The sequence below is a fragment of the Streptomyces sp. NPDC001868 genome (genome assembly GCF_040297125.1).
Taxonomy (GTDB): Bacteria; Actinomycetota; Actinomycetes; order Streptomycetales; family Streptomycetaceae; genus Streptomyces.
The window spans coordinates 1-99,452 of the sequence record NZ_JBEOYO010000002.1 but is presented as its reverse complement, the minus strand read 5'-3'; the positions used below and the strand labels follow the sequence as shown (position 1 = coordinate 99,452).

General features: G+C 71.5%; 63 protein-coding genes, 1 tRNA gene, 1 rRNA gene and 1 pseudogene. 24 read left to right on the top strand and 42 right to left on the bottom strand.

The window, feature by feature from the left end:
* Positions 1-67: 67 nt before the first annotated feature.
* The 4 genes from ABT147_RS02940 to ABT147_RS02925 form a co-directional block, all read right to left on the bottom strand.
* Positions 68-2,086, bottom strand: coding sequence for an ATP-dependent DNA helicase (locus ABT147_RS02940; protein WP_351402105.1), 2,019 nt, complete (start codon positions 2,084-2,086; stop codon positions 68-70).
* A 241-nt stretch (positions 2,087-2,327) separates the two neighbouring features.
* Positions 2,328-3,086: a GNAT family N-acetyltransferase gene (locus ABT147_RS02935; RefSeq protein WP_351402103.1), complete on the bottom strand. Its 759-nt coding sequence runs from the start codon at positions 3,084-3,086 to the stop codon at positions 2,328-2,330.
* Positions 3,087-3,186: 100 nt separating this feature from the next.
* Entirely contained in the window at positions 3,187-5,469 is a 2,283-nt protein-coding gene (locus tag ABT147_RS02930) for an IucA/IucC family protein (RefSeq protein ID WP_502983019.1), read from the bottom strand.
* 524 nt (positions 5,470-5,993) lie between these two features.
* Positions 5,994-7,361, bottom strand: a complete 1,368-nt coding sequence (locus tag ABT147_RS02925) for a diaminobutyrate--2-oxoglutarate transaminase family protein (RefSeq protein ID WP_351402704.1) — start codon at positions 7,359-7,361, stop codon at positions 5,994-5,996.
* A gap of 502 nt (positions 7,362-7,863) precedes the next feature.
* Here ABT147_RS02925 and ABT147_RS02920 point away from each other — a divergent pair.
* Entirely contained in the window at positions 7,864-9,096 is a 1,233-nt protein-coding gene (locus ABT147_RS02920) for a trypsin-like serine peptidase (protein WP_351402101.1), read from the top strand.
* Positions 9,097-9,223: 127 nt separating this feature from the next.
* A pseudogene (locus ABT147_RS02915) lies at positions 9,224-10,333 on the top strand (trypsin-like serine peptidase).
* Between the two features lie 48 nt (positions 10,334-10,381).
* On the opposite strand, the gene ABT147_RS02910 reads toward ABT147_RS02915, so the two are convergent.
* From ABT147_RS02910 to ABT147_RS02900, 3 genes are all read right to left on the bottom strand, one after another.
* Positions 10,382-11,653, bottom strand: coding sequence for a DegT/DnrJ/EryC1/StrS family aminotransferase (locus ABT147_RS02910; RefSeq protein ID WP_351402099.1), 1,272 nt, complete (start codon positions 11,651-11,653; stop codon positions 10,382-10,384).
* On the bottom strand, positions 11,646-12,938 hold the full coding sequence (locus ABT147_RS02905) for a Gfo/Idh/MocA family protein (protein WP_351402096.1): 1,293 nt from the start codon (positions 12,936-12,938) through the stop codon (positions 11,646-11,648). The genes ABT147_RS02910 and ABT147_RS02905 overlap by 8 nt, the downstream gene beginning before the upstream one ends.
* A gap of 378 nt (positions 12,939-13,316) precedes the next feature.
* The gene (locus ABT147_RS02900; RefSeq protein WP_351402094.1) at positions 13,317-14,321 is read right to left on the bottom strand and encodes a LysR family transcriptional regulator; all 1,005 of its coding nucleotides are present in this window, start codon (positions 14,319-14,321) and stop codon (positions 13,317-13,319) included.
* A 162-nt stretch (positions 14,322-14,483) separates the two neighbouring features.
* Between ABT147_RS02900 and ABT147_RS02895 the strand changes: the two genes are divergently transcribed.
* Genes ABT147_RS02895 through ABT147_RS02885 form a run of 3 tightly spaced genes read left to right on the top strand, consistent with a single transcriptional unit; the run spans position 14,484 to position 17,926 of the window.
* Complete coding sequence (locus ABT147_RS02895; protein WP_351402092.1) at positions 14,484-15,848, top strand: (5-formylfuran-3-yl)methyl phosphate synthase; 1,365 nt, start codon at positions 14,484-14,486, stop codon at positions 15,846-15,848.
* 42 nt (positions 15,849-15,890) lie between these two features.
* On the top strand, positions 15,891-16,805 hold the full coding sequence (locus ABT147_RS02890) for a carboxymuconolactone decarboxylase family protein (RefSeq protein ID WP_351402090.1): 915 nt from the start codon (positions 15,891-15,893) through the stop codon (positions 16,803-16,805).
* Positions 16,806-16,816: 11 nt separating this feature from the next.
* Positions 16,817-17,926 carry a hypothetical protein gene (locus ABT147_RS02885; protein ID WP_351402088.1) on the top strand — a complete coding sequence of 370 codons (1,110 nt, stop codon included), beginning with the start codon at positions 16,817-16,819 and terminating at the stop codon, positions 17,924-17,926.
* A gap of 128 nt (positions 17,927-18,054) precedes the next feature.
* On the opposite strand, the gene hflX is transcribed toward ABT147_RS02885, so the two are convergent.
* From hflX to miaA, 6 genes are all read right to left on the bottom strand, one after another.
* The gene (hflX, locus tag ABT147_RS02880; protein WP_351402086.1) at positions 18,055-19,554 is read right to left on the bottom strand and encodes a GTPase HflX; all 1,500 of its coding nucleotides are present in this window, start codon (positions 19,552-19,554) and stop codon (positions 18,055-18,057) included.
* 178 nt (positions 19,555-19,732) lie between these two features.
* A complete protein-coding gene (locus ABT147_RS02875; protein ID WP_351402084.1) occupies positions 19,733-21,214 on the bottom strand; it encodes a M1 family metallopeptidase in 1,482 nt (493 codons plus the stop codon).
* 107 nt (positions 21,215-21,321) lie between these two features.
* Positions 21,322-23,475, bottom strand: coding sequence for a RelA/SpoT family protein (locus ABT147_RS02870; RefSeq protein WP_351402082.1), 2,154 nt, complete (start codon positions 23,473-23,475; stop codon positions 21,322-21,324).
* Positions 23,476-23,773: 298 nt separating this feature from the next.
* Positions 23,774-24,643 (bottom strand): diaminopimelate epimerase, encoded by an 870-nt coding sequence (dapF, locus tag ABT147_RS02865; protein WP_351402079.1) that lies wholly within the window; start codon positions 24,641-24,643, stop codon positions 23,774-23,776.
* Between the two features lie 143 nt (positions 24,644-24,786).
* Positions 24,787-25,317 (bottom strand): hypothetical protein, encoded by a 531-nt coding sequence (locus ABT147_RS02860; protein ID WP_502983018.1) that lies wholly within the window; start codon positions 25,315-25,317, stop codon positions 24,787-24,789.
* 102 nt (positions 25,318-25,419) lie between these two features.
* The gene (gene miaA / locus ABT147_RS02855; protein WP_351402077.1) at positions 25,420-26,358 is read right to left on the bottom strand and encodes a tRNA (adenosine(37)-N6)-dimethylallyltransferase MiaA; all 939 of its coding nucleotides are present in this window, start codon (positions 26,356-26,358) and stop codon (positions 25,420-25,422) included.
* A gap of 181 nt (positions 26,359-26,539) precedes the next feature.
* Between miaA and ABT147_RS02850 the strand changes: the two genes are divergently transcribed.
* Both ABT147_RS02850 and ABT147_RS02845 read left to right on the top strand, forming a co-directional pair.
* Positions 26,540-26,827: a hypothetical protein gene (locus ABT147_RS02850; RefSeq protein WP_351402075.1), complete on the top strand. Its 288-nt coding sequence runs from the start codon at positions 26,540-26,542 to the stop codon at positions 26,825-26,827.
* A gap of 23 nt (positions 26,828-26,850) precedes the next feature.
* A complete protein-coding gene (locus tag ABT147_RS02845) occupies positions 26,851-27,150 on the top strand; it encodes an antitoxin (RefSeq protein WP_351402073.1) in 300 nt (99 codons plus the stop codon).
* Between the two features lie 111 nt (positions 27,151-27,261).
* On the opposite strand, the gene ABT147_RS02840 is transcribed toward ABT147_RS02845, so the two are convergent.
* From ABT147_RS02840 to ABT147_RS02810, 7 genes are all read right to left on the bottom strand, one after another.
* Entirely contained in the window at positions 27,262-27,969 is a 708-nt protein-coding gene (locus tag ABT147_RS02840) for a class III extradiol dioxygenase subunit B-like domain-containing protein (RefSeq protein ID WP_351402071.1), read from the bottom strand.
* Positions 27,970-28,095: 126 nt separating this feature from the next.
* On the bottom strand, positions 28,096-29,622 hold the full coding sequence (gene miaB / locus ABT147_RS02835; RefSeq protein WP_351402069.1) for a tRNA (N6-isopentenyl adenosine(37)-C2)-methylthiotransferase MiaB: 1,527 nt from the start codon (positions 29,620-29,622) through the stop codon (positions 28,096-28,098).
* A gap of 64 nt (positions 29,623-29,686) precedes the next feature.
* Positions 29,687-34,336 carry an FtsK/SpoIIIE domain-containing protein gene (locus ABT147_RS02830; RefSeq protein ID WP_351402066.1) on the bottom strand — a complete coding sequence of 1,550 codons (4,650 nt, stop codon included), beginning with the start codon at positions 34,334-34,336 and terminating at the stop codon, positions 29,687-29,689.
* Positions 34,337-34,466: 130 nt separating this feature from the next.
* Positions 34,467-35,912, bottom strand: a complete 1,446-nt coding sequence (locus ABT147_RS02825; protein ID WP_351402064.1) for a hypothetical protein — start codon at positions 35,910-35,912, stop codon at positions 34,467-34,469.
* Positions 35,909-36,484, bottom strand: coding sequence for a sigma-70 family RNA polymerase sigma factor (locus tag ABT147_RS02820; RefSeq protein ID WP_351402063.1), 576 nt, complete (start codon positions 36,482-36,484; stop codon positions 35,909-35,911). Before ABT147_RS02820 ends, ABT147_RS02825 begins: the two co-directional genes overlap by 4 nt.
* A gap of 318 nt (positions 36,485-36,802) precedes the next feature.
* Complete coding sequence (locus tag ABT147_RS02815; RefSeq protein WP_351402061.1) at positions 36,803-37,102, bottom strand: hypothetical protein; 300 nt, start codon at positions 37,100-37,102, stop codon at positions 36,803-36,805.
* 104 nt (positions 37,103-37,206) lie between these two features.
* The gene (locus ABT147_RS02810) at positions 37,207-39,459 is read right to left on the bottom strand and encodes a coiled-coil domain-containing protein (protein ID WP_351402059.1); all 2,253 of its coding nucleotides are present in this window, start codon (positions 39,457-39,459) and stop codon (positions 37,207-37,209) included.
* 263 nt (positions 39,460-39,722) lie between these two features.
* Between ABT147_RS02810 and ABT147_RS02805 the strand changes: the two genes are divergently transcribed.
* From ABT147_RS02805 to ABT147_RS02795, 3 genes are all read left to right on the top strand, one after another.
* The gene (locus tag ABT147_RS02805; RefSeq protein ID WP_351402057.1) at positions 39,723-50,198 is read left to right on the top strand and encodes a scabin-related ADP-ribosyltransferase; all 10,476 of its coding nucleotides are present in this window, start codon (positions 39,723-39,725) and stop codon (positions 50,196-50,198) included.
* Positions 50,195-52,879, top strand: coding sequence for a right-handed parallel beta-helix repeat-containing protein (locus ABT147_RS02800; protein ID WP_351402055.1), 2,685 nt, complete (start codon positions 50,195-50,197; stop codon positions 52,877-52,879). Before ABT147_RS02805 ends, ABT147_RS02800 begins: the two co-directional genes overlap by 4 nt.
* Before the next feature lie 83 nt (positions 52,880-52,962).
* A complete protein-coding gene (locus tag ABT147_RS02795) occupies positions 52,963-53,859 on the top strand; it encodes a hypothetical protein (protein WP_351402052.1) in 897 nt (298 codons plus the stop codon).
* Between the two features lie 12 nt (positions 53,860-53,871).
* Here ABT147_RS02795 and ABT147_RS02790 read toward each other — a convergent pair whose 3' ends face one another.
* Positions 53,872-54,276 (bottom strand): pyrophosphohydrolase domain-containing protein, encoded by a 405-nt coding sequence (locus ABT147_RS02790; RefSeq protein WP_351402050.1) that lies wholly within the window; start codon positions 54,274-54,276, stop codon positions 53,872-53,874.
* Positions 54,277-54,470: 194 nt separating this feature from the next.
* On the opposite strand from ABT147_RS02790, the gene ABT147_RS02785 reads away from it, so the two are divergent.
* The gene (locus ABT147_RS02785) at positions 54,471-55,610 is read left to right on the top strand and encodes a peptidoglycan recognition protein family protein (protein WP_351402048.1); all 1,140 of its coding nucleotides are present in this window, start codon (positions 54,471-54,473) and stop codon (positions 55,608-55,610) included.
* A gap of 232 nt (positions 55,611-55,842) precedes the next feature.
* Positions 55,843-56,841, top strand: a complete 999-nt coding sequence (locus ABT147_RS02780; RefSeq protein WP_351402046.1) for a TAXI family TRAP transporter solute-binding subunit — start codon at positions 55,843-55,845, stop codon at positions 56,839-56,841.
* 56 nt (positions 56,842-56,897) lie between these two features.
* Here the strand turns inward: ABT147_RS02780 and ABT147_RS02775 are convergent, their stop codons facing one another.
* Together ABT147_RS02775 and ABT147_RS02770 are read right to left on the bottom strand one after the other, a co-directional pair.
* Complete coding sequence (locus ABT147_RS02775; RefSeq protein WP_351402043.1) at positions 56,898-58,310, bottom strand: HAMP domain-containing sensor histidine kinase; 1,413 nt, start codon at positions 58,308-58,310, stop codon at positions 56,898-56,900.
* 10 nt (positions 58,311-58,320) lie between these two features.
* A complete protein-coding gene (locus ABT147_RS02770) occupies positions 58,321-59,007 on the bottom strand; it encodes a response regulator transcription factor (protein ID WP_351402041.1) in 687 nt (228 codons plus the stop codon).
* A gap of 320 nt (positions 59,008-59,327) precedes the next feature.
* Here ABT147_RS02770 and ABT147_RS02765 point away from each other — a divergent pair, with 320 nt between their 5' ends.
* The 7 genes from ABT147_RS02765 (at position 59,328) to ABT147_RS02735 (ending at position 65,479) form a co-directional block, all read left to right on the top strand.
* Positions 59,328-60,104 carry an amino acid ABC transporter ATP-binding protein gene (locus ABT147_RS02765; protein ID WP_351402039.1) on the top strand — a complete coding sequence of 259 codons (777 nt, stop codon included), beginning with the start codon at positions 59,328-59,330 and terminating at the stop codon, positions 60,102-60,104.
* 82 nt (positions 60,105-60,186) lie between these two features.
* On the top strand, positions 60,187-61,035 hold the full coding sequence (locus tag ABT147_RS02760) for a glutamate ABC transporter substrate-binding protein (protein ID WP_351402037.1): 849 nt from the start codon (positions 60,187-60,189) through the stop codon (positions 61,033-61,035).
* A gap of 120 nt (positions 61,036-61,155) precedes the next feature.
* Positions 61,156-61,833 (top strand): amino acid ABC transporter permease, encoded by a 678-nt coding sequence (locus ABT147_RS02755; protein ID WP_351402035.1) that lies wholly within the window; start codon positions 61,156-61,158, stop codon positions 61,831-61,833.
* Positions 61,830-62,786 (top strand): amino acid ABC transporter permease, encoded by a 957-nt coding sequence (locus tag ABT147_RS02750; RefSeq protein ID WP_351402034.1) that lies wholly within the window; start codon positions 61,830-61,832, stop codon positions 62,784-62,786. The genes ABT147_RS02755 and ABT147_RS02750 overlap by 4 nt, the downstream gene beginning before the upstream one ends.
* A 198-nt stretch (positions 62,787-62,984) precedes the next feature.
* Positions 62,985-64,679, top strand: a complete 1,695-nt coding sequence (locus ABT147_RS02745) for an FAD-dependent monooxygenase (RefSeq protein ID WP_351402031.1) — start codon at positions 62,985-62,987, stop codon at positions 64,677-64,679.
* 32 nt (positions 64,680-64,711) lie between these two features.
* Positions 64,712-64,858 carry a putative leader peptide gene (locus tag ABT147_RS02740; RefSeq protein ID WP_351402029.1) on the top strand — a complete coding sequence of 49 codons (147 nt, stop codon included), beginning with the start codon at positions 64,712-64,714 and terminating at the stop codon, positions 64,856-64,858.
* Positions 64,859-64,939: 81 nt separating this feature from the next.
* Entirely contained in the window at positions 64,940-65,479 is a 540-nt protein-coding gene (locus ABT147_RS02735) for a cupin domain-containing protein (RefSeq protein WP_351402027.1), read from the top strand.
* A 319-nt stretch (positions 65,480-65,798) separates the two neighbouring features.
* Here ABT147_RS02735 and recX read toward each other — a convergent pair whose 3' ends face one another.
* From recX to ABT147_RS02715, 4 genes are all read right to left on the bottom strand, one after another.
* Positions 65,799-66,815 carry a recombination regulator RecX gene (gene recX, locus ABT147_RS02730; RefSeq protein ID WP_351402025.1) on the bottom strand — a complete coding sequence of 339 codons (1,017 nt, stop codon included), beginning with the start codon at positions 66,813-66,815 and terminating at the stop codon, positions 65,799-65,801.
* 3 nt (positions 66,816-66,818) lie between these two features.
* Complete coding sequence (recA, locus tag ABT147_RS02725; protein ID WP_351402023.1) at positions 66,819-67,946, bottom strand: recombinase RecA; 1,128 nt, start codon at positions 67,944-67,946, stop codon at positions 66,819-66,821.
* A gap of 305 nt (positions 67,947-68,251) precedes the next feature.
* On the bottom strand, positions 68,252-69,589 hold the full coding sequence (locus ABT147_RS02720) for an AI-2E family transporter (RefSeq protein WP_351402021.1): 1,338 nt from the start codon (positions 69,587-69,589) through the stop codon (positions 68,252-68,254).
* Between the two features lie 105 nt (positions 69,590-69,694).
* Positions 69,695-69,889: a DUF3046 domain-containing protein gene (locus ABT147_RS02715; RefSeq protein WP_351402019.1), complete on the bottom strand. Its 195-nt coding sequence runs from the start codon at positions 69,887-69,889 to the stop codon at positions 69,695-69,697.
* A 79-nt stretch (positions 69,890-69,968) separates the two neighbouring features.
* Between ABT147_RS02715 and ABT147_RS02710 the strand changes: the two genes are divergently transcribed.
* Positions 69,969-70,913 carry a hypothetical protein gene (locus tag ABT147_RS02710; RefSeq protein ID WP_351402017.1) on the top strand — a complete coding sequence of 315 codons (945 nt, stop codon included), beginning with the start codon at positions 69,969-69,971 and terminating at the stop codon, positions 70,911-70,913.
* 90 nt (positions 70,914-71,003) lie between these two features.
* On the opposite strand, the gene ABT147_RS02705 is transcribed toward ABT147_RS02710, so the two are convergent.
* Genes ABT147_RS02705 through ABT147_RS02695 form a run of 3 tightly spaced genes read right to left on the bottom strand, consistent with a single transcriptional unit; the run spans position 71,004 to position 73,029 of the window.
* A complete protein-coding gene (locus tag ABT147_RS02705; protein ID WP_351402015.1) occupies positions 71,004-71,312 on the bottom strand; it encodes an AzlD domain-containing protein in 309 nt (102 codons plus the stop codon).
* The gene (locus ABT147_RS02700) at positions 71,309-72,058 is read right to left on the bottom strand and encodes an AzlC family ABC transporter permease (protein WP_351402012.1); all 750 of its coding nucleotides are present in this window, start codon (positions 72,056-72,058) and stop codon (positions 71,309-71,311) included. Before ABT147_RS02700 ends, ABT147_RS02705 begins: the two co-directional genes overlap by 4 nt.
* A gap of 29 nt (positions 72,059-72,087) precedes the next feature.
* Positions 72,088-73,029: an AraC family transcriptional regulator gene (locus tag ABT147_RS02695; protein WP_351402010.1), complete on the bottom strand. Its 942-nt coding sequence runs from the start codon at positions 73,027-73,029 to the stop codon at positions 72,088-72,090.
* A gap of 132 nt (positions 73,030-73,161) precedes the next feature.
* On the opposite strand from ABT147_RS02695, the gene ABT147_RS02690 reads away from it, so the two are divergent.
* The 3 genes from ABT147_RS02690 to ABT147_RS02680 all read left to right on the top strand — a co-directional run bounded on the left by ABT147_RS02690 (position 73,162) and on the right by ABT147_RS02680 (position 79,907).
* Entirely contained in the window at positions 73,162-78,009 is a 4,848-nt protein-coding gene (locus tag ABT147_RS02690) for an ATP-dependent helicase (RefSeq protein ID WP_351402008.1), read from the top strand.
* A gap of 246 nt (positions 78,010-78,255) precedes the next feature.
* Positions 78,256-79,110 (top strand): Fpg/Nei family DNA glycosylase, encoded by an 855-nt coding sequence (locus ABT147_RS02685; RefSeq protein WP_351402006.1) that lies wholly within the window; start codon positions 78,256-78,258, stop codon positions 79,108-79,110.
* A gap of 32 nt (positions 79,111-79,142) precedes the next feature.
* On the top strand, positions 79,143-79,907 hold the full coding sequence (locus ABT147_RS02680; protein ID WP_351402004.1) for an SDR family NAD(P)-dependent oxidoreductase: 765 nt from the start codon (positions 79,143-79,145) through the stop codon (positions 79,905-79,907).
* A gap of 473 nt (positions 79,908-80,380) precedes the next feature.
* On the opposite strand, the gene ABT147_RS02670 is transcribed toward ABT147_RS02680, so the two are convergent.
* The 9 genes from ABT147_RS02670 to ABT147_RS02630 form a co-directional block, all read right to left on the bottom strand.
* Positions 80,381-80,851: a Dps family protein gene (locus ABT147_RS02670; protein ID WP_351402702.1), complete on the bottom strand. Its 471-nt coding sequence runs from the start codon at positions 80,849-80,851 to the stop codon at positions 80,381-80,383.
* Between the two features lie 358 nt (positions 80,852-81,209).
* On the bottom strand, positions 81,210-81,587 hold the full coding sequence (locus tag ABT147_RS02665; protein ID WP_005481441.1) for a helix-turn-helix domain-containing protein: 378 nt from the start codon (positions 81,585-81,587) through the stop codon (positions 81,210-81,212).
* A 109-nt stretch (positions 81,588-81,696) separates the two neighbouring features.
* Positions 81,697-82,242 (bottom strand): CinA family protein, encoded by a 546-nt coding sequence (locus ABT147_RS02660; protein ID WP_351401999.1) that lies wholly within the window; start codon positions 82,240-82,242, stop codon positions 81,697-81,699.
* Entirely contained in the window at positions 82,239-82,985 is a 747-nt protein-coding gene (pgsA, locus tag ABT147_RS02655; RefSeq protein ID WP_351401997.1) for a CDP-diacylglycerol--glycerol-3-phosphate 3-phosphatidyltransferase, read from the bottom strand. The genes ABT147_RS02660 and pgsA overlap by 4 nt, the downstream gene beginning before the upstream one ends.
* On the bottom strand, positions 82,982-84,463 hold the full coding sequence (gene rimO / locus ABT147_RS02650) for a 30S ribosomal protein S12 methylthiotransferase RimO (RefSeq protein ID WP_351401995.1): 1,482 nt from the start codon (positions 84,461-84,463) through the stop codon (positions 82,982-82,984). The genes pgsA and rimO overlap by 4 nt, the downstream gene beginning before the upstream one ends.
* A gap of 130 nt (positions 84,464-84,593) precedes the next feature.
* Positions 84,594-85,457: a helix-turn-helix domain-containing protein gene (locus ABT147_RS02645; RefSeq protein WP_351401993.1), complete on the bottom strand. Its 864-nt coding sequence runs from the start codon at positions 85,455-85,457 to the stop codon at positions 84,594-84,596.
* A 323-nt stretch (positions 85,458-85,780) separates the two neighbouring features.
* Positions 85,781-88,525 (bottom strand): FtsK/SpoIIIE family DNA translocase, encoded by a 2,745-nt coding sequence (locus tag ABT147_RS02640; RefSeq protein WP_351401990.1) that lies wholly within the window; start codon positions 88,523-88,525, stop codon positions 85,781-85,783.
* A gap of 185 nt (positions 88,526-88,710) precedes the next feature.
* Complete coding sequence (locus ABT147_RS02635; RefSeq protein ID WP_319368769.1) at positions 88,711-89,394, bottom strand: response regulator; 684 nt, start codon at positions 89,392-89,394, stop codon at positions 88,711-88,713.
* Positions 89,395-89,691: 297 nt separating this feature from the next.
* Complete coding sequence (locus ABT147_RS02630) at positions 89,692-95,181, bottom strand: HAMP domain-containing protein (protein ID WP_351401988.1); 5,490 nt, start codon at positions 95,179-95,181, stop codon at positions 89,692-89,694.
* 406 nt (positions 95,182-95,587) lie between these two features.
* Between ABT147_RS02630 and ABT147_RS02625 the strand changes: the two genes are divergently transcribed.
* Positions 95,588-98,332 carry a SpoIIE family protein phosphatase gene (locus tag ABT147_RS02625; protein ID WP_351401986.1) on the top strand — a complete coding sequence of 915 codons (2,745 nt, stop codon included), beginning with the start codon at positions 95,588-95,590 and terminating at the stop codon, positions 98,330-98,332.
* Between the two features lie 47 nt (positions 98,333-98,379).
* Here the strand turns inward: ABT147_RS02625 and ABT147_RS02620 are convergent.
* The 3 genes from ABT147_RS02620 to rrf all read right to left on the bottom strand — a co-directional run.
* Positions 98,380-98,452 (bottom strand) — tRNA-Thr (locus ABT147_RS02620).
* A 130-nt stretch (positions 98,453-98,582) separates the two neighbouring features.
* On the bottom strand, positions 98,583-99,245 hold the full coding sequence (locus ABT147_RS02615) for a DegT/DnrJ/EryC1/StrS family aminotransferase (protein ID WP_351402701.1): 663 nt from the start codon (positions 99,243-99,245) through the stop codon (positions 98,583-98,585).
* A gap of 112 nt (positions 99,246-99,357) precedes the next feature.
* Positions 99,358-99,452, bottom strand: a 5S ribosomal RNA gene (gene rrf / locus ABT147_RS02610); the annotation flags it as partial.

Genomic DNA, 99,452 nt, shown 5'->3' with positions numbered 1-99,452 from the left:
GAGGTTCTGCCGCGCACCGCCCGGGGCCCGGCCCCCCCACCAACCGGCAACGGCCACCGGCCGTTCGTCATGCCTCTGCCTTCTCCGCTTCCTCTTCCTTGTCCTCGGCCTTCTCCGCTTCTCGGTCCTTCGCCGCGCTGTCGATCGCGGCGAGCGACTTACGGACCTGGTTACGGTCCGTCGTGTACCAGAAGTCGGGCAGTGACGCCTTCAGATAGCTGCCGTACCGCGCGGTCGCCAGCCGCTGGTCCAGTACGGCGACCACGCCACGGTCCCCCTGCGCGCGTACTAGGCGGCCGGCGCCCTGGGCCATCAGCAGGGCCGCGTGGGTGGCGGCGACGGCCATGAAGCCGTTGCCGCCCGCCTCCTCGACGGCCTTCTGGCGGGCGCTCATCAACGGGTCGTCGGGGCGCGGGAACGGAATCTTGTCCATGACGACCAGCTGACAGCTGGTGCCGGGCACGTCCACGCCCTGCCAGAGCGAGAGCGTGCCGAAGAGGCAGGTCTTCGGGTCGGCCGCGAAGCCCTTGATCAGCTCGCCGAGCGTCTCCTCGCCCTGGAGCAGGATGGGGTACTCGGGGATCCGGATGCGCAGCTCCTCCGCCGCCAGCTGCGCGGCCCGCATGGACGAGAACAGGCCGAGCGTCCGGCCGCCGGCCGCCTGGATCAGCTCTGTCAGCTCGTCCAGCATGTCCGTCCGGTCGCCGTCCCGCGCGGGACGCGACAGATGCTTGGCGACGTAGAGGATGCCCTGTCTCGGGTAGTCGAACGGCGATCCGACGTCCACTCCCTTCCACTGTGGAAGGTCGTCCCCCTGGGTGCCCTCCGGAGCCAGACCCAGGGACGCGCCCACGCCGTTGAAGTCGCCGCCCAGCTTGAGCGTGGCCGAGGTCAGGGTGACGGAACGGTCCGCGAAGAGCTTCTCCCGGAGGAGACCCGACACGGACATGGGGGCGACGCGCAGGGACGCGCCGAAGCGGTCGTGACGTTCGTACCAGACGACGTCCCACTCGGAACCGTTGCTGATCCGCTCCGCCACGTCGTGCACGCTCTCCACGGCCGCCAGCGCCTGCTTGCGGACGGCGTCCTCGTCCTGGACGGACTTGTCGCGTGTGCTGCCGATCGCCGAGATCACCGTACGGGCGGCATCGCGCAGCGCCATGAGGACGTACGCCAGGTCCTCGGGGACCTCCTCCAGGCGGCCCGGCAGAGCCAGCTCCATGACGCGCTCGAACCCCTCGGCGGCGGTCTGGAGCTGGTCGGCGACCTTCTCGTTCACGAGCTTCGCCGCCCGCTTCACGGCGCGGTTGACCTGGCCGGGGGTGAGCTCGCCGGTCGCCACGCCGGTCACCCGTGAGACGAGTTCATGTGCCTCGTCGACGATCAGGACCTCGTGCTGCGGGAGCACCGGCGCGCCCTCGATGGCGTCGATCGCGAGCAGCGCGTGGTTGGTGACGACCACCTCGGAGAGCTTCGCCCGCTCCCGGGCCATCTCCGCGAAACACTCGGCGCCGTACGCGCACTTGGTGGCGCCCAGGCACTCCCTGGACGACACGGAGATCTGCGCCCAGGCGCGGTCGGACACACCCGGGGTGAGGTCGTCCCGGTCGCCGGTCTCGGTCTCCTGCGACCAGTCCCGCAGCCGCAGCAGGTCCTGGCCCAGCTTGCTGGAGGGCGCGGCCGCCTCGAACTGGTCGAAGAGTCCCTCCTCCTCGTCCTGTGGCACGCCCTCGTTCAGGCGGTGCAGACACAGGTAGTTCGACCGGCCCTTGAGCATCGCGAACTCGGGGCGGCGGCGCAGCAGCGGATGCAGCGCGTCGACCGTTCTCGGCAGGTCGCGCTCCACGAGCTGGCGCTGCAGCGCCAGGGTCGCTGTCGCCACGACGACGCGCTCTCCCTGGGCGAGCGCGGGAACCAGGTAACCGAGCGACTTTCCGGTGCCGGTACCCGCCTGGACCAGCAGATGGGAGCCGTCGTCGATCGCCTCCGCGACGGCTTCGGCCATGGTCACCTGGCCGGGGCGCTCCATACCGCCGACAGCGGCGACGGCGGCGTGCAGGAGTTCGTGGAGTGAGGGCTTCGTCATAGCGCGACCACCCTACGGGGCACCACTGACAAACGGGTGGTCGAGGCGGACGCATGGGGCGGGAGGGGCGTGCGGGGCCTGCGGGGCGGGATCAAGACGGTGTTCTCTTCGACGGGAGGGACGGATTCTCGGGAGCCGGAAATCGGGTCGGCTCGATCGGGAACCGGATCGGCGCGGGCGGTGTACCAAATACGACGGCGCCGCAGCAGATCCACACGGATTCACACAGAGCTAGAGGTATCTACATCAGATCGCGCAGAAGCCGGTCTCTGATCATGAGGGCGGCCCGCTTGTCGGGCAGGTCGACCTCGGCGGAGAACCGGAAGCCTGCGCTCAGGAAAGCGGAGACGGAGGGAAAGTTGCGAAGGTCGGGTTCCGCGACGACGCGGGCGCAGGAAGGTCTTCTGTCGAGGACGAGATCGGCGACGGCACGGAGCAGGGTGGAGCCGAGACCCCGCCCCCGGTCTGCCACGGGTCCGATGAGGAGGTGGATGCCGGTGTCGTGCGGGCGGGCGGGGTAGTGGCGGGCGATGGGGTCGAGGTCCGCCCGGTAGATCTCCCAATAGCTCATCGGGGTGCCGTCCAGCAGACCGAGGCAGGGCATGCTGCGGCCGTCTCCGCCGAGCTGGGCCCGAAGGTGGCGCGCGGTCACGTCCTCGCCTCCGGCGAGCTTCCAGTAGGAGGCCACGGCCGAGTCGTTCATCCAGCGGGAGATCAGCGGGAGCTCCCGTTCGACGCGGACGGGGACGAGGTGCAGGGTGCCTGCCGGGGTGACGACCGGCCCCCAGTCGGCGAGGTGGTCGAGCAGCTCGCCATGGGCCGGGGGCGTCTCCTGTCCTGCCTCGTTCCTGCTACCGCACGAGTCGCGGTCCTCGGACAGGAGGGCGAGGAAGTCGTCGGGCAGGCGCAGTTCGAGCGTGTCCTCATTGCTCGTCGGGTCCGAGGCAGTGCCGGTACCGGTGTCGGTGCTCGCGTCGGTGCTCGCGTCGGTGGGAGCCACGGCGACGCTCCTCTCAGGAGATCGGGTGGGTCATGTTCCTCGGGGGTGAAGGGAGCCTGAGTACGGGGACGGGTGGGGTGAGCAGGGGCGAAGGTGCTGGTCAGCGATGAAGGGGGTTGGTGATGGTGACGTAGACGGACTGGGTGTCGACCGGGCCGACGAGTTCGTCGAGGCCGTGGAGGCGGGTCAGGAGGTTGGCCTTGCAGCGCAGGACGGGTGAGTCGAGGAGCCGGGCCGCAAGGTTCGTGTTCAGCCGGGCAGGGCCGGTGGCCACATCCGTGAGGAAGCGGCGGAATGCGGCGAGCAGGAGTCGCTCGTCGCCGAGGTGCTGGGAGCCGAACGCGCCGATGAGACCGAGCACGTTGTTGATGCCGAGGTAGTAGGCGAACCGCTCGTCCGCGACCTCGTCGGAGACGAACGTGTCGCTGTGCCCGCCGATGCCGGGCAGCCGGGCTTCGAGGTCCGCGCGGCGGGACGCGCGGAAGTAGTAGCCCTGGTTGTCGCGGTACCGGCCGCCGATGGGCCAGCCGTCGGGGTCCAGCAGGACGAGCGTGTTCTGCTGGTGCGCTTCGAGAGCGATGCCGGCCTCGCTGTCCAGCCACAGCACGGGCCGCACGACCTGTTCCAGATAGCGCAGAAACCACTCGACGGCGACGGTGCCTCGGGTACGGCCGGTGCGCCCGGCGAGGCGGGTGACGACATCGGCGAGCCGCGATCGCATGGTGAGGCGCTCATCGGGAGCGGCGCCACCCAGCTGGAGCTGGAGGGGGCCGCCGGGGTGCTCCGGCTCCTGGCCGTCGGTGTGGCGCCGCAGCTCACGGAGGGGGTCTGCGCAGTGGTGCGCTCGTCGCTCGCCACTGTCGTACGGCCTCGGTGACACAAGTCCCGCGACACAGCACGCGTCGTCCGCCGGGCCGAATGGGTTGTGCCGGATCACCACGTCCAAGCCGGGCAGGGGATCGCCGTCCGGTGCGGTGACCGCCAGCCAGGCCGGGTCGCGGACGATGTCGAACCCGGGGTGGGCAGCCTGCCACTGCTCGACCAGGCCCGTGCGCAACAGACGGTGGACCTCGACACCGCGGTGGAGTTCCTTGCGGAGGTTCTCACGACGGGAGTTGGTGATGCGTAGCCCCAGCGAGAGCTTCAGCATCGCGGGGGTGCCGGTGCGGTGGACGGTGCGGACGGAGGAGGTGGGGTGCCATGGGCCGCCGTGCGGACCCAGGTCCCGGAGCAGACCGGCGTCGAGCAGAGCGGCGACGGCCGGGCGGCGGCGGACCTCGCGGAGCTGCCAGGGGTGCAGCGGCAGGGCGGCGTAGCCCTCCGGCAGCGGCAGCCCAGGTCCGGCCAGCCGTGCGGTCAGCTGTTCGGCGGGGATGACACGACCGCGCTCGGTCCATGCCGAGTCGGTCGACAGGACGGAGGGTGCGATCGCCAGCCAGTGCAAGGGAAAGGAGCCGCGCAACTCCGGTGAGTAGAGCCGCGCTTCGGCTGTGGAGAGTCCCTCCCTGCTTTTCGGAGTGGGGTGCAGGGGATGGCCCAGGACGAGGGCCTGCTCGGCGGCGAGGAAACGGTCCGGGGTGTCGGCGGGTTCGGCTCGGCGCTCGGCGATGAACATGGCGACGCGGCGGGCGGAGTCGGTGACTCTGCCGACCAGGTCGAGATGGGCGAGCGGGGCACCTTGGCTGACCGGCGCGCGTTGGTCGCGTCGGTCAAGGCAGCCGGCTTGGTCGGGCTGGTCGAGCCGGTCGGGTTCGTCTGGTTGGCCAGGCTGGTCGCAGAGGCCGGCTCGGCGGGGCTGGTCCGGGTCGTCGAGTGGGGCCATCGGATCGAGGTGATCCGTTGGGCGGGTGGTGGGGGACGCGAGGGGGTGCGCCGGTGTGGGGTGGGGCTCGTGGGTGGCTGTCTCGTGCGGGGCTCGCGCGGCCGCCTCCCTGGCCAGCAGGGTCGCCACCGTGGCCGCGTCGACCGGGGGCGCGGCTGCGGGGGTGTCGGTGAGCTGCGGCGGGCCGAAGCGGTGCCAGCCGGTGGGGGACCAGTAGTGCACCGGGGCGAGAAGTGCCGTGCCTGTCGTGGGGAGGGGGATGTGGAGGGTGCCGTCGTGGGGGGAGGTGAGGTTGTGTTCGCGTACCCAGCAGCGCAACAGGTTCTCGACCGCTGCCGCCTGGGCCGCGGTGTGCGGGTCGGGGTGGTGCAGGGCGTCGGTGGCGGTGCCGGGCGGGGGCTCAGTGGTCCGGGTTCCGGCGGCTCGGCCAGAGACCGACTGATCACGCTCATGAGGTGGCTCGGCCGGATGGTGAGCGAGCGGGGCTTGGCGAGGGACTGGCTTGGCGGGGTACGGAATCCGCTCGGGCTGGCCGGCCTCCGGCTCAGCCTGACAGGACACACGCTCAGCCGGACCGGGCCCCGGGTCAGGCTGGCCCGCCCCCGACTCGGCCTGGCACGGCACACGCTCAGCCAGATCGGGCGCCCGTTCGGGCTGGTTGGGCCCCTGCTCGTCCGGACGGGCACTCCGGCCAGCCTCGCTGGGCTCCGGCTCGGGCTGGCGGGGCGATGGGGCCACCGGGGCAGGAGGCGGCTCGGCCATCAGCGCGCTCGCGGCTCGGGGAGTGCTGGGTTCCGTGGCGTTGTCGTGCTCGTAGTCGTGGTCATGCTCGTGGGTGCGGGCCTCGGGGGCGGGTGGCGGCTTCAAGGCGGTTCCTGGGGTTGCTCGTGCGGGAGGGCAGTCGCGGGTGGGTGCGGTCGAGCGGGGGCGGGGCTGGTGCGTAAGGGGTGCGGGGCGGTGGCGTGGTGGGGACCTGTGCGAAGGGGGTGCGGGCGGTGGCCGGGTGGGTCGGTGCCCGGGGTGCGCGGCTGGTTCGTGGGTGGGGTGGGGGCCGTGGTGGGTGGCCGTCCGGGGTGGCTCGGTGCTCAGCCCCCGGGCATGCGTCCGGGGCCTTCGGCTCCCTCGGGCGTCGGGCTCACCGGCTCTCGGGTTTCGGCGGTGGCCGCCACCGAGGCGATCGCGTCGGTGAGGCGGTCGAGTACGGCGTCGGTCTGTTCGTCGGTGATCGTGAGGGGTGGGAGGAGGCGGACGACGCCGGCGTGGCGGCCGCCGAGTTCGACGATCAGGCCACGTCGGAGGCACTCGCGCTGAACCTCGGTGGCGAGGGAAGGAGCGGGTGGGAGCGGGCCCGTGGCGTCGGAGGGAGAGGGTGGGCCCGGGGTGACCATGTCGATGCCGATCATCAGCCCCCGTCCCCGTACGTCGCCGACGCAGGTGAACCGATCGGTGAGGCCGCGGAGTTGGGCGAGCATCCGGGCGCCCAGGGTCGCGGCGCGTTCGGCGAGGCCGTTCTCGCGGACGTGGGCGAGGGTGGCGGTGCCGGCGGCCATGGCGAGCTGGTTGCCGCGGAAGGTGCCCGCGTGGGCGCCGGGCCGCCAGACGTCGAGGTCGTCGCGGTAGACCACGACGGCCAGGGGGAGGCTGCCGCCGATGGCCTTGGACAGGACCATCACATCGGGGACGACGCCACTGTGCTCGACGGCCCAGAAGCGGCCGGTGCGGCCCACGCCCGTCTGGACCTCGTCGGCGATCAGCGGGATCGAGCGGGAGGTGGTGATGTCGCGCATGCGGCGCAGCCAGCCGTCCGGGGCGGGGATGACGCCGCCCTCGCCCTGGACGGGTTCGAGGATCATGCCGGCGGGCAGCGGTACGCCGGATTTGGCGTCGTCGAGGACGGACTCGGTCCAGCGGGCGGCGAGTTCGGCGCCGCGTTCACCGCCGATACCGAAGGGACAGCGGTAGTCCTGCGGATACGGCAGACGTGCCACCCGTACGTCGTAGGCGCCTCCGGACGCTTCCAGGGCCCCGGCGGTCATGCCGTGGTAGGCGCCGGTGAAGGCGAGCATTCCGGTGCGTCCGGTCGCCGCCCGGACCAGTTTGAAGGCGGCCTCGACCGCGTCGGTGCCGGCGGGTCCGCAGAACTGGACGCGCGCGCGGTCCGCGAGCCCTGGCGGAAGGGTGCGGAACAGTTCGGTGGTGAAGGCGTCCTTGACAGGGGTGGCCAGGTCGAGGACGTGCAGCGGAGCGCCGGAGTCGAGCACCTTGCGGATCGCTTCGAGGACGACCGGGTGGTTGTGGCCGAGGGCGAGGGTGCCCGCGCCGGACAGACAGTCGAGGTAACGGCGGCCGTCGGCGCCCTCGATGGTCAGCCCGCGTGCGCGGACGGGCACGATGGGCAGGGCGCGCGCGTAGGTGCGCGCCGCCGACTCGCGGGCCGCCTGCCGCCGCAGGATCCCCTCGTGCGCCGAGCGCGCCCCGTCGTGCTCCCGTCGTGTGCGCGCCCATCCGTCCTCGTGTCCCGAACGCGCTCGCTCGGGCTCACGGCCCACCGGCGCCACCGTAGACTCGGTCACCGCCACGACTGCACTTCCTCCCGCTGCTCAGAGGCGAGTTGGCAGGGGTCGCCGAACACCGGCGGGTCCCCCGCACATACCAACGACGCGGCTCGCACGGGGAAGCGGGTGAGGCGAAGATCCTTGCCGTGACGGAACCGTTGCCGTTCCCTCGGATGTCCCCCACAACGACCGCATAGTGTGTGGTGCCGTTCCGAAGGACACGGCGCGGCGGATCCGTACCAAGCCGCGCGTACGACGCCTACGTACGAAGAAGCAGAGGTACGGAGCCGCGCGAATGCCGTGTCGGCTACGTACAAGGGGGCGGTGGGCGCGCGGAGGAACCGTGCGCGAACCGCTCGGCAGCACAGATTTCTCTTACGCCCCAGGGGGAGTTCAGACCATGCGACCCATACGACCGCCCTTCGCCACTCGTCGTGGGAGGAGCACGCGCCGTAGAACCTCCCCCGTTCTGGCCGTGGTCGGTCTCGCGACGGTTCTGTCGTTGACCGCCACCGCGTGCGGCTCGGGTGAGACCACGGCGGGCGCCGACGCGTCGGCGTCCGCGCAGGACAGCGCCGGCTCGGGCGACGGCAAGATCCAGATCCCGGACGACCTCAAGGACAAGCTCAAGGAACACGGGATCGACCTCGACAAGTGGCGGGGCGGGGCCTGGAAGAACTGGGACAAGGACGACTGGCTGCGCGAGGCCGAGGACTACGTCAACCCGATCATCAAGGACCTGTGGGACCCGGACCGGATGCGGGACGCCGAGGAGCCCGAGAAGGAGGTCGACGAGAGCGACCTCACCGGTGACCAGGGCGTGACCGACCCGACGCCGGAGTCCGTCGACGCCGAGGCGGTGCCGGCGAAGTACCACGCCAACGCGGCCGAGGCGGGCAAGGTGTTCTTCGACTCGCCCGAGGGCACGATGGTCTGCTCGGCGACCGTGGTCCAGGACCCGGCCAACCCGGGCAAGTCCAACATGGTGTGGACGGCCGGGCACTGTGTGCACGCCGGCAAGTCGGGCGGCTGGTACCGCAACATCGCCTTCGTGCCCTCGTACAACGACAGCGGTCTGTCGGCGTCGGAGCTGCAGACGGCCACCAAGCAGGAGGTCGCTCCGTACGGCGTCTGGTGGGGTGACTGGGCGCAGACCTCGGACCAGTGGATCGAGCAGGGCGGTCAGACGGGCGGGGACGGAGCGCCGTACGACTTCGCGGTGATCCATGTGACGCCGGAGGAGGGCAGTGGGGGCAAGTCGCTGGAGGAGATGGTCGGTTCGGCCCTGCCGGTGGACTTCGACGCGCCCGCCGTACCGCAGGTGAAGAGCATCACGGCGACCGGCTACCCGGCCGGAGCTCCGTACGACGGCGAGACGATGTACCAGTGCACGGACAAGCCGGGGCGGCTCTCGCTCGTCGAGTCCGACCCGACGATGTACCGCATCGGCTGCACCATGACCGGTGGTTCGTCCGGTGGTGGCTGGGTGGCGACCGGTTCGGACGGTGCGCCGGCTCTGGTGTCCAACACCTCCATCGGACCGGTGAGTGCGGGCTGGCTGGCCGGGCCGCGGCTGGGCAAGGAGGCCGAGGGTGTGTACCAGGCGGTGAGTGACAAGTTCGGGTCGCAGTGACGCCGCGCACTGGGTGACGGCTGGGGAGGGCGCGTGGAATCGGTAGGTCGCGCGCCCTCCGCCGATCCCCCGGCGCGCCCGCATAGTGGGCGTGACACACGGATGGTTCCGACGGGGGTCGAGAACCATGCGTTTCTCAGATCGGCGGCACCGCCTGCTCGCCGCCACCGGATTCGCCGCCACCGGGCTCGTCGCGGCGCTCACGCCGGCCGCGACCGCCTGTGACTCGGGCGACGGAAGCGCGGGCGACAAGCCGCCCGGCACCGCCGCGTCCCGCACCGCGGACAGGGCCAGCGACAGGGACGGCGACGGCATTCCCGACGTCCACGCCGACAACATGGCGGAGCACGGCATCGATGTCGGCGACTGGAGGGACGGGAGCTGGAAGGACTGGGACCGGGACAAGTGGATCGGTGGGGCGAGGGACTTCGTCAATCTGGTGATCGAGAACCTGTGGGACGCGGAGCGGATGCGCGGGGCCGAGGATCCGGGGAAGACCGTCTCGTTGCGGGACGCCTCCGCCGACCGGGGCGTCAGTGCCCCTGGTCGGGCACGGTCGTCTCCGATGTGAACCATCCCGGGGAGTCCAACCTCGTGTGGACCGCCGGGCATTGTGCGCACGCCGGCGCGGGAGGCGGCTGGATCCGCAACATCGTCCTCGTCCCGGCCTACAACGACCTCGGCAGGTCCGCGGAGGAGTTGGCCGGGGGCGCGTCGGCCGAGGAGAGCGAACCGTTCGGCCAGTGGTGGGCGGACCGGGCCGCGACCTCGGACGAGTGGATCGCGGGCGGCTCGGACGAGGGTGGGGCCGGTGCCCCGTACGACTACGCGGTGCTGCGTGTGCGGCCCGAGTCGGGCGACAGGTCCCTGGAGGAGACCGTCGGGACGGCCCTGGATGTGGACTTCTCCGCGCCGTCCGCCTCCGAGACCCAGGCGGTGGGTGCCTGGGGTTACCCAGCCGCGCCGCCGTACAACGGGCTGGCCATGTTCCGGTGCGTGGACAAGCCGGGGCGGCTCTCCCTCGATCCGTTGCTACCGACGATGTACCGCATCGGGTGCACCATGACCGGCGGTTCGTCCGGCGGTGCTTGGTTCCGCATGGTCGGCACCGAGCCCCGGCTCGTGTCGAACACGTCGATCGGCCCGGCCGACGACACCCTGGCTCGCGGGGCCGCGGTTGGGCGACGGGGCCAGGGCGTTGTACGGCGAGATGAGTAGCTCGTACGGCGGTCGGTGAGCGTGGCGGAGAGCGTCGGAGGTCGGTGAGCGCGGCGGAGGGTGGCTGTCACACTGCCGCTCTCGGCCGGCCGGCGGCCCAGTCGCGCAGTTGACCGGCGTGGCAGGCGAGTCGGTCGAGTGCCTGGGGCAGGTGTTCCTCGGCGCCGGGGCGGAGCATCGCGGTGTGCGGAAGGATCACGGAGGAGTCGTACAGGCGGGCGCAGTGCGGGAGTCGGGCCCGGCGGGGGTCGATGGCCTCCCAGTACTCCTGGGAGAGGTGGTGCCGGGGCTTGCTGTGCGGCAGATAGGCGGGCGAGGTGTCGAGGGGGCGGTAGCAGGGCTCGACGGGGACGCGGAGTTCGGCGGCGAGGGCGGCGCGGACGGTCGCCACGGGGATGTCGCCCAGGAGAGGCGAGTCGGGGATGTACGACAGGGCCAGGGCGTGTCCGGGTGGGCGCTCGACCTGGGGAAGCAGCAGGGCGGGGCGCAGGAAGCCGGAGGCGAGCGCCGCCTCGCGCCAGCGGCGGGTGACCGTCTCCCGGCGTCGGCGTTGTTCCGCGAACCGGTCGCACTGGGCGAGCAGGATCGCCGCCTGCCATTCCGTCATCCGGTGGTTGCCGCCCTGGAGGGGCCGCCAGCCGGGCGGTGAGCCCGCCGGTGGGCGTCCGCCGTCGCGGAGGCCGGCCAGACGGCCCGCGAGCAGGGGGTCGGCGGTGGCCACGCAGCCGCCCTCGCCGGCGGTGAGCGTGTTGCTCATCCCGAAGCCGAAGCAGGACAGGGTGCCGACCGAGCCGGCGCCGTACCCCTCCCAGCGGGCGCCTGGCGCGTGGGCGCAGTCCTCGATCAGTGCGAGACCGTATCGGGCGGCGAGGGCGGCCAGGGCCATGAGGTCGGGCATCGTCCCGTAGAGGTGGACGGCGACGACCGCTCGGGTCCGTTCCGTCATGGCGGCCTCCACGGCGGCCGGGTCCAGGCACCAGGTGTCGGGGTCCACGTCGACGAGGACGGGTACGGCGTTCGCGTCCAGGACCGCGCCGGCCGTCCCCGGCCGGGTGAGGCCCGGGACGATGACCTCGTCGCCGGGGCCCAGGCCCAGGGCCTCGCAGGCGAGTTGGAGGGCGATGGTGCCGTTGCTGACGGTCAGGACGCGGCCGATGCCCTGCAGGGCGGCGAAGCGTGACTCGAAGCGGGTGCAGCGGGTGCCGCCGTGCAGCGACCACTGGCCGTCGTCGAGGACTTCGCGCAGCATGCGGGCTTCCTGCGGCCCGCGCTGCGGCCAGCGGGGCGGGTCGGCGGCCACCGGCTCACCGCCGAAGAGCGCGAGAGAGGTCTCAGGCACGGCTCGCCTCCTGTGCGAAGTCGTCGTCAGAGGTGGGGGTCGTCGTGCGGGCGCCTGGGTGTCCGCGGACATCCGCCTTTCCATGGACGGCCCCCGCCTCCCGGGCGTCCGACTGCCCGGGAACGGTGGTGCCGTGGGCCGAGCGCTGGAGCCGGTCCACGATGTCCTGGACGTGGATGGCTTCGGCGGCGGTCACGGGCACCGGGCCTCGGCCGAGACAGGCGTCGACGAACGCGGCGATCTGTCTCCGGTGGGCGAGTCGCAGGTCCCCGGGCTTGCCGGGCAGGGGCAGCCGTGTGTGGCGTGGGGCGGGCGGGTTGGAGTGGGACAGCGTCAGAGGGAAGACCTCCAGCGCTCCCCGGTCGCCCAGCAGCCGCACCCGCACGGTCTCCTCGTCCGCCGGGTGGGCGGAGTACGAGGTGGAGAGGCTGAGCGCCATCCCGTCATGGCAGCGGACGAGGGCGGTGTGCCCGTCCCCGACTCGGCCGGTCCCCTCCCCTCGGCCGAGGTCCCGTTCATGGGCGGGCCGGAGCTCGTGAGCGGGCCAGAGCTCGTGAGTAGGCCAGAGCTCGTGGTTGGGCCGGAGCTCGTGAGCGGGCGAGAGCTCGTGGGTGGGCCAGAGCGTCTCGACGGCCTCGGGGAAGCCCGTGATCCACATGGCCAGGTCGAGCAGGTGAATGCCGATGTCGGGGAGGGGGTCGCAGGCCCCGTACGGGGCGGGCGGGGCGTCGGCGGCGAGGGGGCGGTCCAAGAATCCGCCGCCGACCTCTTCCCAGCCCCAGCCCCGGTGCCGGCCCCGACCCGGCGCCTCGCCGCCGTGTGACCCGATCAGTTGGATCTCGTGGACCTCGCCGATCTCACCCGCGTCGACGAGGGCGCGGGACATCTGGGCCTCGGTGAGGTGGCGGTAGGGGGAGGCGAAGGTCAGGACGCGGTGGTGGGCCGTGGCGGTCTCGGTCAGCCGGGCCAGGTCCGCGGAGTCGGTGGCGGCGGGCTGGTCGCAGAGCACGTGGCAGCCGGCCCGGAGGGCGGTCGTCGCCAGCGGGGCGTTCAGGTGGGGCGGGGCGCAGAGGGTGACGAGGTCCACATCCGTGGTGGCGAGCATCTCCTCAAGGGACGTGAAGACCTCACGTACGCCCGACCGGCGGGCCAGGGCCCGGGCTCGGTCGTGGTCGGGGTGGACCACCGCGACCAGGTGCACGCGGGGGTCGGCGGTGTGGGCGGCGGCGTGGTCGGTGGAGGCGATACGGCCGCAGCCGACAATGGCCGCGCGGAGATTCACCACGGTGAATACCCTTCAGCGATGCGGCGGCCGGAGACCATGGCCCGATGACCATGGCGGCCCGGCCGGGTGGCTGGTCCTTTCTTCCGAATGCTCGCAACGCCGAACTGACGGCGTCCAATAGATTCGTTCATGCCGGGATGGAATGTTTGCCGACGAGTCGAGTAGAGCCGAGTCGGCTGGGGCTGAAGACCGGGGAACAGAGACCAGGGACCGGGGACCGGGAAGCGGGAAGCGGGAAGCGGGAAGCGGGAAGCGGGAACCAGCGACTAAGGAGAAACCATTCGGCGCCATTCGCACCGAGGGATTCGAAACCGTGAATTCGAGAACCAATTCGACGGACTGACGCATTCCGGGTTCACTACCGGAGTTCCGGCACACTCACGGATCGACCCCCGTATCCCCCGCCCCGCCCGCACCCTCCGCCCCCGACTCCGACTCCGACCCCAATCCCGACCCCGACCCCGACCCCGCGTCCGTCGCCCCGGCCTCCGCCCCCGCGACCGTCTCCGCGCAGGCCGTGACGAAATCCGCGACCACCTCACGGTTGTCGGTCGCGCGCCAGGCCACGGCGACGTCCGTGGGTGTGATCTTGTCGATCGGCAGGCAGACCACACCGGGGCGGGGATAGAAGCGCGCGGTCGAGGCGCCCGTGAGGCAGACGCCGAAGTTGTTGGCGATGGCCTCCATCCACTCGTCCGTGCTGTTCACCTCCGCGCCGATGACCACGGGATGGCCGTCCCGGTGGTCGAGCGCCAGCCAGTAGTCGCGCCAGACCCCGGACTCCACGGGCACGGCGACGAACGGCTCGTCCAGCAGTTGTTCGAAGCGCACCACGTCCTGCTTGGCCAGCGGATGCCCGGCCGCCATGAGGACCCAGCGATCCTCGGTCAGCAGTACACGCGTACGGATGCTCGACGGCCCGTGCGGCAGCGGCAGCCTCACCAGGGCCACGTCCACGTCGCCGCCCGCCAGTCCGGCGGTGGGGTCGATCCACGGCGCCTGGGTCATCACGACGCGCCAGTCCGGCCGGATCATGCCGAAGGTCGCGAGGATCCGGGGGGTCAGCTCGCTGGCCGCGTTGGCGATGAACCCGACCCGCAGCGTCCGCTCCTCCGTCGCCGCCGCCTCCTGGGCCGCGCCGAGGACGCCCTGCCAGTCGGCCAGGATCCGGCGCACTCCGGGCAGCAGCGCCCGGCCTGCGGCGGTCAGGGTCACGGAACGGCTGGAGCGCTTCAGCAACGGCAGCCGCAGGCCTCGCTCCAGTTGTTCGATCTGTTTGGAAAGCGCCGGCTGCGTCATGTGCAGGCGCTGCGCCGCGCGGGTGAAGTGAAGCTCTTCCGCGACCGCGACGAATGATCGCAGCAAGCGCAGATCCACATCCATGCCCAGAGGTTATCAACGAATTTATTGGACATCGCGCGCCCCGTACTGCGACATTCGAATGGCCATCGCGGACGGCTGATGAACGGCCGCCGCACGGGACGGCCGATGGGCCGCACATGGCAAATCAGTACGAGTCCGCGCGATGCGATACCGGGGTTTCCCATGACCGATGACCGGACGATGAACCGCAAACTGCTCGTCAGTGTCTTCAATCCGCAAGAGGCCCGCGAAGCCGTGCTCGGCGGCGGCAGAATCATCGACAGCGAGGATCCCCGCAGCGCCCTCGGCAATATCAAGCCGCAGCAGATCATGGCGGTCAGCGACGCGGTTCTCGGCTTCCGGCGCGATCTGGAGGTCCAGCTGTCCACCAACATCGGCGAGGACCAGCTGCTCTACGACCGTTCCGGCACCGGGGCGGCGATCCAGAAGTCCGCGTACGAGATCGCCGGCAAGGCCTCGCAGGCCGCGCTGGGGGTGGCGGTGTCCATGGGGACCCGGGTGCACCCCTGCGGCATCGTGAAGGTGGGCCTCGACGGCATGGAGACCGGCCTGCTCACCGATGTGCTGCGCGAGTGCGTGCAGACCCTGCGGCGCACCGAGGGCTTCTCGCACACCCAGGTGATGTCGGTGCTGTTCGCCCAGGACCTCGATCTCTGGGAGGAGCGCCGCTCCGTGCGCGCGATCCGCCAGGCACTGGTGGGCCTGCGCGAGTTCCACCCCTGCGAGTCCGACGCGGAGCACGGCTTCGACCTCACCGAGTACGCGGCCGGGACGCTGCGGGACGAGGACGGGAGGCTCCTGTTCACCGACCCCGGCCAGGTGGACCTGGAGTCGCTGATCGACCACGGCGTCCTGCCCGAGGGCACCCCGCACACCACGGTCGCCCTCAACGAGCTGTTCCCGCACGCCCGTTACGGCATCACCACGGACCCCTCCGCGCGCCGCACCGACCGCGAGGCGATCGCCCGCATGGTCGACGCGACCGTCCGGGCGGGCGCGGGCGCGATGATGCTCGACACCAGCGTCCTGCTGAAGGTCGCCCGGGTCGGACTGGTCGCCACCGAACGCAGCCCGGACATGACCGACTTCAACTCCCTGGACGTGGACGAGACGACCGGTCTGAAGCGCCGGGGCATCCTCAGCCTCGACGACATCCGGTTCTTCGTCGACTACTGCCACCACCGCGGCATCGAGGCCAACCTCGCCGGTTCCGTCACCAGTTACCAGGCGCAGCAGCTCTGGCGGCTCGTCCCGGAGGTCGACCAGATCTCCACCCGGGGCGCCGCGTCTGCCGTGGCCCAGAACCCGCACCGGCCCGAGGGCGAGGGAGAGGACTCCCGGCGCGACCGGGTGATCGTCCGGAGCCTGGTCCGCGGACTGGTCCCACCGGAGCAGGGTGGCTACCTGTGGCTCCCGCAGGAGATGAAGCCGCGGTCCGGCGAGGCCGTGCGCGAGGTGCTGCACCGCTTCCCGGGGCTGACCGGGCACTGGGCGGACAGGTACGGCCGCCTGACGCCGTTCGGCTGACGGCCGACACCGAACAACCGAGAAGAGGAGCGTGATGTCCCCATGTCCGATCTGATCCCGCCCGCCGCCCCCGGGTCCCGTGTGCCCGTGCTGCCCGCCGGGCGGACCGAGGCCAGGGTCCGTACCGAGTTCGACAGATCGATCCGGGACTGGGGCATCCCCAGCAACCTGTTCCGGACGATGGCGTGGCTGCCCGGCCTCGCGCTGACCGAGGTCGAGTACGCCAACTCGTTCATCTTCGACGCCCCTCGGTACACGCCCGCGCCCCGGCCCCCCGGCGACCCGGACGGGGAGAGCGTCCTGTTCCCGCAGGGCGGCTTCATGGACCGGGTGACCAAGGAGCTGGTCATCAACCTGGTGAGCCTGCTCAACCGCAGCCGGTACTCCCTCACCCACCACAGCTACATCGGCTACGGCGTACTGCGCGACCAGTTGCCCCACGTGGACCCGGCGCGGCGGGCGGCGCACGCCGAGGAGATGCTGCTGCGGCTGGTGGACTCGGCGGGGCACCCGGACTGGGAGGACCGGACCTTCACCTGGGAGGGCGTCACCGAACCCCTCTACACCGAGCCGCAACAGCACTGCCTGCGGCTGGCGGAGACGATCCAGCGGGACCCGCACTCGGTCACCGACCGGCAGTTCGCCGACCTGCGGGATGTCCTGCGGGGCGTGGCGGCGGAGAACATCGCGAAGGGGCCGCTCGCGGAGGTGCCGGGCACCGGGACGGAGGCCTATCTGGCCGCCTGGGTGAACGCGATGACCGTCGAACTGACCTGGTGCATCGTGCACTTCGACGGCCTGCTCAACTCCTGGTTCACCGTGTTGCGCGTGATGGACGAGACAGGGGCCGAGGACGAGGTGGGCGTGGACTTCGTCGCCGCCTACAACGCGACGGTCCCGGACCGGATCAAGGTACGCAACAACAACCTGCTCGGCCCGACCGGCTGGGGAAGTTGAGGACGGACACCATGCCCGAGAACCCGACCCTGACCACCACCACCGAGGGACTTGCCGCCTCCGCGACTCCCTCCTCGGCGACGCCCGCCTCCACGATGCCGACCGCCGCAAGGACATCGGCCCCGTTCACCGGCGCGGTCGCGCCCACCGAGACCGGCGTTCCGGTCCCCGGCGGGCCGCCCATCCGCTTCGAGTGGCACACGGGCGACTGGTTCGACGTCTTCGAGAAGCATGTCGCCCTCATCCAGTCGGACATCGCCCGCGCCCAGGCCGAGGACCGGATCGTCGTCTATCTGAGCTGCCCGATCACCTCGCGGGGCGGCGGCCACTTCCGGACCAACACCGAGATCGCGAACTTCGTGACCCGCCGGCTGGCGTCCGAGTGGGGCGAGCGGTTCTTCGTCGTCAATCCGGCCGCGTATCAGCTGGAGTCGAAGGAGGGCACCGGCCTGGTCGCACGGCACATCGTCGAACTGGCCCGGGAGACCGGCCGGACGCTGAGTCTGGAGCAGCTCATGAAGACTGCCCGGCCGACCGGCGGGGACTACATGCGGATGTGGACCCGGGTCCTGGCCGAGGACCACTACCTCACGGACCCGCCCGGCCCGACCGGCCCGCCCGGTGTGCCCAACCCGCCCTCGCGTCAGAAGCTCCAGCTCGGCGGACTCTTCGACGCGTTCTACTTCCTCGGCCCCGACGACGTGCACGGCTTCTTCCGCGCCGACTCGGGCGGCGGCGGTGCGCTGGTGGCCGCGGTGGAGGCGTACTTCGCGCGCAAGTACGCCGTCGACCCCGACTTCTGGACCGACTACGGCACCGTCCCCGGCCCGGACGGCGCCCGCCGCCCGCTGGATCTCACCGACCGGGACGACGCGGCGGTGTGGGAGGCCCGGCGCAAGGAGTTCGTCCGCTTCTACACCGTGCGCGCGGGCGGCTCGTACAGCCTCGGCTGCCACGACGAGTGGAACATCCTCGTCCGGCTGAACAGGGCGCGCGCCGGGCACCCCGCCTACGGCCCCGGCGAACTGATCGCCGCCTACTACGGCGGACGCGCCCGCTCGATGGCCGAGAGCGAACTGGAGACCTCCCCCGGCTACGAGATCAAGGAGAAGACCGCGTAGCGCGGGGGACGGACGGGGGGTGTGCGGGGGCACCAAGCGGCCGGTGCTCCCGCACATACCGAAGGCCCGCCCCTCGGCGGAGGGGGCGGGCCTTCGGGTACATCTGGGCCGCCTGCGCGACTGGACGGTCAGGCCGTCGTCGCCGCCGGAACGTACGGCGCCAGATCCGCCGCCAGTTCCTCGTGCACCCGGGCCTTGAGCAGGGTGCCCTCCGGGGTGTGCTCCTCGGAGATCACCTCGCCGTCGGTGTGGGCGCGGGCGACGAGCTTGCCGTGGGTGTACGGCACGAGCGCCTCGATCTCGACCGAGGGGCGGGGCAGTTCGTTGTCGATCAGCGCGAGCAACTCGTCGATGCCCTGGCCGGTACGGGCCGAGACCGCGATGGAGCGCTTCTCGATCCGCAGCAGCCGCTGGAGCGTCAGCGGGTCGGCCGCGTCCGCCTTGTTGATCACCACGATCTCGGGCACATCGGTCGCGCCCACGTCACGGATGACCTCGCGCACGGCGGCGAGCTGCTCCTCCGGCGCCGGGTGCGAGCCGTCGACCACGTGCACGATCAGGTCGGAGTCGCCGACCTCCTCCATCGTGGAGCGGAACGCCTCGACGAGGTGGTGCGGCAGATGGCGTACGAAGCCGACGGTGTCCGCCAGCGTGTACAGCCGCCCGCTCGGGGTCTCGGCCCGGCGCACGGTCGGGTCGAGGGTCGCGAACAGGGCGTTCTCCACCAGGACGCCCGCGCCGGTGAGGCGGTTGAGCAGGGAGGACTTGCCGGCGTTGGTGTAACCGGCGATGGCGACCGAGGGCACCTTGTTCCTGCGGCGCTCCTGGCGCTTGATCTCGCGGCCGGTCTTCATCTCCGCGATCTCCCGGCGCATCTTCGCCATCTTCTCGCGGATCCGCCGCCGGTCCGTCTCGATCTTGGTCTCACCGGGACCACGGGTGGCGAGGCCGCCGCCCTTGCCGCCGCCCATCTGACGGGACAGCGACTGACCCCAGCCTCGCAGCCTCGGCAGCATGTACTGCATCTGCGCGAGCGCGACCTGGGCCTTGCCCTCCCGGGACTTGGCGTGCTGGGCGAAGATGTCGAGGATCAGGGCCGTACGGTCGATGACCTTGACCTTGACGACGTCTTCGAGGTGGATGAGCTGCCCCGGGCTCAGCTCACCGTCGCAGATGACGGTGTCCGCGCCCGATTCGAGGACGATGTCCCGCAGCTCGTTGGCCTTGCCCGAGCCGATGTAGGTGGCCGCGTCCGGCTTGTCGCGGCGCTGGATCACGCCGTCCAGCACGAGCGCGCCCGCGGTCTCCGCGAGGGCGGCAAGCTCCGCGAGGGAGTTCTCCGAATCCCGCGCGGTTCCCGTGGTCCAGACACCGACGAGTACGACGCGCTCCAGGCGGAGCTGGCGGTACTCGACCTCGGTGACGTCTTCGAGTTCGGTGGAGAGGCCCGCGACACGGCGCAGGGCCGCGCGGTCGGAGCGGTCGAACTGGTCGCCGTCCCGCTCTCCGTCGATCTCGAAGCTCCAGGCGACGTCCTCTTCCATCAGGGCATCGGCCCGCAGGTTCTCGGGGTTGTTCTGCGCGAAGGCGCTCTGTGCGGCCTGGGAAGGGGAAGAAGAGGAGGTCATTGGGTCCTTACGTCGATAGGAATCCGAAGGTGACGGATCACGACCCGTCACTGGCGACAACGCCCGGGGCGCCCGGGAGATTCCCGCCGCCGACTCGAAGATGGTCGCACGGTACGCCCCGTCTCGTCACCCGGGTTTTTCCCCGTCCGCACCGGGGCCACACCCGGGTGGATCCCGGCTACCGCTTGGCCGGGGCCTCCACCGGTGCGGACTTCCAGTCGGGGTGCCCCGGCATCGGCGGCGTCCGCACCTCGTACAGCCAGGCGTGGAAGAAGCCGTCGAGGTCGCGTCCGGCGATCCGGGAGGCGAGTGCCCGGAAGTCGGCGGTCGAGGCGACGCCGTCCCGGTGGACGGCGACCCAGGCCCGCTGGAGCCGGGCGAAGGCGGGGGCGCCGATCTCCTCGCGCAGGGCGTAGAGGAAGAGCGCGGCCCCGTCGTAGACGTTCGCGCGGAAGATGCCGATCTTCTGGCCGTTGCGGGGCTTCTTCGGTGCCGCCGGCGGTCCCCCGGCGGCGCGCCAGCGGTCGGAGGAGGCGTAGGCGGTCTTCATGCGCGCCTCGACGGTCCGGCCGGCGGTCTCCTCGGCGTACAGGGCCTCGTACCAGGTGGCGTGTCCCTCGTTCAGCCACAGGTCGGACCAGGTGCGGGGGCTGACGCTGTTGCCGAACCACTGGTGGGCCAGCTCGTGCACCATGATCGACTCGACGTACCACCTGGGGTACTCGGGCCGGACGAAGAGTTCCCGCTCGAAGAGGGAGAGGGTCTGGGTCTCCAGCTCGAAGCCGGTCTGCGCCTCGGCGATCAGCACGCCGTACGTCTCGAAGGGGTACCGGCCGACCTTGTCCTCCATCCACTCGATCTGGGCGGGGGTCTTCGCGAGCCAGGGTTCGAGCTTCTCGCGGTCCTTCGCGGGGACGACGTCGCGCACCGGCAGGCGGTGCGGTCCGGTCCGGTGGAGGACGGCGGAGCGGCCGATGGAGACCTGGGCCAGTTCGGTGGCCATGGGGTGCCGGGTGCGGTAGGTCCAGGTGGTGGTGCCGGCGGCGCGGTCCGTGCCGGTGGCGAGGCCGTTGGAGACGGCCGTGTAGCCGTCGGGCACGGTGACGCGGACGGTGAACATGGCCTTGTCGGAGGGGTGGTCGTTGCAGGGGAACACCACGTGCGCCGCGTCGGCCTGGTTGGCCATCGCGAGCCCGTCGGCGGTCCGCACCCAGCCGCCCTCCTCGTCCCCCGTGTACACGGGGTCGCTGGTGTGCCGCACGGTGATGCGCGTCCGGCCGCCCTCGGGGAGCGGCGCCCGGGGCGTGATCACCAGGTCCTCGCCCGCGCTGGTGAAGGCGGCGGGCGCCCCGTCGACCTCCACGGAGGCGACCGTCCCGTGCGTGAAGTCGAGGTTGAGCCGTTCCAGCGGGGCGGTCGTCCGGGCCTCGATGGTGGTGACGGCCGTGAGCGGCGCGCGGTTGCTGCCGGGATAGGTGAAGGCGAGGTCGTACGACTCCACGTCGTATCCCGGGTTGCCGAGGTGCGGGAAGAGCCGGTCGCCGACGCCGAGCGGTTCGGCGGGTGAGGGGGCGCTCGCGGCGATCAGGCAGACGGAGACGGCGGAGGCGAGGAGCGCGGCCTGGACGCGGCGGCTCCCGGTGCGTGGGGTGAGCGGCATGGACCACCGCTACCAGCGCGCCCGTGCCGTGCGCCGCCGACGCGCAGTGGTCCCACCCGAACGAGCGGCCCGCCGTCCGCCGGGACGCTCCGCCCGCCCCGCGCGGCTCAGTGCGTGGCCGCCGCCTGGTGCTGGGCCCGGCCGACGTCGTACACACCCGGGACGTTCCGCATGGCCCGCATCAGGCCCGGGAGGTGGGCGGCGTCGGGGAGTTGCAGCGTGTAGGTGTGGCGGACGCGCTGCTGGGTCGGGGGTTCGACGGTGGCGGTGACGATGTCGACGCCTTCGAGGGCGATGGCCTCGGTGAGGTCGGCGAGCAGATGGGGCCGCTGGAAGGACTCGGCGACCAGGGTGACGCGGAACTCGGTGGTGTCCCCCCAGCGCACGTCGATCTCCGCGCGACCCAGGCCCTTCATGCGGGTCACGGCGGCGCATTCGACGCGGTGCACGGTCACCACTCCCCCGCGGACGGCGAAGCCGGTGACCTCGTCGGGCGGGACGGGCGTACAGCAGCCGGCGAGTCGTACGGTCGCCTCGGGTCTGTCGACGACGACCACGGCGCCGACGGTGTCGGAGGTGGCGGCGGGCTCGTCGAGGGCGGGGCGCAGGGCGGGCGTCTCGTCCTTGCGCGCGCCGTCGCGCTCCTCGTGCTCGGCGTCGGCGGCGGGCGAGGGGTGGGTGGCGAGCCAGCGCTGGATGGCGATGCGCGCGGCGGGTGTGTGGGCGTGCTCCAGCCACTCCCTGGAGGGCTCGGAGGCCGGGTCCTGGCCCATGAGGAGCTGGACGGTGTCGCCGTCCTTCAGGACCGTGCTCAGCGTCGCCAGGCGGCCGTTGACGCGGGCGCCGATGCAGGCGTGCGCGTCCTCGCCGTACTGCGCGTACGCCGCGTCCACGCAACTCGCGCCCTCGGGGAGCCCCAATGTGCCCCCGTCGGGCCGGAACACGGTGATCTCGCGGTCCTGGGCGAGGTCCTCGCGCAGGGTGGACCAGAACATGTCCGCGTCCGGTGCCGCCTCCTGCCAGTCGAGGAGACGGGAGAGCCAGCCGGGGCGGGTGGGGTCGACGCGCTCGCCGTCGCCGTCGGTCTGCTCCTCGGCGGGGGCGGCGTACGGATTGCCGAGCGCGACGACGCCGGCCTCGGCGACCTTGTGCATCTGGTGGGTGCGGATGAGGACTTCGGCGACCTGGCCGTCGCCGCGGGCGACGGCCGTGTGCAGCGACTGGTAGAGGTTGAACTTCGGTACCGCGATGAAGTCCTTGAACTCCGAGACCACCGGGGTGAGACAGGTGTGGAGTTCGCCGAGGACCGCGTAGCAGTCGGCGTCCTCGTTGACGAGGACGAGGAGTCTGCCGAAGTCGGAGCCGCGCAGCTGTCCGCGTTTGCGGGAGACCCGGTGCATGGAGACGAAGTGCCGTGGCCTTATGAGGACTTCGGCCTGGATGCCGGCCTCGCGCAGGACCCCCCGCACCTCTTCGGAGATCTCGGCGAGCGGGTCGCTCTCCCGCGCCGCGTTCTCCGCGATGAGGTCGCGGGTGTACTTGTACTCCTCGGGGTGGAGGATCGCGAAGACGAGGTCCTCCAGCTCGGTCTTGAGTGCCTGGACGCCGAGCCGTTCGGCGAGCGGGATCAGCACGTCGCGGGTGACCTTGGCGATGCGTTCCTGCTTCTCGGGGCGCATCACGCCGAGGGTGCGCATGTTGTGCAGCCGGTCGGCGAGTTTGATCGACATCACCCGGACGTCGTTGCCGGTGGCGACGAGCATCTTGCGGAAGGTCTCGGGCTCGGCGGCGGCGCCGTAGTCGACCTTCTCCAACTTGGTGACGCCGTCGACGATGTAGCAGACCTCCTCGCCGAACTCCTCGCGCACCTGATCGAGGGTCACATCGGTGTCCTCGACGGTGTCGTGGAGCAGAGAGGCCGTCAGGGTCGTTGTCTCCGCGCCGAGTTCGGCGAGGATCAGGGTCACGGCGAGCGGGTGGGTGATGTACGGCTCACCGCTCTTGCGCATCTGACCGCGGTGCGAGGACTCCGCGAGGACGTACGCCCGGCGCAGCGGGTCGAGATCGGCGTCGGGGTGGTGGGCGCGGTGCGCGTCGGCGAGATGGCTGATCGCGTCGGGCATCCGGTCACGGGTCGTCGGGCCCAGGAGTGCGGCGCGGCCCAGACGGCGCAGGTCGATACGGGGTCGGCCCTTCCTGCGGTGCGCTGGTGGCGGCGCAGGGGCGGGCGATACGGCGGGGTTCGTGGCCTCCGCGCTCATGGGCACCTCCGGCTGCGTGGACCGGCGGACGGGTGCCCCATGGCGTGCGGCGGCTCAGGGGATCGTGTCGTTCCCCCGTCCGTGCCGGTGCTTGATGCTACCGAGCCCACCACGCCCGTCCGACCGCCTCTCGCCGAGCGTGAAACGGATCACCCATTCGAGCGAAGGTTCTGAGGTTTACGGTTTCGAGTCACCCCACCCGGGGTGCGCCGTGGATTCGTACCCCTGAACGCACGGTGGACTTGGATCACGATGGCGCCCGCGCTCCGGACGCCGCCATTTCAAGCCCTAGCACACCTCAACGCGCCGCGCTTTCCAGCCACTTGGCGTCGATCTCACCTTCGGCCACGATCACCGCGGGGCCGGTCATCTCGATCTCGCCGTCGGGCCGTTCGGTGATCACGAGCGTGCCGCCGGGCACATCGACGGTGTACGTCGCCGGGGTGCCCGTGACGGACGGGTCGGCGCCGTCGCGGCGGGCGGTGGCCACTGCGACGGCGCACGCGCCGGTGCCGCAGGAGCGGGTCTCGCCGGAGCCGCGTTCATGGACGCGCATCGCCACGTGCCGGGGGCCGCGGTCGACGACGAACTCGACGTTGACCCCGTCCGGGTAGGCGGAGGCGGGGCTGAAGGGCGGCGCCGCGTACAGGTCGCCGGCGTCCGCGAGGTCGTCGACGAAGGCGACCGCGTGCGGGTTGCCCATGTTCACGTTCCGCGCGGGCCAGCTGTGCGCGCCGACGCTCACCGTGACGTCGCCCTCGGGGAGGCGCGCGCTGCCCATGCCGACCGTGACGTCACCGTCCTTGTCGATGTGGACCTTCTTCACGCCCCCTCGGGTGGCGACGGTGAGGTCGCCCTCGGTGACATGACCGGCGTGCAGGAGGTAGCGGGCGAAGACGCGGACGCCGTTGCCGCACATCTCGGCGATCGATCCGTCGCCGTTGCGGTAGTCCATGAACCACTCCGCCTCGGCCGCCAGATCCTTCACCTCGGGGTGCGCTGCGGACCGTACGACGTGCAGCACGCCGTCGCCGCCGATGCCCGCGCGGCGGTCGCACAGGGCGGCGACCGCGGCCGGGGAGAGATCGATGGCGTTCTCCGGGTCCGGGACGATCACGAAGTCGTTCTCGGTCCCGTGTCCCTTGAGGAAGGCGATCCGCGTGCTCATTCCTCGATGTTACGGGAGCGATTCGCTGGGAGGCCGTGGAAGGGCATTGGGAGGGCTTGCGGTTCGAGGGTCCGTGCTGGTGCGTCGTGGCTGGTCGCGCAGTTCCCCGCGCCCCTAACGGGGCGCTCCTTTGCGCGGCTTTCCTAGCGGAGCCGGGCCACTCGCCATACGGCCAGGAAGGCCACCGCGGCGAGGATCAGGGCGTAGGCGAGGACGAGGCGCCAGTCCGGGCGGCGGCCGGAGCCGCGGGCGGGCAGGCCGGGCCACGTGTAACCGACCCGGCGGGCGGCCATCATGCCCCAGCCGGCCGCGGTGGCGCAGATCAGCAGGCCGAGCATGGCGACCACGGCACCGCCGTCACCGAACTCGAAGGCGAGCGGGAAGGCGAACATCAGGGAGCCGACCGCGGCGAGGCCGACGATGGGCGCGAGCTGCCAGAGCCGCAGCCTGCGCTGGGGGCGCAGCTCGACCTCGACCTCCGGGCCGGACATCTCGTCGGGTTCCGGTCCGTCGTCGCTCACGCCGTCGGGAGTCTGGTCCTCGGGGCCGTCGGGGCTCAGCGGGTCGCCGTCGGAGTCCAGTGCGTACCCCTCGGTAACCAGCTGGTCCACGTCCTCCGCGGTGCCCTGCTCCGTGCCTTGTGCGGTGTCGCGAGGGCCGGCCTCCATCGCCACGCGCCCTCCCAACTCGGACTCCACTTGGTCGATCGAAGCTCGATGATGGCACGCCCCCGGAGGCCGGGATGACCGCCGGAGTGACCCGATGCCAGGACGTGATCAGGCTGTAACCGGTCGTTCGACCAACGCCAGTGCGAGCTGCGGGAGTTCCGTCAGGTCGTCGAGACCCCCCTTGAGCCAATGCACCCGCGGGTCGCGTCTGAACCATGAATCCTGGCGGCGCGCGAAGCGCTTGGTGGCACGCACGGTCTCCGCTCGCGCCTCGTCCAGGGTGCACTGCCCGGCGATCGCCGCGAGGACCTGCTGGTAGCCGAGCGCACGCGATGCCGTACGCCCCTCGCGCAACCCCTGCGCCTCCAGTGCGCGTACTTCTTCGACGAGTCCGGCGTCCCACATCCGGTCGACGCGGCGGGTGATGCGCTCGTCGAGTTCGGGGCGCGCCACGTCGACACCGATCTGGACGGTGTCGTAGACCGAGTCATGGCCCGGGAGGTTCGCCGTGAACGGCTTTCCGGTGATCTCGATCACTTCGAGGGCGCGGACGATCCGGCGGCCGTTGCTCGGCAGGATCGCGTGGGCGGCCTCGGGGTCGGCGGCGGCGAGCCGGGCGTGCAGCGCGCCGGAGCCGCGCAGGGTCAGCTCCTCCTCCAGCCGGCCGCGGACCTCGGGGTCGGTGCCGGGGAACTCCAGGTTGTCGACGGCCCCCCGGACGTACAGCCCGGAGCCGCCCACCAGGATCGGCCAGCGGCCGTCGGCGAGCAGGGCGTCGATGCGCGCGCGGGCGAGCCGCTGGTACTCGGCGACGCTGGCGGTGACCGTGACGTCCCAGATGTCCAGCAGGTGGTGCGGGACTCCGTCGCGCTCCCCGGGGGTCAGCTTGGCGGTGCCGATGTCCATCCCCCGGTAGAGCTGCATGGAATCGGCGTTGATCACCTCGCCGCCCAGGCGCTGGGCGAGGAAAACGCCCAGATCGGACTTTCCGGCCGCGGTCGGTCCGACGACGGCGATGACTCGGGGAGGGGGAACTGCGCTACTCACCGCCCCAGTCTCGCAAATGTCGGGGCCTCTTCTCGAACGAGCTACGTGACGCGAGGGAGCCGGGGTCGTTGCGTGTTGCGAGTTCGAAGCGCCGGATTCGAGTGCCGGCGGCCCGGATGACGCAATGGGACGCTCCGGGAGAGCGCGGGATTTAGCCCGCATGATTAGCATTGAGGTTGATATGGGCGTTTTTTCACTGTTCCGTCGTAAGGCGAAGGACGCGGACGAGGCCGCCGTGACGGCATCCGCACCGGCTGCCGAGACCGAGGCGGAGGCAGAGGAGTCGGACGAGGCGAAGGGATCCACCGAGGCCGCCCAGCCCGAGGCGGAGGCCACGGCCAAGGCCGAGGACGAGTCGGCCGAGCCCGTGGCGGAGGCCGTGGACGCGGCGGACGACGTGGAGATCCCCAAGCAGCAGACCGCCGAGCAGGCGGCCGACAACGAGGCCAGTGAGGGCGCCCGCAAGTGACCCATCCGCGCGGAAGGTGAACCATGGGCCTGATGGATAATTTGAAATCCAAACTCTCCCCGGCCAAGGACAAGGTCTCGCACCTCGCGCAGAAGCACGAGGACAAGATCCATCACGGTCTCGACAAGGCCGCGCAGACGGTCGACAAGCGGACCAAGGGCAAGTACAGCGACAGGATCCAGTCGGGCACGGGCAAGGCGAAGCACGCCATGGGCCGATTCGCGCACCAGGACGACGACGGCCATATGCCCCCGCCCTCGGGCGGCGGCCACACACCCCCGTCTCCGGGTGGCGGCGCGACACCACCGCCTCCGGCTTCCTGAACACGTTCATGTCGTCGGACGGCCGCGGAGTACCCCGTACTCCCGGCCGTCCGCCGTCTCCGGCCGACGTTGCCCCGTGGCCGGTCTACGCCCAGGCCCGTCGTGGCCGAGCTACGACCAGGCGGCCACCAGGTAGCCCACCCCGTACGGCGCGTCGTCGTACAGCAGGCTGCCGCCCAGGCCCCTGCCCTCGGCGGCGCCCGCGAGGATCTGCCAGGGGGCGCGCCCGGAGGCCTTGAGCTCGCGGGCGAGCCCGGTGTCCAGCGCCCGCAGGGCCTCGACATCGGCGCCGGCCAGCGCCCTCGCGACCTCCGCGTCGAATCCGGCCGCGCGGTCGTCCATATACCCCGGGGCCTTGAGCGTGCGGCACGCGCTGGCGTCGCCCATCACCAGCAGCGCCACCCGGCCGGCCGACCCGGCGCGTTCCCGTCCGACCTGGACACACCGCTCGACGGGGAGCGGTTCCGCCACACCGAGCCCTTCCATGGGGGCGTCGGCCCAGCCCGCGCGGTCGAGCAGCCAGGCGGCGACGGCGAGGGAGGCGGGCAGCCGGAGCGTCGTGTCGCCGGTCCGCCCGCGCCCGAGGCGGACGTCGAGATCCACACCGAAGCCCCGGAACGAGCCCCGGGAACCTTCCGGATACGACGCGTCCTGTCCGGCGGGGCCGACGACCACCAGCCGGTCGGGCCGTGCGGCGGCGAGCACCCCGAGCGCGTCCGCACAGGCGTCCCGCGCCCCGTCCAGCTCGGGCGCGGCACCCGCGGCGACCTGGGGCACGAGCAACGGAGGACAAGGACAAACGGCAGCGGCGACAAGCATGATCCGCAGGGTAACTTCTACGACCGAGGAGTGCGGGTCGCGCCCGTCAGGGGCGCGGGGAACCGCGCGAACACCCCCCACACACCCGCGGCCCGCGAACGACCGCCCGGCCCGAGCTGATCCCGGCTACTGCCCGACCCCGCAGCCACCCGTGGTCGCCACAGGCAACGGCTCCGGAACCCCGATCTTGGGAAGGCCCAGCATCACACCGACCGGCTTCTCCGCCGGAAGGGCATTCCGCTTCTCCCAGGCGTCCCCCGCCCGAGTCCGCCGTACGTCGAGCACGGCGCCCTCGGCGAGCAGGTGATGCGGAGCGGCGTACGTGATCTCGACGGTCACCACGTCACCGGGGCGGACCTCCTGGTCCGGCTTGGTGAAGTGGACGAGGCGGTTGTCGGGGGCGCGCCCGGAGAGCCGGTGGGTGGCGCCGTCCTTGCGGCCCTCGCCCTCGGCGACCATCAGCTCCAGCGTGCGGCCGACCTGCTTCTTGTTCTCCTCCCAGGAGATCTCCTCCTGGAGGGCGACCAGGCGCTCGTAGCGCTTCTGGACGACCTCCTTGGGGATCTGGTTCTCCATGGTGGCGGCGGGGGTGCCGGGGCGCTTGGAGTACTGGAAGGTGAACGCCTGGGTGAAGCGGGCCTCGCGGACCGCGTGCATCGTCTGCTCGAAGTCCTCCTCGGTCTCGCCGGGGAAGCCCACGATGATGTCGGTGGTGATGGCCGCGTGCGGGATGGAGGCGCGGACCTTTTCGATGATGCCGAGGTAGCGCTCCTGGCGGTACGAGCGGCGCATGGCCTTCAGGACCGTGTCCGAGCCGGACTGCATCGGCATGTGCAGCTGCGGCATCACGTTCGGTGTCTCGGCCATGGCGGCGATCACGTCGTCGGTGAAGTCACGGGGGTGCGGGGAGGTGAAGCGGACCCGCTCCAGGCCCTCGATCTTTCCGCAGGCCCGCAGCAGCTTGCTGAACGCCTCGCGGTCGCCGATGTCGGAGCCGTACGCGTTGACGTTCTGGCCGAGCAGGGTGATCTCGGAGACGCCCTCGGCGACCAGGGCCTCGATCTCGGCGAGGATGTCGCCGGTGCGGCGGTCCTTCTCCTTGCCGCGCAGGGCCGGGACGATGCAGAAGGTGCAGGTGTTGTTGCAGCCGACGGAGATCGAGACCCAGGCGGCGTAGGCGCTCTCGCGGCGGGTCGGCAGTGTGGAGGGGAAGGCCTCCAGGGACTCGGCGATCTCGACCTGGGCCTCGTCCTGGACGCGGGCGCGCTCCAGCAGGACGGGGAGCTTGCCGATGTTGTGCGTGCCGAAGACGACGTCGACCCAGGGCGCCTTCTTGACGATGGTGTCCCGGTCCTTCTGGGCCAGACAGCCACCGACCGCGATCTGCATGCCGGGGCGGGCGGTCTTCATCGGGGCGAGGCGGCCGAGGTTGCCGTAGAGGCGGTTGTCGGCGTTCTCCCGCACGGCGCAGGTGTTGAAGACGACGACGTCCGCGTTGCCCTCGCCGGCGTCCTTGGGAGCGCGGACGTATCCGGCGTCCTCCAGGAGACCGGACAGGCGTTCGGAGTCGTGGACGTTCATCTGACATCCATAAGTACGCACTTCGTATGTCTTGACGCCCACTGCCTGACTCCGGTCGCTGCTGTTGGTCACTCCGTAAGCCTAAGGCAGCGCCCGGGGAGCCCTCGTCCCCAGGCGCTGCGGTCCGCCGGACGGGTCAGGCCGTCGTGCCGTCCGGGTCGGCCGTGTCGTCCGCGTCGAGCACGGTCTCCGGGATCTGCACGTTGATCAGTTCGCCGGTACGCTGGTCGACGGTGAGGCCCCGGCCGGGTTTGCGGCCGCCGCGCAGGTGGGCGTGGGCGAGGCGGGCGCCGATGAAGTCGCCCTCCAGGATGCTCTGCGGGCCGAGGAGGACGCCCTTGCGGTGCCGTTTCAGGGCGCTGAGCCAGCCCATCGCGCCCGTCATGGTCTCCCCGGTGGCGGAGACGACGATGCCGATGCCGTGGTCCCGGCCGGACTGGGCCAGCGAGCGGAGGTTCTGGTCGATGTCCGGCAGGACGAACAGATCGGCGTCGTCCACCATGACCACCCGGGGTCCGGCGCCGGATTCCAGGGCCTCGGTGAACTCCTCGACGGTGGGTTCCGTCGCGGTGATCAGCCGTACGCCGGGGTGGCTCCCCAGGGTGCGCAGCGGCGACTCGCGCGGGGCGAGGATCACCAGGCGGGTGCCCGAGGCGAGCAGGGAGACCGCGAGGGCGGCCAGGGTGGTGCTGCGGCCGGAGCCGGGCGGGCCGACGACCGAGAAGGTGGGTGAGGTGTCCGCGAAGTCCACGCCCACCGGGGAGACGTCGTCGCCGCCGAGGCCCAGCAGACCCCACATCGGCCTGCGGAACTCCTCCCCCACCTTCTCGTACGCGTCCGTGAACGTGACCTTCACCGGGAGCGTGCCGATCCGGGCGGGCCGGCGGTCGGCGGGGAGTCCGGCGTCGCGGCGGGTGGCCTCGGCGCCGATGCCGCGCAGCGCCTCGGCCTGTTCCTGGCCGGTGGCGCCCGGGGCGAGCAGGGCCACCTGGATCTCGGTGCCGCCGTCGGAGGTGAAGCCGCGGCCGGGGAGGACGAGGTCGGGGATGTCGCGCGCCCGCTTGCCGACGGCGTGGTAGTCGGTCTTGTCGTTGAGGCGCAGCAGCAGTTTGTTGTCGTTGAGGGCGGTGGCCCGGCCGGAGAGCAGGGCGCGTTCGGAGGTGGCGACGACGTGCAGGCCCGCGGCGGCGCCCTCGCGCAGGAACCGGTTGAGCTGTTCCACCGGGCGGCCGCCGTTGTGGTCGGCGACGGCCTCGATCAGCGCGTCCCAGCCGTCGATGAACAGCATGATGTGGGGCGGACGGGAGCCGGCGCCGACGGTCTCGCGGAGTTCCGTGAGGTTGCCGGCGTGCCGCTCGGTGAGGAGTTCCTGACGGCGTTCCAGTTCGCCGTCGAGACGGGCGAACAGCCGCTCCAGCCGCTCGATGTCGCCCCGGGGCACGACCGCGCCGCAGTGCGGCAGGACGCCGAGGGCGGTGAGGGCGCCGCCCGCGAAGTCGATGCCGTAGAGGTGGACGTCGGCGCTGGAGTGGCCCCGGGCGAGGGCGCCGGCCATCGTGCGGAGCACCTGGGAGCGGCCGGAGCGCGGGATGCCGACGACGTACAGGTGTCCGAACTCGGCGAAGTCGAGGCGGACGGGCAGCTGGGCCTGTGCCTCGGGCAGGTCCGACAGGCCCCAGGAGACGGGGGCCAGGCGGGCGCCGCCGCTCTCGTCGGGCTGGGGCAGGTCGTCGATCAGGAGGTTCTGGCCGAGGGCCGGGAGCCAGGGGCTGGGCTGCGGGGCGCAGCCGGCGAGTCCGGCCGCCTCGGAGACCGCCGCGACCAGGGCGTTGAGGTCGGTGGGGACGTCGTCGGCGGTGTCGGCCGCCGGGTCGTCGCCGTGGTCCGACTCCGCCGTGCCGGGCAGTCCGGCGGCGCGGCCCAGGCGCTGCCAGTGGAGTTCGGTGCCATGGATACGGGACTCCTCCGCGGGCCGCCGCTCATGGGGCTCGGGGGTGGGCTGCGCGCCGGGCATCGGGGTGCCGGCGTAGGCGGTCTGGAAGGGGACGACGGTGCCGTGGCCGAGGCGGGCGAGGGCGCGGCCGGGGGTGGCCGGGGAGATACTGACGGCGTCCTTGGTGTCGATGACGTCCATGCTCTCGGAGGCGTCGGTGACCCGGAGGGCGATGCGCAGATTGGTGTTGGCCCGGATGTCGGAGCTGACCACACCGGCCGGGCGCTGGGTGGCCAGGACCAGGTGGATGCCGAGGGAACGGCCGCGCTGGGCGATGCTCACCAGGCCGGGGATGAAGTCGGGGATCTCCCGGTAGAGGGTGGCGAACTCGTCGATGACGATCACCAGCCTCGGCACGGGCGCGAGTTCGGGGGTGCGGCGGCGCATGCCCTGGTACTCGGGGAGGTCCTTGGCGCCGGCGTCGGCCAGGATGTGTTCGCGGCGGGTCAGTTCGGCGGACAGCGAGGTGAGCGCGCGCTGCACGAGGTGGCTGTCGAGGTCGGTGACCATGCCGAGGGTGTGCGGCAGGTCGACGCAGTCCTTGAAGGCGCTGCCGCCCTTGTAGTCGACGAGGACGAAGGTGAGTTCGTCGGGCCGGTTGACGGCGGCGAGCGTGGCCACGAAGGTCTGCAGCAGTTCGGACTTGCCGGAGCCGGTGGTTCCGGCGACGAGGCCGTGCGGACCGTCCTTGACCAGGTCGAAGGCGATCGGGCCGTCGTAGCCGGCGCCCAGCAGGACGCCGGTGGAGGCGGGCCGCCGCTCCCAGCGGGCCGCGATCTGCTCGCCGCTGGGGTCGGGCAGGCCGAGGAGTTCCAGGAGCCCGACCTCGGTGGGCAGGCCCTCGGAGGCGTCCGGGGTGACGTCGCGGATCGGGGCGATGCCCCGGGCCACCCGCTCGCACCACTCGGGTTCGACCAGGTCCGGGCGGATGTCGGTGATGTCGGGCCGGCCGGTGCGGCGCAGGGTCAGCCGGTGGTTCTCGTGGCGGACGACGGCGGTGCACTCCTCCGGCAGGAGCCGCTCCTCCTGGTCCAGGCAGAGCGGGAAGATCCGCACACCCGGGCCCTCCTTGAGGATGGAGACCACGCCGGGCACGTCACGCAGGCGCCGGGCGCCGTCCATCACCACCAGGACGTCCGGTTCGCTCAGCAGCGCCTTGCTCATGGTGGACTCGGCGGCCCGCTGTCGGGTGCGCAGCGTGGAGACCAGTTCGGCCACGCGGTTGGCGACCGTCTCCGGGTCGTTGCCGATCAGGGTCACGGCGCCGCCGCGGATGCCGGGCAGGCCGTCGCGGGAGTGCGGCAGCCAGCGCGCCCAGTGCCAGGAGTCCTCGGCGCCCTTGTCGGTCAGGATGACGATCCGCAGGTCACGCGGGGTGTGCAGGACGGCGGCCTGGGCCGTCATCCAGCGGGCCAGCGCCTGCACCGGGCCGGTCGCGCCGGCCAGGCCCACCACACCGCTCTCGACGAGGTCGACGCCGACCGGGGCGTCCGGGATCGTCCAGTGGACGGCGGTGTGGTTGTCCTCGCGGGCGGTGTCGTCGATGCCGAGCAGGGACGGCTGCGGGGCGGTGCCGAGGCGCAGGGACAGATGGTCCGGGTCGCCCCGGCGCCGCTCCCACAGCCGGCGGCCCGGGCCGACCGCCCAGAGTCCGGCCACCGCCGGGTCGGGGGCGCTCTCCGCGCGCAGCCGCCGTTCGGTGGCGACCTTCTGCCGGACGTCCTCCTCCAGCGAGGCCCGGCGCTGGCGGTAGACGCTCGACTTCTCCTCGTAGTCCTTGCGGGCCTGCCGTCGTCCGCTGACGTAGTTCGCGGCGATGAGCACCGGCGACAGGAACATGAAGATCAGATAGAAGTACGAGTTCAGGAAGAACATCATGCTGACGCCGAAGACCATCGGGGCGAGGGCCACGAGCAGCGGGATCGGCCTGCGTCCGGGCGGATCGGGCGGTCCGGGGAGCCGGAACCGCTCGGGTGCCAGGTGCGGCAGGATGCGCGGCGGCCGGTTGTAGTCCAGGCCGCCTCCGCCCTCGGACGGCACCACCGCGGCGTCCCTGGCGGTCGGTTCGGTCAGCCGCAGCAGGTGGTCGCCGACCGACACCTCCGCTCCGGCGGGCCAGAGCACCCAGCCGTCGGGGAGTTCCGCGGTGCCGTCGGCGGCGTCCTCCGGCTCGTCCTCCTCGTCCTGCTCGGCGAGCGGCAGCAGCGGGGTGTTGGGGCGGCCGCGGTGCTCCGGCGGCTCGGGGACGGACAACTCCGCCGGGCCGCCGTCGGGCAGCTCCACGATGGCCGAACCGTCCGGGCGTACGGTCACGCGGATGCCGTCGCCCGGCACGCTCCGGCCGTCGAGCGGGACGGCGGCGTCCGCCTGCGGGCCGATGCCGTGGGTGCCGAGGCCGAGCGCGTGGACCCGTCCGGCGTCCGGGCCGCCCACCACCTGGAGTTCGACCACCGGTGCGTGGTCCGCCCGGTGCGGCTGCGGCATGGCCTCGCGCTCGGGGCCGTAGGCGGTCGGCGCGGGCGGGTGCGGGGCGCCGAGGGCGACGACGCTGCCGTCCATCAGCCGGGTGGCGGCCAGCGGGGTGCCGGGGGCGAGGGCCTCGTCGCCCAGGTAGCAGGCCGGGGCCGGTCCCGGTGCGGCGGGCGGGGTTCCGGTCTCGTCGGTGTCGCCGGCGCGCAACCGGGCCAGACGGGCGGCGACCTCCTCGACGGGGGTGTTCCCGGACGCGCTGAGCAGCACGTCCTGACGGCCGGTGGCGTCGCCGTCGGCGACCGTGGTGATGAGGAGTTTCACTGCTCCCCTTGGGGGTGCTCGGGGGTGGGCGGTTCGGGTGGGGTGGCCGGGCCGGGGCTGTGGCGGTGGCGGGCCGGGGCTGTGGCGGTGGCGGGCCGGGGCTTTGGCGGTGGGGGTCAGCCCTCTCGGGTCAGTCCTCTCGGGCACCGGAGGAGGCTCCGGAGGACGCGGCGGTGGTGCGGTTCCGGGCGGCGGCCGGTTCGGCGAGCAGTTCGGATCCGGTGGTGGTCCGTGCGGGTTCCGGGGTCGGGAGGACCTGCGTCGGTGCCTCCTCCTGGCGGACCTCGGCTTCTTCGAGTGCCGAAGTCATCTCGATCAGCCGGGTTTCCTCGACCTGCCGGATCTCCTCGGGCTGCCAGGTTTCCTCGATCCGCCGGGCTTCCTCGATCCGCCAGGTTTCCTCGGGCTCCCGCGGCTCCCGGCTGTGCGGCCGGGGCGGCGTGGGGGTGCCCCGGCGCGGGGCGGACTCGCGGCGCAGCCGACGGCGGTCCGCGCGGACGGCGGCGGCGACGGCTCCGCCCAGCGGGGCCGAGTCCGCGTCGAGCCCCAGCTCGGGCGCGACCACCCGGCCGCGTCCGTCGACCCGAAGGGCCCAGCTGTGCCCCGCCACCCGGCCGTCGATCAGACAGACGACGGCGCCCGAGGCGGCCAGGGCACCGAGCCGCCGGGCCTGTTCCGGGCCGGGGGCGGCGCAGACCAGCACGGTCGTGGCGGCCCGACCGGACTCGTCGAACTCACCGGCGCCTTCGAGGTCCCCGGGCTCCTCGGCCGCCTCTTCCAGGTCGCGCAGCACGGCGTCGAGCCGCTGCCCCCGGTACTGCGGATGGACCCCGTCCGTGACGGTGACCGAGGCCCCGCTGCCGGGCCGGTCCAGCTGTGCGGCCAGGGCCTGGAGGAGCCGGCCCCGGGCGGCGGTGTCGCCCTCGACGGTGATCAGCCGTGGTCCGGCGGTCAGATCGAGGTGGACACAGGCGTCGTCCGCCATGCCGAGGGCGACCGGCAGCGGACGGATCCGCGCACCGGTGCGCGGGCGGCCCTGCGGCAGCCCGTCCGCCTCCGCGAGGGGAAGCTCCCACCGCTGCGGGCCGGGCTCGTCCGACCACTCCCAGGGGGCGGGGGGTTCGGGCAGCGGGCGGGCGGCGATCTGTACGGCCACGAGCCCGGGTTCCGTGCGCACGGCGTGGGGCACGGCCCCGGGCGCCTCGGCCAGAGCCGTCGCGGCCGCGTCCAGCAGCCGCCGTACGAGCAGGCCGCCCCGGGGGTCGGACAGATGACGGGCCAGGGCGCGCACGCCGCGCCGGTGGCGCCGGTAGCCGCGCAGCGGTTCGCCGAACGCCCGCCGGGTCAGGGTCAGTTCACGGCCGACACGACGCCGGAAGCGCCGCCAGCCGCCCCGTTTGCGCACCAGGTGCCGCAGCAGCAGGAAGAGGAGCAGCAGGACGACCGCGGCGACGATGAGGACCGTGAGCAGCGACTCGTCGGGCTTCCCCAGCGCGAGGACCGAGCCGTACGCCGGGTCGTGGGCGGCGGGGTGCGACTCGGCCGGGCCGGGACCCGGCACGGCGGGCGTGGTCATGCCGCCGCCAGCGTGTGCTCCGGGTGCCGCCGGCGCAGCTCCCGTATCGCGTGATGGGTGCGGGACTTGACCGTGCCCGGCGGTATGCCGAGGGCGTCGGCGGCGTCCGTGCCGGTGCAGCCGAGGACGTAGACGTAGAAGAGCACCTCGCGGTGGGGGTGCGAGAGCCGGGAGAGGGCGTGGACCATGAAGCGGCGCTGGACGGCCTGGCTCATCGGGTCCACGGTCCCGGTGTGGTGCTCCAGGGCGTGTTCGTGGGCGACCTCGTTGTGCGGCCGCTCGCGCCGGGCCCAGTCGATCACCAGGTTGTGCGCCACCCGCATCAGCCAGGCCCGCGACGGCGACCAGTCCGGCGGCTGGCTCGCGGTGCTCTGCCAGGCACGGAGCAGGGTCTCCTGGACGAAGTCCTCGGCTCGCTGGCGGTCACCGCGGATCAGTCCGGAGACATAGCGCAGCAGCGGGCCGTGGTGCTCTTCGTAGAGTCTGCGGATGGAGCCGTCGCCGTCGGGCGGTGCTTCGCCCGAGGCGGGAGCGCTCCCGGTCGCGACAGGACTGGGCGTGGACGTTCTCATGGATTCCCCCTGGGCCGGCGTGAATCTCTGTGCCGGTCCGGTCGGGCGCCGCGAACGCGGCGTTGGCTGGGCAGGGCTGAGCACATGTACCCGGGGCGACCTCACGATTCATGGGTGGAACGTGAGGTTCCGCAAGGGGGAGTCTATGAGCGCTTCTGTAGCTTTCAAGGGTTCCTGAGAGGAACCTGAGGTTACCGATGAGTTGTCCGAAAAACCGAACAGGGGTGCCGGTCCGGGGGAGTGGACCGACACCCCTGCGAAAGGGACACCGACGGAGGGGGAATCCGGGCCGGCGTCCCGGTTCGGGGTGGTTCGGGCTCAGCTGGGGATGCCGCCGGCGATCTGCGAGTCCAGGTTGTTGACGGCGTTGCAGATGTCCCGGAACTGCTTCGAGAACTGCGTGATGTTGTTCACGGCCTCGGTCAGCGACTTGTTGAAGTTCGCGTAGGACGTCTGCATCTTCGGGCTGGTCGCCGTCAGCAGCAGGCCTCCCTGGAGCAGGTTCTCGACCTCGGCCTGGAGCGAGGACAGCTGGGGGACCAGTGTGTCGCTGACGGCTGAGTCGAGCTTCTTGGCAGTGCTCTCGATTTCCTCGTCGTCGATGACGTTCTTCGGCATGGTGCACCTCGTTCTCTGTTGACGGACCCGGCGAGGCGGGGAGCGCGCACGCGGGGAGCTTGGGGGTGGGGTGCGGCGGCGGGGCCGCTCCGGGTGGGGGGGGGTCAGCGCCAGTTCTCGCCGAGTGTTCCGAGGGGTGGTTCGGCGCTGCTGCGTTCGTGCTGGGTGACGGACTCCCTCAGGTACCAGGTCCCGTCGTCGGCCCGCTGCCAGATCTCCTGGACCTCGTTGCTCGCGTCGGCGACGAAGCGGGTCCCGGTGTTCTCGTTGGTGACGACCCTGGTCACGGAGCCGTCCGCACCCGTGTAGTCGGTCCGGGTGACGCCCTCCTGCACGGTGGTCGTCGTCCCCGGGGCGGTGGAGCCGGAGGGCCGGCCGCCGGAGTCGACCAGCGGGTTCTCCACCGTGAGATAGGCGGGGGGCCGGTCCAGCCGCTGCTGGGGGTCCTCCTTGCCGGCCTCGGAGTTGAGGTACTCCTCCTTGTCCATGGTCAGCTCCCAGTCACCGTCCGGCCGCTTGGTCCAGATCTGGAGGGTGTCCCGGCCGGTCCCGTCGGTGACGTAGCGCTTCATCCACCCGTCGGGTGATCCCTCGGGCGAGGAGTCCATGTAGACCTTGGTGACCGAGCCGTCGGAGCTGCGGATCGTGGTCACGGAGTCGCCGTCCCCGGACAGCGGGTGGTACGTCTCGGAGTACGTCAGGCCCGTGTTCTTGTTGGTGACGGTGGTGGTCGTCTCGACGGGGTCGCCGTTCCTGTCGACCTTGATCTCACCGTTCTCGTCGAGCTGGTACGACACGGTGGTGGTGCTGTTGCCGTCCTGGATCGTGTAGCCCTTGGGGACGAAGGCCTCGTCGGGCAGATCGTCCAGCTGGCCGCGCATGCCCCGGAGCCGGCCGACGTCGGCGTCCTTGTCCGGGTCCCAGTCGCGCAGCTTGTCGTACTCCTCGCCGAAGCCGTCCTGGAGGTCCTGCTGCCGCTGCTGGACGGGCTTCTCCTCCTCGGTGAGCGCGGTCTGCTCCTTGTCGCTCTCCGCCTGGTCGTCCCACAGCTCCTTCTGGCGGGCCTGCAGGTCGTCCGACTCCCGGTCCAGGGGGTCCAGCCGGGTCTGGAGGTCGGCGCGATCGGCGTCCAGGTCGTCCCGCTCGGCCTTGAGGGCGTCCTCGACCTCCTTCTGGGTGGACTTCTCCAGGGCCCAGAGGTCCTTCTGCCGGGCCTGGAGTTCGTCCTGCCGCTCGGAGAGGGGCTCCTGGGCGCGGCTCAGCGCGGCACGCTCGTCGTCGAGTTCCTTCTGCCGCTCACGGAGCGGGGCGAACGCCTTCTCCTGGTCGCGCTGTTCCTGCTCCAGCGCCTCCCAGCGCCCGGCGAGCCCCTTGCCCTCGGACTCCCACAGGTCGTCGCGCTCCTTGTCCAGGGCGTCCTGTCTGCGCTGCCAGGCATCGAGTTCGGCCTGGGTGACGCCGTCCTTGCCCTGGAGGGTCCGCCGTTCCTCCCACAGGGCTTCCTGCTTCTCCTCCAGAACGTCCTGCTTGGCGTCGTAGGCCTTCTGCTCCGCCTCCAGAGCGGTGACCTTCTTCTGCAGGGCCGCGTCCTGCTCCGCGCGGAGGGCCTTCTCGTCCTCCCACAGCCGCAGCTGCTCGCGCTGGAGTTCCTCCTGCTGCCTGATCAGGGGCTCCTGCTCGGCGCGGAGGGCCTCGTACTCCTTCTGCAGCTCGTCCCGCTTGACCTGGAGCTTCTCCTCGCGCTCCTTGAGGAGGTCCTTCTCCTCCTGCCACAGCCGCTGCTGTCTGGCCTGGAGTTCGTCCTGCTCCTTCAGCAGGGGCTCCCGCCTCGCGGCGAGCTCCTCCTGCTCCCGGTTCAGCTCTTCCTGCCGCTTCTGCTGGGCCGCGGTCCGCTCGTCGAGCTTCTTCCGCTTCTCGACCAGCGCGTCCTGTTCCTTCTTCAGACGCGCCTGCTGGGTCTTGTAGCGGGCTTCCAGTCTTCTGGCCTCGTCCGCGCGGAGCTTGCCGGCCAGCGCCTGCTTGCGGATCTCGTTCTGCCGGCCGGCCTGGTCGCGGACCTGGGCGGTGACCTGCTGGGCCGCGCCGGCGGCGTGGGAGGCGTCCTGGTCGTAGAAGGCCTTGCCCGCCCTGTCGAGGAGGTTGCCGAGGTCCGTCATGGCCTGCCAGCCCTCACCGAAGGACTTCTTCCAGGCGCCGTAGAAGTCCTCCAGTGCCTCGGCCGTCTCCCGGCGCGGGCCGATGTCCCCGACCGCGAACGTCTTGTCCGTCTTCGAGGCGTTGTCGAGTTCGTCGCGGAGGTGCCACAGATGGCGTGCGAGGACGGTCATCAGGTCGTAGTCGTAGGAGACGCGCACCATGTCCGCCGTCCTTTCCCCGAAGCGTCGTGTCCGTGCCGTGAAGCGTCGTGTCCGTGCAGTGCCGTGCCGTGCGTGCCGTGAAGCGTCGTGTCCGTGCCGAGCCGCCCTGTAGACGAGGACTCGGGTCCGGATGGTTCAAAAAGATTTCGTCCGCACCGCGCTGACCGGCGAGAACTGTGGCGTGCGCCACTTTCTTGAACTCCGGAGCCGCCTCGGTACGTCTGCTTTCGGTACCCCAAGTCCCGGACCACCTGGAGGACTCCTTGGCCACCTCCGACGAGTGGAGCAGAGTCGGATTCACCGGCAATCCGGTGACGGGGGATCCGGGTGTCGTCGACAGCATCACCAAGGAGCTGCGCGGCCTCAGCGATCTCGCCGGGCGGGTCAGCGGCGGCCTCGACACCCTGCTGGCCAAGGCGGAGGACGGCGGCTTCGAGGGGCGGACCGCGGACGCGCTGCGTACGTACGTCAAGGACGAGCTCAAGACGTTCATGGCGAACATCAACCGCTCGTTCGACATGGCCGCCGACGCCACCGCCCGCTACGCCCGCGCCCTCGGGGACTCCCAGGACCGGGCCGAGAACGCCGCGGACACCGTCGCCGCACTGGAACGGGTCGGTGGTCAGCCGCTGGCCGAGAACGATCCGGAGATGACCCGCGCCCGGGGCGAGGTGGACGCCGAGATCGACGCCATCCAGGCCGAGGCGAAGATCCTGGAGGACACCCTGCGCGAGGCGGCCCGGTTGGTGTCGCGGCCCGTGAAGAAGCCGAAGAAGAGCTTCTGGAAGCGGTTCGTGTCGACGTTCTTCAAGGTCCTGGAGATCGTCGCGCTGGTCATCACCCTCGTCGCGGCCGTGATCGGCGGCCCGCTGGGGCTGGTGGCGTTCGGGCTGGGCGCGGTGCTCTTCGCCAAGGCCCTCGTCGACTACGCCACGGGCAACGGCAACGCCCTCAGCCTGGGCCTGGCCTTCCTCGGCATCCTGTTCCCGTCGACGAAGGGGCTCACCACCCTCGGCGGGCTGACCCGCATGGCCACGGCGGGTACGAAGGCCCTCGGCGGCGCCCTCTCCGCGAGCGGGCGGCTGCTGTTCCGGGGCGGCAGGATGCTGTTCACCTCCCCCGGCCGGTTCCTGTCGCTGGCCGGACAGGGCCTCGTACGGTTCGGCGGCGGGCTCGGCGGCCGGGCCGCGAGCGGGTTCATGGCGCTGCCCCGGGTGCTGTCCAAGACGCCCGCGATGCTCGGGTCGGCCCTGCGGCTCATGGGGGGATTCGCCCGGGGCGCGTGGCGGCAGGGCCGGTCCGCGCTGACCCGCGACTTCATCGAGTCGACCGCGTTCGTCGGCGGCAGCATGGCCGGACGGCTCGGTGTCTTCACGGTGATGAGCCTCGGCCGGCTCACGATGACGGCGCTCCTGCCCATGAGGTACTCCGAGATCGCCCGGTTCGGCTACCGGGGCGCCTTCCGTATGGGGTTCGTCGACCGCGGCATGTCGTTCTCCTCCCGGTCCGTCGGCTCGCTCACCCGAACGGGCTCCCTGGCCGCGGACCTCACGAACCTCACGGGCCGCAATCTCGACCAGGGCGGAACCCTGCGCCCGGTGACCGGTACGGACACCGAACGGCTCGCCGTGCCCGGCACCCCGGAGTTCGACGCCGCCCTCGACGAGCTGGCCGCGATCCCGGTGACGGCCGTGACGACACCCCGCACCCCCGCCTTCAGCTCCCTGACCGGCCCGGGCGCCCCCCGGATGCCGGCCGGCCTCGACGACCTGGGCGTCCGGCTCGACACCCTGGACACCCTCGGCACGGTGGGCCTCCCGGTCGGCACGGTCCCCGGCGGACAGCGGCTCGGCGTGCTGAACCCCGTGACGAGCCGGGTGGGCGACGATCTGATGCCCCCTCGGCTGCGCCCCACGCTCACCCTGTTCGACCAGGTGGACGAGTTCGGCGGCGCCCTCACCCCCGGCTCCCCCCTCACCCTGCCGCCCCCGCGCACCACGCTCGACCAGCTGCGGGACCTCGACGCGCTGACGGGCGTGGAGCGCACCGGGACCGGGCTGCTCAAGCCCCTGGACGAGCTGTCGGATCTGGCGGAGCTGAGCTTCGACGGCAGGCTCGGCGGACTGACCGAGTTCCAGGTGGGCAGGATCCTGGACGGCGAGATCGACCTGGTGAACGTCGCTCCGGACGGGGTCGTCCTGCGGGTCGGGAAGACCGATCCGGTGGACGTCCGGGTGCGGTTGAAGGACGGGGTGCGGGTCGACGTCCTCGGCCCGGCCGACCCCCGGGTCCCGACCTGGAACTCGGCGACCGGCGCCGACGGCCTGGACGACCTGGGGATCAGGCTCGACGACCTCACCCGGCTGATCCCCGACACCACCGACGCCTCCCGCGGCGCACGGAAGCTGCTCGGCCTCGGGCCGGTCCGGACGGACCTCAGCACCCCGGTCACCAGGAGCACCACGTTCACCCCGCTGACCCTGCGGGACATCGTCACCGGCGGGGCCACCGGCAAGCTCGCCACGGAACGCTTCCAGGCCTGGGTGCGAACCCAGACCACCCAGCTCCAGCTGGACACCGCCGGACGCGGACTCGGCGAACTCGACGGACTGGCCGACGTACCGCCGCTGAGCCGCGCCAAGGCCGAGCTTGATCTGAGCGCCGCGCGACTCGACTTCGACCGGTCCAGGATCGCGTTCGACCGGCTGGGGATGAACCTGGACACGGTCCGCCGGGACATCACGGTGATGATGGCCCGCGTCGACGGCCCGGGGGCCGCACTGCCCACCGGTGAGCTCCGGCTGCTGGACGACCTCGGGCGGCCCACAGGGCAGTGGATCACCATGGAGCCCGGGCCGGCGGTCACCTGGGTGCTCAGATCGGACACCGGAATCGTCCCCGACGTCGACGTGCGAATGGCCGACGGAGTCTTCACGGTCACCACCCCCGAGGGCGTCGTCACCCGGTTCGGCGCCGACGGCCGTCCTGCGGTCCTCGGCGATCCGGGATCGGTCACGCTCCCCCGGCTGCCGGGGACGGGCCTGGACGAGGTGGTCCTGCCCTCGCCGCGGCAGCCGGACCGGCTGGCGTTCGCCGCCGACCGCTCCGTCGATCTCCAGACCATCACACCGCCCCCGGTGTGGCGCGAGACCGACGAGACGCTGTGGCGTATCGGCGGCAAGCGCCCCCTCGACCAGATCTTCAGCGAGGGGTTCACCGTCCGCGACCCCCTGGAGACGAGTCTCGACGTCATGGTCAGGACCGGCCAGCCGTCGGCGTTCCTGAGCACCACCACGGACCGGAACCTCGTCTGGGACGGCATCTTCAAGTTCGAGATCGAGGCCTCCGGCGGTATCGACGTGGGCAGGACCTTCGAACGCTCCATGGGAACGGACGCCTGGCGGGCGTCGGGCTGGGCGTCCGAGAACGAGATCGCCTTCCCCGGCGGTATCGCCTCGGAGTTCATCCGTGGCGCGTACCGGCTGGACGCCCAGCACAACCTCCTCGAATGGATCCCCAACCCCAACTTCGGGGGCAACAACCCCTTCCCCGAACTGGCGTTGGCTCCGAAGGGCGCCGGGGAGGGCACCTCGGGCCTCAACGCGCTGGACTTCCAGGGCCTGTCCCTCGACGACCAGCTGCGACTCCTGGACCAGCTCGACCTGGGCGAGCCCCGGGCTCTCGACGACCTCGGCTCCCTGAACGGGGCCGACGCCTTGGACGAGGTCGGAAGCCAGGTGGGCGATCTCGGGTATCTGTCGGACGAGTTCACCTTCGACCGCTTCGACGCGCCCGCGCCCCGCGTCGAGACCGTGGTGGTCGACCCGGCGGACTTCGCCGGGGCCACCGGCTTCCGGCTGGAGTGGCAGCGCACCCCGCTGGAGGACGGCGGGTTCACATTCACCGACGCGGCCGGGGACATCCGGCTGGTGTTCGGCGCCGACGAGGTCCGGCAGTTCACCGACCTCCGGCTCCCGGTCGGCGACGGCTTCGTCCGCTTCGACGCCGTGGCGGGGCCGGGGTCCCTGCCCCGCGTGGTCGGTTCTGACGGGATGCCGCTGCCCGGCGGGGCGACCGTCGAGCCGGTCAGGGGTGCACTGGGCGTCGTCACGGGTGTGCGGGTGGAGTCGCCCGACGGTGCCTGGATCGGCCGCTTCGACCTGGACGGGACACGGCTGTCCGAGCAGCTGACCCTGTCCGGCCCCGTCGGCGGCCCGCTGACCGGGTCCCGGCTCACCACCACGTTCACCCAGCTCCCGGGCGGCGCCCAGTCGCCGACCCACCGGCTGACCGTGCCGGGCCTGGGCGAGGGCGCCTTCGATGTCGTACGGCTGGACGGCGAGCTCGCCCAGCGGCTGCCGGGCGGCTTCTCGGTGACCGACACGGCGACCGGGGGGCGCTTCCTGTTCGACCGGGGCGGCCGGTTCGTGGACCTTCCGGCGGACGGGGCGCCGCCGATACGCCTGGACGCGTCCGGCTCCCCGGTGCCGGACACGACGGTGGGCTCCCCGTCGCCCCTCGGCAGCCTGGGCGAATCGGGCGACCTCGGCCGGCTCGGGGAGTTGGGCGACCTCGGCCGGCTCGGGGAGTTGGGCGACCTCGGCCGGCTCAATGACCTGGGCGGCCTCGGCCGACTCGGGGAGGCGGGCGACCTCGGCCGGCTGAGTGACGTCGGCGATGTCGGCCGCCTCGGTGACGTCAGCCGCCTCGGTGACGTCGGCGATCTCGGCCGCCTGGGCGAGTTGGGTCAGCTCGGAGAGGCCGGCTCGCTGAACCGGCTCCCGCTCCCCGACCTCCCGCGTACGGATCTCCCGCCGCAACCCGCCGGATTCGACGCCCGGTTCGCGTCGGCGCCGGCCGAAGGCTTCCCGACGCCGGTGAATCCGTCCCGGTTCGACGGCGTCGCCCTGTCCGGCGCGGACGAGCTGACGAATCTGCGGCTGCGGGTCACGGAGTTCCCGGCGACCGATCTCGCGCCGGCCTCGTTCCGGATCGACGTGCTGGACTTCGGCGCCCCCGGCGGCCCGGTACGGCTGGAGAACGTGAACGTCACCCTCCGCGAGGGCGGCGGGCTGGGCATCACGGGTCCGCAGGGCGGTGTGCGCTGGCAGTTCGACGCGCTGGGGCAGTTGGAGTACCGGGAACTGCCGCTGTCCGGCACCGACCTGGCGCTGCGTTTGACCGACGACGCCCTCGACCCGATGCCGAGGGTGGTCGGCCCCGACGGGATGCCCGTCCAGGGTGCGACGCTCACGCCGGTCAGGGACGCGACCGGATCGCTGAGCGAGCTGACCGTGCGGGTGCCCGTGCCGGACTCGGGCGGGCTCACGGCGGTGTGGCGGTTCGAACCCGGCGGCACCCTGCGCGGGCAGGAGCTGCCGCTCGCCCTGTCGGGCATCGACGGCTCGGCAGGTCTGGGCGTCAAGGTGACGATCACCCCCGGAACGGGCGGGATCACGACCAGGGTGCTCGAACTGACCGGCCCGTCGAACCTCACCGGTTCCTTCCGGCTGGGCCCGATGGACGGCTCACTCGCCGGACGGCTGCCGAACGGCTTCACGGTCACCGACACCGTCACCGGCGCCCGCTTCCACTTCGACGCGAGCGGCCGCCTCGCGATCCGGGACGTACCCGCCCGGGACGGCTCCGACTTCCTCCGCTTCACCGAGGACGCCGCCCCCGGCACCGCGCCGGTCCGGCTCGACGAGCTCGGCGACCTGGGCGACTTCGCCGGTGACCTGGGCGATGTGGCCGGGATCTTCGCCCGTACGCTCGACGAGGCGGGCGGCGTACGAGGCCCCCTGGACGACCTCGGCCGCCTCACGGACCTGGACGCCCCGCGCACCGACTTCCTCCCCGAACCGGGACGCCTCGGCTCGGCGGAACAGTCGCTCGTCGACGACCTCTGGAACGACCTGACCCAGGACGTACGGCCCCTGTCCGCCGACGAACTGAACCGCGTCATGGGCCCCGACTCGCCGCGCACCGACGCCCTCTCGGAACTCGGCGACCTGCCGGACACCGACCTGGAGGCCCTGCGGGCACGCCTCGACGCCCTCCGCCGGACGGACGACGAGCTCCGGGGCGCGGACGAGCCGATCCGTGTGCCGCTGTCCGGGGTGGACGAACTGACGGAGTTCGACCTGCGGGTGACCCGCCTCCCGGCGACCGACGAGGCACCGCGGGGCGCGTTCCGGCTGGACCTGGCCGACCGTGCCCCCGGCGGGACCGGACCGGTGCGCGCCTCGGACTTCACGGTCGAACTGCTCGACGACAGCGGCAGGTTCGCCGTCATCGACCCGGCCGGCACGACCAGGTTCACCTTCGGGCCGGACGGCCGTTTCCTCGGGCGGGAGACCGTGCTCGGCGTCGACGGGCTGCCGGACGGCATCCGGGTCCATGTGACGGTCGGTCCCGGAGCGCAGGGCGCGGGGCGGATCGATGTCGATCTGCTGGTGCCCACCGGTGCCGCCGGTTCCGTCCGGTTCACGCCGACGGCCGGCCCGCTCGCCGAGCGCCTGCCCAGCGGCTTCACCATCACCGACACGATCACCGGGTCGCGTTTCCACTTCGACCACACCGGCCGCCTCGCCCTGCGCGACCTGCCGGACCCGGACGGCTCCGGGTTCCTGCGCTTCACGGAGGGCGCCGGGCCCGACGCGGCACCGATCCGGCTCGACGAACTCGGCGACTTCGGCGATGTCGGCGATGTCGGCGGCACCCTGGACGACACCGACCTCGCCCGCATGTTCGACCGTACGCTCGACGAGGCCTCGGGCCTGCCCACGGCGCCGGAGGTCGCCCCGGCCGACCTGTCCGGCATCGCCGGGGCCATGGACTTCCTGCACGCGGCGCCCGACTCCCACGCCTTCCAGGGGCTGGACCTGCCCGGCCTCCAGCGGCTCGCCGACGAGGCGGCCGTGTCGCTCGACAGGCTCGGGCTGCGCCCGGGGCTGCTGGGCGACCAGCTGCGGGCCATGACCGAACAGGCGCGGCTGGGGCTGCGGCGCCAGGCCGTCACCACCCTCGGCGACTATCTGAACCTGCCGCTCGCGACCCGCCTCGACGACCTCCAGGCCGTCCCCCCGGCGGGCCGTGTCCTCGGCGACTTCACCGTCACACCGACTCCGCACGGCGGGCCCGGCGGCAGCCGCTACACCGTGCACCACACCCCCTCCGACGTGACGCTGGGCTTCGACGCGAACCGAGGGCTGGTGTACCAGGAGGTGTTCCTGCGGGGCGGCCCGGCCGACCTGGACGGGCTGAAGCTCGGGGTCACCGGCCGCTCGGCGGACGGCGGACCGTGGACGGCCACCTCGGTCGACTTCGCCGGCGCCCGCCCCGCCGACGACCTCTTCACGGTCGCCCCGGGCACCGGCCCGCACGGCGGCCTCACCGTCACCGACGCGGCCGGCACCACGCACTGGCACTACGGCCCCGAGGGCGTGCACACCCTCCATGACGTCCCGCTGCCCGGCGACCGGGGCATGTTGCGCTTCGACGCGGACGCCCCCGGCGGCGTACCGCGGGTACTGGACCCGGCGGGCCGTGAACTGCCGGGCTTCCGCGCCGAGTCGCTCGACGACGGCCGGATCGCCCTGATCCCCACCGGGAAGGGCGCCCAGCCCCTGGAGCGGACGGTGTTCGACCAGGCGGGCAGGCTGGTGGAGGAGACCGTCGCCGTACGGGTCAAGGGCGGGAGGACCAACGGCCAGTACTGGAAGATCGACCAGGCGACCGGCAAGGCCGTACGGCTCGACTCCTCGGGCACCCCGCTCACCGGCCGCTTCGACACGGCCGGACTGGAGAGGTCCGCCACCGGGCAGGTCAAGCTGGTCGGCGAGGGCCAGGTGACGCTGTTCGAGCGCGAGGTCCTCGGCGACGGCCATGTCCTCCACCTCGATCTGGACCGGACCGGCCGGGCCCGCTGGACCGAGTTCGACGAGGCCGGGAACAAACTGCGGGCCGGGGAGCGGATCTTCGACGGCGACCGCAGGACCTTCCACGACACCCTGCCGTACCGCTGGGCTCCGATGGACGTCCTCGATGTGCGGACGTACACCAAGACCCTCGACGGCGGTCTGATCCGGGCGGAGAAGAACGCGGAGGGCACCTGGGTCTGGACGCGCTTCGACAAGGACGGCACCGAGGTGCTGCACGGCACCCGCGACTGGTCCTGGACCCGGATCGGCTACAAGGACACCTACCTCGACCCGGCCACGGGGCAGCAGGCCGTGGCCCAGCGGCGGGGCGACGTCTGGCCCTTGGACGGCTACCACGGCTCCCGTCAGTATCTGGAGCACCCGGTGCTGTCCGGCCCGGCCCCCGGCGGGATGCGGGCGAACCCCCTGGTCCACACCGCCGTCGGCCCGAACAACAAGCCGATCGACTTCATCGACGAACTCACCGAGGAGATGACGCAGCTCGCCGACGGCGGCACCCTGCATGTCACCCGGATCTCCGACCAGCGCCTCCCGGCGGCGGCCTGGTACCCGCGCGCGGGCCACGGCCGGTTCGACGGCTTCTTCCGGAACTTCTTCACCGGCGACTCCATGTTCCAGGTGTCCAAGTGGACGGAGACCGCCGCGGACGGCGGCGAGCTGCGGGGCGTCCGGCTGGCCGCGCACGGCGGCCGGGGCTGGCAGGACATCGACCAGTTCGGCCGGGTCGTCCGGGAGACCCGCACCCTGGAGAACGGCAACGTGGTCGAGGTGGGCCGCAGCGCCGTCGATCCCAAGCAGTGGGGCCCGGCCCCGAAGTGGAACGGCACGGCGGACGCGTACGAGCTGCCCTGGCTGGACACCAAGAGCGGCACCACCGGCACGCGGTACGTCTCCGCCGACGGTGGCTTCGTGGACGTGTTCGAGGACGCGGCCGGGAACGAACTGCTGTCCCTGCGCTCGCAGGGCACCGGTGTGCGGGAGTACCTCGGCGAGAACCCGGCACGCGGCATCGGCGCCGACGACGTCTCCGGGGTCTGGGTGGACAAGAACACCCAGCTGCAGATCACCGGCCGCCGCGACCACTGGGGCGATCTGTACGTCGAGTCCCACGGCGACCCCCGCAAGGACCGCTGGACCTGGACGGCCACCGGCCCGGACGGCCAGGTCAGCGAGGGCGTCCGGATCCAGAACCGCGGCTCGCTGGTGCGCACCCGGACCTGGGACGACTCCTTCATCGACTTCGAGAGGCTGCCGAACGGCCGGCGGGGCGACGCGATCCGGGAGCGCAACGCCACCGGCGACGGCTCGGTCTGGGTCGACGCCACCCGGGGGTCCGACGGCACCTGGTCCTGGCAGAAGACCGGCGCCGACGGCACGGTCGACTCCAAGGGCATACGCACCTACCAAGACCTCGCGGGGGGCCGCTGGAGCGACCACATCGGCACCGAGGTCGTACGGTTCCGCGACGGCGGCCGGGTCCGCGAGTACGCGTACACGGTGAACCGGCCGGCCGTCGCACCTCCCGTTGACCCCGGCCGGATCACCCTGTCCGATCTCCTCTCCCGGTCGGCGCGCCACTTCGAGCCGGATGTCTCCGCCACCGTGAACCGGGAGGTCTGGCAGGAGTTCGACATGGGCAAGGTGCTCCACCGCCGGGATCCGGTGGAGGGTGTCGAGGGCCGCTTCCGGGAGTCGGAGTCGCTGTGGAACCAGTGGCGCGAGTACCAGGACGGCCGGATGGTGGCCCAGCGCACCATCACCGGACGGGTCTGGGCCACCGACGCCTTCGGCCGCTGGTCGAACTTCGACATCGCCAAGCTGCCGGAGATCAGCAGCCTGCCGAAGGTCGGCGGAGAGGTGGGTCTCGACGGGCACCGCAGCTGGAAGCTCATCGGACGCGAGGTGGACTTCCGCGGCTACACGACCGAGCTGCGCGGCCTCAACCGTGAGTTCCGCGATGTGTTCCACGAGATCTGGACCGGCGTCGAGGACGGCTCCTCGGCCGCGATGCCGATGTGGCGGCACCAGCTGCGCAAGGCCGTCACGGACTTCACCATGGGCTACCTCATCGAGTTCGGCACCAGCTTCGCCGTCTCCGCCATCACCGCCGACCTCGGCAACACCAGGTTCGACCCGATCACGGCCCTGCAGCGGGCGGCCCTCAACGGCGCCATCGGCGGCGGCATCCGCGTCGGCGTCAACATCGCCTACGACACCACCCGCCTCGGCTACCTCAAGTACGGCCTGACCAACCTCGACCAGGGCCAGGACTGGCACCGCCACCCCCTCGCCTCCAGCGACGACTGGAACGGCGAGTGGACCGTGTTCGAGAACCCCACCCGCTGGCGCTCCGGCTCCTACGACTTCTTCAGCAACCTGGGCGTCGGTGTCCTCACCGGATTCGTCAACAACACCGTCAACGCGGCCGTGTTCGGGGTGAACGGGCAGAAGCGCACCGGCCTCGAAGCCCTTGAGGCCGGAGCCTGGGGCGCGGCGGGTTCGGCCTTCGCGGGCGTCACCAGCGGACTCCTGCGCTACACCTGGCACGCCACCGCCGGCTCTCGGATCTTCCACCGCGGTGGCCCCGGAGAGCTGATCTGGCAGGCCGCCGAGGCACTGGGCGCGGGCACCCTCAACTACGGGCTCAACAACAAGGACACGGCCAACATCCAGCCGTCCCGCGCCTTCCCGCCCTCGGGCGGCACACCCACCGCGCCGACCGCCCCGGCACCCACCGCACCGCAGCCGCTGACCCTCGACCCGGCCGCCCTCCCCGACGGAACGGAACTCCTGTGACCCCCACCTCCACCGTGCACCGGGTCGCCCCCAAGGGCCGCGGCACGCACCGCAGCATCGCCTCCGCGATGCGCGCCGCCCGCGACGGCGACGAGATCCGTATCGCCCCGGGCGAGTACGTCGAGCAGTTGCTCCTGGACCGCGCGGTGCGCCTGCTGCCGGAGGACGGCCCGGAGCACGCCGTACGGCTGCTGGCCGCGTCCCCCGGCCGGCCCGTGCTGGAGGCCGCCGCCCCGGGCGTGCGGGTCGAGGGCCTCGTCCTGACCGGCCAGGACCCGGCGCTGCCCACGGTGCTGGTGAGCGCCGGCGATCTGGAGCTGGAGCGCTGCGAGGTCTCCGGCGGCCGGATCGAGGCGGGCGGCGACGCGTCGCTCACCCTGACCGACTGCCGGGTCGCGGGGGCGGAGCTGGCCGCCGTGCACCTCAACACCACCGGCCCGGCCCGGCTGACCCGGGTCGTGGTCGAGGACGTCGAGGGCACCGGAGTCGTCATCGGCTCCCGCGCGACCGCCGAGGCCACGGAGCTGACCGTACGACGGGTCTCCGGGTCCGGCGTCCGGGTACGGGGCGCCGCCCGGGCCGTGCTGCGCGAGTGCCGGGTCACGGGGCCGGGCCGCAGCGGTGTGCTGGTGGAGGACGAGGCGTCCGTCGCCGCGCTGGACTGCCGGGTGACGGAGACGGCCGCCGAGGGCGTACGGGTGCTGGGCAGTTCGGCCCGGCCCGAGGACCCGGCGGATCGGGAGAGCGCGCGCGGCGGTGTCCTGCTCGCCCGCTGCGAGATCCTGCGCACCGGCACGGACGGGGTCGCCGTCTCCGGCACGGGGGACGTCCTGCTGCGGGACTGCCGTGTGCGGGACGGCTCGGGGCCGGGTGTGAGCGCGGACGGGGAGAGCCGCGCGGAGCTGGTGGACTGCCAGGTCGACCGGGCGCACGGCTCGGGTCTGGTGGCCCGGGGGGCCGCCCGGCTGACCGCCGAGGGCACCTCGGTGACCGGCAGCCGGGCCAACGCGCTGCTCGCGGGCGACCGTTCCGAGGTCCGGATGGCCACCGGCGACCTGACGGAGTCGTCGTTCAGCGCGGTGCACGCCTGCGACGACTCCCGGGTGACGCTCACGGCCTGCCGTATCTCCTCGACGCCTGAGCACGGAATCCGGGCCACCGACCGGGCCGGGCTCACCGTCGAGGGCGGCCGGATCACGGACTGCGGACTGTCCGGGGTGCGGATCGACAGCGCGGCCGAGGCCCGGATGCGTGGCCTGTCCGTGGTGCGCGGCCGGGCCGGGATCACCACCGAGTCGACCGGGACTGTGGTCCTGGAGGAGTGCGACGTCACGGACGCCGAGCGGGCCGGGATCTCCTGCGGCACGGGGACGGCCCCGGTGCTGCGGGACTGCCGGATCAGCGGCACCGGCACGGCCGGCCTGGTCATCGGCGAGCGCGCCACGCCCAGCGTCGAGGGCTGCACGGTCCGGGACGCCGCCGGCTCCGGCCTGGTGGTGGGCCCGGGGGCCGAACCCCGGGTCAGGTCGGTCACGGTGGCCCGGACCGGCAAGAACAGCCTGTTCGTCGGCGAGAAGGCCCGCGGCACCTTCGAGGACTGTGTCTTCGCCGGGGCCGGCAGCGACGGCACGGCCTTCCCGGCGCTGCATGTGTCGGCCGGCGGCGCTCCCGTCCTGCGCGGCTGTCTGGTCCGGGACACCGAGGAGGACGTGGCGCTGGAGAAGGGCGCCCGGCCGGTGTTCGACGACTGCCTCTCCCGGGATGTGAAGAACCCTTCGCTGCCGACCGGCGCGGACCAGTCGCTCGCGGCCGCCGGAAGCCCGGGCGGGGACCCGCGGTCGACCGCGCGGGAGACCGAGGCGCCCCCCGAGGACACCATCGAGGACCTGCTCGCCGAACTCGACGGCCTGGCCGGCCTGGACCGAGTCAAGCAGGACGTCTCGTCGCTGGTGAAGCTGATGCGGATGGTCCGCCGCCGCGAGGAGATGGGCCTCGCCCCTCCCCCGCTCAGCCGCCACCTGGTCTTCACCGGCAACCCCGGCACCGGCAAGACGACCGTCGCCCGGCTCTACGGCCGCATCCTGGCCGCCGTCGGCCTGCTGGAGCGCGGGCACCTGGTCGAGGCCGACCGCTCGGCGCTGGTCGGCGAGTACGTGGGCCACACGGGTCCGAAGACCTCCCGTCTCTTCCAGCAGGCCCGGGGCGGGGTGCTGTTCATCGACGAGGCGTACTCCCTCACCCAGTACGCCGGTTCGAACGACTTCGGCCAGGAGGCGATCGCCACCCTGCTGAAGCTGATGGAGGACCACCGCGACGACGTGGTGGTGATCGTGGCCGGCTATCTCAAGGAGATGGAGGTCTTCGTCCGCTCCAACCCCGGCCTCGCCTCCCGCTTCAACCGCACCCTCCTCTTCGAGGACTACGGCAGCGCCGAACTGGTGAGCATCGTCGAGCACCAGGCGGCCCAGCACCAGTACGAACTCGCCCCGGACGCCCGCGAGTCGCTGACCGCCCGCTTCGACGCGATGCCCCGGGACCGGGGCTTCGGCAACGGCCGTACGGCCCGCCAGCTGTTCCAGGCCATGACGGAACGCCAGGCGTACCGCATCGCCGAACTGCCGGACGCCACCGAGTCCGACGTGATGACCCTCAGACCCGAGGACATCCCGCAGAGCCCCTGAACCCTCGCTCGCCCACCCCCGCACACCCGCCTCACCCCCGCACACGCGCCCAGCCCACGGACAACCTTCTAAGGACCGCCCCCATGCCGCACACGCCCCACCCCAGCGACCACAGAGACGGCGAGTTCGCCGACCTCTTCGCCCGGAAGACCCGCACCCCGCTCCGCGGCTTCCTGCCCGGCCGCCGAGTGTGGAAAGCGGTGGGAGGTTCCGCCGCCGCCGTCCTGGTGATCGCCGGCTCGGCCACGGCCGTGGCCGCCATCGACTGGGACAGCGGCTCCGCCGAGAAGGTGACCACGGCGGCCGGGAAGCCCGCCCGGGAGAAGTCCTCCCCGGGCGACACCGAGAAGGCGGCCGTCGTCCCCTCGCCGAACGAGCGGGACAAGGGCGAGGGCGACCCCGAGGTGGTCTACGTCCCGGTCTCCGGCGGGACGGGCGCCGGGACGGCGGCGGGCGGCGCGGCGGACGAGGCGCCGGACGCCGGCACGAAGTCCGACCCCGACGGCACCACGGGCGGCACCACCACCGGCGGCACCTCGGGCTCGACCGGCACCGGGGAGAACAAGAGCACGACCACGAAGACCACCGAGTCGCAGTCGACGCCCGCCCCCCTGTGGGCCGACGGCAACGTGGACTCCGACACCAACGACTTCTGGGACCAGAGCACCATCACCGTCAAGTCCACCGAGCCGCTGACCTCGCTCAAGGTCGTCGTCCGCGTCATCCAGACCGGCGGAGTGTCGAGCACCGGCGCCTGGACCTCGCTGGGCGACAAGGCGGCCGTGGGCCAGAACTCCACCAGCGACCAGATCGGTTACGTCATCACGCTGAAGTCCGGTGTCACACTCGCCCCCGGCACCTATGTATTCAAGGTCCAGTACAACCACGCGCAGGGCCGGCGCGACGCGGCGCGCGACCTCTACACGGTCACGGCCGTCACCTCGGACGGGGACGACGAGTCCCTCTCCGGCCGCTTCTGAGCACCCGCCCGGTCAGGACGCTCCCCCGGTCCACCCCTGGCTGCGCAGCACCGCCGACACATCGGGCGCCACATAGTGGTCCCCCTTGAGCACCTTGCCGTCGTCCCGGCGGGCGACCCGCCCGTCGGGGCCGAGCTTGGTCATGTTGGACCGGTGGATCTCGGCGATCACCGCGTCGAGGTCGATGCCGTGCACGAGGGCGGTGCCGTACGCCACGTACACGACGTCGGCCAGTTCGTGGGCCAGCCGGTCGAGCGGACCGTCGACGGCCACCTCGGCGACCTCCGCGGCCTCCTCGGCCAGCAGTTCGCCGCGGTGGGCGGCCAGTTCGGGCGCCACCTCGGTGGGGGCGGTACGGGCGTCGAGGCCGAAGGCCCGGTGGAACTCGCGGACCAGGCGAGCGGGAGAGGAACTCATCCGGCGACCCTACCGACCGGGCGCCCCGCGCCGACAGCTCTGTCCGTCCCACACGGTCCTGACCCATCAAGTCCCTTTGCGTAGCGGATCTTTGACGTTCGGTCAGAGTCGGGGGGCGGTGCCGGAACCGATGACTCCACTCCGTACTCTCCGTTGTGTCTTCAAGTACCACCCCGAGCGATTGAGGACCCATCGTGAGCGTTCCCCCCACCTCTCCCTCCCACCGGGCCAAGTCCCGGGTGACCCGTCGCACCGTGATCGGCGCCGTCGGCGCGGTCGCGGCCGGCGCCGTCATCACGCCGACCGTCATGGCCACGACCGGCGACTCCGGCGGCGCGGACACCGGCACGGCGGACACCGAGGCCGGTACGACGACCGAGACCTTCCCGAAGACCCGCAGCGAGGCCGCCACCGGCGCGGCACCCGTCGAGGCGGCCTTCCCCATCGGCTATGTGGGCGTCCGCTGGGGCGGCACCGACGAGACCACGGGCGGCGGCATCCGGCTGCGGGACGCCGACGGCACCCAGGGCGAGTGGAAGTCCCTCGGCGACGGCGGCTGCTCGGTGGCCAACGGCGGCGGCGTACTGATCGCGGCCGGCCAGGCGGCCGGCTACGAGCTGAAGGCGCCCGACGGAGCCACCGGACTGCGCTCGCTGGCGCTCGACACCCTGCACGGCCCGGACCGGAAGGTGACCGTACCCTCCGACCCCACCCGCCTCCGGGGCGTCGAGTACCTCACGCGGGCCGCCTGGGGCGCCGACGAGTCGCTGCGGTTCAAGGCGGACGGCACGGAGAACTCGCCGACCGCGTTCTTCCCGTTCCAGACGATCACCGTGCACCACACGGCCATGGCCAACGACGACCCGGACCCGGCCGCCACGGTCCGCGCGATCTACCAGCTGCACGCCGTCACCAACGACTGGGGCGACATCGGCTACCACTTCCTCATCGACGAGGCGGGCCGTATCTACGAGGGCCGCTACTCCGGCGAGGACGGCCTGCCCGCGCACGACGCCGACGGCAAGCTGGTGACCGCCTTCCACGTCGGCGGCTTCAACTCCGGCAACCTCGGCATCGCCCTCCTGGGCACCTTCACCGAGCAGGGCCCGAAGGAGGCCGCCCGCGCGTCGCTCACCAAGCTGGTGAAGGTGCTCGTACGCCAGCACGGCGTCGACCCCCAGGCCCGCGTGACCTACACGAACCCGATCAACGGCACCCAGAAGGAGGTCGCCGAGATCAGCGGCCACCGCGACTGGCTGTCGACCGAGTGCCCGGGCGAGGTCATGTACGGGGAACTGGACCGTCTGCGCACGGCGGTGGCGACGGGCCGCTGACCGCAGTTCCAGCAGGCCGACGAAAAGACAGTGGGCGCAGCCCCTGTCTTTTCAGGGGCGCGGGGCTGTGCTCGATATGCGGCTCCGCCGCGTGGGCGCGAGAAGCCCCACCGGGCCCGCAGCCGAAAACGCACCCGCACCCCAGGGCAAACGGGCATCCCGAGGTCACGAGCTCGCACCGGATGGGTCCCGTCCTGGCCGCCCGTCCGGTGACCTGGCAGGATCTCGTCGCATGGTCCAGGTACTCCACCGCATCGGCACCCGGCAGGCACTGCTGGGCTCGCTGGCTACGCTGGTGGTCCTCGGGCTGCTCGCATGGTGGCTGTGGCCGCGCGAGGAGCCGCCGAGCGGCACGATCAAGCTCATGACCGGAGCCGACCGGGGCGTCTACCAGCAGTACGGCAGCCAACTGAAGGCCGCGATCGCCGGGGACATGCCGGGCCTGCGGGTCGAGCTGGAACCCAGCAACGGCTCCCAGACCAACGTCCACGGCGTGGCCACCGGGGAGGCCGACTTCGCCATCGCCGCGGCCGACGCCGTACAGACGTACATCGCGGAGGGCCGGCCCGGCGCCGAGAAGCTCCGCGGCGTCGCACGGCTGTACGACGACTACGTCCAGCTGGTCGTCCCCGCCGACTCGACCATCCAGAACGTCTCGGAGCTGAAGGGCAAGCGGGTCGCCGTCGGGCCCGAGGGTTCCGGCGTACGGCTGATCGCCGAGCGTCTGCTGGAGGCGGACGGGCTGGACATCGACAAGGACATCGACGCACGTCCGGACACCATCGGGACCAGCCCCGACGCCCTCCGCACCGGCAAGATCGACGCCTTCTTCTGGTCGGGCGGACTGCCCACGCGGGGGCTGACCAACCTCGCGGAGAAGCAGAAGTACAAGTTCCGGTTCGTTCCGATCCGCGGCGCCCTGGTGACGAAGCTGCACGACCAGGGCGGCGTCTTCAGTTACTACCGGACGTCCGTGATGCCCGCCGACGCCTACCCGACCATCCTCACGGCCTCCGTGCCCACCCTCACCGTGGCCAACCTGCTCATCACCCGCGAGGACCTGGACCCCAGGCTCACCGAGTGGCTGACCCGGGTCGTCCTGAAGAGCCGGGACAAGATCGGCGAGGACGTCCACGCCGCCCAGGTGGTAGACCTGCGCACCGCCATCTACACGGACCCGCTGCCGCTGCACAAGGGCGCCGCGGCTTACTACCTCTCGGTGAAGCCGTAGCCCGGCGGTTCGACGACCGCGCTCTCCCGGTCCCGTGGACCCCGGAACGACCCTTCTCAGGCAGCCGGACGCGACCGGGGCACCGTCACCGTCACCCGCAGCCCGTGCGGCTCGTGGTGGGCGTACGAGATGGAGCCGCCGCCCGCCGCGATCAGCGCCCGGGAGATGGAGAGCCCGAGGCCCGAGCCCTTGATGTTCTGGTGCGCGGTGCTGCGCCAGAAGCGGTCGCCGACCCGTTCCAGCTCCTCGTCGCTGAGACCGGGCCCTCCGTCGGTGACGACGACGGTGGAGCTCTCGCCGTTCGAGGCGACCCGGACCTCGACGGTCTCCCCGGCGGGCGTGAACTTCAGCGCGTTGTCGATCACCGCGTCCAGGGCGCTGGACAGGGCGATGGGGTCGGCCCAGGCGGTGGTGGCCGGGCAGGTGCCGGCCAGCGTCACGCCCTTGCCGTCGGCCAGCGGCGACCACGACGCGACACGCTCGGCGGTCAGCTCGCCCACGTCGATGAGCCGCAGATCGGACTCCGCGTGCTCGGCGAGCGCCAGATCGAGCAGATCGTCCAGGACCGAGGCGAGGCGTTTGCCCTCGGTGCGGACGGAGGCGATCTCCTCGTTGCCCTCGGGCAGTTCGAGCGCGAGCAGATCGATGCGGAGCAGCAACGCGGCGAGCGGGTTGCGGAGTTGGTGCGAGGCGTCGGCGACGAAGGCCCGCTGCTGTTCCAGGACGTCCTCGACGTTGTCGGCCATCTCGTTGAACGACCGTGCCAGGCGCCGGAGTTCGGGTGGCCCGCCGGCCACCGCCACTCTGGACTTGAGGCGTCCGGAGGCGATGGCGTGGGTGGTGAAGTCGAGGACACGTACGGGCTTGAGGACCCAGCCCGTCAGCCGCAGCGCGGCTCCGACGGCGAGCAGCATCGCGGCGATCTCGCCGGCACCGATGATCAGCCAGCCGCGCAGGATCTTCTTGCGCATCTGGTCGGTGGGCGAGTCGGTGACGACGGCGGCGACGACGTCACCGTCGTGGATGACCGGGGACGCGACGACGAGCCGGCCCTCCTGCCAGGGCCACACCTGCTTCGGGCTGTGCGGACGGCGCCCCAGCAGCGCTTCCTTGAGGGCGGCGAGCCCCTCGCCCTCGGTGGGCCGGCCCCAGTCGTGGGGGGCGGTGGCCATCGCCGGCAGGTTCTTCTCCCGGTAGAAGACGCCGGCCTTGATGCCGTAGACCGTGTAGTACTGCTCCAGCTCCCGCTGCAGGGTCTCGCCGCGGCCGTCCGTGGTGTCGACGCGGGAGCCGCTCGGACGTTCGGTGACGAACTGGGCGAGGGAGGCGAAGCGCGCCGTGTCGTCGATTCGGTCGACGACCACCTCCTGTTGCCGCGCCGCCGCGAGGCTCACCGCCAGCGGGATGCCGAGGGCCAGCAGCACGGCGGCCATCAGGACGATGAGCAGCGGAAGAAGACGAGTGCGCACGCGGGGCACGCTACGGCGTCGGGGCGACCAGCCGGTAGCCGACCCCGCGCACTGTCTCGATCAGGGCGGGCATCCGCAGCTTGGACCGCAGGGAGGCGACATGCACTTCCAGGGTGCGTCCGGTCCCTTCCCAACTGGTCCGCCACACCTCGCTGATGATCTGTTCCCGGCGGAAGACCACCCCGGGCCGCTGGGCCAGCAGCGCGAGCAGATCGAACTCCTTGCGGGTCAGCTGGACGACCGAGCCGTCCACGCTGACCTGGCGGGTGGGCAGCTCGATCAGTACGGACCCGAGGCGCAGCCCGCTGTCGCCGGGCGCCGCGGACTCGTCGGGGGCCCGGCGCCGGGCGACGGCGTGGATCCGGGCCAGCAGCTCGCCGGTGTCGTACGGCTTGACCACGTAGTCGTCGGCGCCGAGGTTGAGGCCGTGGATCCGGGAGCGGACGTCGGCACGGGCCGTCACCATGATCACCGGAGTGCTGGTGCGCTTGCGGATCTTGCCGCAGACCTCGTAGCCGTCCTGGTCGGGCAGGCCCAGGTCGAGCAGGACGACCCCGAAGCCGTTCCCCTCCGGGACGAGCGCCTGGAGCGCCTCCTCGCCGCTGCGCGCGTGCGTGACGTCGAAGCCGTGCCGGGCCAGGACCGCGGACAGGGCGGCGGCGACATGGTTGTCGTCCTCGACGAGGAGCAGCCTCATTCCGGCCCCCTTCTGGTTCGCTGGAGAGCGTGTTTCGGTCATCTGTACGCCTCGGCTGGCACACATTACGCGGATTCGCATCCCGGGCACGCGCGCATCGGCCCCTTCGCAGTCACACTGATGAGTGAGGACGCCGTCAAGGCCGTACGAGTTCCCAGCGGGTTCCGTTACCCAGCCGAAACGCCCCCCGCAAGGCCGTCACGTGCAGTGTCCGTCCGGCTACCAGATCGTTATGCTCAATTCTCCCTCAGATGTAATGACGCTGGTCGTCGCCGGTCACTACTGTCCTCCGAAACCGAGGAGGACGGAGCCAGAAAGCGATGACCGAAGTTTCGGTGGTCAAGGACGCGGTGCCCGCGGCCGACGACCTGGTCGTCCTGAAGAGCGTCAACAAGCACTTCGGCGCGTTGCACGTACTCCAGGACATCGATCTCACGATCACCAGGGGTGAGGTCGTCGTGGTGATCGGACCCTCCGGGTCCGGCAAGTCCACCCTGTGCCGCACCATCAACCGGCTGGAGTCGATCGACTCCGGCGACATCCGTATCGACGGCAAGCCGCTGCCCGCCGAGGGCAAGGCGCTCGCGAAACTGCGGGCCGATGTCGGCATGGTGTTCCAGTCGTTCAATCTCTTCGCGCACAAGACCGTGCTGGAGAACGTGATGCTGGGGCAGCTCAAGGTCCGCAAGGCCGACAAGAAGAAGGCCGAGGAGAAGGCCCGGAGCCTGCTGGACCGGGTCGGCGTGGGCACCCAGGCGGACAAGTACCCCGCGCAGCTCTCGGGCGGCCAGCAGCAGCGTGTCGCGATCGCGCGGGCGCTGGCCATGGACCCCAAGGTCATGCTCTTCGACGAGCCGACCTCGGCGCTCGACCCCGAGATGATCAACGAGGTCCTCGAAGTCATGCAGCAGCTCGCCCGGGACGGCATGACCATGGTCGTGGTCACCCACGAGATGGGCTTCGCCCGTTCGGCGGCCAATCGGGTGGTCTTCATGGCCGACGGCCGGATCGTCGAAGAGGCTGTGCCGGACCAGTTCTTCAGCAACCCCCGCAGCGACCGGGCCAAGGACTTCCTGTCGAAGATCCTGCACCACTGACGGCCCTGCCGAGGCCCCTTCCGGCACCCGGCACCCGCACCATGACGGTCCGCATCTCTTCACCAGCCAAAGGATGTTCACCATGAAGCTTCGCAAGGTCTCCGCCGTAGCGGCCACCGCCCTCGTTCTCGCTCTCACGGCCACGGCCTGTGGTGGCGACGACAAGAAGGACAGCAGCTCCGGTTCCGGTTCCGGTGGCGGCGACAAGATCAAGATCGGTATCAAGTACGACCAGCCAGGCCTCGGCCTGAAGGAGTCGGACGGCAAGTTCACCGGCTTCGATGTCGACGTGGCCACCTACGTGGCCAAGGAGCTCGGCTACGAGCCCGACCAGATCGAGTTCGTCGAGACCAAGAGCGCCGACCGCGAGAACGCGCTGGCCCGCGGCGACGTCAAGTTCATCGCGGCCACGTACTCGATCAACGACGAGCGTCTGGACAAGGTCGACTTCGCCGGCCCGTACCTGCTGGCCCACCAGGACCTGCTGGTCAAGGCCGACTCGGACATCACCAAGGCCACGGACCTCAACGGCAAGATCCTCTGCTCGGTGACCGGCTCCACCTCGGCGGAGAACGTCAAGAAGGACATCGCTCCCAAGGCCCAGCTGAAGGAGTACGGCGGCTACTCGGAGTGCATCGCCGGTCTGCAGAGCGGCGCCGTGGACGCGGTCACCACTGACGATTCGATCCTCGCGGGCTTCGCCTCGCAGGAGAACTACAAGGGCCAGTTCAAGCTCGCGGGCCTGAAGCTCAGCAACGAGAACTACGGCATCGGCGTCAAGAAGGGCGACTCCGCGACCGTGGACAAGATCAACGCCGCCCTGGAGAAGATGGTCAGCGACGGCGCCTGGGAGACCGCGGTCAAGGAGAACTTCGGCCCGGCCGAGTACAAGAACGAGCCCGCCCCGAAGATCGGCGACATCGTCAAGTAAGCGGGTCCCCGCACCCAGCGCGGGTCTCGTAGTCGCGCCGCCGCCCGCCGCAAGGCGCGGTAAGGGCGGCGGTGCGCTGCGCCTGCCTCGTACGCCACACACCCGGAAGCGCGGGAGACAGTGTTCGACTTCCTTTCAAACTATGACGACCCAACCTTCTTGGGTGCGTTCTGGATGACGGTCAAGCTCACCGTCTTCTCAGCCATCGGCTCCCTGATCTGGGGGACCCTGCTCGCCGCCATGCGCGTCAGCCCCGTTCCCCTGATGCGTGGCTTCGGCACCATCTACGTGAACGTCGTGCGGAACATTCCGCTGACCGTCATCATCGTCTTCACCTCGCTCGGCCTCGCCGATATCTTCCGCGTGTCGATGGGCGCGGGTGGCGATGTCAAGCTCCAGGCCTTCCGGCTCGCCATTCTCGGTTTCGTGATCTACACCGCCGCCTTCGTCTGTGAGGCACTGCGCTCCGGCATCAACACCGTGCCCGTCGGCCAGGCCGAAGCGGCCCGCGCCATCGGGCTGAGCTTCAACCAGGTCCTCGGCCTCATCGTGCTGCCGCAGGCGTTCCGCGCGGTGATCGGCCCGCTGGCCAATGTGCTGATCGCGCTCACGAAGAACACGACCGTGGCGGCCGCGATCGGTGTGGCGGAGGCCGCCTACCTCATGAAGGGCATGATCGAGAGGGAGGCGCAGACGCTGCTCATCGGCGGAATCTTCGCCTTCGGGTTCGTGGTATTGACCCTGCCCACCGGTCTGATCCTCGGCTGGCTGAGCAAGCGACTGGCGGTGAAGCGATGAGTTCCGTTCTCTACGACGCCCCCGGCCCCCGGGCCAAACGGCGCAATGTGATCCTCACGGTGGTCTTCGTCGCTCTGCTGGCCCTCCTTCTGTGGTGGCTCTGGCGGGCGATGGACAGCAAGAACCAGCTGGAGTGGAAGCTCTGGGAGCCGTTCACCACCTCCGAGGCCTGGACGACGTATCTGCTGCCCGGTCTTGCCAACACGCTCAAGGCCATGGCGTTCTCCATCGTGATCGCGCTTCCTCTCGGTGCGCTCTTCGGCATCGCTCGTCTCTCCGACCACCGGTGGGTCCGGATCCCGGCCGGTGCGGTGGTCGAGTTCTTCCGGGCCATCCCCGTCCTGCTGCTGATGCTGTTCGCCAACGAGGTCTTCGCTCGCTCGACGGACGTGTCCACCGAGGATCGGCAGCTCTACGCGGTCGTCACCGGCCTGGTGCTGTACAACGCCTCGGTCCTCGCCGAGGTCGTACGGGCCGGCATCCTCGCCCTCCCCAAGGGCCAGACGGAGGCCGCCCAGGCGATCGGCCTGCGCAAGGGCCAGACGATGGGCACCATCCTGCTCCCACAGGCCGTCACCGTGATGCTGCCGGCCATCGTCAGCCAGCTCGTGGTCATCGTGAAGGACACCGCGCTCGGCGGCGTGATGATCGGGTTCACCGAACTGCTCAACGGGCGCCAGACGCTGGCCGCGTACTACGCCAACCCCATCGCGAGCTTCATCGTGGTGGCGGTCATCTACATCATCCTGAACTTCATCATCACCAGCTTCGCGAGCTGGCTGGAGGGCAGGCTGCGGCGGGGCAAGAAGTCGACCGGGGCGGTGCTCCCCGCAGCGGCCATCGGGGGTACCACGGCGACCGGCGGTGAGGGCGGCGGCGCCATCGGCCTCGGGCTCGGGCCCGACACCTACTCACAGCCGACCGACGCTCCCCCGAGGAAGACCGACACCTGACGAATGATCAGGTGACATCCGCCCAGGGTGTCCCCCGAATCAGTCCCCGGAGGGCAGTGGCATGATCGCCACTGCCCTCCGTCACTTGACGCAAGCACCGGCAATGGGTTGCATACGTTCTGTGATCGTGCACCCTGCTCCAACTTCCTGTTCACCCACGTCCGCCGGGACGTCACGCCGGGCAGGGGGCGCCGCGCCGTGGACCCGGTGATCATCGTCGGCGCCGGACCCGTGGGGCTCACGCTCGCCCTCGCGCTGGCGCGGCAGGAGGTGCCGTCCGTGGTCCTCGACGAGGGGCCGGGCAAGGACGAGCAGCGGCTCGCGCGGACCGTGGTCCTGAACGAGGACACGGCCGCACTGCTGGAACGATTGTCCGGCGTCCCGCTCTCCCGGGCCGGCTTCCGCTGGGCCGGATGGCGCTCGATGCGACGCAAGCAGGTGATGCGTCAGGTCCGTTTCGGAGAGGCCGACTTCGACGAGGCGGACGTCCCGCCCCGGGACGGCTTCGCGAAGGGCGACCGCGGCGGGGCCGACGACGTCGTCGAGGGCTCCGCCGACCTCCCCCCGCTCCACATCGCCCAGCACGTCCTGACCACCGCCCTGCGCGAGGCCATCGCCGGCGAACGGCTCGTCAAGGTCGCCGTGGAGAGCCGGCTCGACGCGATCGAGCAGGAGAAGTCCGGCGTCACGGCCCACACCCGAGGCCCCAAGAGCACCTGGTGGCGCGGGAGTTACCTGGTGGGCTGCGACGGCCCGCGCTCTACGGTCCGCAAACTCCAGGACATCCGCTTCCCCGGCCGTACGGCGGTGGAACGCCACGCGGTGGCGGCACTCCGCGCCGAACTCCCCCGGCCGGGCGAAGCGTTGCTGCACCGCATGCCGCCGTGGCGCACGGCGGGCCCGTCCGGCGGGGAGATCACCGCACGGCCGCTCGCCGGGGGCGTCTGGCGCCTGGACTGGCTCCTGCCGCCGGGCAAGGACCTCGTGACGCCCGAGCTGCTCGTGGCCCGCGTCCGGGAGACCCTCGCCGGCTGGACGGGCGGCTCCACACCGCCGTACGACCTGCTGGACACCGGCGTCCACACCGTGCACCACCGGCTCGCCCGGCGCTGGCGGGTCGGCCGGGTCTTCCTCGCCGGGGACGCCGCGCATCTGCTCGGGGCGCTCGGCACCCAGGGCCTCGACGAGGGACTGCGGGACGCCGACAACCTCGCCTGGAAACTGGCCCTGGCCTGGCACCACGGCCCGCACGAGGCCCTGCTCGACAGCTACCAGACGGAACGGCGCGCGGTCGTCGCCACCCGGCTGCGCGCCGCCGACCAGGTACTGCCCCTGCTGCGCGGCGGCAAGGGCCTGCGCGCGTACGTCCCCGGCTCGTCCCGGGGCCACGACGCGCTCCTCGCCGACGGCCATCTGGGGCGCGGGGCACTCGGTGCGCCGGGGGCGTACGCCGACTCCCCGCTCATGCCTCCGCGCGCCGCCGCGGAGACTCCGATCGCCACACCGCCGGGCACCCAGGTCGTGGATGTGGAGGTGACCGCGGAGGACGGCACCTTCGTACCGCTGCGGGACCGGCTCGGGCGCGGGGCACTGCTCGTGGTGCTGATCGCGCCGGGCACCGGGGTGTGGGAGCGCAAGCACTGGATGAGTGCCGGGATCATGCCCCGCCTCGCCGCCGCCGTCGCCGCCCTCCCCCACCCCGCCGAGCTACTGGTCGCCGAGTCCTATCCGGGCGCGGGCGCCCACACCGTCCTCCTCGTCCGCCCCGACGGCTATCTCGTCACCGCCCTGACCGGCGTACGCCCGGCCGACCTGTACACGGCGGCGGCAGCGACGCTGGGCGTGGCGGAACAACAGGCCGAGACGACCGGGGCGGCCGCCGGCTCACGCTGAAGCGCCCGAGCCATCGGGGGACGACCGTCGCTGTGTGTCCACATAGTGACGGTCAGTTGACCGCGTCGCGCCGTCATGGTCTACTCCGGTCCGTGACCGACACCTCGACGCGCCTGTGGCGGAGGGTCCATATGGACCTCGTCCGCTATGCGGGCTGCGTGTGTCGTCCGTCCTGCTGAATTCGCATCCCTATCTCTTCCGCGCGCGCCGCTCGTACGCCGTCGCGCGCTCCCGAGCGAACGCACTCCAGGACGGTACCCGTGTCTGCCTCTCCCGTTGTTCCCCCCTCCTCCGCACCGGCCGTCTCCGCCCCCACACAGGCGGAGCTGCTCGACTTCGCACGCCGGACGGCCGCCGACGCCGAGCTGATCGCCTCGCTCCCGCTCGACCCCGAGGGCCGCACCTGGGTACGGCTCGAAGGTCCCGGCGGCAGCGAGGCCTGGCTCATCGGCTGGCCGCCCGGCACCGGGACCGGCTGGCACGACCACGCCGACTCGGTGGGCGCCTTCGTCACCGCCGCCGGCGAACTCAAGGAGTACTCGCTCGCCGCCCGGCTACCCACCGACGGCTGGAAGACCCTCGAACTCACCGAAGGCGTCGACCGTGAGCGACGGTTGCCCGCCGGCAAGGGCCGTTCCTTCGGACGCCACCACGTCCACGAGGTGCTCAACGAGTCCACCGAGGAGCACGCGATCTCCGTCCACGCCTACTACCCGCCGCTCCCCCGCATCCGCCGCTTCAGCCGCACGGGACAGGTGCTGCGCCTGGAGCACGTGGAGCGCCCGGCCGACTGGCAGTAATCCCAGGAGCCGAGCGGCCCGAACGGCCAGCACCGCCCGACCGGTCCGCACAGCCCGAGGCTCCGAAGCGCTGGGCACACGAGGGGGCTCCCGGTGAACTCCTCCGGGACGCCGCGGAGTTGTTCCGCCCCTGCCTACGTCCCCACCTCATCCCCCGTCCCCGATCCGGGCCCTCGGGAATCCGGGGCCCTCGGGGATCCGAGGCCTTCGGGGATCCGGGGCGCTCAAGCGCCGTCACCCGCCACGCCCCCGGAGGCCCGACCTCAGCACCCCGCCTCCAATACCCCCACTCGATCCCCTCCCCTCGCCTCCCCTCGGCTCAGTACCCCTCGTCCTCCAGCCCCTCCGTGTCCTCGCCCTCTTCCTCCAGTGCCTGCCGGACCACGCGGAGGGCCATGCCCTCGGGGTAGCCCTTGCGGGCGAGCATGCCGGCGAGGCGGCGGAGGCGTTTGTCGCGGTCGAGGCCCCGGGTGGAGCGCAGCTTGCGGGCGACCAGCTCGCGTGCGGTGGCCTCCTCCTGGTCGGAGTCGAGCTGGGAGACGGCCTCGTCGATCAGTGCCGAGTCGACGCCCTTGGTGCGCAGCTCCCGGGCGAGGGCTCGCCGGGCCAGGCCCCGGCCGTGGTGCCGGGACTCCACCCAGGCGTCCGCGAACGCGCCGTCGTTGATCAGCCCGACCTCCTCGAACCGCGACAGCACCTCGTCCGCCACGTCGTCGGGGATCTCGCGCTTGTGCAGGGCGTCCGCGAGTTGCTTACGGGTGCGCGGGGTCCCGGTGAGCAGGCGCAGACAGATCGCGCGCGCCCGCTCAGCCGGGTCCCCTGAGGACTCCCCTTTCTCGGCCCTCGACGAGAAAGACGAACCCCCGTCCTGCGGCCCCCCGCCGTCCGGGCCGTCGCCCGATTCCCCCGATTCTCCGAAGCCACGCCTCCGACCACCCCGACCGCCGCGCCCGCCACGCGCGTCGCCTCCCGTACCGCGCGAGGCACCACCACCGCGCCTACGGGTGCCGACGGCCGAGCCCGCACCGGAGCCCGAGCCGCCCTCCCGCCGACCGGAGTCACCGTCGCCGGCGTACGGTCCGGCGTCGTACGGTTCGCCGTCGTACCGCCCGGCATCGTGCGGTCCCGCGTCGTAGGGCTCATCGTCGCGGGGCCCGCCCGTGCCGTACGGCGACGGCATGTCGTCGTCGTACGGTCCGAACCCATGCCCGTACCCGTGCCCGTCCGCGGCGGATCCCCCGACACCGCCGCCGATACCCCCGCCGGTGTCCCCGCGCCCCCGGCTGTCGGAGGCGCTGGGGTACACGTACTCGCCCCAGTCCGTTCTGCGTGTCACGGACTAGCTCTTCGCCGCCGCGGCCTTCTTGGGAGCCTTGGCGGCCGACGCCGCGGGCGCCGTCTTCGCGGCGTCGTCCGCGGGTGTGGCCGAGACCGCCGCGTCCGCACCCGGCTCCGCGGTGGGCTCCTCGGGCCGGACGCCCACGCCCAGCTTCTCCTTGATCTTCTTCTCGATCTCGTTGGCGAGGTCGGGGTTGTCCTTCAGGAAGTTACGGGCGTTCTCCTTGCCCTGGCCGAGCTGGTCGCCCTCGTACGTGTACCAGGCGCCGGCCTTGCGCACGAAGCCGTTCTCCACGCCCATGTCGATCAGGCCGCCCTCGCGGCTGATGCCCTGGCCGTAGAGGATGTCGAACTCGGCCTGCTTGAAGGGCGGCGCGACCTTGTTCTTGACGACCTTGACACGGGTGCGGTTGCCGACCGCGTCGGTGCCGTCCTTGAGCGTCTCGATGCGGCGGATGTCGAGGCGCACCGAGGCGTAGAACTTCAGCGCGCGGCCACCGGTCGTGGTCTCCGGGGAGCCGAACATCACGCCGATCTTCTCGCGGAGCTGGTTGATGAAGATGGCGGTGGTCTTGGACTGGTTGAGCGCGCTGGTGATCTTCCGCAGGGCCTGGCTCATCAGCCGGGCCTGCAGACCCACGTGGCTGTCGCCCATCTCGCCCTCGATCTCCGCACGCGGGACGAGCGCGGCGACGGAGTCGATGACGATCAGGTCGAGGGCACCGGAGCGGACCAGCATGTCCACGATCTCCAGGGCCTGCTCGCCGTTGTCCGGCTGCGACAGGATGAGGTTGTCGATGTCGACACCGAGCTTCTTCGCGTACTCGGGGTCGAGGGCGTGCTCGGCGTCCACGAAGGCCACCTGGCCGCCGGCCTTCTGCGCGTTCGCCACCGCGTGCAGGGTCAGGGTCGTCTTTCCGGAGGACTCCGGGCCGTACACCTCCACCACTCGGCCACGCGGCAGACCGCCGACGCCGAGGGCGACGTCCAGTGCGGTCGACCCGGTGGGGATGACCTCGATGGGCTCGTTCGGCCGCTCGCCGAGGCGCATCACCGCGCCCTTGCCGAACTGCCGTTCAATCTGTGCGAGCGCGGCGTCGAGCGCCTTCTCGCGGTCGGTTCCTGCCATGGGTTCCACCCGATTTGCTTGAGTCGATCGCTTCACGTGAAAGACGCTAACGCCTGCCACTGACAATGGGCCCCGACGCCCGCCCGGCCTGTGGATAACTCGGGCACATCTCCACGAAAACCCTGCCGAACTCCTGTCGAACTCCTGCCGAGGGCCTCGCCGGAGCCCCCATAAGAATGGATGTTCGATTTTAGTGTCAAGCGCACCACGCGGCACCCGGAGGACTTCCGGGTGACGGGTTCGCGTGGAGGAGACGGCCGGTGAAGGGGCTCGGCGCCGGATGGAGGGCTACGACGACGGCAGCCTTACGGGGTGCTGCCGCCCCGGGGCCCGACGCTGCGCCCAGGGCCCGCGTCGCCCTCGGATTCGGAGTCGCCGGAGTCGTCCCCGGACTGCCCCGCCCCGCCCCGCTGCCGGTCCACCGTCTCCTCCAGCCGCTTGCGCAAGCGCGTGAGGAGGTAGCCCGTGCCGCGACTGCGATGCCCGTGCACCCGGGGGTCGTCCGTGACGTCGTACCGCTTCACGTACGCCCCGAGGAAGGCCTGCAGGGTGGCGATGGCGGGGATGGCTATGAGCGCGCCGACGGCGCCGAGGAGCGCGGTGCCGGCGATGACCGATCCGAAGGCGACGGCCGGGTGGATGTCCACGGTCTTGGCGGTCAGCTTGGGCTGCAGCACGTAGTTCTCGAACTGCTGGTAGATGACCACGAAGACGAGGACCCACAGCGCGTACCACGGGTTGACCGTGAAGGCGATCAGCATCGGCAGGGCACCCGCCAGGTAGGTGCCGATCGTGGGGATGAACTGCGAGACCAGCCCGACCCAGACCGCGAGCGCGGGCGCGTAGGGCACGTCGAGGTACTCCAGCAGGACGTAGTGCGCCACTCCGGAGATCAGCGCCATCAGGCCGCGGGAGTACAGGTATCCGCCGGTCTTGTCGACGGCGATCTCCCACGCGCGCAGGACCTCGGCCTGCTTGGCGGGCGGCAGCACGGAGCACAGCGCGCGCCGCAGCCGCGGGCCGTCGGCGGCGAAATAGAAGGAGAACAGCGCGATCGTCAGCAGCTGGAAGAGACCGCCGAGCACCTGCGCGGAGACGTCGAGGACGCCCGTGGCGCTGTTCTGCACGTACTTCTGCAGCCAGTCGGAGCGGAGGAGCCCCTCCTGGATGTCGACGCGCTTGAGCTCGGTGTGGAAGCTCGTGTTGATCCAGCTGATGACGGAGTCGAGGTACGCCGGGAAGTCCTCGACCATCTTGATGATCTGGCCGGCGAGCATCGAACCGAGCAGGGTCACGAACCCGGCGGCCCCGACCAGCGTGATCACGAAGACCAGGAAGGTGGCGAAGCCCCTGCGCAGCCCCTTCGAGGCCATCCAGCTCACCGCGGGCTCGATCGCGAGCGCAAGGAAGAACGCGATGAGGATGTTGATCAGCAGCCCGATGAGCTGGTGGAACGCCCAACTGCCCAGCTGGAACACGGCGACGAGGGAGAGCGCCAGCACCATCGCGCGCGGCAGCCAGCGGGGCATACGGCCGCTCGGGACGGCACCGGGCTCCGGGCCGGCCGGGGGGCCGGTGGGCGGTGTCGTGCCGAACGGGGACGCCTGGGGCTTGAACTGTGCGGTCTCGTCTGTGGGGGCCACGGGACCAAGTCTCGCCCACGCCACCGACAATCAGTCGCCGCCCCCGGTTCTTCCGGTCCAACGACCGGCGTCCGCGTGGTGAAGTCCCCGCGCTTTCAGGGGCTTTCAGCGGTTTTCGGCAGGAACGCCCATGGTCGAGCACACCACCCGCCACACGTCCTTGGCCTCCCAGCCGGCGGCCAGCGCCTCGTGCACCGTGCGCCCACCGAGGCCGGACATCACATGATCGCGCGCGAAGGTGTCGGCGTACCCCTCACCGAAGTGATCCGCCATCCGCTGCCAGAAGACCGTCAACCGCATGAGTCCAGTATCCCGCCCCAGGGGGTGGGCCTGGCCGGGACGGCTTTCCGATACCGCTTTCCGCTCTACGGTCGGAGCCATGGCCGAAACCGGAGCATCTCCACTCCCCTCGTCGTCCCCGGCACGGACCCCGCTGGCCCGCGCCGAACAGTTCGTCTGGCTCACCGCGCGCGTGCTGGAGCAGCGCCGCTTCGCGTACCACTTCCTGGACGGGGGCGCCGACGCGGTGGAGACCGCGCTGGCGGCCTACCGCAACGCCGACGAGGGGTACGGCCACGCGCTCGAACCCGATCTGCGGGGGCCCGTGAGCCAGCCGCTGCACACCGGGCACGCCCTGCGGGTCCTGGACTCGATCGGCCGCTGCGGCGGACAGCGGGTGGAGCGCGTGTGCCGTTATCTGACCTCCGTGTCGACCCCGGACGGCGCCCTTCCCGCGGTGCACCCCTCCCAGCGCGGCTATCCGGCGGCCCCGTTCGTGCCGATCGTCGACGACCCGCCCAGCGATCTGCTGGCCACCGGGCCCGTCGTGGGCCTGCTGCACCGCAACCAGGTGTGGCACGCGTGGCTGTTCCGGGCCACCGACTTCTGCTGGCAGGCGGTCGAGTCCCTGGAGAAGTCGCACCCCTACGAGGTCCACGCCGCCGTGGCGTTCCTGGAGTCCGTGCCCGACCGCCCGCGCGCTCAGGCGGCCGCCGACCGGCTCGGCCGCCTGGTGCGCGAACAGCGGCTCGCCACACTGGATCCGCAGCGGCCGAACGACTACCCGGTGTCCGACGGTTACGCGCCGGGCGAGCACCACTACCCGCACGACTTCGCACGCACCCCGGAATCCCTCGCGCGCGCGTGGTTCACCGACGAGGAGATGTCCCGCTCCCTCGACTTCCTGGCGACCGAACAGACGGACGACGGCGGCTGGCCGATCCGCTGGCGCCAATGGGCCCCGAGCACCGCCATGGAGAGCCGCCCGATCGTGACGATCGAGGCACTGCGGACGCTGCGGGCGTACGGGCGGTCGATCGGCTGAGGACGACTTGAGGACGGCTGACGAGGGCTGAGGAGGGCCAGGGGTCGGCGAGAACGTGCGGCACGCGCGCGTGCCGCACGACAACCGACGTCAGCCCGTCATCGCCCGCACCCCCGCCGTCACGAGCACCGCGGCGGCCACGACGAGCAGGAAGGGGGCGCGCAGAAGCAGGGCGACAGCGGCCGCGGCGAGTCCCGCGGCCCTGGCATCCAGCACCAGGGCTTGTCCGTCGGCGAAGGCCTGCTGGGCCGTGAGGGCGGCGAGGAGGGCCACGGGGAGCAGGGCGGCGAGGCGCCGGACGAGCGGGCGTTCCAGGACGCCCTCGGGGACCGACAGGCCGATGAGCTTGACGGCGTAGCAGCCGACGGCGGTCGCGATGATGGCGATCCAGACGTTCATCGTGCCTCCTCCCGTCGACCGTCCGGCCGGTTCCCGGCCGCTCGGCGCCCTTCCGCCCAGAGGACGACCGGGGCGGCCAGCCCGGCGACGAGGACCGGCACTCCGGCGGGCAGTACGGGCAGCAGCCCGAGCCCCAGGACGACGGCGATGCCCGCGACGGCCCGCTCCCCGGCGGTCCTCAGCATCGGCGCGAGCAGCGCCAGGAAGACGGCGGGCCCGGCCGCGTCGAGCCCCCACGCGTCGGTGTCGCCGATGGCCTCGGCGCCGAGCGCGCCGAGCAGCGTGGTGAGGTTCCACAGCACGTAGAGGCTGAGCCCGGTGACGGTGAAGCCGAGGCGGGCGGCACGACGTGAGGGCTGGGCGAGGGCGACGGCCGTGGTCTCGTCGATGACCCACTGGGCGGCGAACGGCCGCACCGCGCGCGGGAGGGCCAGCAGCTGGGAGAGGCGCAGCCCGTAGAACGCGTTGCGTACTCCCAGGAAGAAGGCCCCGGCCGCCGCCGTGAACGGATAGCCGCCGGCCGCGAGCGCGCCCACCAGGGCGAACTGGGAGGCCCCGGTGAACACCAGGAGGCTCAGCGCACAGGTCTGCGCCAGGCTGAGCCCGCCGCCGGCCGAGGTCACCCCGAAGGCGAACCCGGACAGCCCGACGGCGACCCCCACTCCCAGGGCGTCCCGGACGACGGCCCGGTCGGGTTTCACGCCGCCGCCGTCATGTGTCTCCACGAGATCTGTCTGTTCAGTCACCACGCCCCGGACGGTACGGCGACCTGCCCTTATGGGTCTTGTACGTTCTTGCGCCCACGTCGCCCAAACCGCCCACGTGCACCGTCCTCGCCCCCGCGTGCGCCGTCCTGGCCCCCGACCGCCCCGTCCTCGCGCCCGTCGCCGAGGCCACCGAGGCGTTCCCGCTGGTACGCCCCCGGGGGCACGCCCACGATCCGGCTGAAGTGGCGGTTGAGGTGAGGCTGGTCCGTGAAGCCCACGGCGACTGCGGCAGCGGCGGGAGCCGTGCCCGCATCGAGCAGGCTCCGCGCCCGGCGGACGCGGGCGTCGGTCAGCCAGGTGTGCGGCGGCATGCCGTAGGCCGTGCGGAAGGCCCGCAGGAGGGCGAAGGGGCTGGTGCCGAGATCGGCGGCGAGCCGCTCCAGCGTCGGCGGGTCGGCCATCCGCTCGTCGAGCACGGCACGCGCGCGTGCCGCGACGGGACCGCCGGCCGTGCGGACGGCACGCTGGGGCAGCGGCCCGCCGTTCAGGCGCAGCAGCCGGGTCACGGCGACCCGCAGCAGGGTGTCCGCGGCCAGCGCGTTGCCCTCGTCGACGGCCCGCAGCACCTGATGGACGAGGCCGGCGGCGTACGGGTCCTCGAGCACCGGGGTCACGAAACCGGGGGTGCCGCGGATCGTGGTGGTCTCGGCGGCGATCCCGGCCACCACGTCCGGCGACGGGTAGACGGCGCCGTACCGCCAGCCCTCGGGCACTCCGGCGCGGCCGGTGTGCGGGGTGTCGGGGTTGACCAGGGCCAGGGCGCCCGGGCCCGCGTACTGATCGGCGCCCCCGTGGTGGAACACCTCGACGCCGTCGGCGATGGCCGCGATCACGAAGTTCTCGTGGGTGTGCCGCACGAACCTTTTCTCGACATAGCTCGCGCGCAACAGGTCGACGCCGGGCAGCTCCGTGTACCGCCAGTGCCTCGCCCGCTCCACCGAACCCGCCATGCCCCCATTCTGCTCCGCGTCCGGCCACGAGCGGCGCGGGCCGCCCGGCCCCACAGGCCTTCTTCTGCTGCCCGATCCGAGCCGTTTACGCAGGTCCGGGCCGTTGTCAGTGGGTGGGTGCAGGATGGGGGCATGGTCAGCTCCGCAGATCGAGCCCTCGACGGCTTCTCCCCCGCGACCCGCGGCTGGTTCACGGGGGCCTTCTCCGCGCCCACCGCGGCCCAGGCCGGGGCGTGGCGTGCGATCGGCGAGGGCTCGGACGTGCTGGTGGTCGCCCCGACCGGCTCCGGCAAGACGCTGGCCGCGTTCCTCGCCGCGCTGGACCAGCTGACGTCGAGCCCGCCCCCGGCCGACCCCAGGAAGCGCTGCCGGGTGCTGTACGTGTCACCGCTGAAGGCGCTCGCGGTGGACGTGGAGCGGAACCTGCGCAGTCCGCTGACCGGTATCCGTCAGGAATCGGTGCGCCTGGGGCTGCCCGAGCCCGAGGTGAAGGTGGGCATCCGCTCCGGGGACACCCCGCCCGCCGAGCGGCGCGCCCTGGCCACACGCCCGCCGGACATCCTGATCACCACCCCCGAGTCACTGTTCCTCATGCTGACGTCGGCCACGCGTGACGCGCTCACGGGCGTGGAGACCGTGATTCTGGACGAGGTGCACGCCGTCGCGGGCACCAAGCGCGGCGCCCACCTCGCCCTCACCCTGGAGCGGCTCGACGAGCTGCTGCCCAGGCCCGCGCGCCGGATCGGCCTGTCCGCCACCGTGCGCCCCGTCGACGAGGTCGCGCGCTACCTCTCACCGCAGCGCAGGGTGGAGATCGTCCAGCCTCCGTCCGGCAAGGAGTTCGACCTGTCGGTGGTCGTGCCGGTGGAGGATCTGGGCGAGCTGGGCGGCTCCCCGGTGGCCGACGGCAACGAGGGGGCGGAACGGCCGTCGATCTGGCCGCACGTCGAGGAGCGGATCGCCGACCTCGTCCAGGCCCATCGCTCCACGATCGTGTTCGCCAACTCCCGCCGCCTCGCGGAGCGGCTGTGCAACCGGCTCAACGAGATCGCGTACGAGCGGGCCACCGGTGTGCCCCTGGACGAGCACCACGCCCCGGCGGAGCTGATGGGCGGCTCGGGCGCGGCCCAGGGAGCGCCCCCGGTCCTCGCGCGGGCCCACCACGGGTCGGTCTCCAAGGAGCAGCGCGCCCTGGTCGAGGAGGATCTGAAGGCGGGCCGGCTGCCGGCCGTGGTCGCCACCTCCAGCCTCGAACTGGGCATCGACATGGGCGCGGTGGACCTGGTCGTCCAGGTGGAGTCGCCGCCCTCGGTCGCCTCGGGTCTCCAGCGTGTGGGCCGCGCGGGACACCAGGTGGGCGCGGTCTCCACGGGCGTGGTCTTCCCGAAGTACCGCGGCGACCTGGTCCAGTCGGCGGTGGTCACCGAGCGGATGCGCAGCGGCTCCATCGAGTCCATGCGGATCCCGGGCAACCCCCTGGACGTCCTGGCGCAACAGATCGTCGCCATGACCTCGATGGACACCTGGCAGTTCGACGACCTCCTCGCCACCGTCCGCCGCGCCGCGCCCTTCGCCGCGCTCCCCGAGTCCGCGTTCACGGCCGTCCTCGACATGCTCGCGGGCCGCTATCCGTCCGACGCCTTCGCGGAGCTGCGCCCGCGCGTGGTGTGGGACCGGGTCGCGGGCACGATCACGGGCCGGCCGGGCGCGCAACGCCTCGCGGTCACGTCCGGGGGCACGATCCCGGACCGCGGGCTCTTCGGGGTCTTCCTCGCGGGCGCCGACCCCAAGAAGGGCGGCGGCCGGGTCGGCGAGCTGGACGAGGAGATGGTGTACGAGTCCCGGGTCGGGGACGTCTTCACCCTGGGCACCAGCTCCTGGCGCATCGAGGACATCACCCGCGACCGGGTGCTGGTCTCCCCCGCGCCGGGCGTCCCGGGCCGCCTGCCGTTCTGGAAGGGCGACCAGCTCGGCCGCCCGCTCGAACTGGGCCGCGCCGTCGGCGCGTTTCTGCGCGAGGTGGGCTCCCTGTCCGAGGAGGACGCCCGGCTGCGCCTGCTGGCCGCCGGCCTCGACGCCTGGGCCGCGGACAATGTGCTGTCCTACCTGGCCGAACAGCGCGAGGCCTGCGGCCACGTCCCCGACGACCGCACGATCGTCGTCGAACGCTTCCGCGACGAGCTGGGCGACTGGCGCGTCGTGGTCCACTCCCCCTTCGGCGCCCAGGTCCACGCCCCCTGGGCCCTCGCCCTCGGTGCCAAGCTCTCCGAGCGGTACGGCATGGACGCCCAGGTCATGCACGCCGACGACGGCATCGTGCTCCGTCTGCCCGACGCCGACCTGATGGGCCTGGACCTGCTCGACATGGAGCCCATGAAGGCGGGCACGGAATACGACGCCGAGCAGGCTCCGGTCGGCGCGGCGGACGTCGTCTTCGACAAGGCCGAGGTCGACCAGATCGTCACCGACGAGGTGGGCGGCTCGGCGCTGTTCGCGTCCCGCTTCCGGGAGTGCGCCGCCCGCGCGCTCCTGCTGCCCCGCCGCAGCCCGGGCAAGCGCACGCCCCTGTGGCAGCAGCGCCAGCGAGCAGCCCAGCTCCTCCAGGTCGCCAGTGAGTTCGGCTCGTTCCCGATCGTCCTGGAGGCGGTCCGCGAATGCCTCCAGGACGTCTTCGACGTCCCGGGTCTCACGGAGCTGATGGGCGACATCGAGTCCCGCAAGGTCCGCCTCGTCGAGGTCACCACCCCGGAGCCCTCCCCCTTCGCCCGCTCCCTCCTCTTCGGCTACGTCGCCCAGTTCCTGTACGAGGGCGACTCCCCGCTCGCCGAGCGCCGCGCCGCCGCCCTGTCGCTGGACTCCCGGCTGCTGGCCGAGCTGCTGGGGCAGGCGGAGCTGCGGGAGCTGCTCGACGCCGAGGTGCTGGCCGAGCTGGAGCGGGAGCTCCGGTGGCTCACCGAGGACCGACGCGTCAAGGACACCGAAGGCGTCGCCGACCTGCTCCGCCTCCTCGGCCCCCTCACGGACGCCGAGTTGGCCGAGCGCGGCGCCGAGCCGCAGTGGGCGCGGGAGCTGGCCGGGGCCCGTCGCGCCATCCGCGTCCGGATCGCCGGCACCGACCACTGGGCGGCGATCGAGGACGCGGGCCGCCTGCGCGACGCGCTCGGCACAGCCCTGCCCGTCGGTGTCCCGGAAGCCTTCACCGAACCGGTCAAGGACCCTCTCGGCGACCTCCTCGCCCGATACGCGCGCACCCACGGCCCGTTCACCTCGGCCACGGCAGCAGCCCGCTTCGGCCTCGGCGTGGCCGTCACGGACGGGGCTCTCCACCGCCTGGCGGCGAACGGCCGAGTCGTGCAGGGCGAGTTCCACCCGGCGGGCATCGGCCAGGAGTGGTGCGACGCGACCGTGCTGCGCCGTCTGCGCCGCCGCTCGCTGGCGGCCCTGCGGCACGAGCTGGAGCCGGTGCCGCCGGCCGCGCTCGCCCAGTTCCTGCCGCAGTGGCAGCACGTGGGCGGCGGTCACGGGCTGCGCGGCATCGACGGACTGGTGCGCGCGATCGAGCAGGTGCAGGGCGCCTCGGTGCCCGCCTCCGCCCTGGAGAAGCTGGTCCTGCCCTCCCGGGTCGCCCACTACACCCCCGCGATGCTCGACGAACTCACCGCGGCGGGCGAGGTCGTCTGGGCGGGAGCCGGAGCCCTCCCAGGCAAGGACGGCTGGGTCTCGCTGTACCTGGCGGACACGGCCCCGCTGCTCCTCCCGCCCCCGCACCCCCTGGAGCTGACCGCGCTCCACGAATCGATCCTGACCACGCTCTCGGGCGGCTACGGCCTCTTCTTCCGCCAGATCACGGACCAGGTCCGCGCCACCACCCACCCCGACGCCACCGATCCCCAACTGGCCGACGCCGTCTGGGACCTGGCCTGGTCCGGCCGCCTCACCAACGACACGCTCACCCCCATGCGCTCCCTCCTGGGCTCGGGCCGCACCGCGGGCTCCACCGCCCACCGCGCCAAGCGCACGGTCCCGCGCGGCCGGTACGGCTCCCTGACCGCCGCCGCACGCCCCCAGTCCCGTACGGGCCCGCCCACGGTCGCCGGCCGCTGGTCCCTCCTCCCCACCCACGAGCCCGACCCCACCGTCCGCGCCCACGCCCTGGCCCGCACCCTCCTCGACCGCCATGGCGTCGTGACGCGCGGCGCCGTGGCCGCCGAGGGAGTCGAGGGCGGATTCTCCGCCGTCTACCGCGTCCTGTCCGTCTTCGAGGAGAGCGGTCAGGCCCGCCGCGGCTATGTCGTCGAGGGCCTGGGCGCCGCCCAGTTCGCGATGGACGGCGCCGTGGACCGCCTCCGCGCGGTGTCCAACGCCCGAGATCGCAACGAGCCCCTGCCGGGCCCCACCCCGACCGGCCCCGGCACAACCCCGGCCCCGTGGGACGACTTCCCCGAGGACGGCGGCCCCCTCACCCCAGACCCCGACGACTTCGCCGCCCCGGACGGCACCCCCGGCGAACACAGCACCTACGGGTACGGCCAGGGCGCCCCCTACGACCGATCCCGCCGCGACCCGCATCGCACCCGTCCCACCCCCACCTCCCGAGCCGTCGTCCTGGCCGCCGCCGACCCCGCGAACGCGTACGGCGCCGCCCTCCCCTGGCCCGAGCCGCCCACCGAGGCCGGACACAAACCGGGCCGCAAGGCGGGCTCCCTGGTGGTCCTGGTCGACGGCGAGCTGACCCTCTACATGGAGCGCGGCGGCAAGACCCTCCTGGCCTGGCCCGCCGACCCGGACGCAAGGCCCATGGACGACCCCCGCCTGCGCCCAGCCGCCGAAGCCCTGTCCGCGGCGGCCCGCGCGGGTTCCCTGGGCACGGTCACCGTGGAACGCGTGAACGGCACCTCCGCCCTCACCTCCCCCCACGGCCCCCTCCTGGAAGCAGCGGGCTTCATCGCAACCCCACGCGGCCTCCGCATCCGAGCCTGACCATGGGCAACCGCCCCAGCAGACCCCCGCCCCTCAAGGGGCGCGGGGAACTGCGCGACAAGCCACAAACAGCCCGCACCCGCCAACCCACCGAACCCCCCGAGCTACTAGGCGCCCCACAGCCACCCCCACCCACAAGCACCCTCACCCCCCACCCAGCCCCAGCCCCAGCCCCAAGCCCCAGCCCCAGCCCCAGCCCCAGCCCCAGCCCCAGCCCCAGCCCCCACAACATGCCACCCTGGACCCATGCCCGAAGGCGACACCGTCTGGCAGACGGCGAGGCGACTCCACACCGCCCTCGCCGGAAAAGTCCTGTCCCGCTCCGACCTCCGCGTGCCGAAGTACGCCACGGCCGACCTCACCGGCCGTACCGTCCTGGACGTGACCCCCCGCGGCAAACACCTCCTCACCCGCGTCGAGGGCGGCCTGACCCTCCACTCCCATCTGCGGATGGACGGCTCCTGGAAGGTGTACGCCCCCGGCGAGCGCTGGCGCGGCGGCCCGGCGCACCAGATCCGCGCGATATTGGGCACCACCGACCGCACGGCCGTCGGCTACCGCCTCCCCGTCCTGGAGCTGATCCGCACCACCGACGAACACCGCGCCGTCGGCCACCTCGGCCCCGACCTGCTCGGCCCGGACTGGGACCCCGACCGGGCCCTCACCAACCTCCTGAGCGACCCCGCCCGCCCTCTCGGCGAGGCCCTCCTGGACCAGCGCAATCTCGCCGGCATCGGCAATGTCTACAAGAGCGAGCTCTGCTTCCTGCTCCGGGTCACCCCCTGGCTCCCCGTCGGCGCCCTCCCCGAGGACCTCGCCGCCCGGCTGCCCGTCCTCGCCAAGAAGCTCCTCGAAGCCAACCGCCACCGCCCGGCCCGCAGGACGACAGGCCACCGCCACCACGATCTGTTCGTGTACGGCCGAGCCCGCCGCCCCTGCCTGCGCTGCGACACCCCGGTCCGCGCGGCCGACCAGGGAGACGGCTCCCGCGAACGCCCCACCTACTGGTGCCCCACCTGCCAGCCGGGCCCCGCGCCGGCTCCCGGAGCCCCCGGAACACCTCGCCCGAACCCCCGAGTTCAACGCCGCACACCCAATTGACGGACCGTCAGAAACGCTCGTACCGTCACCTCATGCCCATCCCGGCGTACGACCTCACCGGCCGCACCGCGTTCGTCACCGGCGCGGGCAGCGGTATCGGCCGCGCGTCGGCCGTCCTGCTCGCCGAGGCGGGCGCGACGGTGCACTGCGCGGACCGCGACGCGCAGGGCCTGCACGAGACGGCGACCCTGATCAAGGCGAGGAACGGCACCGCCCACACCCACCACCTCGACGTCACCGACCGCGCCGAACTCACTCGGGCCGTGGCCGCCTGCGAGCGGCTCCATGTGATGGCGGCGATCGCCGGGATCATGCACAGCAGCCCGGTGCTGGAGACCCGGGACGAGGATCTCGAACGGGTGTGGAACGTCAACTTCAAAGGTGTGCTCCACGCCTGCCAGGAAGCGGCCCGCCGGATGATCGCCGAGGAGACGCGCGGCAGCATCGTCACCATGGCCTCCGGCGCCGTCGACACCGGCGGTCCGGGACTGCTCTGCTACGGCGTGACCAAGGCGGCGGTGGTCCAGCTGACGAAGACCCTGGCGACCGAGGTCGGCCCGCACGGCATCCGGGTCAACGCGGTCGCGCCGGGCTGGATCCGTACCCCCATGACCGACCGCCACGACGGCGCGGCACAGGCACGGACGGAGTCCTTCATGGCCCGGCTGTCACCACTGAGCAGAGTCGGCGAACCCGACGACATCGCGCACGCCGTGCTGCACCTGGCCTCCGACGCCTCGGCGTTCACGACGGGTCAGATCCTCCGCCCGAACGGCGGGGTGGCCATGCCCTGGTGACCGCGGCCCCCACCGCGCCCTCCAGAACCGGGCCACCCCCCGCGCCCCCTGACGCGCCCCCCGACCGTCCCCGCACCCGCCGCTTCGGCACGCAGTGCACGGGCAGGAGGCTCAGCCCCCACCCCCCGGCCGCGACCGCCCCCTCCACCGCGCCGGCGTCCGGCACCAGCACGAGTCGCAGCACACCCCACCACCACAGCGCGCCGAGCCCCAGAGCCGCCCCCCAGCGAACTATTCGCATGGCCGCCACCTCCAAGGCCTCCGGGCCCCCAGAACGACGCTAGACGGCCCTCGTCACGGCCGGAGAGGGCGCACCACCGGCACAGGGACGCACGGCCCCCTCACGAGGACCGCGTCCACGGGGCACCCGATGCGCCCCGCCGCCGCTCACCGCCGTCCTCACGCCCCCGCCGCACCCGAAGGTCACGAGGCGGCGCGCGGAGCACCGGCACCCGCTCGCGTCCGCCGCCGCGCTACCCGTTCTCCGCCTGGAACATCCAGTGGTGCTTTTCGAGATCCGCCGTGATCCCGATGAAGATGTCCTGGCTCACCGGGTCCGCCTCCGCGGTGCTCTCCACCCGCGTCCGCATCCGGGTGATCACGGCGCCCAGCGCGTCCACCAGGGTCCCGACCGCGTCCGCGTCCTTGACCCAGCCGTTCGGGACCTTGCCGATACCGCTGCTCCCGGCCACCGTTCCGGCCCGCCCGTCCGGCGGGACACCGAGGGTGGAGGCGCGTTCGGCGACCGTGTCGGAGTGCAGCCGGGCGGTGTCCACGACCTCGTCGAGCTGGAGATGGACCGAGCGGAAGCGCGGCCCGACCACGTTCCAGTGGATCTGCTTGGCCACGAGGGAGAGGTCCACGAGATCGACCAGGGCGCCCTGCAGCGCCTCGGAGACGGTCTTGAGATCGGCCTCGGACAGCGGGCTCTTCACCACGTACATCAGCACGCTCCGGTTTCTTGAGAGGACCGTACGCCCCTGTGCGCCCGCACGAATGAACGAATCACGCGCACGCCCCCCGGTATCGCCCCTCCACCATGACCGCCCACCCCCACCCCGGCAAACGGGAGCCCCCACCGCCCCGGACCGCCCCGCCGACCGACGCGACGCGAACCCCGACCGACGCGACGCGAACCCCGGCCGGCGCCGCGCACAGCCCCCGGCCGGGCACAACACAAGAGCCCCGGCCGGCACCCCCAGGTCTCCCTGGAGGCCCCGCCCGGGGCTCCCGCTTCACTTCTACATCTTCTCTACTTCTTCACCGGCGTGCGCCGGTGCTCACGCACACGCTCGCGGCAGGTCACGCCGCGACGACGTCCACCGCTTCGGCGGGCGCCTTGATCGTGACCCGCTCCGGTGGCACACCGGCCACGGAGACGGAGTTGAGCATCGGTCGACGCACTGGTGCTGGCACCGGCTCGGTGGCCGCTGCGGACTGGGCCAGCTCGGCAAGGGCGAGCTCGTCGCTCACTTCCCGCATGAGCTCGGACATCCGTACGTCCAGCGCGTCGCAAATGGCGGAGAGCAGCTCGGAGGATGCCTCCTTCTGCCCCCGCTCCACCTCGGAGAGATAGCCGAGTGAGACTCGGGCGGACGAGGAGACTTCGCGCAGAGTACGGCCCTGGCGCTGGCGCTGCCGACGCAGCACGTCACCAAGCAGGCGACGGAGCAGAATCATCGGTGGCTCCCTCCTCGGACCGCGTAGCCGCATCCTTCACGCCCCACCGTACCGCCTCGTGCTGCGGCCGTGCGGGGAGCGCTGTTGTGTTCACTCAGGGCTGCAAACATCAAGTCCCCCCGTTCTGTTCCGTATCCTGTGCCCGCTCATTCCCGGTCTGTTCGCCCGCAAGCTCCTGAAGAAGCAGTGCGAGTACGCTCCGTACACTCTCCATACGGATTTCCGCCCGGCCGCCGTTCAACCGCAACGACGACACTTTCCCGCCACCTGATACGCCGGAATCGGCTGCGGCAGGCCCGGCGACGGCCACATATACCGTGCCGACGGGTTGGCCGTCCTGGGGGTCCGGGCCCGCGACGCCGGTGGTCGAAATTCCCCAGTCGGCGCCGAGCGCCTTGCGGACGCCGTCCGCCATCTGGGCCGCGACCTGCGGATCCACCGCTCCGCGCTGGTCCAGGAGGGTGGCGTCGACGTCGAGCAGCTGGTGCTTCAGCTCGGTGGCGTACGCGGTGACCGAGCCCCGGAAGGCCTTGGAGGAGCCGGGGGCCGCGGTGATCGCGGCCGCGACCAGACCACCGGTCAGCGACTCGGCGACGGCGAGCGTCTCGCCCCTCACTGTCAGTAGTCGCAGCACTTCGGCGGCCGTGGAAGTCAACGCTCCGCTCCCTCCGCCGCGGCTTCGCGCGCGGCGGTTCCGCTCCTCCGCAGCACAATGGCCTGTCTCACATAGTCGAATCCGGTGACGACGGTCAGAATGACCGCCGCGGCCATCACCCACCACCTCAGGGTGGCCAGGGGACCCTCCAGCGCCAGGACGTACATCCCGACGGCGATGCCCTGGGTCAGGGTCTTCAGCTTGCCGCCGCGGCTCGCCGGGATGACTCCGTACCGGATGACGATGAAACGCAGGAGCGTGATCCCGAGTTCCCGGCCGAGGATGACTCCCGTCACCCACCACGGCAGATCGCCGAGCGAGGACAGACAGATCAGCGCGGCACCCATGATCGCCTTGTCGGCTATGGGGTCGGCGATCTTCCCGAAGTCGGTGACGAGGTCGTACGTCCGGGCCAGATGGCCGTCGAAGACGTCGGTGATCATGGCGACGGCGAAGGCGGCCCACGCCCAGGCCCGCCAGACCGGGTCGTATCCGCCGTCCATGAGCATCAGCACGACGAAGCCCGGTACGAGGACCAGGCGGATCATGGTCAGGATGTTCGCGATGTTCCAGAGGCTGGCCTGATTGACGGCGGCAGCTCCCAGCTTCCCCCCGCGCACGGGCCGGGTCTCCCCGGCAGCGCTCGGAGCGGCGGCGCTCGGGGCACCGGTGACGCCGGAGGCGCTCGTCGCGCCCTTGGCGCCGGAGGTGCCGCCCGCCGCGGATGCCGGGACTCCCGTCATCTGGCCGCCTCCTCAGTACACACGAGGGAGCCGAGCGAACCCGGAAGCACCTCGGCCACCAGGTCGACGCCTTCCGTGCCGACCACCTTCGCCTCGACCATAAGGCCGACGCTCAGGCCCGCGCCGCTCGTGAACAGCACCTGGCCGTCCGTCTCGGGCGCCTGGTGCGCACCGCGGCCGTACGCGCCCTCGTCGCCGTCGACCGATTCGACCAGCACGCTCACGGTCTGTCCGACGCGCTCCTCGGCGCGCTGCGAGACCAGTTCCTCGGCCAGTCGCGAGACGCGTGCGAGTCGTTCGGCGACGACGTCCTCGTCCAGCTTGTTCTCGTACGTCGCCGCTTCGGTGCCCTCCTCGTCGGAGTACCCGAAGACGCCGATGGCGTCCAGTCTCGCGCCGTTCAGGAACCGCTCCAGCTCCGCGAGGTCGTCCTCGGTCTCACCGGGGAAGCCCACGATGAAGTTGGACCGGACGCCGGCCTCGGGGGCCTTGCCACGGATGGTGTCGAGCAGCTCCAGGAAGCGGTCGGTGTCGCCGAAGCGGCGCATCGAGCGCAGCACGGCGGGGGCGGAGTGCTGGAAGGAGAGGTCGAAGTAGGGCACGACCTTGGGGGTGGAGGTGAGGACGTCGATGAGGCCGGGCCGCATCTCGGCGGGCTGGAGGTAGCTCACACGCACCCGCTCGATGCCGTCGACCTCGGCCAGCTCGGGCAGCAGGGACTCCAGGAGCCGGATGTCGCCCAGGTCCTTGCCGTACGAGGTGTTGTTCTCGGAGACCAGCATGATCTCCTTGACGCCCTGCTCGGCCAGCCAGCGGGTCTCGTTCAGCACGTCCGAGGGGCGGCGTGAGATGAAGGAGCCGCGGAAGGACGGGATGGCGCAGAAGGAGCAGCGGCGGTCGCAGCCGGAGGCGAGCTTCACGGAGGCGACGGGTGAGCCGTCCAGGCGGCGGCGCAGGGGCGAACGCGGCCCGGAAGCCGGAGCGAGGCCTTCCGGAAGATCGACGGGGGCGTGCCCCGGAAGCGCGACGTCGGCGGCCGACTCCTGGCGCTGGGCCGGGCTGATCGGCAGCAGCTTGCGCCGGTCGCGCGGGGTGTGCGAGGCGTGGATACCGCCGTTGAGGATGGTCTGGAGGCGGTCGGAGATGTCCGCGTAGTCGTCGAAGCCGAGCACGCCGTCGGCCTCGGGCAGGGCCTCGGCCAGCTCCTTGCCGTACCGCTCGGCCATGCAGCCGACCGCCACGACGGCCTGGGTTCTGCCGTGTCCCTTGAGGTCGTTGGCCTCCAGGAGGGCGTCGACGGAGTCCTTCTTGGCGGCCTCGACGAAGCCACAGGTGTTGACGACCGCGACGTCCGCTTCCTCGGCGTCCTCGACGAGCTCCCAGCCGTCCGCCTCCAAGCGGCCTGCGAGCTCCTCCGAGTCCACCTCGTTACGGGCGCAGCCAAGGGTGACGAGTGCGACGGTACGGCGTTCAGGCATGGGCTCAAGACTACTTCGTCCCACTGACACCCCACGTCGACGGGGTTGGCCGATCTTGGCCAACCCCGTCGATGCTCGTCGATGTTCGTTTCTCTTCGCGACGCCTGTGCGTCACCCCGGCGAGGCCGGCTCAGCCGACCTCGGGGTCGCCCTTCGTGTACGTCAGGCGTTCGACCTGGCCGGGCTGGAAGTCGTCCTTGATCTTCTTGCCGTTGACATAGAGCTGGATGGCTCCGGCGTCACCGAGGACGAGGTCGATCTTGGAGCTGTCCTGGAAGGTCCTGGACTCGCCCTGCTTGAGGAGGCCGTCCCACAGGAGCCGGCCGTTGTGGTCCTTGGCGGAGATCCAGCTGCGGCCGTCGGAGGCGCTGACCCGCACGGTCACCTTGTCCCGGGGCGCGGCCGCGATGGCGCTGTCGGTCGGGTCGGGCTTGGGGTCGGCGTCGGGCTTGTCGGCCTTGGGCGTGGGCGAGGCGGGCTTGCTCGTGGTCGGCGTGGAACCCTCGGCCACCTGCGTGGTGTCGCCGTCGTCCCCGCCGTCGAACGCGGTGAAGCCGACGAAACCGATCACCGCGACGATCGCGGCGACCATGGCGGCGGTCCAGTTGGGGCCGCGCCGCTCGGGACGGATCCGCTCCGCCTCGAACAGCGGGGCCGCCGGGGTCGGCGCGGGCCGCCCGCCGTGGGCCTCGGCGAACTGTTCGAGGAGCGGGACGGGGTCGATGCGCACCGCGCGCGCGACGCTGCGGATGTGACCGCGCGCGTAGACGTCGCCACCGCAGGGGGCGAAGTCGTCCTGCTCGATCGCGTGCACGATGGCGATGCGGACCCGGGTGGCGTTGCTGACGTCGTCGACGGTCAGCCCGGCCGCGATGCGTGCCTGCTGGAGGGCACGGCCGATCGAGGGGCGTTCCGCCGAGCGTTCGTCACGGTCGTCTTCGAACGGACGCTCGTCTTCGGGGAAGTTGCCGTCAGGGGAGTTGCCGATGGACACGGGGGCGCCTTTCGAGCGTGTAGCCACCTGTGCTGGAGGTTCAGTCTAGGGGGGGTACGAAAGGGTGGGGCAACCGGGCGGTGGGACTTTGTACGCCATCAGAATGGCCGGACATCCTGCTGGTGGTGAGGGTGGGGCACGAGGCTGTCCCCTCGTCCAACTTGACGTACGACGAAGGGAAACGGTTGCTCACCATTTCCTTACGGGTGAGTCACGTTCGAATACCCGGATGCCGTAATTGCATCCGCGTTCCGCCCGTCGGACAACCGGTTTTCCCGGCCGTGCGCCCGCTGTCGCGCCTCTCCTCGGTCCCGCCGCGGCCCCTACGCCCCAGTCTCCCCCCGGATCACGGCCAGCACGCCGTCCAGCTCGTCGGGTTTCACAAGAACGTCACGTGCTTTGGAGCCCTCGCTCGGCCCCACGATGCCCCGTGACTCCATGAGGTCCATCAGCCGCCCGGCCTTGGCGAAGCCGACGCGCAGCTTGCGCTGGAGCATGGACGTCGAGCCGAACTGGGTGGAGACGACCAGTTCGGCCGCCTGGCACAGCAGGTCGAGGTCGTCGCCGATCTCCTCGTCGATCTCCTTCTTCTGCTTGGTGCCCACGGTGACGTCGTCCCGGAAGACGGGCGCCATCTGGTCCTTGCAGTGCTGGACGATCGCCGCGACCTCGTCCTCGGTCACGAACGCGCCCTGCATACGGGTCGGCTTGTTCGCCCCCATCGGCAGGAACAGCCCGTCGCCCTTGCCGATGAGTTTCTCGGCGCCGGGCTGGTCGAGGATGACGCGCGAGTCGGCGAGCGAGGAGGTGGCGAAGGCGAGCCGGGAGGGCACGTTCGCCTTGATCAGACCGGTGACGACGTCCACGGACGGCCGCTGCGTGGCGAGCACCAGATGGATACCGGCCGCGCGCGCGAGCTGTGTGATGCGCACGATCGCGTCCTCGACGTCCCTCGGCGCGACCATCATCAGGTCGGCCAGCTCGTCCACGATCACCAGCAGATACGGGTACGGCGACAGCTCGCGCTCACTGCCCTCGGGCAGCTTGACCTTGCCGTTCCTGATGGCCTCGTTGAAGTCGTCGATGTGCCGGTAGCCGAACGCGGCCAGGTCGTCGTAGCGCAGGTCCATCTCGCGCACGACCCACTGGAGCGCCTCGGCGGCCCGCTTGGGGTTGGTGATGATCGGTGTGATCAGGTGCGGGATGCCCTCGTACGCGGTCAGCTCCACGCGCTTGGGGTCGACGAGGACCATGCGGACGTCCTCGGGGGTCGCGCGGACCATGACCGAGGTGATCAGGCAGTTGATGCACGACGATTTACCCGAACCGGTCGCACCTGCGACGAGCACATGCGGCATCTTCGCCAGATTGGCCATCACATAGCCGCCCTCGACGTCCTTGCCGAGCGCGACCAGCATCGGATGGTCGTCCTCGGCCGCGTCCGCGAGACGCAGGACGTCACCGAGGTTGACCATCTCGCGGTCGGTGTTGGGGATCTCGATGCCGACGGCCGACTTGCCGGGGATCGGGCTGATGATCCGGACGTCCGGGCTGGCGACGGCGTAGGCGATGTTCTTGGTCAGCGCGGTGATCCGCTCGACCTTCACCGCCGGGCCCAGCTCGACCTCGTAGCGGGTGACCGTCGGCCCGCGGGTGAAGCCGGTGACGGAGGCGTCCACCTTGAACTCGGAGAACACGTTGGAGAGGGAGGCCACTATGGCGTCGTTGGCCGCGCTGCGCGTCTTGCCGGGGCCGCCCCGCTCCAGGAGGTCCAGCGAGGGCAGGGAGTAGGTGATGTCGCCGGAGAGCTGAAGCTGTTCGGCGCGCGGCGGCAGCTCGCGGGGCGCGTCCGGGGCCTGCTTGGTCAGGTCCGGCACCAGGACGTCCTGCCGGGCGCCCTTGGGCGGCTTGGCGGCCGGGGGTTCCTGCTGGGCCGGCGGCTTGCTGCGCGCGGCCGGGACGGGCGTGGTCTCCTCCCGGTCGCCCACGCTCACCCCCTGGGTGAGGTCGGCGACCAGCGGCGAGGGCGGCATCCCGTGCAGCACGGCCCCGTCGAGCGCGGCGGCTGCCGCCGCGGCGACGTCCACGGCGTCCATCGGCCGGTCCGGATCGGGCTGCCGTACGGCGGAGCGCCTCGGGCGGCGCCGGGTGAGGGCCTCCTGCTCGGCGCCGTCGGGGTCGTACGGCTCGGGGGCGGAGCCACGCCTGCGGCGGCGCGCGGGGGTCGCGTCGCGCCACTGCTCGTCGTAGCGGGCGTCGTCCTCGCCGTACTCGGTGGCGTCGTCGTCATCGTCGTCCGCGACGATGCCCAGCTTCTGCCCGAGCAGCCGCAGCCGCTGCGGAATGGCGTTGACCGGTGTCGCGGTGACGACGAGCAGCCCGAAGACCGTGAGCAGGACGAGCATCGCCACGGCGAGCGCCTCGCCCATGGTGTGCGTCAGCGGGGTGGCCGTGCCCCAGCCGATGAGCCCCCCGGCGTCCCTTATCGCCTGCATGCCGGCGCTGCGGGCGGGCGAGCCGCAGGCCAGGTGGACCTGGCCGAGCACACCGATGACGAGCGCGGACAGGCCGATGACGATCCGGCCGTTGGCCTCGGGCTTCTCGGGGTGCCGGATGAACCGTACGGCGATGACCGCGAGCAGTATCGGCACAAGCAGGTCGAGCCGGCCGAAGGCGCCGGTCACGAGCGTCTCGACGAGATCGCCGACCGGGCCGCGCAGACGGGACCAGGTACCGGCGGCGACGATCAGGGCCAGGGCGAGCAGCAGGAGCGCGACACCGTCCTTGCGGTGCGCCGGGTCGAGACCCTTCGCGCCCTGCCCTATGCCACGGAAGACGGCGCCGACGGCGTGCGCGGCACCGAGCCAGACGGCGCGTACGAGTCTGTACACGCCTCCGGTGGGATTGGGCGCCGGCTTCGGAGGGGCCGTCTTCTTCGCCGTCGCCTTCTTGGCGGGTGCCTTTCTGGCGGCGGCTTTCTTCGCGGGGGCCTTCTTCGCCGGAGCCTTCGTCGGAGCGGCCGCCTTCTTCGCGGGCGGCTTCTTCGCTGCGGACTGACGTGAGGCCATGAGTGTGAGGTTACCGGTGGAGGCCACAGCCGACACGCGTGCCCACTGCTTCACCCGTTCGTGTCGCGCACGGAAGGGCCCGAAGCTGACACGGCCCGACAGGCACTCGGCCCGCCCTGCCTCCGATCACAACTGGACGCGGGCCCGGGCCACTTGTGCGACCCCGCCCGCGCTCCGGAACGTGCTCAGTTCTGCGACGGCAGCGACGAGGGTCCGCCCGTGCCCGGCTCCAACGCGTCCAGCGCCCTGCGCAGGCCTGTCAGTTTGCGTTCGAGATGGGCCGCGGTGGCCACCGCGGCGGCGTCCGCGGAGTCGTCGTCGAGCTGTTTGGACAGCGCCTCCGCCTGCTCCTCGACGGCCGCGAGCCGCGCGGAGAGCTCGGCCAGGATGCCGCCGGAGGGCTCCTTGGAACCACCCGCCGCGCCCTTGCCGCCACCCTCCAACTGGAGCCGCAACAGCGCCGCCTGCTCCCTGAGCTGGCAGTTCTTCATATACAGCTCGACGAACACCGAGACCTTGGCGCGCAGCACCCAGGGGTCGAACGGCTTCGAGATGTAGTCGACCGCACCCGCCGCGTACCCACGGAACGTGTGGTGGGGTCCGTGGTTGATGGCGGTGAGGAAAATGATCGGGATGTCCCGGGTCCGTTCGCGCCGCTTGATGTGCGCGGCCGTTTCGAAACCGTCCATTCCCGGCATCTGGACGTCCAGCAGGATGACCGCGAAGTCGTCCGTCAACAGCGCCTTGAGCGCTTCCTCCCCGGACGATGCCCGCACCAGTGTCTGATCGAGCGCGGAGAGGATGGCCTCCAGCGCCAACAGATTCTCCGGCCGGTCATCGACCAGGAGGATCTTGGCCTTCTGCACCATGGCCCGCCCTCCTCGCCCCGGCTTGGGGCCTCCCCTGTCCGCAGGACTCGACGTGACACCGCTCGGCGTCACCCCAGGGGACGACTCCCTCGCGCCACCCGTCCTTGTGCCGGTCATCGTAGCCGCACCCCGCCCGTCGCCACACCCTGTCACCGTGATGTCACTGTGCTCGTAGCAGAAACGCGGCAGGGGACCAGAAGGTTCCCCGAATCCCGCGTTTCTACACGGCCTCGGCCACACTCAGTCAGCAACTCCGTGCACCCGCCAACAGGTTGTGACCACCTGCCGCACTCCCCGTCACTCACTCCGCATCCACTGCTCCATGACCGCCAGCAGATGATCCGGATCGACCGGCTTCGTCACATAGTCGGAGGCTCCCGAGTCGATCGCCTTCTCCCGGTCGCCCTTCATCGCCTTGGCCGTCAGCGCGATGATCGGCAGTCCGGCGAACTGGGGCATCCGGCGGATCGCCGTGGTCGTCGCGTAGCCGTCCATCTCGGGCATCATGATGTCCATCAGAACGACCGTCACATCGTCGTGCTGCTCCAGCACCTCGATGCCCTCACGGCCGTTCTCGGCGTACAGCACCGACAGACCGTGCTGCTCCAGGACGCTGGTGAGCGCGAAGACGTTGCGGATGTCGTCGTCGACGATGAGCACCTTCTCGCCGTCGAAGCGGATCGTCCGGCGCGGCTGCGCCACCGCCGCCTCCTGCGCCCAGTGCTCCTGCGCCTGCCCGTTGCCCTGCCGGTGCAGGGCGGACGGGGAGTCGGCCGACACGGACCTGCGGCGCCGCCTGAAGAGCGCCGCGGCCCCGTTCTGGGTCTCGCGGTACGACTTCACCTCGGCCGGCGTCTCGGTGCGCTCGGCCAGTTCCTGCTCGGAGGCCAGCAGTTCCCCCGCCTCCAGCGCGGCCGGCGCGCTGTGCGCGTAGCCCTGCGGGGGCAGTTCGCTCGGGTGCAGCGGCAAATACAGGGTGAAGGTGGAGCCGCGTCCCGGCTCGCTCTGCGCGTGGATCTCGCCGCCCAGGAGCCGGGCGATCTCCCGTGAGATGGACAGCCCCAGGCCCGTACCGCCGTACTTGCGGCTCGTGGTGCCGTCCGCCTGCTTGAACGCCTCGAAGATGACCCGCATCTTGCTGGCCGCGATACCGATGCCCGTGTCCGTCACCGAGAACGCGATCATGTCGGCGTCCGCGTCCCGCAGCGAGCCCGCCTCCAGCAACTGCTCCTTGATGGCCACCGGCACATCCGCGCCGGCCGGCCGGATGACCAGCTCCACGGCCCCGGAGTCGGTGAACTTCACCGCGTTGGACAACAGGTTCCGCAGCACCTGCAACAGCCGCTGTTCGTCCGTGTGCAGCGTGGCGGGCAGCTCCGGCGAGACCCGTACGGAGAAGTCGAGGCCCTTCTCCGCCGTCAGCGGCCGGAAGGTGGCCTCCACGTAGTCGACCAGCTGGACCAGGGCGATCCGCGTCGGCGAGACGTCCATCTTGCCCGCCTCGACCTTCGACAGGTCCAGGATGTCGTTGATCAGCTGGAGCAGGTCGGAACCCGCCCCGTGGATCGTCTCGGCGAACTCGACCTGCTTGGGCGTCAGGTTCGACTCGGCGTTGTCCGCGAGCAGCTTGGCCAGGATCAGCAGCGAGTTGAGCGGGGTACGCAGCTCGTGCGACATGTTCGCGAGGAACTCGCTCTTGTAGCGCATGGACACCGCGAGCTGCTCGGCGCGCTCCTCCAGGACCTGCCGCGCCTCCTCGATCTCGGTGTTCTTGACCTCGATGTCACGGTTCTGCCGGGCCAGCAGCTCGGCCTTCTCCTCCAGTTCGGCGTTGGACGCCTGGAGGGCCTTCTGCCGGTTCTCCAACTCGTCCGACCGCTCACGCAGTTGCTCGGTCAGCTCCTGCGACTGCTTCAGCAGCACCTCGGTCTTGGTGTTGACGGAGATGGTGTTGACGCTCGTCGCGATCATCTCCGCGATCTGGTTCAGGAAGTCCTTCTGGATCTGGGTGAACGGCGTGAACGACGCCAGCTCGATCACCCCGAGCACGGTCCCCTCGAAGAGCACCGGCAACACGATGACCTGCGCGGGCGGAGCCTCACCGAGCCCGGAGGAGATCTTCAGATAACCGCTCGGCGCGTTCTCCACCAGGATCGTGCGCTTCTCCTTCGCGGCCGTCCCCACCAGCGCCTCGCCCGGCCGGAACGACGTCGGCATGGAGCCCATGGAGTAGCCGTACGAGCCGAGCATGCGCAGCTCGTACGGATCGGCGTCGTCCGGGGACGAGTCCTTGCCGTCGAGGAACGGCAGCGCCAGGAAGAACGCGCCGTGCTGCGCGGACACCACCGGCGTCAGCTCGCTCATGATCAGCGAGGCCACGTCGTCCAGGTCCCGGCGGCCCTGCATCAGGGCGGAGATCCGGGCGAGGTTGCCCTTGAGCCAGTCCTGCTCCTGGTTGGCGATCGTGGTGTCGCGCAGGTTGGCGATCATCTTGTTGATGTAGTCCTGCAGCTCCTTGATCTCGCCGGACGCGTCGACGTCGATCTTGAGGTTCAGGTCGCCCCGGGTCACCGCGGTGGCCACGCGCGCGATGGCACGCACCTGGGCGGTCAGGTTCCCGGCCATCTCGTTCACCGACTCGGTGAGGTCGCGCCAGGTGCCGTCGACGTCACGCACCCGCGCCAGACCGCCCAGCTGCCCTTCGGTGCCCACCTCGCGGGCCACCCGGGTGACCTCCCCGGCGAACGACGACAGCTGGTCCACCATCGTGTTGATGGTGGTCTTCAGCTCCAGGATCTCGCCGCGCGCGTCGATGTCGATCTTCTTGGTCAGATCGCCCTTGGCGATGGCGGTCGTGACCATCGCGATGTTGCGCACCTGTCCGGTGAGGTTGGACGCCATCGAGTTCACGGACTCGGTGAGGTCCTTCCACGTACCCGCCACACCCGGTACGTGCGCCTGGCCGCCGAGGATGCCGTCCGTGCCCACCTCGCGGGCCACCTTGGTGACCTGGTCCGCGAACGAACTCAGCGTCTTCACCATGCTGTTGAAGGTGTCCGCGAGCTGCGCCACCTCACCGGCCGCCTCGATCGTCACCGTACGGGTCAGGTCGCCGTTGGCGACGGCGGCGGCGACCTGGGAGATGTTGCGCACCTGCATGGTCAGGTTCTTGGCCATCAGGTTGACGTTGCCGGTGAGGTCCTTCCAGGTGCCCGCCGCGCCCGGCACCTGCGCCTGACCGCCGAGGATGCCCTCGGTGCCCACCTCGCGGGCCACCCGGGTCACCTGCTCGGCGAAGGACGACAGCTGGTCGACCATCGTGTTGACGGTGGTGACGAGTTCGAGGATCTCGCCCTTCGCGTCGACGGTGATCTTCTTGGTCAGATCGCCCTTGGCGACGGCGGTCGTGACCTCGGCGATCTGACGCACCTGGATGGTCAGGTTGTTCGCCATGAAGTTCACGGACTGCGTGAGGTCCTTCCAGGTGCCGGAGACACCCTGCACCTCGGCCTGACCGCCGAGCTGGCCCTCCGTACCCACCTCGCGGGCGACCCTGGTGACCTCCTCCGCGAACGACGACAGCTGGTCCACCATCGTGTTCAGCGTGTTCTTCAGCTCCAGGATCTCCCCGCGCGCGTCCACGGTGATCTTCTGGGACAGGTCACCCCGGGCCACCGCCGTGGCGACCTGCGCGATGTTGCGCACCTGACCGGTCAGGTTGCCGGCCATGCCGTTCACGGACTCGGTGAGGTCGCGCCACACACCGGCGACACCGGGCACCTGTGCCTGACCGCCGAGGCGGCCCTCCGTGCCCACGTCCCGGGCGACCCGGGTCACCTGGTCGGCGAACGACGACAGCTGGTCGACCATCGTGTTGATGGTGTTCTTCAGCTCCAGGATCTCGCCGCGCGCGTCGACATCGATCTTCTGCGACAGGTCGCCACGGGCCACGGCCGTCGTCACCTGGGCGATGTTCCTCACCTGTCCGGTGAGGTTGGACGCCATCGAGTTGACGGAGTCGGTGAGTTCCTTCCACGTCCCCGACACACCGTCCACACGGGCCTGACCGCCGAGGCGGCCCTCCGTGCCCACGTCCCGGGCCATCCGCGTCACCTGGTCCGCGAACGACGACAGCTGGTCCACCATCGTGTTCACGGTGTTCTTCAGTTCGAGCATCTCGCCCGCGACATCGACGGTGACCTTCTGCGAGAGGTCGCCGTTGGCCACGGCCGTCGTCACCGCCGCGATGTTCCTCACCTGTCCGGTGAGATTCCGGAACGCGGTGTTGACGGAGTCCGTCAGGTCCTTCCACGTACCGGCCGCGCCCGGCACCTGCGCCTGACCGCCCAGCCGCCCCTCGGCCCCGACCTCGTTGGCCACCCGCGTGACCTCGTCACCGAAGTACGAGAGCTGGTCCACCATCCCGTTGACGGTGTTCTTCAGTTCCAGCATCTCGCCCGCGACATCCACGGTGACCTTCTGCGACAGGTCACCGTCGGCCACGGCCGTCGTCACCGCCGCGATGTCCCGCACCTGGGTGGTGAGGTTCCGGAAGACCGTGTTCACCGAATCGGTGAGGTCCTTCCACGTTCCCGCCGCACCCGGCACCTGCGCCTGACCGCCCAGCCGCCCCTCGGCCCCGACCTCGTTGGCCACCCGCGTGACCTCGTCGGCGAAGATCCGCAGCGTCTCGGTCATCTGGTTGATCGTCTCGGCGAGCTTGGCGACCTCACCCCGTGCGGGCACGGTCACCTTCTGCGACAGGTCACCGTTGGCGACCGCGGTGGTGACCTGGGCGATCCCCCGCACCTGCGCGGTGAGATTGCCGGCCATGGTGTTCACCGAATCGGTGAGCTCCTTCCACACACCCGCCACACCCGGCACCTCGGCCTGACCGCCGAGCTGCCCGTCGGTGCCCACCTCGCGCGCGACCCGGGTCACCTCGGAGGAGAACGCGGAGAGCTGGTCGACCATCGTGTTGACGGTCTCCTTCAGCTCCAACATCTCACCGGCCACGTGAACCGTGACCTTCCGTGACAAGTCACCCTTCGCGACCGCGGTCGTCACCAGCGCGATGTCCCTCACCTGTGCGGTGAGCCGGTGCGCCATGGTGTTGACGGACTCCGTCAGGTCCTTCCACGAACCGGACATACCCCGCACCTTGGCCTGCCCGCCCAGCTTGCCCTCGGTGCCCACCTCGCTGGCCACCCGCGTGACCTCGTCGGTGAACGTCGACAGCTGGTCGACCAGGTTGTTGACCGTACGCCCGACCTTCAGGAACTCCCCGCGCAGCGGATGCCCGGTCCCGTCCGGCCCCTGCGTGCGCAGCTCCATGCGCGGCGACAGATCACCGTCCGCGACGGCCGACAGCACCCGGCTGACCTCGGAGACCGGCCGTACGAGGTCGTCGACCAGCGCGTTCGACGCGTCGATCGCGGTCGCCCAGGACCCCTCGGTGGCGCCCGTCTCCAGCCGCTCGGTGAGCTTCCCCTCACGCCCGACCACACGCCGCACCCGCGACAACTCGCCGGTCAGGTGCATGTTCCGGTCCGCCACCTCGTTGAAGACGGCCGAGATCTCGGACATCACACCGTCGCCCGAGACGGTCAGCCGCTTGCGGAAGTTGCCGTCCCGCATCGCCTCCAACGCCGTGAGCAGCCGGTTCAGGGCAGCCGTGTCCACGGTGGTGGTCCCATTGTGCGGTTTACGTGATTTGCGCTGGTCACTCAGGGACTGTCCGCCTTTCGCGCGCGCCTTAGTGCCCCGCGTCGCTGCGCCAGACTCCACTGTGTCCCTCCCGCAAGGGTCGACCGTTCCTGCTGGACGTACTTCGCCGCATTCGAACGCTTCGTACTGCTCACACTGCTCGTACCACTCGTACCGCTTCGTACTCGGATACTTCTGCTCAGCGGGCCGGGTGCCACTCCCCGCCGCACTGGGAAGGTACTCGGACCTGCCCGGCCTTCTCCTGGAAGCCTGCCCAGTGTTTCACCATGGCTGAACCAGGCCATAACAGTTCGGCAGCTTCGCACACGGTCCGCACACCTCCGGACGGAAACACAGACGACCGGCATCCGCATGGACGGCGAAGGTAAGTAACCTTGCATGCGGCTGTCCAGCCATGCCGGTCCCGTCCGGCCTGGGCGGTGGCGCACGAGCACGAGCGGGCAGGCATCGGAGGGGCGGCCGCACCATGACCACCGGACTGCATCCCGGGGAGACCCCCCAGGACCCCAGGCCGACGGAGAACCAGCCTCTGCCACGGCAGGAGGCCGTCCCAGGATCCCCGCACGTCGAGAACCGGACAAGGAGTTCTGTGATCACCGCGCGCGCGGCCGCCACCTTCACCGCCGTCTCACGATCGGTCGCGACCGCCCGCTCGTTCGTCCGCGACACCCTCCAGGGCTGGGGCTTCGCCGACATCGTCGACGACGCGGTGGTCCTCACCAGCGAACTCGTCACCAACGCGGTCGTCCACGCGGGCACCTCCGCCGACGTCCTGTGTCTACGGGCCGACGACGGCGTACGCATCGAGGTCGCCGACAGATATCCCGAGCGCGAGATCCCCCTCCAGGGCAGCCACATCAACATGGGCAGCCCCGACCGCGAAGGCGGCCGCGGCCTCCAGCTGTGCGCGGCGATGGCCTCCCGCTGGGGCGTCGAGTACACCTCCACGCACAAGCAGGTCTGGTTCCAACTCGACCTCCCCGACCGCCCGGTGGGCACCCGCTCGGCCGGCCCCTCCCTCCCCGCCGACCTGCTCCCGCTCGCCGACGGCAGGGTCCGCGTCGCGGTCGTCCAGATCGACCGCGCGGGCGCGATCAGCGCCTGGAACGAGGACGCCGAGGAACTCTTCGGCTACGCCCCCGACCAGGTCATCGGCAAGCCCCTCACCGACCTCGCCGCCTGGCCGCACACCCCCGGCACCAGCACCGGCGTCGCCGAGGCCCTCCAGCTCTCCCGCTGGGAGGGCAGCTACGGCATCCGGGGCGCCAACGGCCGTGTGACACCGGTCTACGCCTCGCATCTCCGGGTCCGCGACGCGGACGGCGACCCCTCCACGGTCTGCCTCCTCGTACGGGACCACGAGCGCGCCGTCCTCCAGACCCCGCTGCGCATGCCCACCGGCGACGGCTCCGGTTCCGGCGACGGCCAGGCCACGGACCCCTTCGAGGTCTTCATCGGCTCTCCCGCCCCGGACGACCTCGACGGCCTCCTCCAGCGCACGGTCGAACGCGCCCGCGACATGCTCGACGGCGACTCCGCCTTCCTGCTCCTCGCCACCGACGACGAGACCGAGCTGGAGGTACGGGCCTCCACGGGCCTCCCGTCGGCCCGCCAGCGCTTCGCCCGCGTCCCCGTGGACGCCGGCCCCGGCCGCTACGGCTCGGCCCGTATGCCCGCCGTCCACGACGACCTCATGGCCGTCCCCGGCGCCGTCCCCCTCCTCAACGGCACGGGCATGCGCTCGGTCGTCACGGTCCCCCTCAAGGTCGAGGGCCGCCTCACGGGCTCCCTGGGCGTCGCCGCCGAGGCCCACGGCCGTTACTCCAACGAGGAGGCCCTGCGCCTGCAGTTCGCCGCCGACCGCATCGCCCTGGCCGTCGAGTCGGCCCGCCTGGGCGAGCTGGAACGTCTGCGCCGCGGCTCGCTGAGCTTCCTGGTGGAGGCCTCCGACCTCCTCGCGGGCACCCTGGACCGCGACCAGACCCTCGCCCTCATGGCCCAGATGACGATCCCGACCCTCGCCACCTGGTGCGCGGTCTACACGATCGCCGACCAGGCCTCGGACCCGTACCTCAGTTACGTCCTGCACGAGGACGAGGACCTCATCGACGGCCTCAAGGCCCTCCTCTCCAAGATCCGCCCTCCGGAGCCCATCCCCACCCCGGGCGCCCGCGTCTGGACGGCCCCCGCCGAGGCGGCCCACCAGGCGGCCCTGCGCACCTCCATGCGCAGCCTGGGCCTGGGCGAGCCCGCCACGGTCAGCTCGGGCATCGGCACGACGCTGGCGACGGCCTCCGCGGTCGGCGGCGAGACCGTCGTCCTCCCGCTCGTCGCCCGCAACCGCGTCATCGGCATGCTGACCCTCGGCAAGCCCACGGACGAGCATTTCCGCCAGGAGATCCTGGAGTTGGCGGAGGACCTCTCCCGCCGGGCCGCCCTCGCCCTGGACAACGCCCGCCTGTACTCGGAGCGCGTGGCCATCAGCCAGTCCCTCCAGCGGAGCCTCCTCCCGCCCGAACTCCCCCTGATCGACGGCGTGGAGGTCGAGGTCATCTACCGCGCGGCCGGCGAGGGCAACGAGGTCGGCGGCGACTTCTACGACCTCTTCCCCATCCGCGACGGCGCGTACGGCTTCGCCATCGGCGACGTCTGCGGCACCGGCCCCGAGGCCGCCGCGGTCACCGGCCTCGCCCGCCACGCCCTGCGCCTGCTGGCCCGCGAGGGCTACGGCGGCCCGGCGGTCCTGGAGCGCCTCAACTCCGCGATCATCGACGAGGGCGCCCGCAGCCGCTTCCTGACGCTTCTGTACGGCGAGTTGTGGCCCCAGGAGGACGGCAGCGCCGTACTGAAGGTCGTCTGCGCCGGCCACCCGCTCCCGCTGCGCCTGCGCCAGGACGGCACGGTCGAGCCCGCCGCCGAACCACAGGCCCTCCTCGGCGTCATGGAGGACCTGGAGCTGTACGAGCAGACCGTCACCCTCGACCCCGGCGACGTCCTCCTGTGTGTCACGGACGGCGTCACCGAACGCCGCGAGGGCACCCGCATGTTGGGCGACGACGGCCTCACCGAGGTCCTCACCACCTGTACGGGTCTCACCGCGGGCGCGGTCGCGGCCCGTGTCATGCGCGCGGTCGAGCGCTTCGCCTCCGACGCCCCCTCCGACGACATGGCCATCCTGGCGATGCGCGTCCCGGGCCTCCAGACGGACTGAGCGGGCATGAGAAAGGCCCCGCCCAAGTGGGCGGGGCCTTTTGTCTGAGCCCCCAAACGGAATCGAACCGTTGACCTTCTCCTTACCATGGAGACGCTCTACCGACTGAGCTATAGGGGCCTGTCACCTGTTCGAGGTTTCCCTCGCGGCAACGAGATAGATCATACCCCGAACCGGCGGCGGCTTCGAACCACCCAGCGCACTGCCGAGAGGTCCACGCGCCCCCGAGTTCCACCGCGCATCGATAGACCTAGAAGGCCGGCTGCAGCAGCCCGCCGAGTGCGTTGCAGGCGGACACCAGCCGCTGCAGTTCCCGCCGGGACATCTCGCCGCCGATGGGCAGCGCCAGCGTCTCGTCGGCGGCCCGCTCGGTCTCGGGCAGACACACGTCCCGCCGGAAGCCGGGCATCCGGTGCACGGGCGTCTTCACCGGCACGCTGCACTCGACTCCCTTGGCCCGCACGGCCCGCGCGAAGGCGTCCCGGTCCGGCCGCCCGTTCCCGGGCACACGTACGACGTACTGCTGGAAGGTGTGCCCGTCACACCCCTCGGGAGTCCGTACGCCCTTCAGCTTCGCGCTCAGATACGCGGCCCGCCGCCGACGCTCCGCCAGCTCGCTGTACGGCGTCTCCGACTCACCCTGCTCCAGCACCAACAGCCCATGCCGCTGCCCGACTTGATGCAGCGCCGCGATATCGGCAGACCTGCCGAAACGGTGGACGACGACCGCGGCCACGGTCCGCGATGTCACCGCGGCCTCGACAGCGGAGGCATCCAGGCAGTACGTCACCGGGTCTATGTCGGCGAACACCGGCACAGCCCCTGCCAGGCTCACTGCCTGAGCGACCTCCGGGTTCCCGAACGCCGGCACGACCACTTCGTCACCGACGCCGACACCCGCGGCCCTGAGCATTCCAACGGTACCCATGCCGCGGATCCTGCTCGCGCAACGTGAACTCCAAGTAAAGCCCAACAAAAAAGAGCTGGTCCCCGAACCGAAGTTCAGGGACCAGCTCTCAATATTTGTTCGGCGGCGTCCTACTCTCCCACAGGGTCCCCCCTGCAGTACCATCGGCGCTGTAAGGCTTAGCTTCCGGGTTCGGAATGTAACCGGGCGTTT

Bases quoted from the DNA above. Each gene is read 5' to 3' on its own strand.
- ABT147_RS02940 (WP_351402105.1), bottom strand. From the start codon at position 2,086: ATGACGAAGCCCTCACTCCACGAACTCCTGCACGCCGCCGTCGCCGCT.
- ABT147_RS02920 (WP_351402101.1), top strand. From the start codon at position 7,864: ATGCGACCCATACGACCGCCCTTCGCCACTCGTCGTGGGAGGAGCACG.
- ABT147_RS02900 (WP_351402094.1), bottom strand. From the start codon at position 14,321: ATGGATGTGGATCTGCGCTTGCTGCGATCATTCGTCGCGGTCGCGGAA.
- ABT147_RS02895 (WP_351402092.1), top strand. From the start codon at position 14,484: ATGACCGATGACCGGACGATGAACCGCAAACTGCTCGTCAGTGTCTTC.
- ABT147_RS02890 (WP_351402090.1), top strand. From the start codon at position 15,891: ATGTCCGATCTGATCCCGCCCGCCGCCCCCGGGTCCCGTGTGCCCGTG.
- ABT147_RS02885 (WP_351402088.1), top strand. From the start codon at position 16,817: ATGCCCGAGAACCCGACCCTGACCACCACCACCGAGGGACTTGCCGCC.
- hflX (WP_351402086.1), bottom strand. From the start codon at position 19,554: ATGACCTCCTCTTCTTCCCCTTCCCAGGCCGCACAGAGCGCCTTCGCG.
- ABT147_RS02875 (WP_351402084.1), bottom strand. From the start codon at position 21,214: ATGCCGCTCACCCCACGCACCGGGAGCCGCCGCGTCCAGGCCGCGCTC.
- ABT147_RS02870 (WP_351402082.1), bottom strand. From the start codon at position 23,475: ATGAGCGCGGAGGCCACGAACCCCGCCGTATCGCCCGCCCCTGCGCCG.
- dapF (WP_351402079.1), bottom strand. From the start codon at position 24,643: ATGAGCACGCGGATCGCCTTCCTCAAGGGACACGGGACCGAGAACGAC.
- ABT147_RS02850 (WP_351402075.1), top strand. From the start codon at position 26,540: ATGGGCGTTTTTTCACTGTTCCGTCGTAAGGCGAAGGACGCGGACGAG.
- ABT147_RS02845 (WP_351402073.1), top strand. From the start codon at position 26,851: ATGGGCCTGATGGATAATTTGAAATCCAAACTCTCCCCGGCCAAGGAC.
- ABT147_RS02840 (WP_351402071.1), bottom strand. From the start codon at position 27,969: ATGCTTGTCGCCGCTGCCGTTTGTCCTTGTCCTCCGTTGCTCGTGCCC.
- ABT147_RS02825 (WP_351402064.1), bottom strand. From the start codon at position 35,912: ATGACCACGCCCGCCGTGCCGGGTCCCGGCCCGGCCGAGTCGCACCCC.
- ABT147_RS02820 (WP_351402063.1), bottom strand. From the start codon at position 36,484: ATGAGAACGTCCACGCCCAGTCCTGTCGCGACCGGGAGCGCTCCCGCC.
- ABT147_RS02815 (WP_351402061.1), bottom strand. From the start codon at position 37,102: ATGCCGAAGAACGTCATCGACGACGAGGAAATCGAGAGCACTGCCAAG.
- ABT147_RS02810 (WP_351402059.1), bottom strand. From the start codon at position 39,459: ATGGTGCGCGTCTCCTACGACTACGACCTGATGACCGTCCTCGCACGC.
- ABT147_RS02795 (WP_351402052.1), top strand. From the start codon at position 52,963: ATGCCGCACACGCCCCACCCCAGCGACCACAGAGACGGCGAGTTCGCC.
- ABT147_RS02790 (WP_351402050.1), bottom strand. From the start codon at position 54,276: ATGAGTTCCTCTCCCGCTCGCCTGGTCCGCGAGTTCCACCGGGCCTTC.
- ABT147_RS02780 (WP_351402046.1), top strand. From the start codon at position 55,843: ATGGTCCAGGTACTCCACCGCATCGGCACCCGGCAGGCACTGCTGGGC.
- ABT147_RS02770 (WP_351402041.1), bottom strand. From the start codon at position 59,007: ATGAGGCTGCTCCTCGTCGAGGACGACAACCATGTCGCCGCCGCCCTG.
- ABT147_RS02765 (WP_351402039.1), top strand. From the start codon at position 59,328: ATGACCGAAGTTTCGGTGGTCAAGGACGCGGTGCCCGCGGCCGACGAC.
- ABT147_RS02760 (WP_351402037.1), top strand. From the start codon at position 60,187: ATGAAGCTTCGCAAGGTCTCCGCCGTAGCGGCCACCGCCCTCGTTCTC.
- ABT147_RS02750 (WP_351402034.1), top strand. From the start codon at position 61,830: ATGAGTTCCGTTCTCTACGACGCCCCCGGCCCCCGGGCCAAACGGCGC.
- recA (WP_351402023.1), bottom strand. From the start codon at position 67,946: ATGGCAGGAACCGACCGCGAGAAGGCGCTCGACGCCGCGCTCGCACAG.
- ABT147_RS02715 (WP_351402019.1), bottom strand. From the start codon at position 69,889: ATGCGGTTGACGGTCTTCTGGCAGCGGATGGCGGATCACTTCGGTGAG.
- ABT147_RS02710 (WP_351402017.1), top strand. From the start codon at position 69,969: ATGGCCGAAACCGGAGCATCTCCACTCCCCTCGTCGTCCCCGGCACGG.
- ABT147_RS02705 (WP_351402015.1), bottom strand. From the start codon at position 71,312: ATGAACGTCTGGATCGCCATCATCGCGACCGCCGTCGGCTGCTACGCC.
- ABT147_RS02695 (WP_351402010.1), bottom strand. From the start codon at position 73,029: ATGGCGGGTTCGGTGGAGCGGGCGAGGCACTGGCGGTACACGGAGCTG.
- ABT147_RS02690 (WP_351402008.1), top strand. From the start codon at position 73,162: ATGGTCAGCTCCGCAGATCGAGCCCTCGACGGCTTCTCCCCCGCGACC.
- ABT147_RS02685 (WP_351402006.1), top strand. From the start codon at position 78,256: ATGCCCGAAGGCGACACCGTCTGGCAGACGGCGAGGCGACTCCACACC.
- ABT147_RS02680 (WP_351402004.1), top strand. From the start codon at position 79,143: ATGCCCATCCCGGCGTACGACCTCACCGGCCGCACCGCGTTCGTCACC.
- ABT147_RS02670 (WP_351402702.1), bottom strand. From the start codon at position 80,851: ATGTACGTGGTGAAGAGCCCGCTGTCCGAGGCCGATCTCAAGACCGTC.
- ABT147_RS02665 (WP_005481441.1), bottom strand. From the start codon at position 81,587: ATGATTCTGCTCCGTCGCCTGCTTGGTGACGTGCTGCGTCGGCAGCGC.
- pgsA (WP_351401997.1), bottom strand. From the start codon at position 82,985: ATGACGGGAGTCCCGGCATCCGCGGCGGGCGGCACCTCCGGCGCCAAG.
- rimO (WP_351401995.1), bottom strand. From the start codon at position 84,463: ATGCCTGAACGCCGTACCGTCGCACTCGTCACCCTTGGCTGCGCCCGT.
- ABT147_RS02640 (WP_351401990.1), bottom strand. From the start codon at position 88,525: ATGGCCTCACGTCAGTCCGCAGCGAAGAAGCCGCCCGCGAAGAAGGCG.
- ABT147_RS02635 (WP_319368769.1), bottom strand. From the start codon at position 89,394: ATGGTGCAGAAGGCCAAGATCCTCCTGGTCGATGACCGGCCGGAGAAT.
- ABT147_RS02625 (WP_351401986.1), top strand. From the start codon at position 95,588: ATGACCACCGGACTGCATCCCGGGGAGACCCCCCAGGACCCCAGGCCG.
- ABT147_RS02615 (WP_351402701.1), bottom strand. From the start codon at position 99,245: ATGCTCAGGGCCGCGGGTGTCGGCGTCGGTGACGAAGTGGTCGTGCCG.